Below are 115,343 nucleotides of genomic sequence, written 5' to 3' on the forward strand. Positions count from 1 at the left end.
TCGGATAAATGGCCTTTGCAGGTATTCTTGCGGCAAATGATGAACGAAGCTAACGGCAGCATGGAGACTATGGCCACAACCTTCCAGTACAGTCCGGCAGTGAAGATGGCTGCGATTGTTTTGACCGCATTACCGCTATTGGTCGGCTATCCCTTTATGCAAAAGTATTTCAACAAAGGGATGCTGATGGGCTCGGTCAAGGGATAGCTCCATCACGATGAATTTGAGAATCGAATCGATTCCAAAGCGGGTTCGAGAGGGGGAATGACATTGGAAACAAGACCCAAGGTCACCATTAATGACGTCGCCAGGACGGCGGGAGTGGCCAAATCTACCGTTTCTCGCATTATTAACAACGCCCCCGGGGTGAAACCCGTCACAAGGTTAAAAGTGAACCGGGTGATTGAAGAGCTTGGCTTTACGCCGAATATGATGGCGCGAAGCTTGAAGACCAAGCTGCGCCGCCAAATTGCGCTCGCCATTGACGATATTCGCAACCCGTATTATCCGGAGCTTGCGTGGGGCGCCGAACAAGTGGCGAAGCAAAACAACTTTCGCGTAGTGCTGATCAACCATTACGGCAACCCGTCCGAGGAGCTGGCCGTCATCAAGGAAGCAAGCGATATGCATGTGGACGGGATCGTCCTGCTATCGATCAGCCATCCGAAGACGTTAAACAAGATTATAAAAAAAGCGAGCGTTCCCGTTACCCTGATCGGAAATTACGAGGATAATATGCCGGCAGATACGGTAGGGTTGAGAGAAAACGAAGGATACATGGCGATGGATCATCTGATCCGCATCGGCAGAAGGCGCATTGCTTATGCCGGCAGCACGACGGTACACCGTGGAACTCGCTATGCAGCCTACGAGCAGTCGCTTGCCTCTCATTTTATGCAGTTCGACAGCGCTTTAGTGTACAACGGCGAAAGACTGGCCATCGATACCGGCCTCGAAGCAGCCCGTTATTTTTATAATTTGAATGAAATCCCCGATGCGGTGTTCGCAGCCAATGATCTTGTGGCCATCGGTGTCGTTCAAGGTCTGATCGATCTGGGGCTGCGCGTACCGGAGGATGTCGCTGTCGTGGGAATCGATAATATCCCATGGTGTAATTTAACCAGGCCTAAAGTGAGTTCGGTATCCAATTTAGTAGCGGAAATGGGGCGTATTGCCGTAGAGAGTCTACTGCTCCGTATTGATGATGAGGCTAGAGCCTTTGAGAGAATCACCTTGGAGCCCCGGCTGATTGTCAGGGAATCCACCGTCAAACAGAGGTAGGGCTGCCGCATAGCGGTGGTCGAACCTGCGTTTCCCCAAATCTAACGAGCGAAGGTGAAATGATTCATGACCATACCAAACGATTACGTGGAAAGAGTGTATGCCGGTTGGCTGGCCAAGGTGATTGGCGTCAGGCATGGAGGAAACATCGAGAACTGGACTTATGACCGGATCGAGCGGACGTTCGGCGAAATTACGGAATATTTGCATGAATTTAAAAATTTTGCAGCAGACGACGATACGAACGGCCCGATGTTTTTCCTGAGAGCGCTAGAGGATTACGTATGTGGTATGGAGATTACGGCGGAGCAAATGGGGCTGACCTGGCTGAATTACGCCCCGGACGGCCACGGCTTTTATTGGTGGGGAGGCTACGGGAAATCAACCGAGCATACCGCCTATCTTAATTTGAAAAACGGCATCATGGCCCCGCGTTCCGGGTCTATCGAACAAAACGGAATCGCTGTCGCCGAACAGATTGGCGGACAGATTTTTATCGACTGCTGGGGGCTGATCGCCCCTGGAAATCCCCAAATGGCGGCGCACTTTGCGGAGAAAATCGCTTCGGTGTCGCACGATGGGAACGGCAAATTCGGCGGGATGTTCATAGCTGCCTGCATCGCCTCCGCTTTTGTGGAGCAGGATATCGAGCGAATCATCGAGACGGGTCTGGCGCATATCCCTGCGGATTGTGAATATGCGCGAGTGACACGTGACGTCATCGCCTTTTATAAGGCGAGCCCGCACGATTGGCGGGAAGCTTTTCAATTCATCAAGGCTCATTATGGCTACGACAAGTACCCTGGTCACTGCCACATCATACCGAATTCGGCCGTCATGATTTTATCGCTGCTGTACGGCGAAGGCGACTTTTCCAGGACGATCAACATTTGCAATATGTGCGGCTGGGATACGGATTGTAACGTTGCCAACGTGGCTACCATTATGGGAGTACGCGGAGGGATTGAAGCCATCGATGACAAGTGGCGGAAGCCGATTAATGATTTCCTGTGCTGCTCGAGCGTCATTGGGTCGCTGAATATATTGGATATTCCATGGTGCGCCACTTATATCGCCAGACTTGGCTACAAGCTTGCGGGTGAAGAGGCTCCGGAGCGCTGGTCTACGATCTTCGCGGAGAAGAACATGAGGTTCCACTTCGAGTATCCCGGTTCTACGCATGCGTTCCGCCTGGAGCACAACGACCCGCTGCCATTGACGGGACGGATCGTGAACACGGATCAGTTCGCCGCTTCCGGCGAAAGGTCCTTAAAGGTGCTTTTTGACTGCGTTCAAGGAGGCTGCGCTTATCGGGTGTATCATCAAACATATTACCGCCCCGATGATTTTAATGACAGCCGTTATGACCCGAGCTTCTCGCCTATTTTATATCCCGGCCAAACGGTGGAAGCCCAAGTCATGCTGCCCGGTTCCACGAACCAGCGTGTGACGGCTCGACTCTATGTCAAAGATGGGAACACCGGCACGCGATACTACGGTGACAACGTATTATTGAGCGCCGGTCAATGGATACGGCTTGCCTTTCAAATTCCCCGATTGAACGATTGCTGCCTGGAGCAGGCGGGGATCGAGTTCATTCCGATGGATGGCAAGGGCGACAAAGGGCCGAGCCTTGTCTGTTATATCGATGACGTCATTTTTGGAGGGAAGCCGGATTATGCAATCGATTTTGCTCAAGAAAAGCTCGAAAAGTGGAATGGCTTGCATATGGAAGTCAGCCAAATGACCTATTTGCGAGGCATATGGACGCTGGAGAACGGTGAATTGAGCGGAAGCTATTGTGGCGAGACAGCGGAAAGCTATACAGGCAGACTGGATTGGGAGGATTATGCGTTTGAGACCGTTGTCGTTCCGCAGCTGGGGGAACATCATCGGATCAATTTTCGCGTGCAGGGAGGCATTCGCTCTTATGCGGTAGGATTTGCCCCGGAAGGCAAGCTGGTTCTGTATAAGAACGATAACGGATACCGGGTGCTGTCCGAGAGCCGTTATGATTGGCAATTGGGAATCGCGTCCACCTTAGCTGTGAGGGCTGAAGGCAATCGATTCCAAGTATCGGTGAATGGCGCACCTGTCATCGACTTTTCCGATGACGACCGCCCTTATTTGAACGGTATGATCGGGTTTTCGAATGCGGAAGGCAGTCATACCCATTACCGAAGATTTTCGCTTACGAGTATAGGATCAACTGTGAAAGGGGCACCGACCTATGAGCCAACCTAATATTGTCGTCATTTGCAGCGATCAGCATCATCCTCTGATCACGGGATACCGTGAACATCCGTATATTGAGACGCCAAATCTCGATCAATTAGCGGCAGAGGGGACTTACTTCAGCAGAGCTTACAGCAACTGCCCTGTATGTACGCCGAGCAGAATGAGCTTTGTTACAGGCAAATATCCCAATCAAATCGATAGCTGGTTTCTCGGCTGCCCTCTGGACCGCGAGGAAATGACATGGGCACGAAAGCTGGATCAGGCTGGAATTCCGTCAGCGATGTTCGGAAAGATGGATTTCTGCGGTGATTATCAGGATGGGGGATTCAGCGAGTATAAAATTATCAAGAAGCGTCCGGCATTTAACCCTTATCCGAGAACCACACCCCTGTATTCCAGACTCGACGGCCATGTGCGGGAAGATAAGCGCAAGACCATTCTCAATGCGGGTATACGCGAAGATGTCGTCACGGACGGTAACACAGGATACGATAAGGATCTCGGATTTTACGATCACGACCGGGTGGTCACCGATTGGGCAATCGATTATTTGAAGCGCAAGGGGGAGAACGAGGAGCAAAAGCCGTGGGCCATGTACGTCGGACTCATGTTCCCTCACTGGCCGTACAGAGTGCCGAAGTCGTATTACGATAAATATTATCCGAATAACGTGGTCATGCCACATGATGCTCATTTTCCGAACGATCAGTTGCACCCACAGGTGCGTAATATGCAAAATGCTCTCGGTCTTGGGGAAATCACCGAACCAGATCTGCGCAACCTCCTTGCTTCGTATTACGGGATGATTACTGCATTGGATGACAATATCGGCAGAGTTATTGCCGAACTGAAAGCGCAAAATTTGTACGATAACACGTATATCGTCTACATGTCCGACCACGGCGAAAACCTTGGCGAGCACGGGCTCTTCTTTAAACAATGCAGCTACGACGCTTCTGTCGGAGTTCCTCTAATCGTCAAAGGTCCGGGGCTGCCAAGCGGGCAGCGCATCGACCAGCCGGTCACCTTGGTTGATCTGTATCCGACACTCATGGATATCGCAGGCTTAGAGACGGAGCCGGATCGTCCCGGAATGAGCTGGCTTCCTCTCATCAAGGACGGCCGCCAGCAAGGAAGGCACGACTACGCTTTCTCCGAGTATCATGGCAATTTCTTTAAACAGGATTGGTATATGCTCGTGAAGGACGGCTACAAGTTTACTTACTACGTCAATGACCGGCCATCGTTGTTTAACCTGGAGAAGGATCCCAGGGAAATGAACGACCTGGCAGGGGAGGAAAGCTATCGGGAGCTTCTCCAACAATTTGAAGTTTTGCTAAGGGAGATTGTCGATCCGGAAGCGGTTTCGCTGAGAGCGAAGCGCGATCTGGGTCTGATCGGCAGCAATGGCGAGGATTATACGCTAACGTTGACGGACCCTGCGTGCAAGGAATGGATTAAGCAGGGCATCTTTCAGGATGAAGCGGAATTTCCGAAGTGGGAAGGGCAGGAGGGAATTCTGCAAAAGGGCGGCGTCTGACGTTGGACTGACTAGGTCTGTGACACATCCAACATAAATATAGGGAGTTTCGGAGGTAACGACATGGCCAAGAAGCCGAATTTATTGCTCATTATGTGTGACCAATTGCGTTTTGATGTGCTGGGGTGCTACGGCAATCCGCTCGTGAAGACGCCGAACATCGACCGGCTTGCTCAGAGGGGGATATGCTTCGATCAAGCTTACAGCCAAACGCCGGTTTGTGTCCCCGCCCGTCACGGGCTGATTTCCGGTCTCAACCCATTTGAATTGGGGTTGCTTAAAAATGAAAATTTGGCAAAAGAAATCGAATATCCACTGCCTGAGCTGATTCGTGAGCAGGGATATTTCACATGCGCTGTAGGGAAAATGCATTTCCAACCGGAAAGAAAGCATTACGGCTTTGACCGCATGCTGCTGTCGGAAGAAATTCCTGCCCACTTTGCCGATGATGAGTATTTGCAGTTCTTAAGGGAGCAAGGCTACGGTCATCTGACCGAACCCCATGGCAAACGGAGCGAGATGTATTACGTTCCTCAAATTTCAGAACTGCCGGAGCATTTGCATACAACCGCTTGGACGGGGGATACGACATGCCGTGTCATTCGTCAGAACCAAAACCGGCCCTTTTTCATCTTTTCTTCATTCATTAAGCCGCATCCTCCATTCGATCCTTGCGTTCCGTACGATACGATGTACGCGCTGGAGCAGGTTCCGCTGCCTGTACGCAGGGAATTTGAACGTACACCTGACGATTACGCCATCGACGTGATGAACGATTACAAGGTTAACGGTATAGATAGCCTGACGCTGGAAGATGAATTGAAAATGCGGGCCTACTATTATGGCAGCGTATCGCAGGTGGATAAGCAAATCGGGCGCATCCTCGACACACTGGAGTCGTGCGGGTTAATCGACGATACCCTAATCGTATTTACATCGGATCACGGTGAGATGTTGGGTGATCATTATTCCTACGGTAAACGCACGTTCTATGAAGCTTCAGCCAAAGTGCCGCTTATTGTCAGCTGGCCGGCGTCGATACCACAAGGGGAACGAAGGGATCAGCTGGCGCTGCTTCAGGATATTTATGCTTCCTTCATCACCGCATCCGGCGGAAACGTGCCGGAAGCTTCTTCGGGATTGAATCTGCTGGCTGCCGCTTCGGACCCGGACGAACCTTTGCGGGAACGCATCTTCGCTGAGGTCGGCCGGGGCCGAGTGATGAAGATGATGCTGCGCTGGGGCAATTACAAATTTATTTACCATACCAATGGCGGGAAGATGAACTTGTTCGATATGGAGAACGATCCGGAGGAGTTTGCCGATATCTCAGCGGAGCATCCGGAGCTGTGCCTTCAATGCCGGGAAGCCGTGGCGCAATATTATCAATCGTATGGATTTACCGAAGCGCTTAACGGCGATCAATTAGTAAGCTATGATGCACAGCGTCACGTGCCGCAGGGTTATCTGGATCAGACGCCTAAATGGCCGGGAACCGTTGTAGCTGCAGGCGGCAATTGAATGAAACATCTGTATTTAGTAAGCTATCTCGGATTCCTCGTAATACTTATACCCTACTCAACGACATCTGCATAAGAGATAATGATTTTATAACTTGCTATGCGGAGAATAAAGTTGGATAAAAACGGGAAAAAGAGGGAGACTTATGATTTTCAAAAAAGATTCAATGGATAAAAAGAATTTACTTAAAGAATTAAATTCACTAGGGTATTCAGACAGAATAAATAAAATAGCAATACTAGGTCGTAGTAATATTGGATCAACCGAGTATTCAAAATTGCTTTCTTCGTTATTGGAGGATGGTGTCTATGAGGCACATCTTGCATTAACTGGTGCTAGTGTGACACAAGATGCAAATATTATTTTGTTAGCATTAAGGCATCCTATGGCCACTGTTAGAAATCAGGCAGCAGGGCTTTTGGCCAAAGTAGCTTCAGATATTGATATTGAACGTGAAATAATAAATTTATCATATGATTGTCGTCGTAAATTATTGCGCAGTATTTCAATTATAAATCGACAAGAATGGGCGGAGCGTTTATTGCCATTTGTGTATGCTCGATGGGGAGCACAGGAGGCATCCATTTTACTACCAGCATGCAGTAAGGAAACAGTTGGTAAATGGCTTTTAGATATTGGGTATGCCATAAAAGATTGGTACAAATTAGCTAGACGACATCTTGAAGTGGTTGCGGAGTACTTTAAAACAACTTTAGAAAGCACGCCACTTAGGGAAAAGGCACACGTGTGGTGGAGGTTTTCATCAGCTATCGAAATTTTAAGCAATTTAAAAGCAGATTTGGTTCTAGAATGTGCTATGAATCATGATTCAATGGGTGTTATACATCCTGTGCTAAAAAAACAACTTGGTACTTTAGTTAGCATAAATCCTGGCGCTGTGTATAAGCTGCTAACACGAAATGAGTCGCGAAGCGATTTAATTTCTCATGGTGTACCTGATGGCATTTTAAAAAGAAGAAATTGTTTAACAATAGATCAGTGGATTGAAATAGCAAAATTACTTGCAGATAATCCAATACATCTTGCGAAATTACTTCATTGTATTGCTCCTTCAAGTCGTAAAGTGATTTTTGAGTCCGTATATGAAGAAGATAAGCGTAGAGAGCGCATTTTTCCAGAAACATTACTGTATAAATTACCGCATGAATTACGCGACAAGGAAGCAACCCGAATGCTTGGTCTTCGTGAAATCTATGATAATCGGGTAAAAACGATTAGGATTACTGCTTGCCGTTCTATTAATAATTCAAGAGAGATGCTTGAAAAAGCAACTCATGTATCCAATGCAGACGAACGCGCACTGGCACTTGCGCAACTGATTAAGAGTACTGCTTTGTCGAAACAAGGATTTGATAAGACTTTGGTATTTTTAGGTCGAATCAAAAATGATCAGGATTCTGTGCGGAGTGCAGTGATGACAGAGCTTTCAAACAGCCCTTCGTCTATGTTTACAGATGAGCATATAAAAGAACTTACTTTGCTTGTTGATTGTGTGATTGAAGCTAGAGATACTTCATATGTTACACAGGCTGCTCTCCAAAAATTAGCATTTTCTATTATGCGATATCATGCATTGAATCCCAGAAGCGATATTTTTAAGTTCGCTTTAAGAACGATTATAAAACTAGCTAAGAAAAATGGGCAGCTTACACTACCATCTTTAGAAAAAAGTTTACCTCGGGGTATAGAAACGATAATTTTTGACGAGATTTATCCATTAGTTGTGGAGGCGAACAAAAGAGAAAACTACAATCTTGTAATTAGTTTAGCAAACTCATTCGGAAAAAGAGGCTTTAACCTAAACAAACTTCAAAACTTATTAAAGGAAGCGACGAAGGCGAAAACAGATTCTGTAGCCGTACAAGCGACCAGACATTGGCTTGCACCAAATAAAACACGTGATGAAAGGGTCAAAGAATTAATAACGTTGGATGCCTCTTTTATTACAATAAATGAAGTATTCTTGCATCTGCATCTAAAACGTCAAGATTGGTTAGATCCTTTTATTTCTGGTGCTGCTATAAAAGGTAAATTTTTAACGGGCAAAACCATTCATCTTGTGCCAGCTATGGATGGGTTTAATAGGTGGTTGCCACGTCAGCAAAAATCTTTGAGTTCCCTATTGGAGAAAGTTGCATTCAATGCTAAGCGCAGTCTTTTTGAGCGTTCAAGAGCTATTAAGATAATGGCAAAAATGCCCGATCTTTGCCCAGATAAGATACTGGAACTTTTAAAGGATAAGGAAGTCGCTGTAGTAGAAGCTGCACTTTATGCGCTTTCATTATTAGAAGAGCCTGAAAAGGCACTTCCACTTCTAGTGGAGAATTTAGATGGAGATAGAGCCCGTGTAGTCATGTACTCGATACCTAGATGCGTACGTCGCGTTAATCCGGTTTTGTTGACTTCCATGCTTAAAGAGCTTTTAAATCGAGAAATACTTAAAATCACGGTCAGAAAAGAGGCAATCAGGTTACTGGGTGCTTATAAAAGTAGCGAAAGCATTTCGTTATTGATGAACGAGTTTGGAAAAGTAAATTCCCATAAGGATGTAATCATTGCAATAGGGCATGCAGCGAGACAACATGTAGATGATGAACGTGGATGGGAAATTTTAAGTTTAATGGCTTCTTCATCACAAAGTGATATTACAAAAAGTTTATTATTCCAACAACCTAATGAACTTCCAGTAGAATATAGATCTCGATATTTAGATTTAATCATTAAAATTGCAAGTCATACAGATGCGACTGTTGGAAGAGATGCTTTCAATTGCATGAAAAATTGGACAAGTGGAAATGAAGTACTAATTGCGAATGCCACTGCAGAAGCTATTGTTAATTTAGAAGATAGCACTAGATGGAATGCGGCAATGAACACGTTGATAGAAACATGCCGTGATGGTAAGGTCAATGAATTTGTAATTGGTGTGTTTAAGGATTTGGCTAATGTTAAAATAAGTGATGAGTGGAATGCAACTGCCAAGAGAGACTTGCCTCATCGACAACGTCTCTTGAAATTTACAGACAGACTGATATCTTTGCCAAAGAACACACGTCTAAACCTTACAACTTTGTATCTAGGTATTATCAACTGTCTTGCATCAAATGAAACATTAAAGCATGCTGTGATGAAATTGTATATAGCATCAATTGATTGGAATAATGTAGAGGAATCTGTTGCTTATCTAAACAGTGTTGTTAATTGCATTACACAACAGCCTCATCTTTTAAAAGATGCATATAGACAGGTTGCCCAAAACTTAAAAGATAGCAAAGGATATTGGAATCCAGAAACAATATTAGAAATTGTGGACTTGATATGGTCTGAGGGCCGTTACGAATCTCAATTTATTGGACTTTCTCTGCTTGAAGTTATTGGCAGTGTTTTATTATGGAGTCCGGATTGTACCCGCCTTTTAAGATTATATAGAGATCACATAAACATTGAAATTCGCTCACTTGCGTTAGACATCTGGACATCAATAGAGTAAATATTTTTAAAATGCAAACTTGAATTGATGGCGATTGATGACGATACGATGTATTTATATCTCAAAGAAGGGAGCGAACCTGGTAGCAATAACGATTGCCCCTTCTTTTTCTCGGTCAGCGAAAATAATGGTGGTTAGCTTATTAAGCTATTTCCACATAAAATGAACAAGGAGCCCCGCGGCTATAAACGCGGGGCTTTTAAATGCGCAAAAAAATAATGAGAGAAGATTAAAGTATCTTTCTCACCTCAGTATGAATGGAACTTTCCTAATGGCAGACGAATTCAAGTAACTTATTCCGTACATGCACTTCTAGGCACAAACCCACATACACTAATACTAATCTTTAAAGCGGAGGCTTCCGAACAACTAAGATCCGCTAACATTGAGGGGGTGGCTGGAATGCCTGGAATTTTCAGTGCAATTGCTGTTTTAATCAAGCAGTTAACATTACTTGTATCCTACGTCAAAAATAACGCGTTTCCACAACCTTTAACTGAGGAAGAAGAAGAAAAACATCTTAGACTGATGGCCGAAGGCAATGATTATTCAAGGAATAAACTGATTGAACACAATTTACGGTTAGTTGCCCATATAGTAAAAAAATTCGATAATACGGGGGAAGATCTGGAGGATTTGATCTCGATTGGAACGATCGGCTTGATCAAGGCAATTGAGTCTTTCTCACCGAATAAGGGTACGAAGCTTGCGACTTTTGCGGCTCGTTGTATCGAGAACGAAATACTTATGCACCTTCGCTCATTGAAGAAAACGAGGAAAGATGTATCCCTGCATGATCCCATCGGAACGGACAAAGAGGGGAATGAAATTACTTTGATCGACATCCTCGGCACGGAAGCCGACGACGTCGTAGATAAAGTGCAACTCAAAATAGAGAAAAGCAAGATTTATCGGAACTTAGAGATCTTGGACGACCGCGAGAAGGAAGTTGTTGTCGGGCGGTTCGGTTTGGAGTTAGGCGGGGAAGAGCGAACGCAACGAGAGATAGCGAAAGAGCTGGGAATTAGCCGCAGCTATGTATCGCGGATTGAGAAGCGGGCGCTGATGAAGCTGTATCATGAGTTTTATAAGGCGAAGCGGTAAGGTCTGTCGGTCAGTCGGAGGAGTCGTCGCATACTTCATTTATTTGGGATCAGATAATGGAGGCGAAGAGGATGACCTTAATCAAGATTGAGCATGTGAGTAAGAGCTATGTGATGGGCGGGGAAACTATTCGTGCGTTGGACGATGTTTCGTTAGATATCGATCACGGCGAGTTCGTGGCGATCATGGGCCCGTCAGGGTCGGGGAAGTCGACGCTGATGAACATTCTGGGCTGCTTGGATGTTGCAGATCGCGGGGACTATTTGTTGGACGGGAAAGCCATTAATCGGCTCAAGGATGCGCAGCTAGCTGAAATAAGGAATCGGAAAATTGGCTTCGTGTTCCAGAACTTTAACCTGCTGCCACGGCTGAATGCGTATGAGAATGTGGAGCTTCCGCTTATTTATCGGGGCATGAGTAAGCGTGAAAGGGAGCCGCTTGTGATGCAGGCATTGGAAGTGGTGGACTTGGTGAATCGCAGGAAGCATGTGCCTTCGGAGCTGTCCGGCGGTCAGCAGCAACGGGTTGCGATTGCCCGGACATTGGCCGGAGACCCAGCGATAATACTGGCGGATGAACCGACGGGGGCACTGGACTCCAAGACGGGGGTTGAGATCTTGGATATTTTTAAGGGTTTGAATGAGCAAGGCAGGACAATCGTTTTGATTACGCATGACTTGGCGATTGCGCGTCAGGCGAAGCGGGTTGTGTATTTTCGGGATGGGAAGTTGAGTGAGGTTGGATAGGATTAGGGCCGGGACTCTAAAGGGGTTCCGGTTTTAATTTTTTGCATCTTTTTTCAAATGCTCTGTTTCGTTGAATTCAATTCGTCACGTGTTAACATTACCAACAGGTGAAATATTAATAACTTTAGTTGTTTTGTAAATAACTATTGGTAACTGAGATGGACTCTTCCACCAAATGAAGTATAACTAACTAACTGAAGTATTAGGGGACAGTTGATGACTAACTGGTGGTTTTAACTAATTTATACTAGGTCAGATTAAGTTTTGCTTGCCCCACTCAATAATCAAAACAGGTTCTTTTTACTGAGTTATTCCTACACGAAGTCTTGGATAAGCAATACCTAGCTATTTCAGTTGCGTTCACTTACTCTGAAAAACTCTGCCTATATAGGTTAAAATACATAAATATATTTATTTAAAATTCAAAATAATATAATTGGATTTATAATTTACTTAGAGTTACAACCGTATTGCAAGTTACCATAATGAAATCAAAGGGGGAAATCAAAATGAGTAAAAGTGTACTGATCGTAGTAACTTCAGCTAGTTCCATCAACAATGAGAAGAAAACAGGGCTCTGGCTCTCGGAATTTGCAGAAGCGTTTATTGAATTTACCAAGAGTGGATTTAACATTACAGTCGCGAGCCCATTAGGTGGTAAAAGTCCTATCGATGCGAATAGTTTAGTCGGATTACATCAAGAAATACTGGATACACAAAAGCATCTTGAAAATACACTCAAACTCGATGAAATCAGTGCTTCTGATTATGATGCTATTCTATTGCCTGGCGGTCATGGTACTATGTTTGATTTGCCGGATAATGCTAAGCTTCAAACCTTGCTAAGAGATTTTTATGAAGCAGGTAAAATTGTTTCCGCGGTATGTCATGGACCAGCAGGTTTAGTCAATGTTAAATTATCAAACGGCAAATATTTAGTAGAAGGTAAACGCATAACAGCATTCACAGATTCTGAAGAAAAAGCCGCAGGTATGGATGCATACATCCCTTTTCTTCTTGAATCTAAACTCCGTCAAAGCAAAGCGGTCTTTGTTGTTGCTGCAGATTGGAGCGATCATGTCGAGGTGAGTGGAAGTATAATTACAGGTCAAAACCCTCAATCAACAGTTAGCGTTGCTCGTGAAATCATTGCTAAATTGAAATAATATTTTTTTATAAAAATTTAAATCCTGTCCAGAAACGGGTAGAGCCACTGCCATCAATGGAGCCTGGACAAAGTGGCGAAGAACAAATAATTAAAAATAGCTTGGTTTGATTTGCAGAAGGCATACACTTGATCATTTGATCAGGTGTTTTTTTATGACTGAGTGTATGATGAGAAAATAAGGAAGAATACAGAGGAAGGATATATAATAGTACAAAAAAGTAGTTAATTGAAAGGAATCAAATACATGGCAAGTTTTGAATGGTATCGAAGTTTCATCAGCATATATAAACACAGCTCTGTATCTGAAGCGGCTAAAACGAGAATAATGACTCAGCCCGCTATGAGTCAGCACTTAGCAGCTTTGGAATCAGAGGTTGGTGAACCATTATTTACAAGAAGCGCTCGGAAAATGATACCAACAGAACGAGGAAAAGATTTATACTCTCAGTTGGCACCATTAGTTGAGTCTTTAGAAGAAGTGACGCTAAATTTCAAAGTAGTTACCTCTCCGACGCTTCCAATTCTAAAAATTGGCACAGCTCCGGAGTTCTTTCGTGAAAGAGTTGCTCCACTTCTCGGAAATTTCGACATGCGTATATATGCCATGTACGGAATTGCATCGCATATTTTTGACTTATTAATGGAAGAAAAAGTCGATATCATCATCACTTCTCAAAAATTCATAGCTCCAGGGGTGGAGTATTTACATTATGTAGAAGAGGAGTTTGTTGTTGTATCCCCAATTGATTTTGATGAACCCGAGATTGCAGAAAAATTGCAATTGGAACAATGGTTGGCAGCCCAACCATGGCTTAGCTATGGGCTTGAACTTCCCATCATACGAAGATTTTGGCGGGAAAATTTTCAAAGGCGACCACAAATAAAACCGGAACATATATTACCAGATTTACATGTTATTTTAAATGCAATTGAGCATGGTGCTGGCATTAGCCTTTTACCCACTTATATGCTGTCTAATGCAGTGCAATCTAATAAAGTGAAAATCATATGCACCTCTTTAAAGGTAACGAATGACTTGTATTTAGCTTATCACATGAAAAATCGAAACTTGCCTAACATAAGAATGCTGATAGATGCACTAAATATATATGATTCCGAGTAATATCACACAAATGATAGAGAAAGGATAAGGGAGGCAGCAGAAACATCATCAATCAAAAAAATTTATAAATAATAATCTAATTTAAAGCGGCTCATTTGATTGTATTTCTGTTGAATACGAGCCGCCTGTTCCACAATGCCAATTATTTAAATTAAATTATACTCCGAACTAGTCCTCCATCAACCCGTAAGGCAGCACCGTTTATAGCTGAAGATAAAGGACTGCTTAAGAAAGTGACCAGATTAGCTATTTCATCTGGGCGAATGAGTCTTTGGATAATGGAGGTTGGTCGACTTTCAGCCATAAATCTTTTTTCTGCTTCCTCAATTGTCAGTGGTTCATTCGGGTATAAGGTTTTCAGCCAGGTTTCCACGCCTTCCGTTAAAGTAGAGCCGGGCATTACAGTATTAACTGTAACCTTGGTACCGGTTGCTAATTCCGCCAAGCTTCGTGAAATGGATAGTTGTGTTGTTTTGGTTGCGCTATAGTGAGCCATTTCATTGGGGGGCGTAATTGCGGCTTCACTAGCAATGAAAATAATTCTTCCTTCTTCATTTTGGATCATTTTATTCAAGTAGTGACGAGTGAGACGTACACCACTCATAACATTTACTTCAAAAAATTTAAACCATTCCGCATCTGGAATTTCAAAATAGTTAACTGATTCAAAAATTCCCAAATTGTTTATTAGTATGTCAACGCTTTCAAATTTTTCGATGATTTGTTGGCATCCTTCTGCTGTTCCTAAATCTGCAACTGCAGATTTTAATTTCGCCTCTGGATAACGGTTTTGGATTTCTTGAATGGTTTGTGCCACTTTCTCTTCGTGACGTCCGTTGACAAGTACTTGGACACCTTCCGCAGCTAAAGATGCAGCAATTGCTTTTCCGATTCCAGCTGTAGATCCTGTTACTAATGCTGTTTTTCCCTGTAAATTAAGTAGCATTTTTGTTTCCTCCTAAGTATTTAAGTAATTAATAGATATTAAGGTGTGTATGACATCCCTAAACGTATTATTGAGTATTATAAGAAATATGAAAAGTACGTACTTTTATGGTATTTAGGTACTTTATTGTTCCTATGTTACCAAAAAGTGCGTACTTTTATTTTCCTCTGCTTCTAATCATACTATTTTCACATAATACTGTAATGTGAGAAAGGTGAGCGTTAAATGAATCCAAATTTATTCGACTCGTTTAGCTTAAGTGGTATGCAACTTAAGAATCGTATCGTTATGGCTCCTATGTGCCAATATTCAGTTACAACAAAAGACGGTAGGCCAAACGAGTGGCATTATATTCACTATCTTAGTCGTGCAATAGGGGGAACTGGTCTTATTATTATGGAAATGACAGACGTTGAGCCGGATGGCAGAATTACTGACTACGATCTTGGTCTGTGGTCTGATGAACAAATTTCGGCATTTTCTGAGATCGTTGAAGGTGTACATCGTTATGACGCGAAAATCGGAATTCAACTTGCACATGCAGGGCGTAAAGCTGAAGACACGAAAATACCTGTTGCACCCTCAGCTATTGGGTTACCAGGACCCAAGTACAAAATGCCACGTGCGCTCTCAACAGAAGAAGTTGTTAAAATGGTACAATTGTTTGGAAATGCTGCACGCAGAGCCGTTGAAGCTGGTTTCGACACGATCGAGATTCATGGAGCACACGGCTATTTGATTCATCAGTTTCACTCACCACTATCGAATCAGCGGGAAGATGAGTATGGTAGAGATCTTTCAAGATTTGGAAAAGAAGTAATTCAAGCAGTGAAACGAGAGATGCCAAAGCATATGCCTCTGATATTCCGAATTTCAGCTGTAGAGTATGCGGATGGCGGATACGGAATTGATCATGCGATTGCTTTGTGCAAATTGTATCAAGAAGCTGGGGTCGACGTATTTCATGTAAGCTCAGGAGGGGAGGGGCCTACAGGCACCCGAAGACCGGGTACAGCCCCAGGCTATCAGGTGGGTTTTGCCCGTCAAATTCGACAAGCTACAGGTGCTCCTGTCATCGCCGTAGGCATGTTGGAAGATCCTGAATTAGCGCAGTCTGTAGTAAGCAGTGAATCGGCCGATTTAGTAGCTCTGGCACGCGGCATGTTGCGTGATCCTTACTGGGCTGCACATGCGGCATTGAAGCTCAATTACGGATATCAAGATGTTCCGAAGCAGTATAGACGGGCATATGAATAGCAGAAGAAGCCTGACCTTTGGTGAAGTATCTAAAGGGTCAGGCTTTTTCTGTAAGGATTACTCTTCAGTTAGTATTGTAATCATTATTTAAATTTATGCTTACTATTCGTCACTGAAAGAATTACGTTTGATGATGTGGTGGAAAATGTGGTAATACATATTCACCAAGTTCTTGAATAACCTCATTCGCTGGGCGAAGTCCATCGAATAGAGCGAAAAAGAGATGATTAACACCAATATTCTTATACATGTTAAGTAATTCTATTAATTTATTGCGTCCAACTCGATAACCAAGCCGGATTGGGCTTGCTTCTTCGTCAGGGTCATTTGCTAAATCAAGGTGCATAGGCATTGAAAATGGCCGAAATGCATGATTGTTTTGGTGAGCAGAAGACTGACGCCATGCGTTTATAGCATCTAGTTGCCGCATTGGCGATTGTGGATAGTACATCCATCCGTCGCCGTTTAATCCAAGCCAATCGAGATCTTGCTGTGCAAAACCGGTGATAATCGTAGGTATCCTTTGTTTTAATTTAGGAACGAGCGTTGCTTGATCAATATGACCATAACTCGACTCGATAGTAGGATATTGCTCGTAAAGTACTTTTTCGAGATAAGCGTATGCCGCCTGAAATTGAGCGCCTCGGCTAGGATGATCAACTCCAAGTCCCTTAAAGTCAGCACGCCTATCTCCCGATGAAATCCCCATTATCAGTCTTTCCGGGAAAAGTGTTTCGATTGTGGCAACTTCTTTTGCCATCCTGAGAGGGTGGCGGAGAGGAAGTACCATTGCTGATGTTCCAAGTGCGATTTTTTTTGTTTGACTTAATAAATGTGTGCCGTAAATCAGAATATCATAAATTTGACCAACTGCCGGGTCACCAAAGTTGGGATCTTCTAATATCACGTCTCTAAGCCATAGCGCGGTAAATCCATAAGCTTCAGCGGCTTGCGACAGTTCAATTTGATTTGCCATGCTTGGTTTTTTCATTTGGTAGTTTTCTAATGGAATGTGAAGACCGAGCGTTAACTGACCTTCTTTGTACATGTTTTGATAGCTTTGATGTTGTTCAAACATTCTGATGCCCCCTTGTGTCAGTTTCTTTCCAGTTTGGCTGAAATGCCAGTCAGAATGATGGCAAGTCCAACCATTAATGCGCCGATCCATGGTGTATGCACTAGACCCATCGAATCGATAACAATCCCTCCGATGATCGACCCAACGGCGATTCCAATGTTGAAAGCAGCAATATTGATTGCAGAGGCAACATCCACGGCGGAAGGGACATATTTTTCAGCGAGTTGTACAACATATAACTGAAGACCAGGCACATTCATGAAGGCAAGCAGACCCATCGCTATAACGCCAATTACGCCAGCTATTTTAAATGGAGCAAGAAAAGTTAACAGGATTAGTACTGCTGCTTGTATAATAAACATCCAAAAGAGCGCGCGGATAGGGTTCTTGTTGGCCAATTTTCCACCTGCGGAGTTCCCGAATGCTACAGCTATACCATATCCGATCAAGATGACATTTATTACGCCGTGGCTAAGTCCGGTTACATCGTGCAAGAGTGGTGTCAAATAAGTAAATGTAACAAACGTTCCTCCATAACCAAGTGCAGTTATTAAAAAACCTAGAAGCAAGCGGCCATTGGTTAGAAGATGAAGCATATCTGAGAATTTTGCTGGAGGGGATTGTTTCAAATTTCTAGGTATCAGTGCGGCACTGGAAATAATCGCAATCACACCAAGTAAAGCAACTCCCCCAAAGGTTGCTCTCCAACCGAATGCTTGACCAATAAAAGTTCCTAACGGTACACCGGTCACAATTGCGATCGTAAGGCCTGTGAACATGAGCGCAATGGCACTTGCCTTTTTTTCTGGAGGCACGAGTTGAACAGCGATCGTAGCTCCAATCGAGAAAAAGACGCCATGAGAAAATGCAGTGATGAATCGCGCAATTAACAAGAGTTCAAACGACGGAGATATTGCAGCGATCGCATTACCGATGATAAAAACAACCATAAGTGCCATGAGTAAGGACTTACGGCTCATTCGATTGGTGAGTGCAGTAAGAATTGGAGCGCCGACTGCAACACCGATTGCATAACCTGAAATTAGTAAGCCTGCAAGTGTAATGCCGATTTTCAAATCATCCGCAATGGAGGCAAGCAGACCAACAGGAACGAATTCAGTTGTTCCGATACCAAACGCGCTAATGGCTAGGGCGATTAGGGCCATTGTACCTGATTTAGACTTCCCTCTTTGATGAGAAGCTGACTGTGCATATGATTGGTTCATAGTGACCTCCTGTTAAGCTTGTTCTTGTTTAGTTTACGAGAGTTATTATATAGCCATAAAGTTGTTTATGATAAGTACGCACTTTTATGATATATAGGCACTAATAAGTGCTCTAATCAGCTTGTTATTATATCTCTAGACAAATCTAAATATCTATGTTACGGTTTATCTAATCGATTAGATGAGTTGGTTTTTGGGGGGATGAATGTTGGCTACAATAAAGGATATCGCGCATAAATCAGGAGTCTCCGTTGCCACCGTTTCTTATGTCCTGAATAATACTCGTTGGGTACACGAGGATAAGCGAAGGAGAGTACTCGAAGCGATTTCCGAATTGAATTATGTGCCCAATGCGGTTGCAAGAGGGCTCAGAGTACAAAAAAGCAACGCGATCAGTTTTGTGGTATCTGATATCACAAACCCGTTTTATCCGGATTTAGCTAAGGCTTGTGAAGATCTTGCACAGACTAAAGGTTACACCATCAACATTTTGAATACGGATGATAAGCCTGATCGAACGCAATTTGCTCTAAATCAGGTTAGAGAAGGAAAAGTCGATGGCATCATTGTCACCTCAGCTTTAGAGCAGGACCGTGAATACTTTCAAAAATTTATGGACCAAGGCCATGTAATTGTATTGGCAAACCGCTTTATTAGGGGACTTCAAGTAGATTCAGTTGTTGCTGATAATTACAATGGCGCAGTAATGGCCACAAATCATCTTTACCAGCTCGGCCATAGGAAAATTGCCTTTATGCCGGGTATTAGTGGTTCCTCCATCACTGAAGGCAGAATGAACGGATATTTAAGTGCGATGAAAGAAGCTGGTTTGACGGTATATCCTGAATGGCTAACTTCAGGGGAAGCACGATATTCCGGAAGTTACAATGCAACTAAATTATTATTAGAGCTCCCTGAAGAGAGAAGGCCTACGGCAATTTTGAGTCTGACGGATATTGGAGCATTAGGTGTATTGGATGCAGCGGCAGATTGCGGCATATCCGTACCGGATGACTTGGCTGTTATTGGTTTTGACGATTTGTTTATCTCAGGGACCCGCAGCGTCCAGTTGACGACTGTTAAGATTCCTAGATATGAAATGGGGAACTTGGCTACATCAATTCTTTTGGATAAATTAGAAAATTCAGGAAAGTTTGAATCCGATATTCGAGAGATTGTGCTGCCTGTAGAACTCATTGTCCGCAAAACTTGTGGGAATCAGAACTAATAGCGGTTCTGTGTGTATGTTGTTTGCAGCTTCATGCACCTTCTCCAAAGCGCTATCTAATCGATTAGATGGAAATAGATCTTATGTAGTTGGTGGAGGGATAACATGAAAGCAGTTGTAAAAGAGAAGGCCGGGTACGCCAATGTCGCATTGATTGATGTACAAGAACCTGTGTGCGATTCGGGTTCAGTGAAAATTGAAATAAAATACGCAGGTATTTGTGGAACGGATTTACATATTTATCATGATACGTATAAAAGCAATCCACCAGTTATTTTAGGTCATGAATTCTCTGGAGTTGTTAAGGAAGTAGGGTCAAATGTACAGCGCTTTCAAGTTGGTGATCGAGTGACTGCTCTCCCATCGACAGCAATTACATGTGGGTTTTGTGAACATTGCCGTACAGGAAATTATATGTTCTGCACAAGTCGTAAGTCGTTGGGATCCGGCATTGACGGAGCATTTACGCAATATGTCGTAGCTAGGGAAGATATGGTTTATCATATTCCAGACCATATCTCACTCGAGGAAGCCGCTTTAACTGAACCGTTGGCTTGTGCAGTAAAGGCGATTGAAGAATTAACACCTATCCTTGTTGGTGATACAGTGCTGCTTTCTGGTCCTGGTCCAATTGGTTTGATTTGCTTAGCATTGCTCGTCATGAAAGGATGCAAGGTCATCGTAGTCGGTACTAGTGCTGATGCTTCAAGACTACAAATTGCAAAGGAAATCGGTGCAGATGTTATTGTTAATGTAAGTGAAGAAAATTTGCATGAGGTTGTCGTGCGGGAAACCGGGGGACATGGCGTTGATGTGGCGGTAGAGTGTGCGGGAGCAGGACCTTCTATATCTAGCTGCTTACGTGAGCTGAAGAAGAGAGGGAAACATATACAAGTTGGTATTGTAGGCAGAGAAACCATAATAGACTATGACACTATCTTATATAAACAGCTGCAACTAGTTGCTTCTTACGCCCATTCCATCGAAACGTGGGATCGGGTCATGAACATATGGCGGCAAAACAAAATTCGCTTGCAACCAATCATCACACATAAGCTTCCATTAAGTAAGTGGGAAGAAGCATTTGATATTTGTGAGCAGAAAATTGGTGGGAAAGTACTTTTATCTTATGATGAGTAAGGAAGAGAGGAGATGGTAGGTTGAATGCTAATCTTCTCAAGATCCATAGTATTTACGCTACTTTAGACGATTATATGTTTGTAATACTTAAATGAAGAGAGGGGCTAATCAACATTATGAAAAGCTTGATTGTTGACAATGAGGGAAAACTTTCAGTCCGTGAAATTGCCAAGCCAGTTTACGGCGAGTATCAAGCACTTGTGAAAATGGTCAGTTGCGGGATTTGCCGTGGAACAGATTCAAAGCTCATTCATCGGGAATTTAAAGGCTTCAATACATACCCAGCAGCACTTGGTCATGAGGGTGTCGGTCGGGTTGTAGAGTTAGGTGCAAAAGCTCGCCATCTAAAAGTAGGGGATCTTGTAATGCTTCCATTCTTGGAAGGAGTAACAGACGGTGTGCATTCCGGTTGGGGGGCATTCTCCGAATATGCTGTTGTAGCAGATAGAGATTCATTGCTTGAGGATGGAAAAGGCCCAGGGGCGCCGGAATTTTCGGAAGCATACTATGCCCAGCAGGTACTTCCGGTAGATTTCGATATTGTGGCAGCGCCAATGTTGGTCACTTTTCGTGAAGTTTTCGGAGCGTGTAAGCGCTTTAATTTTCGACCGAATGCAAGCATTATCGTTTTTGGTGGCGGCCCAGTCGGACTTACGTTCATTACTTTTGCTAAACTTCTCGGGATGGGACCGATTATCGCCTCAGTGACGAGCGATGCAAAGGTAGAAGAGGCAATTGCGGCTGGAGCGGATTACGCCTTCAATAGCAAGCTATGTGACTTGACTGCTGAGGTGCGAAATGTTTGCAAGGATGGCGTAGACTTTACTGTAGATGCAGTCGGCAAGAATGAGATTATCAATCAAAGCATGGAATTGCTCGCACCTTATGGACATATTTGCGTGTATGGCATCTCACCAGAAACGAACATGCAAATCGATTGGAGCAAAGCTCCGTATAATTGGCATTTGGACTTCAATCAATGGCCTTCCAAACTAGATGAGTCAGAGAGTCACCGACAGGTTATGAATTGGATTGAACTAGGAGTTTTGAAGCCGGAGAAGTTCATCTCCAAAGTGTACCCCTTCGAACAGATTCTAGAAGCCTTTGAGATGAGCAGTAAAAGCAGCGGCTTAAAGAAAATAATCATTACTTTTGAAGAATCAATTCTTTATTAAAAAATATTCAATCGGGGAGAGAAGAAACAATGGAAATGTATACAAATGGAAAATGGAGAGCGAGTAGAGATGGCAAAGTAGTTGAGGTATTTAATCCAACCACGAAGCAGATTATCGATACAGTACCTTTCGCAACAAGTGAAGACGTTGAAGACGCTCTTCAGGCTGCGCAGTCGGCTAAAAAAGGATGGGCTCGCACGCCACTCTGGAAACGTGGGGAAGTTATCATCCGTTTCTCAGAGCTTGTCCTTCAGAATAAGGAGCGCTTGGCTTCGTTATTAAGTCAGGAGGTAGGTAAACCTATCGCTCAATCTGATGCCGAAATCGAAACGGTTGCTCGGTTGTTTAATGCTTTTGTAGGCCAGGCAAAAACAGTGTATGGGTTAAACATTCCTCTAGATCAACAAGCCGGCGTCGAAAATGATATCTATTTGACACGCAAAGAACCGCTTGGCGTTGTTGTTGGTGTAGTACCCTTCAACTTCCCAGCAGAATTATTTTCCCAAAAAGTCGCGCCAGCTTTAGTGACGGGGAATGTAGTGATTATTAAGCCTGCGAATGTTGCGCCACTAACTATTTTGGAATTGACTAAACTCCTATACAAAGCAGGTTTACCTGAAAATGCGCTGCAAATTATTACAGGATCCGGGCGGGTTGTAGGTGAGATGTTAACGCAAAGCCCGCTAGTGAATGCGATTAGTTTGACGGGTAGTACGGAAACAGGGATAAGAACCGCTATGAACGCTGCAAAGCACTTGAGTCGTTTGAAGCTTGAGCTTGGCGGTAACGACCCGTTGATTGTTTTTGAAGACGCCGATCTCGAATTAGCTGTCGAGCAGACTGTTTTTGGTAGGACATTAATGAATGGCCAGACTTGCTGTGCAAATAAGCGCATGATCGTTCACCGTTCGAAAGTTAGTGATTTCACGGATCTTTTAACAGCGCGTTTGAAAAAGATTCAATATGGTGATCCATTAAATCGAAGTGTGGGCATTGGGCCATTAATTGATGATGAATCGCTGCAGACGGTTCATAACCAAGTCCAAACAACGATTAACCAGGGCGCTAAAGCTGTTCTGGGTGGAGAGATTGTTGATAATACTTGGTACTTGCCGACGGTGCTGACTAACGTCTTGCCTTCCTTTGAAGTGGCGCGTGATCTGGAAATTTTCGGCCCTGTTTTTCCGATCATATCTTTTAACACCGACGAGGAAGCAGTCGAGATTGCGAACAGTTCTATTTACGGCCTAAATGCTTCCATCTTTACGAATGATATTAATCGTGCGATGAACGTGTCTTATCAAATTGAATCGGGTATTGTTGCTGTCAACAATACCGGCACATATCGACCAGATGTTGCCTTCTTCGGCGGTTATAAGATGAGCGGTCTAGGTAGAGAAGGACTCATCGGTGCGCTGGAAGAAGTGACCCAAACGAAAAGCGTGGCCATTAGAAATTGCCTGAAACTTTATTAATCATATTCGGAAGGGATGAATATCGTTGTTTACTAGTTTCTTTCCAAAAGTGGAGTTTGGTGCAGGTAAAGTGAATCGGATTGCCGAGTATGCCCAGGATTTAGGTAAGAAAGCGGCTATCGCAATTGATCCTTATTTGAATTCAATTGGTCTTGGCGATCGTATTGCAAAGCATTTGAAAAAAGTTTTCATTGACAGCATAATCATATCTGATATTGAACCGAATCCAAGTTGTTTTAAGGTGGATGAAGCGGCTCGGCAGGCCAAGGATGAGCAATGCGATTTTGTAATCGCGATAGGAGGAGGAAGCGCAATCGATTTTGGCAAGGGCTTGGCTGTTATGATTCACGGCCAAGGCTCTTCCTGGGACTATACGGAGCGAAACGATCATGAGGTGCAGCGACCTGGAACCGCAACACTACCGCTTATTGCCATTCCGACAACTTCTGGAACTGGCTCTGAATCAACGCCGTTTGCTGTTCTCAATAATCCCGCGCTAAAAGAGAAAAGCACGATTGTAAGCGAAAGGATTTTTCCGAAAATTGCAATCGTAGACCCAGTTCTAACGATTTCCTTGCCTTCTAAAATTACAGCTTCCACTGGATTTGATGCATTTGCCCATGCGCTGGAATCGTTCATCAGCGTAAAAGCTAATCCGTTCACGACGATGGTAAGTAAGGAGGCGATGGGGATAGTCATTAAGCACCTTCCTGAAGCTGTTGCTAATGGCAGTAATATAAAAGCAAGAGAAAACTTGTCTTGGGCAAGTACTCTGGCAGGGGCTGCTATCGCACATATCGGTGTTACTTTACCTCACTCCTTAGCCCAACCTGTTGGCGGCATGTTCGGAGTACCTCATGGAGACAGTATAGCCGCATGCATGGTCAAAGTATTGGAAGTGAGTTGGCAGGCGGATTTTGGGAAGTTTGCAGCCATCTCATCAATCATTGACCCATCGGTGAATTCCTTACCTCTAAAGATAAGGGCCGAAAAATGCCCAGAATTAGTAAGCAGATTTATGTCGGAGATAGATTTAAACGTCAAGTTCTCTACCTTTGGAATGACGGAGTCTGATATTGACAAAGCCACCAATATTGCATTAACAGGATATTATTTTGATATTGAAAATCATCCTAAAAAAGTGACAAAAGAAGAAATATATCAAATTTATAAAGCTTGTTTGTAGTGGAATGCCAAGAGATAAGAAGCGGGCCTTCAAGGCTAGGCTCGCTTTTTTAAAAAAAATTTGTTTATCATCTAATCGATTAGATATCTGTAAATCCATTCAAGGAGTGAAAAATGATGGGACGTCTGACGAGAGAAATCGAAAAAAAAATGCAAAAAGTTGCTGCGGAAATACGCCAAAACGTAGTTAAAACAGTACATGGTGCGGGGGCGGGACACCTCGGCGGGCCGCTATCTGCAACAGATATTTTGACAGCTTTGTACTTTGACGTGATGAATATTAAGCCGGATTTTCCGGAGTGGCAAGATAGGGACCGCTTTGTATTATCAAAAGGGCATTCAGCCATAGCATTATATTGCACGCTTGCGGAAAGAGGCTATTTTCCGAAAGAAGAGCTTCATACGTTTGACGAAATTGATTCACGTTTGCAAGCGCACCCGGATATGAAATTACTCCCAGGTCTGGACATGTCGACCGGGTCGCTTGGGCAAGGCATCTCGGCGGCCGTAGGCATGGCACTAGGAGCCAAGTTGAAACAGCAGCCATTCCGCACGTATTGCATGGTTGGCGATGGGGAATCGCAAGAAGGCCAAGTGTGGGAGGCTGTTGACACTGCAGTAAAATATAAGCTCGACAATCTAACCGTGATTTTGGATAACAATAATCTGCAGCAATATGGTTGGAAAGGAACGGAAGGAAGAACACGGGAAATTCCAGTCTTTAACCCTGGGTTACGATGGGAAACCTTTGGCTTTCATGTTATCGAGATTGATGGGCATGATTTCGAGCAGATTGTATCTGCACTTCGTGAAGCAGAGACTGTTGTAGATAAACCTACGGTTATTGTGGCTCATACTGTCAAAGGCAAAGGCGTTGATTATATGGAAAATAATTATTTATGGCATTCCAAAATACCGACAGATCAAGAGTTAGCTCAAGCATTAAGTGAACTTCAAGGAGGTATTAGACAATGAAACCAACCACAACTTCCCCAAAGCTTGTTTCAATGCGCGATGTATTTGGCGATAAGCTGCTTGAACTATCTTTCACAGACCAGCGCGTATACGCACTAGATGGAGATTTGGCTAACTCGACTAAACTGGACAAGGTAGCGGAGAATAATGAAGGGAAATTTCTGCAAATGGGTATTGCCGAGCAAAACATGTTAGGCGTTGCCGCCGGTTTGGCTTCGGTCGGGTTGCAGCCGTGGGTATGTTCTTTTGCAGCTTTTATCGTCAAACGTGCTTTTGACCAAATCGTCGTAACGATTGCACAGCCGAGTATGGATGTCAAGATGATTGGTGCCTATAGTGGCCTTTTGAACGGCTGTACGGGTAAGACACACCAGTCGCTGGAAGATTTGGCTATGATGCGAACCTTGCCGGGAATGGTTGTATTGGCACCGGCTGATTCTGTTGAACTGCTGCAAATGATGGAGTTTGCCAACGAGTATAACGGTCCAGTCTATATTCGCGTTGCCCGGGATTCATATCCAGTCCTGTTCGAAGAGCAAAACTACCGATTCCAATTGGGAAAAGGCGTTACACTCGCTTCAGGCACGGACGTTACTATTGTATCAACCGGTACGCAAACGAGCCGTTGCCTGGAGGCTGTAGAGCTGCTCAAAAAGGAAGGCATCTCGGCTGAGCTACTTCACTTGCCATCCGTTAAGCCGATAGATGCTGATCTTATCGCCTTATCTGCTCGCAAAACGGGAGCTGTAGTGACAGCTGAAGAGCACAGCATCTTTGGTGGATTAGGTGGCGCAGTAGCCGAAGTGCTGGCAGAAATTTTCCCGGTTCCAATGGAGCGAATCGGCATACAAGATAAGAATTCAGAATCAGGCTCCAATGATGCCTTATTAAATAAATTTGGGTTAACTTCTGGTCATGTGGCAGAGAAAGCACGTAAAGTTATTGCAAGGAAGAAACATTAAAGAGAATGGAGAGAAAATCATGGAAAGTAATGTAAAGCATGTCGGTTCAATCATTGACGGGAAGGAGCTTAAAGGCGGAGATCGTGTGACGCAAGAAGTCCGAAATCCCTATAACGGCGAAGTCGTTGGCTTAGTCGAGTACGTGGCTGAAGGCGAACTCGAATGCGCAATCGCAACAGCAGAACGCGTATTCCTAGATACCATGCGTAATATGCCAGCATATCAGCGTGAACAGATTCTACGGAGAGCAGCTGATTTGTTGGAAGCACGAAAAGAGGAATTTGCCAGAACATTGGTGCTTGAAGCGGGTAAACCGATCCGTGATGCAAGGGTAGAGGTTAGCCGTGCCGTACAGGTCATTCGATTTGCATCAGATGAAGCCAAAATGTTGGGTGGCGAGCTCGTTCCTATGGATGCTGCAGTAGGAGGCGAGAATCGAATTGGGATGGTGCGTCGATATCCAGTTGGTGTCGTAGCTGCGATTACCCCATTCAACTTTCCTCTGAATCTGGTACTCCATAAGCTTGCACCGGCTTTTGCTGCAGGCAATACCGTCGTACTCAAGCCTGCTGATAAGACACCATTGTCATCAATCGCACTGGCTCACTTGTTTGAAGAGGCTGGTCTTCCACAAGGGGCACTAAACGTTGTGCTCGGCAGGGGATCGAAAATCGGTGAACCACTGGTTTCAGATCCTCGTGTTGCAAAAGTGTCGTTTACAGGAAGCGTTCCTATTGGTCTTCAGATTCAAAAATGGGCTGGTCTTAAAAAGTTAACGCTTGAGCTCGGGTCCAATTCCCCTAACATTATTTTTGAAGATGCCGAGTTGGGAACGGCAATTGATAGTCTCGTTCGGGGGGCATTTGCTTTTTCAGGACAAGCGTGCATATCGGTACAGAGGGTGTACGTGCAATCATCCATTTATAGCAATTTTCTTCACAAATTTGTGGAAAAAGTGAATAAGCTTCAAATCGGTAACCCGGCACTGGAGACGACGGATATCGGCCCGATGATCAGTGAGGACGAAGCGAGGCGCGCCGAAGAATGGGTAAATGAAGCCACACGCGAAGGGGCTGAAATTTTAGCGGGCGGTAAACGAATCGGTACGATGATGGAGCCTACGGTGCTAGCGAATGTCAATCCGAAAATGAAAGTCGTGTGTCAGGAAGTGTTTGCACCGATCGTGTCCATCATTCCGTTTGAAACGGAGGAAGAAGCGGTCCAAATGGCCAACGATTCCGTTTTCGGACTGCAGGCCGGTGTTTTTACAAACAATATTAATCGAGCCTTACGCTTGGCGGAGCAGCTGGAAACCGGTGGCGTTTGGGTCAACGAAATATCCACATATCGGCAGGACAATCACCCATACGGTGGCGTTAAACTAAGCGGTATCGGCAAAGAAGGTGTAAAATACGCAATACAAGATATGATGGAAAGCAAATTTATAGGCATTAAATTACTCTAAAACATACGAGGACAAGTGTTGAATGGAAGGGGGAGAAGTCTAAGTGGCGTACAACAGCATCATCATTCGTTTAGAGCTGATTCATGCTCTGAATCATTTCGGCGAGGTCGCAACCGCAATCAGTCATGCAGGAGGCGATATCACATCCATTGATGTTATTAGCAGTGGAAAGGAAAGCACCATTCGAGACATTACAGTACAAGTTTCGAATCAAGAGGAATTTAAGGTTTCCGAGTGCCTAAATAAACTGCAAGGCGTCAAGATTATAAATGTTTCTGACCGCACTTTTCTGGCACATATAGGAGGGAAAATTTCTATCCATCCGAATATGCCGATTAAAAATAGAGACGATTTATCCCAAGTGTACACGCCTGGGGTGGCCAAAGTATGCAACGCAATTCATGAGGATCCCCGCAAAGCGTACTCGCTTACCATTAAACGGAATACGGTAGCGGTTATTACGGACGGAACTGCCGTTTTAGGATTAGGCGATATCGGGCCACAAGCTGCTGCGCCAGTCATGGAAGGCAAGGCAATGCTATTTAAGCAGTTGGCAGACGTTGATGCTTTTCCGTTATGCTTGGATACGAAGGATACGGAAGAAATTATCAAAACAATTGTGAATATCAGTCCGATCTTTGGTGGAATTAATCTGGAGGATATCAGCTCCCCGCGCTGCTTTGAAATTGAATCTCGCTTATCCGAGCAATTGGATATTCCTGTTTTTCATGACGATCAACACGGCACAGCCATAGTCGTCTTAGCTGGATTACTTAACGCGTTAAAGCTTGTTGGGAAGCGGATCAATCAGGTACGGGTTGTAGTCAATGGGATTGGAGCTGCTGGTGTATCCATTTGCAAAATGCTTCTATCAGCAGGGGTTATGGATTTAATTCCGATTGACCGAGAGGGAGCGGTTGTTCGTGGTGAAAAGTATGAACAGCCAATGTGGCAATGGCTCGCAGATCAGCCGCAAATTGGAAACCAGTCGGTTAATTTGAAAGAAGCGATTCGAGGTGCTGATGTGTTCATTGGTGTGTCCAAAGGCGATCTTCTTCGTGCCGAGGATATACAGCAAATGACGGCTGATAGCATCGTATTTGCTATGGCGAATCCTGTGCCCGAGATCGATCCGGAAGAAGCTGCACCCTACGTTCGTGTGCTTGCAACGGGCCGTAGCGATTACCCGAATCAAATCAACAATGTGCTTGTGTTTCCAGGTATATTTCGAGGGGCTTTAGACTGCAGAGCACGTCAAATCAATGAACCAATGAAAATTGCGGCAGCTCGCGCGATTGCTTCGGTCGTAGGCGACAAGGAATTAAATGAGCTTTATATTATACCGAGTATATTTAATGAGCAGGTTGTAACTAAAGTCAGACATGCGGTCATTGAGGCTGCAATTTTAACAGGAATGGCCAGGCGCATACCACCTGATTTTCATTAAATTTAGATATTTCCTAGTGAAGTGGAAATTATTCGTGTACGGATGTTTAACATATGACCACAAAATACTCGGGGACATATCCTGGGTATATTTTGTGGTCATACCTGCAAGTAGGGAGGAATAATTTCATGAAATATAATATAAAATAAAATTTTATTTTATATTGACCACAAAAGAATATGATTCTATAATGTAAATGTGATCATGCTTATCTACAAAATTAGACAATAAACTTTGCTGGGAGGTGGTCGCTACGGGCACTATTCGTACTGTTTTAGGTGACGTTGCAAATGAACAACTGGGATTTTGTCATAGCCATGAACATTTGTTTATCGCGGATGGAAAACCTGCGCAATTAAATCCTGTCTTGCGGATTGACGATTTTGAGAAAACGAAGAAAGAATTGTTGTTTTATCAGCGTTTAGGCGGCAAATCCATCGTGGATGCCCAACCGATCGGTTGCGGACGGATGGCGGACCTACTGTCGGAAGTTTCCAGACAAACAAATATCCACATTATTGCATCTACGGGGTTTCATAAAGCAAGCTTCTACGATGACAATCATTGGCTGTTTCGATGGGATGAAGACCGTCTGTCACGTCTTTTTATCAGCGAAATAGAAAACGGTATGTATGTTGGTGCAGATCAGAATGATCCGGAGAAATGGATTCCTGCCAAGGCAGGTTTAATCAAAACTGCGATAGACGAGGAACAACCAAGTGTGATGGCGCAGAAATTATTGAATGCAGCAGCGGGTGCTTCATTGGCGACAGGAATCCCGATCATGTGTCATACCGAAACGCACCGTCAAGGTATTGTTGTCGCTGAGCATTTTATGAAACAAGGTGTATCTGCTGACAATTTAATCATTTGTCATTTGGACAGAATGTTGAATGATTTTGGCGTTCATCGGCAGTTAGCCGAATACGGCGTTTTTTTGGAGTACGATACGATTGGCCGGTTTAAATACCATAGCGATGAGGAAGAAGCCGAATTGATCGTTCAAATGTTAGAGTGGGGATTTGGGAAATCACTTCTTTTAGGCTTAGATACGACTAGGGCGAGGTTGACAAGTTATGGAGGAGAAATTGGCCTAGAGCATATGAAAGTCAATTTTCTACCGATTCTACGTCATCGCGGCGTACCGCTCTCTGCTATCACGGATATGATGATTAATAATCCTGCTCATGCATTTACACGTAAACTTAAAGCAGCCAAAGAAGAGGTGGAATAAATGGTATATAAAGTATTAGTGACTCCCCGCTCATTTGGAAAGGGTAGTTCGGAGCCGATTGACATGCTTAAAGAGCGGGGCTGTGAGCTCGTTCTTAATCCGTACGGACGTATCATGAGCAAGCAGGAAATGGTGGAATTGATTAAGGATGTGGATGCTGTCATTGTCGGCGTTGATCCCATAGATCAAGAGATTATTGAGAGTGCATCAAATCTGAGAGTTATATCCAAATATGGTGTTGGTACCGACAATATTGATATGAGTTATGCGCAGGAAAAGGGCATTCCCGTTACAGTAACAACAGGTGCTAACAAGGATGCGGTAGCAGATTATGCAGTAGCGCTCATGCTCGCGGCCGCAAGAAGAATGATTCCGATTGATAGGGCGTGTAGAGAATTAAATTGGAGTAAAATAACATCGGTCGATGTATGGGGCAAAACGCTCGGTCTCATCGGTCTCGGGGCTATTGGTAAAGGCGTTGCAGCTAGAGCGAAAGGGTTCAATATGAACATTCTTGCTTATGATTTGTTTCAAGATGAAGCATATGCTGCGGAGAATCAGATTCAGTATGTAAGTTTGGACGAAGTACTCCAAAGCTCCGATTTCATCAGCTTACACCTGCCATTAACGGAACAAACGCATCACTTGATAGGTAGAGAACAATTTGAAGTTATGAAAGAAACCGCTGTCATTGTTAACACTGCTAGAGGTGGGCTTATAAATGAACAAGCTCTGCTTGAAGCTCTTCGTGCTGAGAAAATTTGGGGAGCAGGGATGGATGTTTTCGAGCAGGAGCCTCCACAAGATAAAGGATTTCTGCAATTGGACAATCTTGTCATCGGATCACATTGCGCCGCTTCGACGTATCAAGCGATCGAAAACATGGGAACAATGGCCGCGGCCAATGTCCTGAAGCATTTAATTATCAACAAGTAGAAAGGAATATGTTCATGAATAAGATTCAAGTCGTAAACAGATTATGTGAGGAAGGCATTGTGGCAGTCATTCGTGCGGATGATAGTGAACAAGCAGTTAAAATCGCTGAGGCATGTCTCCAAGGGGGGATTTCTAGCCTGGAAATTACGTTCACTGTTCCTTATGCACATCAAGTGATTGAGAAACTTTCGAAGCACTTCGCTCCAGGGGAAGTTTTAATTGGCGCGGGAACTGTATTGGATACGGAAACGGCTCGTATCTCGATTCTCTCGGGTGCGCAATTTGTTGTCAGTCCCTTTGTAAATACGGAGGTTATTCGACTATGCAATCGTTACGGGATTCCGTGTATGCCAGGGGCTATGACGGTTAAAGAGGCGATTGAAGGTATGGAAGCAGGAGCAGATATTATTAAGCTGTTTCCAGGGGAAACGTATGGCCCTTCTATGATACGTTCACTGAAAGGTCCGTTGCCTCAGGTGAATGTGATGCCTACCGGAGGTGTTAATCAGGACACGATTACGGACTGGCTCGAAGCTGGAGCCGTAGCGGTTGGTGTTGGGGGTTCCTTGATCAGTTCAGCCAAGGATGGCGATTACGGTTCTATTACTAAAAAAAGCCGTTTACTCGTGGATAAAGTGAAAGCATTCCGTGGGGTGTAACGGCTATGAGAATTGCTGTTTTTAGCGACCCCCAGCAAGCTGACCGCATAGGCGCGGAAATTATTGAAATGGTTGTCCGAGCAAAAGCCAATCCGAAATTAGGTTTAGCAACAGGTTCGTCACCTGTTGGAATTTACAAGGAACTAGTTAAAAAGTTCAAACAGAATCCGTTCAGCTTTAAACACGCTTCCGCCTATAATCTAGACGAGTATATCGGTCTGCCAGCTGATCATCCTCATAGCTACGCGTCTTACATGTATGAACATCTGTTCCAGCATATTGATATGCTGCCGAGCCGTATTCATATTCCTAATGGAACAGCCGAATCTTCTGTTGCAGAAACGATCAGATATGAAATGCTGCTGCGGGAAGCGGGGAAACTCGATATTCAGCTGCTTGGTATTGGGCATAACGGGCACATCGGTTTCAACGAACCGGGTCCGCAGCTTTCTAGCGAAACGCACATTGTGACATTAACGGAAGAAACACGCAACGCTAATGCCATGTGGTTTTCTAACGCCAACCAAATTCCTAGGCATGCGATTACTATGGGAATAGGGCCAATTATGATGGCGAAAAAAGTGCTGTTTATTGCACATGGCGAAACGAAAAGCACGGTTGTTAAGCAGGCATTTACTGGACCAGTGACAACAAGCTGCCCTGCCTCTTTGCTGCAATTGCATCCTGAAGTCACTGTTTTACTAGACGAAGAAGCGGCAGCTTCCTTGCTAAGTGGCGGTAGATCGTCGTTTCAGATCTATGGTAATAAGAGATTGGACTTTCTGTATGATCCTCAAATACAGGATATTTTCGGGTCTAGTATAGGGAGGTAATTTTTCCAAATAAAGAATCGAATAAAATTCTTTTTTATTATTGACAGTAACGAATAATATTCTATAATAGAACTGTAAGCACTTATTCAATACAAACTTATGTCGAACAGAATTCGAAATCAGAAAGGAAGTAACAATATGTATCCTCAAGGTATTCAATTACAAGGCAAAGTTGCAATCGTCACAGGAGCTGCATCCGGTATCGGAGAAGCTGTTGCAAAAATTTTCGCTGCTAATGCTAGTAAAGTTTTACTGGTAGACATTGATGTGGAAAGATTGAAAAACGTAGCGGCAGAGATTGAGGCTAGCAACGGAATTTGTGATTGGGTTGTAGCCGATGTGACAGAAGAAGATCAAGTTGCTAACTTCTTCAAGCAAGCGAATGACAAATGGGGCAAGATTGATCTGCTTGTGAATAGCGCTGGACGTGATTCCTTGTCTCCGCCAATCAGCCAAACGACGCTAGAAGAGTGGAACAAAACGCTTGGGCCGAACTTGACTGCCGTATTCTTATGCTGCCGAGAAGCGTTCCGATATATGGAAAAACAAACAAGCGGCGGAAGAATCATCAATATGGGATCTTCCTCAGCTAAGGTTGCATCTTGTCCAGGTCATAGCCCTTACCGCGCATCCAAACATGGCATGATGGGATTAAGCAAAAATATTTTACTCGAAGGCAAGGATAAGAATATCGGGGTAACGGTTATTAATCCTTCTCACGTTAAAACGCCGATGACTCAAGTTATCGATACAGGCATTTACGATGGTGAACTGCCTGTTTACACCGATGGCTGGTTGGATGAAAAAGAGCTGAAAGAGGGAATCTATAATAGCTGTATCGATGTAGAGAACGTAGCGGAAGCTGCGCTTTTCGTAGCAACAAGAACACCTGATGTGACTATTCCATCGTTCTCCTTCTATCCGACTCATAAAGTACATCGGTACGGAATGGAAGTATAAGAAGTTTTTAGCAAACAAAACAACACGATTGGCTCGATAGTCCTGCATATCATAAGTAGGATGCAGAGGTTTATCGAGCTAATCGCAATATTTCTAATGATATGTAAGCGTTTAATGTAGTGCGTACCCTAAGTAATTATGCACAGGAAAGTGGGAGGTTGGAGTGGCAGGGAAATATGTGATGTCATTTGATTGTGGGACAACGAGCACAAGGACAATTTTGTTCGATCACAGCGGGAATATCGTTTCGGTCGCTTATCAAGATTTTGAACAAATCTATCCGAAGCCGGGTTGGGTAGAGCATAATCCGATGGATATTTGGAAAGCGCAATTAAAAACAGCAAAAGAGGCACTAAAACAAGTAAATGCAAGTGCTCAGGACATTGTCGGAATCGGAATAACCAATCAGAGAGAGACCACCATCCTATGGGATAAAGGTACTGGAAAGCCCGTCATGAACGCAATTGTGTGGCAGGACCGCCGAACGGCCGACGTATGCCAATCTCTTAAAGAACAAGGTTTGAGCGAGTACGTGAAGGAAAATACCGGACTGCTGATTGATTCCTATTTCTCCGGAACGAAAATCAAATGGATCCTTGAACACATTGAAGGAACAAGAGAGAGAGCTGAAAGAGGTGAACTTCTCTTTGGTACGGTGGATACTTGGTTGATCTGGAATTTAACTGGCGGCAAAGTTCATGTAACTGACTATTCCAATGCATCTCGAACCATGCTGTTTAATATCAATGACATCGATTGGGACGATAAATTATTACGAGAGCTAGATGTACCGCGGGCAATATTGCCTGAACTTAGACCATCCAGTGAAGTTTACGGTCTGACAGACGAATCTCTGTTTGGCGTATGCATTCCGGTTGCAGCTGCTGTCGGGGATCAACAGGCAGCACTCTTTGGACAAGCGTGTTTTCATGAGGGGATGGCGAAAGCTACTTATGGAACAGGCGGCTCGCTGCTCATGCATACGGGTGCAAAACCGATCCGCTCAGAGTCGGGCCTCCTAACCACTGTGGCATGGGGCTTGAATAACAAGGTGGAATATGCGCTTGAAGGTCTGTTGTATGTCGTTGGTGCATCCGTACAGTGGCTGCGGGATGAACTTAAACTGATATCCAGCTCCGCAGAAACAGAACAACTCGCGCAGGAAGTTTCGGATACGAATGGTGTGTATGTCGTTCCGGCCTTTGTTGGGCTATCCGCTCCTTATTGGGATCAGTATGCGCGCGGCGCAATTTTGGGTTTAACGCGCGGAGCGAACCGCAATCACATCGTTAGGGCTACGCTTGAATCGATCGCGTACCAGATTCGAGATGTTATTACTTGCATGGAGCTAGATTCTGGTATCTCAAATCGGGAGCTAAAGGTTGATGGCGGAGTATGCAACAACAACTTCGTTATGCAGTTTCAATCCGATATGCTTGGGGTCCCGGTTATTCGCCCGAAAGTTGTGGAGTCAACAGCCCGAGGCGCAGCTTTTTTGGCGGGTTTGGCAACCGGATTCTGGGAAAGCCAAAACCAATTGTTAGATACGTTTGAACTAGATCGCAGATTCGATTCAACATTCGATGATTGTAAGCGTAATCAATTATATACCGGTTGGAAAAAAGCTGTCGAAAGATCGAAGGATTGGGAAGAACGTTAAAAGTTTGAAAAAATCAAAGGGGGTTTATTTTCAAATGCAAACAAAAAAGAATGTTAAAGCTATGTCTCTCATTATCGGTTTGGTACTAATTATGATGGCAATGACGGCTTGCGGCAGCAAGTCGGCGACGAACAATACTAGCAGCGGCACGGCGAGTCCTAAAGATGGCAAAAAACATGTATTTGCGGCCTCATATTTTACTTTGAACAATCCGCACTTTATCGATTGGAGCAAAGGGTTGAAATCCGAAATCGTTGATAAGCATGGCGACAAATTAATTGAGGTTGATGCACAACTTGATATTAACAAGCAAATATCGGATGTTGAAGACTTCATTCAACAAAAAGTAGACGCGATCTTCATTGCTCCTGTTGACAGCAAAGGGATTAAAACTGCACTGCTCTCAGCAAAGAAAGCGAATATCCCAGTTATCATTATGGACGTGCCTCCGCAAGATACAGATCTCGTTACTGCTATGGTGACGACAGATAATTTTATGGCCGGCAAGGTACTTGGGGAAGCAATGGTCAAAAATACGGAAGGCAAAGCCAACGTAGCGATTATCGACTGGTCTGTTGTTCAAGCTGTCGTGGATAGAACAGATGGTTTCAGCTCTGCCATTAAAGATTCACCGGGCATTAAAATTGTTGCAAGACAAGATGGTAAAGCGTCAACAGAATCCGCACTACCGATTATGGAAAATTTCCTGCAGTCCAATCCAGAAATCAATGCTGTGTTTACAATTAACGATCCTTCAGCAGTTGGAGCGTTAGCGGCTATTGAAGCGGCAAAACGAAATGATATTAAAATTTATTCCATTGACGGATCGCAAGATGCTATCAAACTTATTAAAGATAAGAAAATTGTCGGTACTTCAGCTCAATTCCCTGTCAAAATGGGTCAAGTTGCAGGTGACCTTGTCTATAAAATCTTGAATAAAGAATCTTTTGAAAAATGGGTTAAGGTTGAGAGTCTATTCGTAGATCAATCCAACTATCAACAGTATTTGAAATAATACGTTTTTCACGCCGCACGATAAGGAAGGTATCTTATGGGCAACAATACACCACTTTTACAAATGAAAGATATCAGTAAGAGTTTTCCTGGAGTCAAAGCGCTTGATCGTGTGCGCCTAGAAGTCAAAGCAGGAGAAGTGCATGCTCTTCTTGGAGAAAACGGGGCCGGGAAGTCTACACTGATCAAGATTCTTGGCGGAGTATTGGTTCCAGACGAAGGTGAGATCTACTTTGACGGTCAAAAAGTGGAAATTAAGGATGTAAGTTTTTCAGAAAGCATTGGGATTAGCGTCATTCATCAAGAGCTTTGCCTTGCACCGAATATGACCGTTGCTGAAAATATTATGCTAGGCAGGGAGCCCTCCAAGGGCGCCTTGCAGCTAGTCAATATGAAACAGACTATTAGGTTTGGACAGCAGATTCTAGATCAATTCGAGTTAGATATCGATGCTGCTGAATATGTGAGCAACTTGACTGTCGCACAGCAGCAGATGGTGGAAATTGCTAAAGCCTTGTCCAAAGATAACCGAATCATTGTGATGGATGAGCCAACTTCATCATTGACTGAGAGGGAAGTTAGCAAACTGCTGGATACGATACGGGCACTGAGACTGAAGGGTGTATCTGTTATTTATATCTCTCACCGTATGGAAGAACTGTTTGCAATTGCGGACAAAGTCACGATTATCAGAGACGGCACATATGTTGCGACCAGAAACATGACGGAAACAAGTTACCAAGAGATGGTTCAATTGATGGTAGGCAGGGAATTATCCGAAATTTATGCTAAACCGGTTATCGAACGTGGAGAAAAAATTCTTGAAGTGCGAAATCTTAGTAGCGGCACGAGAGTGAAGAACGTAAGTTTTAGTCTTTATAAGGGAGAAATTATTGGTTTTTATGGGTTGGTCGGTTCTGGCAGATCGGAATTGATGAGAGCCATCTTTGGTATCGACAAGGCGGACAGTGGTGAGATCTATTTAAACCAGCAAAAAATACGGATTCGCAGACCAAAGGATGCAATGAAATACGGCATAGGACTTGTTCCGGAAAATCGAAAAGAACAAGGAGCAGTCCTCATTCAAAGCGTTTCCTTCAATATAAGTCTCGGTGTGCTGGACACAATGGTTAAGCGCTTTCAAGTGAATCGACGACAAGAAGAATCGTTAGTGGATAAATATATTGAAAGACTATCAATTCGGACTCCTTCTGCTGAGCAGCAATTAATCAATCTTAGCGGAGGAAATCAGCAAAAAGCGATCATTGCTAAATGGCTTGCGATGAAACCGGACATTTTAATTCTTGATGAACCTACCCGCGGCATTGATATCGGTGCCAAGAAAGAAATCTATGCCTTTATGTCCATTTTGGCACAATCGGGAGTCAGTATCATTATGGTTTCGTCTGAGCTTCCAGAAATCATTAATATGAGTACACGTGTGATAACCATGAATCAAGGGGAAATCAGTGGCGAATTGACGATGGAAAGCGAGATTACCCAAGAGAATATTCTTACTCATGCAACTGGAGGTTTAAAAAATGAACGTGAACACGCAAGGACTTAGCCATCCGAAAAAGGCGAATGCTTGGAAAAAATGGCCAGTAGTTGACTATGTCATTTCAAATTCAGGGATATTGTTAGCCCTTATTGGTTTGATTATTTTCTTTGGACTTACCACGTCGACATTTATGACGACAAGTAATGTGCTTAACGTTTTAAGACAGATTTCGATTAATGCCATTATCGCATTCGGGATGACCTTTACTATTCTGATCACCGGAATTGACTTGTCTGTAGGATCCTTGTTGGCAGTATCCCAGGTAATTACCATAGGACTGTTATTTATGGGGGTACCCATTGTACCAGCGCTAATTGGTGGTATACTCATGGGCGGCGTTCTCGGTTTGATCAACGGATTTGTCATTACAAAAGGTAAGATTCCTCCCTTTATCGTAACATTGTCGATGATGATCATGGCACGCGGTTTCTCGTATGTATTTACTGGTGGTAGACCAATGAGTTTCAGCAATGAGGTGCTGTCTTTCATCGGAAATGGCTATATCGGTCCCATTCCCGTACCTGTTATTATTATGGTCATCTGTTTGATTGTAACGTCATTTATGTTGAATAAGACGAAGTTTGGAAGACACGTATATGCCGTCGGAGGCAACCGAGAAGCAGCTAAATTCTCTGGAATTAACATCTCGAAAATAGAAATCTTGGTTTACACCATTTCGGGTCTATTAGCCGGGTTAAGCGGTGTGATCTTGGCTGCTAGAATGTCTTCCGCACAGCCAACTTCAGGGGAAGGGTTTGAGCTAGATGCCATTGCTGCTGTCGTATTGGGAGGCACGAGCTTTTCTGGCGGCATCGGTAAGATCGGCGGTGTATTTATTGGCGCACTCATTATTGGTGTTCTGAATAACGGATTGAATTTATTGCATGTCTCGTCATACTGGCAGATGATTATAAAAGGTTTAGTTATTGTTATCGCCGTTTACGTTGATTCGCTTAAGAAAAAGAAGCGTGCCTGATATTTTCCAAGCTTCTGGGCATAATGGTGTTGAAAAAAAGATCCTACTTGACTAGAATATCTTTATCGCCTGTTAGGATTCACAATAATCCCGGTGAATATTCAAGATACGAGGTGCACTGCCATTGGAAGAAGGAAATCGTACCCAACACCAGGACGTATTTAAGTTAATTAATACAAAGATAGCCTATTTAAACCCCGCTCTTCGTCGAATTGCTGAGTATATTTTGGAAAATCCGAGCCAATGTAAAAGCATTACGACCAAAGAACTGGCAACCGCTTGCAATGTTGCCGAATCCACAATCACTCGATTTGTCAAAGAAATTGGCTTGGACAGCTATCAGGAGTTGAAAATAGGAATTGTCGAAGCTTTAACGATGAGTGATGCTTCCGGCAGTATGCTCTCTACTGACTCGTACGTTTACGAAGATATTACACGAACTGACACGATGGAAATGATACTGGAGAAGGTTTTATACCGCAATGTGCAGACAATGACCGAAACGAAGCAGCGTTTAAACATTGAAGAGCTCAGTAAGGCTGTAGACGCCATCGACCAAGCCAATACGATCCTTTTCAGCAGTATGGGATCATCGAGGGCTGCTGCGCTTTCGGGTGTCATGAGGTTCACCCGGGCCGGTAAAAAGTGTATGTTTCTCGGAGATCAGAGCTCATTGTTAATGAGCGCTGCGATTTCAAGTCCGGATGACATTATGATTGGGATTAGTAATTCAGGTCGTTCGAAAGATGTCATAGACTCCATGCGGCTTGCTAAATCCAAAGGTACACGTACCATAGGAATCACTTCTTTTGAGGATTCGCCGTTAACGAAGTATTCGGATATTACGCTTTTCACATCGGCCAAATCATCCAGCGAAGGCTCGGCACTCTATTGGGAAGCTGCGGCTTCGAAAGCTGCACAAATCTTGGTGCTGGATTTGATCTACGCTGTGTATGCAGCTAAAAATTTCACGGAAACTTTAAATCACATGGAAGAGACGTATAAGGTCCTTCGCAGTTCCAGAGAAAAATGAGGGAAGTGTCTATGATATGACTCTGTCAAAGTAAGTAAATAAGCTTTGGCAGGTTTTATTATCTCCAAAATAAAATAAAATTCGTTTTTACTATTGACCTTGTAGAATAAAATTCTTTATAATTCGAATAGTAACATTGGTGGTCAGAGAGGAGCTTGCAAATGAAAGCAGCGTACTATTACGGAATTGGAGATATTCGTGTAGAAGATGTGCCGATCCCGGAAATTCAAGATAATGAGATGCTTGTAAAGGTGAAAGCCTGCTCGGTTTGTGGGACAGATAATCGTATTTATCGTCATGGACATTTTAAAGTTCCTGAGGGGATTAAACGTGTGCTTGGTCATGAAACTTCTGGAGAAATCGTCAAAGTTGGTTCAGCGATCAAGAACATGGCCGTAGGTCAGCGTGTTGCGCTGCCGCCGAATGTAGGATGTGGAACTTGCCATATGTGTATCCGTGGCTACAATCAGCTATGTCCTAACTATCAAGCATTCGGAATTAGTATGGACGGTGGATTTGCTGAATATGTAAAGGTTCCTTCCTTCGCGGTGAATAACGTTATTAAGATTCCAGATCATGTGAGTTATGAGGAAGCTGCTATTGCAGAACCGCTTTCATGCGTGGTCCACGCCTACGAAGCTCATAGAACGGTTCCCGGCGACACGGTACTCATTATAGGTCCAGGCCCAATCGGCGCTCTTCATGTCATGATGAACAAAATGGCGGGTGGCCGCATTATCGTAGCAGGACGCTCCGATTCCAGGCTTGAGCAAATCAAGAAATATGGCGCGGATATTGTCATTAATAATAAAGAAAAAGACCTGAAAGAAGAAATAGATAAAATTACGGATGGACGTGGCGTAGACGTTGTCATCACATCAAATTCAGACCCTGAGATGCAGAAAGTTGCGTTAGAAGTTGCGGGCTATCACGGACGTGTGTCACTCTTCGGTGGCCTTCCTAAAGGCAAAGAATTCGTTACGTTGAATACCAACCTTATTCACTATAAGGAGCTTCTCGTTACGGCGACTACAGGCTCCAGTTTGTTGGATGTACACAAAGCTATGGATATGATCTCTACAGGAAAGATTGATGTGAAATCACTCATTACGGCGAAGTTTTCGATCGAAGATACAGTTGACGCTTTAGATTACGCAGCTTCAGGAGCTGGCATGAAGGCACTTATCACATCAGAACTCTAATTATGGAGGTATCATCATGAATAAACTTATGAACGCGGCAGTTTTGCATGCGCCGGCAGATCTTCGCTACGAACAGGTTGCGGTTCCATCCTTTAAAGACGATCAAGTCTTGGTACGAGTGCGAGCTGCTGGTGTATGCGGCTCCGATCTTGGACGCGTTATGAAGACGGGGACATACAGCTTTCCAACGATACCTGGTCATGAATTTTGTGGAGAAATAGCTGCAGTAGGTTCACTTGTGAAAGATTATAAGCCTGGAGATCGGGTTGCCGTAGCTCCTATTCTTCCTTGTGGAACATGTGAGTTCTGCGAGTCTGGAGATTATGGGTTATGTGATAACTATAACTATCTAGGTTCCCGTACTCACGGCGGTTACGCCGAGTATACGGTTGCTCCTTCGAGGAACTTGGTTCGACTACCGGATAGCATGTCATTTATTGAAGGAGCCATGGTTGAACCGGCTGCCGTTACACTCCACGGCATGATCAGGGTTGGTGTCAACGTTGGCGATACAGTAGCCGTTCTTGGATGCGGTACAATCGGACTATTCGCCATTCAGTTTGCCAAGATTATGGGGGCAACTCAGGTCATAGCTTCGGACGTCGCTGCGGACAAGCTTGAATTAGCCAAACAATTGGGAGCCGATGTTGTTATTCATTCAGGTGAAATTGACGCAGCAGTGAAGATCAAGGAACTAACCGGTGGAAGAGGAGTAAATGTAGCTGTAGAAACTGCCGGTGTCGTTCAAACACAAGAACAATGTTTAAGAATTACCAAGAAAAAGGGACGCGTTCTTTACCTTGGAACCGCACATAGAGATGTTGTATTACCACCAAAAAGTTTCGAGTGTATCGTAAGAAACGAGCTTACCTTGGTTGGTTCCTGGAATTCTTACAGTGCTCCATTTCCAGGTGTTGAATGGCAAGCGACTATCGATTATGTAAAAAGCGGAGCGCTAAAACTTCAGCCACTCGTTACCCACAAGTTCACACTAGGGGATGCACCCGCTGTATTTGTAGACTTAGTAGAACGAAAATATCCTTTTACAAAAGTCATTTACGAGATTTAAAAAAATCATATTAGGAGAATTCATATGATACTTCCTTCTAAAGCAACTCAACCAACGATGTACTTTATAGGCGTTACGACTACAAAATCGTCAATCATGAAGCTTTTCCCGTTATGGGCGGAAGCGCTTGGACTGAAGGATGCCGTTATTAAAGGCATAGACATCGATATCCACGCTAAACCGGAAGTTTATAGAGAAGTTGTAGAGTTTATTAAGAATGATGAATTGTCCCTTGGAGCTTTAGTCACAACTCACAAAATTGATCTCTACGACGCTGCCAGTGACCTGTTCGACTACTTGGACCCCCATGCGCAAATGTTCAAAGAGCTTTCCTCCATTTCAAAGAAAAATGGCAAGTTAGAAGGTTACGCGAAAGATCCTATTTCTAGTGGATTGGCTATGGAAGCATTTATTCCGAACGATTACTGGAACCATGGCGGTGAAGTATTAATTCTCGGTTGCGGTGGAAGTGCTCTGGCGATCAGCTCTTATTTAACGGAAAAAGAGCACGGTGACCACTTACCATCTAAAATCATCTTGACAAATCGCAGCAGGCCAAGACTAGATTCAGCCAGAGAACTGCTCTCGCAGTTAGATACGAAAGTGCCTTTCGAATATCATCTGTGTCCTGATCCATCGCAGAATGATGATGTCATGGCGAATTTGAAACCAAATTCGTTAGTCATCAACGCGACTGGTCTCGGTAAGGACCGTCCGGGATCACCGCTAACGGATCAAGGAAACTATCCGCAAAACGGCTTGGTGTGGGAGCTGAACTACCGGGGAGAACTCGATTTTATGCATCAAGCATTAAAACAAAAAGAACAACGGAACCTGCATGTTGAAGACGGATGGATTTATTTTATCCATGGATGGACTCAGGTTATTGCAGAGGTATTTCATATTGAGATTAAAGGCGAAGTACTGAACAAATGCGCTAAAATTGCTGAATCGATTAAATAACCAATAAATGATTAAGGGGTGTTTTAAATGAGTCAAGAAGTTAGTGTAAAGCCATTTTCTATGTATTTCGATTTGTTAAACGGGATGTCTGGCGAGAAAAGTACAACAAAACGCTATCTGTCTAATATGAGAGGCATGTTCGCTGATGGTGAAGCTCTTGAAGCCATGATTGCTAAAGAGAATTCGCTGATGTATGAATTTTTTGAACTTGAGATGCCCGAAAAAGACGGCCACCTGTTGTTCGGTACAAGTATCGTCTACCCAGGAAAAGTCGGTGATGAGTATTACATGACCAAAGGGCATTTTCATACGATTCTGGACACGGCCGAGGTCTACTACTGTTTGAAAGGTAAAGGCTATATGCTGATGGAAAATCCTGAAGGGGATGTAGTAGCTGAAGAAATGACGCCTGGAAGAGCTGTATATGTACCTGGCCGTTATGCGCATCGAAGCGTTAATGTCGGTGATGAGCCTATGATCACATTCTTCGTTTTCAGAGCAGATGCAGGCCATGATTACGGAACGATTGAAACGAAAGGCTATAGAAAACTGATTGTGGACAAAGACGGCAAGGTAGAACTAGTGGACAATCCCAGATGGGGTAAATAATAAATCTTATTGAATTATTGGGCCTGAATGTTTGTACTGATGTTCAGGCCCACCCTTTATTTGGGGGGAAATTGTCTAAAACCTACAAACAGATTATTCAGTCATCTTAGTCAGGAGGAAGGGGGTTGTATAAAGGAATACGCTGAATTGTCGATGAAGTCAGTTTCTATTTTACAAGGTTTGTAAGCGCTTTATTATTCTCGTATGAATAAGGGGGAACTGCATATGAAAAAGGTTGTTCTAAGGAAATCGAACTTGTTTCTGCTTTTCACACTGGCTGTAAGTTTAATGGCTGCTTGTTCCAGTCAAACGGCCCCTTCGTCAAAATCAGAGCAGCAGGGGAGTCAACCTCAAGCGCCTGCAGTAAACGATGATTCGGCTAAAAAGCTTGGGAAGATCGTCATTGGTTGGGTTCCACCTGATATTACTGGCGTGTATAAAATAGCAACTTCTTACATGGAGAAGTCGGCTGAAGATGCAAAGAAAGCCGGTTTAGATGTAGAAATCCTGACGAAGGCCAGCAATAATCATGGCGATGCGAATGCTCAAATCCATAACATTGAAGACATGATTCAAAGAAAAGTAAGCGCAATCATAATTTCACCAGCTGATGTAGAACCGCTGAAACCGGTGCTGAAACAAGCGGAAGAAGCGAAAATTCCTGTTATTATCGTAAACCTGCTGACTCCGATCGAAGGGGTTCATGTCGATTCTTACATAGGATTTGATAATGCGCAGGCAGCAGAAGTTTCCGCATATGCGATGCTGAATGCACTTGGGGGTCCAGGTGTATTGGATGGTAAAGGGAAAAAGGTGGATGTTCAAGCACGCCAAGAATTGGATTTAAAATGGTGGCAGAACGTATATAAAGACGTTGACCCGAATTCGATTAAAGGAAAAATTGCCATTCTTTCAGGGGTTCCTGGAAGTTTCTACGATAACGAGCGTCAAAAGGGCTTTGAAAATGTATTGAAAAAGTATCCGAACGTTCAAGTTGTCACCAAATTGCCGGCGGATTGGAATCGTCAAAAAGGCGTATCTGTCACCGAGAACATTTTGCAGAAGTATAAAGATATTAATGGTATTTGGGCTGCATCAAATGAAATGGGATTAGGTGCCATCAATGCCGTTGAAAACGCTGGGCTTACTGGTAAAGTATTCGTCACAACGAACGATGGAACGTCGGAGAGTGTTGACCGAATTAGAGAGGATAAGATTCTAAGTGAAACATGGCATGGTTTCCCAGAGTGGGGTTGGTACGGTGTCAAATTCGGGGTAATGCTCCATCTGGGAGAGCAAGTACCGCAAATTTACGACATTAGACCGCGGACAGAGTTTAAGACCAATGCGAATGACTTTTATCCAAATCCAGTACTTGACCCAATTGATTGGAAGGATATTATTAGCAAAGCAAAAGTGAAATAATCATAGGTTTGTAAGATTCATCGTTTTATCTCCTTTGTGCTCAAACGCAGTTAATAACTCTTTGAGCACAAAGGTATTCCAATCGTTCCTGAAACAAGATGGGTGGAGATGATGACTTAAATGACGAATACACTTTTGAAAATGAACAAAATTAAAAAGCGCTTTTATGAAACGATAGCATTAGCAGATGTGGATTTAGAGATTAAAAAAGGTGAAGTTCACATGCTATTAGGTGAAAATGGCGCAGGCAAATCGACACTAATGAAAATTTTATCGGGATCTTATGTTCCTGACGATGGTCAGATTTACTGGGAAGGTAGTCCTGTAGCGTTTAAAAGTCCTTCAGACTCTCTCGCATTAGGGATTGGCATGGTATATCAGGAATTGAATATGATCAAAGACATGAGCGTCATGGAAAACATTTTTCTAGGTCGAATGCCAAAACGTAAAATGCTTCCTCTAGTTGATTGGAATAAGGTCACCCATAACACGGAGAAGGTTCTGAGTACTCTGGGATTAGATATAGATTTACATGAGAAAATATCACATTATGACTTGGGCGTCCAGCAACTGGTCGAAATTGCACGGGCGATTTCACGGAATGCGAAATTAATTATTTTGGATGAGCCTACTTCTGCTCTAACGGATAAAGAGGTGAAATCTCTGTTTCAAGCGATTAGACGCTTGAAACAGCAAGGAATCTCCTTTGTTTACATAACGCATAAGCTCGATGAGGTCTTTGAAATTGGTGATACTGTAACGGTACTGAGAGATGGCCATTCAATCGATACAATTCATGATATTACAAGTGTTTCACAAGACAAACTGGTAAGTATGATGGTTGGTCGTTCCATCGATGAGCAATTCCCCAAATATAATCACTGTACTTCGAAAAAAATATTGGAAGTGCATGGTCTGAGTGACGGAAAAGCAATCCAAGATATTTCTTTCTCTTTGCATGAAGGCGAGATCTTGGGTATTGCAGGTCTGGTTGGTTCAGGCATTACCGAGTTGGTGGAAAGCTTATTTGGTCTGAGAAAGCCTGTGGAAGGAAGCATTGTATTACATGATGAACCTTATTCACCGAGGAGTCCTAGGGCAGCAATTGACCGGAATCTGGGTTTGGTTACGAAAAATCGTAAAGAGGGTTTATTATTGCACATGTCAGTTGCTGACAACATCACGGTATCAAGTTTTGCTGGTTTCGGTAAATGGGGATTCAGAAATAAGAAAAAAGAGCAGGAAATCTCGGAAGCATATAAAAAGCTGTTGAAAATTAGCACGCCTAGTGTTTTCAGCCATATCGGAAAATTAAGTGGAGGAAATCAGCAAAAGGGCGCCATAGCGAAGTGGCTGTGCAATCAAACAAAGGTTTTTATTATGGATGATCCCACTCGCGGCATTGATATCGGGGCCAAAGTGGAAGTGTATAAATTACTGAATCAAATAACAAAACAAGGCGGTTCAATTCTGCTTGTATCAACGGAATTGCCGGAATTAATCGGATTGTCGGATAACATTATTGTTATGAACAGAGGCCGATTGGTTGCAAGCTTTGATGCACGAGAGTGCAGTCAGGAATTAATTATGGATAAAGCGGCAGGAGGGCTCTAACGCATGCAAAGTATTGATATGACTGTCATTCAGAAAGAAAAGGCCGTAGCGAAAAAGAAAACATTCCTCTCATACGTCAACAAAGTCAGTCCGATTATCCCACTGCTCATATTAATTGTGTATATGGCTATTTCGAATCGTGAATTCTTCACGGTAAGTAATTTCTTAAATATTGCCAAGCAATCCTCCGTTATGGGGATTCTTGCAGTTGGCCAGACGATGGTTATTATTGCTGCGGGAATCGATTTGGCTGTTGGTTCGGTAATGGCATTAACCGGTTGCATTATTGCAGTAGCTATTATTAATGGCGGTGTTAATCCCATCTTAGCCGTTATCATCGGAATCGTTTGCGGTATTCTTACTGGTTCCTTAATCGGTCTTATTATCACCAAAATTAAAGTTCAGGATTTTATAGCTACCTTAGGCTCATTAACAGCAATTCAAGGTTTTGCATTGTTGACAAGCGGTGGACTTCCTATTACAGGACTTCCGAAAGCCTTGTTAGTAATTGGTAATGGTAACATCGCAAAGATTCCAATTTCATTTCTTGTCTTTATTTTTGTCGCTATCATTGGCTGGGTTATTTTAAGGCATACGACGATCGGGCGTAATGTTTATGCGCTGGGTGGAAATCGTGAAGCGGCATGGGTATCTGGGATCAATGTCAATAGGACCAAAACTTTCGTTTATGCATTCTCAGGATTTTGTGCATCAATCGCAAGCATTGTTATGTTGGGTAGACTTAACTCGGCGAATGCATTAATGGGTGAAGGGATGGAGCTGTTATCGATCTCAGCCGTCGTTCTTGGCGGTACGAGTCTTTTTGGTGGAGCCGGAGCGATCGGTGGAACGATTATAGGCGTCATCACCATGGGGACACTTAGTAACGGACTGAATTTCTTGGATATATCCGCATTTTGGCAGAAGGTCATTTTAGGGTTGGTTATTATTAGCGTAGTAGCGCTGGACACGTTTAGAAGAAGAGTATCTAAATAGAGCATGCCCAAAATAGAGGAGGATAAGACCATGTATAAATACGGTGTTCACAGTTCATTCGGTGAGAAAAATTGGAATTTCAATTTGTTTAAAGCAGTGAGAAGACATGCACAAAACGGGTTCGATGTGGTAGAAGTTTTTGTTCCTACGCTTCTATCCAGACCTAAGCATGAGTACCAGGAGTTAAAAAAAGTCGCTGATGAATATGGCGTAGAATTGACGTATTCAACGGGGCTGGCCAAAGAACATGATCTGTCCTCCAAAGACGAACGTATCCGTAGACAAGCGATCGAATATGTAAAACATGTTCTTGAAATTATCGCAAGCATGGGAGGTACCACCTTTGGAGGAGTTACCTATGCAGCATGGGCCGGGAAGCTTGAGCCCGGAGAACTCGATAGAAGCTCGTATGTTGACAACAGCCTCAAAAGTATGAGAGAGTTGGCGAAAACAGCTGAAGATCTGGGCATTACGTATTTGTTCGAGGTTGTGAATCGCTTCGAGACGACGATCATGAATACAGCCGCTGAAGGCAGGGCTTTTATCGACGCAGTCGGCAGCCCAAACTGCAAACTAGTTCTCGATACGTTCCATATGAATATCGAAGAAAGTAATTTCAAGAGCGCCATTGTAACCGCCGGTGATCGCTTGGGCTGCATGCACGTGGGCGAATGTGACCGCAGTCTTCCGAATAAGGAAGGGAGAACGAATTGGGTTGAATTATATCGAGCGCTCAAAAGCATTGATTATAACGGTATTTTAACGATTGAATCCTTTATTACAACAGGTGGGGAAGTCGGAAGGGACATTGGGTTATATCGTGATCTTACTTTCGGTAAAGATGAAACTCAACTGGATGTATCGATTAGAGAGGCTTTGAATTTCCTGAAATCCCACGAAGATATTTCATAGTCCTTTACTTGTCGTGGCCTTATACTAACAATGACCGGGCTCTATAGCCCGGAAATTGTCATATTCAAAGTTCATATTATAGACGTTAGTTGAAAGGAGTTAGGATGAGACTTACCATAGGAACAAAAATATTGACCGGATTTTTAATCGTATTATGTTTGATGGTTATGGTTGCTGGGTTCAGTGTTAAGCAAATGTCCGATATGGGAGAAGAAGCCGTATCAATTGAAAATAAATGGATGCCTAGTGTGAAAACGCTAGCTGCCATGCAATCAAATATGTTCGGGATTCAACAATCTATATTCGAAATGATTCTCGAAACCGATGATCAGAAAATAGTTCAAGCTCAAAGTAAAATGAACGATTTGATCGCCGAGTTGAAAACGATACAAAAGAAATATCATGACGTGTATACCTCGAATGATAATGAAAGAAAGCTATATCAACAGTTGGTTGAAACCGAGGAACAGTATTTGAAGTCATTCCCGGAAGTCATTCAAGCAAGGAAGCGAAATGATTTTATTACGGCTAATTTTTTAATTTCCCAGTCACTCCCGCAATTTAATCAAGCAATGAGCAACTTGGAGCAATTAATAAAACTCAACGATTCAGGCTCTAATTTGGCGACAGGTCGTTCGATTCAAACCTTCAAGTCGGGGAGGCTTTTTGTCATTATTGTCAGTATGCTAACTGTCATTACCAGTTTAGGCCTCGCTTATTTTATTGCCAGGATGATTTCGAGGCCACTCATCAAAGTAACGGCAGCGGCTAAGGAGATGGCAAAGGGCGATTTGACAATCCACAATCTAACAATCGACAGCACAGACGAGATTGGGGATTTAGCGAAATCTTTCAATGAAATGGTGATAAGCTTGCGAGAGCTAATGTTTCAAGTTGGAATCAATTCTGAATTGGTTGCCGCTTCTTCACAACAGCTTACCGCAAGTGCTGATCAAACAAGCTCGGCATCTGAACGTGTAGCCATTCACGCACAAAACGTTGCGATGGGTGCGCAACATCAAGTGCATGATTTAGGAGAGAGCAAATTGATCATTGACAATATGTTCGAGAGTATCAACCAAATTGTCAGAAGGGTTCAGCTTGCGACGACTGCAGTTAGTGAGTCTGCTAAATTATCCCATATTGGGAATGAAGCAATCCAAACGTCAAAACAGCAAATGGATATCATTCAAAGTTCGGTTCAAAGATTATACGAGATCGTTAATAAGTTGGCCGATAACTCTAACGAAGTGGGTAAAATTATTAGTGTGATCACTGAAATTGCTTCAAAAACGAATTTACTAGCTCTTAATGCAACGATTGAAGCTGCTAGAGCAGGAGAGCAAGGCAATGGTTTTGCTGTTGTGGCATATGAAGTACGGAAGTTAGCCGAACAAACGGGAATATCAGCCAAGCAAATCGCAAACTTAGTTACAAACAATCAGCATGAAACTCAAAGTGCTAAACAATTTATGGAGATTAGTGCCAAGGAAGTATCAGACGGTATGTACATTATTTATGAAGCAGGAGAATCTTTTGCACAAATTCATAAGGCTGTTGGTTCAATAGAAATTCAGACTAATGAAGTATCGGTATCAGTGTTGCAACTATTGAATGGAGCCGAGCAAATAACAAGGTCAATCGATAATGTTGCCAATTTGGCTGAACAGTCGGCGGCTGATACTCAAAATGTATCAGGTGTGGCGGAAGAGCAGCTTGCTTCAATGGAAGAAATTCATGCTTCTGCAACATCACTTGCCGACATGGCATCGGACCTTCAAAACGTAATTAGTAAATTTAAAGTATAGGGAGAGGTTTACGTTATGAAATTATACAATCTCAAAGATATCAATGGTTTTTTTGAGGTATTGGACAAATGCCAAGGTGTTGTTGAACTCATATCATCAGAGGGAGATCGACTAAATCTTAAATCCAAGTTAAGCCAATACGTAGCATTGAGTAAAATATTTGCAGATACTCAAATTAATGACATAGAGATTATTGCACACGATCCTCATGATGTGGCTCTGTTGTTTCAATTTCTAGTTAACGGTGACCACTAGTGAAATATTTAATGGAATTGGGCTGATTGCATTGAATTGGTATTATTGGGAATATTAAAATTTATATATATTGGAAAAGAGGGATGCAGGTGGAGCAGCTTAACGAAGGGAATCGAATGTTGACTAGTTTAGCTGCTAATGAAGCCCGCATTCGTTCTATTTTCAATCACTGTGACGATATTGTATTTCGAAGCTTTAGGTTGAAGGATAATGGTAAAGGAATCATCGTATTTCCAGAAGGTTTGGTAGATGAACAGCGCATTGAAGCACAAATTCTTCAGCCACTATTATTTTTTAGTGATACAGATGTTGAGTGGGATAAGGATAAATTAACATGGTTGATTTACAAAGTTTTGCCTACGGAGAAAATCACTATACAAATAAGTGAAGATGCTACAGCTGAAGCAATCTTAAGTGGAGATGTTCTTCTGCTTGTCGATGGAGTTCCTAGTTTTATTCTGATTGGTATGAGTTCGTTTAAAACCAGATCTATCGAAGAACCGCTGTCAGAACCTGTGATTCGAGGACCACGTGATGGATTTACTGAATGTTTACAGATTAATACAACTCTAATACGGCGTAGGCTATTAACTCCTAAACTAAAAAGCGAATTGCTTCATATTGGCACATTATCCCGTACTAAAATAAGTGTCATGTATGTAGAGGGTATAGTTAAGCAAAATCTCATTGAAGAAGTGAGAAAAAGACTTCAAAATATTCAAATAGAGACTGTACTTGAAAGCGGATATATTGAAGAGTTGATATTGGATAACCGTTATTCTCTTTTTCCACAGATGATGACAACAGAACGTCCGGATAGGGCGACAGCAGCGTTATCGGAAGGGAAAGTTGTCATATTAGTTGATAACACACCATTTTGTCTTATCGCGCCTACTTCATCCTTTGAAATGCTTCAATCTGCAGAAGACTATAGCCAGAATTTCATCATTATGACAGCGACACGATGGCTGCGTTTCTCATTGTCTATAATTGCGCTTACTTTCCCCTCCATTTATATCGCGGTTACAACAATGCATCAAGAAATGCTGCCGAGTGATTTATTGCTTAGTATAGCTTCCGCGAGGGAAGCTGTTCCCTTTCCTGCAATCATCGAAGCAACAATTATGGAACTTGCTTTCGAAGGTTTGAGAGAGGCAGGTATTCGATTGCCTAGGCAAGTTGGCCAGGCTGTAAGCATCGTTGGAGCTCTGGTTATCGGTCAAGCGGCTGTGCAGGCAGGACTTGTATCATCACCGCTTGTTATTGTTGTGTCGTTCACAGGAATTGCGTCATTTGTATTCCCGTCGTATACACAAGGGATGGCGATCCGTTTTCTTCGATTTCCATTGATGCTTGTAGCAGGTGTTCTTGGACTGTATGGTATTCTCGTCGTCTTTCTTGCCATGCTGATTCACTTGTCCAAGTTGAAATCATTCGGAGTGCCTTATCTATCTCCTTCAGCATCGTTTACTGGTATAGGCGATATTATTTTGCGTGCGCCCTGGTGGTCAAACAAGAATAAGAAGTGAGCTTCAAGGGGATTTTGGAAAGGATAATGTTGAATGATTAATCATATCAAGCGACTTTTCAATATATTAACCTTACTTCTATTGCTTACTGGCTGTTGGGGAAGAACAGAAGTCGATAATATCGCCATTGTGAATGCTATTGGAGTTGACTTGATAGATCGTAATTTCATAAAAGTGACTCTGCTTTTAGCCGTCCCACGGCTTATTGGAAATTCAGCCGGTGGAGGAGGAGCAGACTCTAAGTTAGAAGCTTCGTCGGGTTGGGTGGTCTCAGAAGAGGCTAGATCCGTGATGGAGGCTTTTGACAAATTACAAAGAAAACTTCCGCGCAAAATTTTTTTCTCCCATAATCGTGTTATTGTCTTAGGTGAGCGGCTTGCGAAAAATGGTACCCTGCCAACTCTTGATTTCTTTATGCGTAATCGGCAATCGCAAATTAGGAGCAATATTATGGTTTCTAAATCAGATGCGTCTGATGTACTTAAATTTAAGCCTAAATTTGAAAAGTTGGCTTCAGAGGTCATGAAAGCAGAGTTGAAAATGAGCCATTTAAACTTTATCACACTTGGCAGATTCTATAACATGGTCATGGAAGAGGGGCAGGAAGCATATATCCCACAAATCATGTTTGTTCCTTCAGCAGGAAAAGAGTCAGATTTAAATAACCTGATTGTTTCAAGAAGCACAGCCGTTTTCAAGGGCGATCGATTAGTTGGTCGGCTTGATGAAAAGGAAGCAATGGCTTTGCTGTGGGTTCGAAATGATATGCATGATGGAGTTGTCACTGTAAATCTGCCACAAGATGTTGGTGGTGGATATGTTAGTGGGGAATTTGAAAATTTGAAAAGTAAAATCTCTCCTACGATACAGAATGGGGCTTTAGAGAAAATTGAAGTTGCTCTTACGACATCGCTTAAAATTTCGGAAAACACATCAAATCTTGACTTGCATTTAATTGATAATAAGAAGATAGTCAGCAACTTATTCGCTAATGAGGTTAAGGATAGAGTCGAGATGCTTTGTAAGAAGATACAGAAACAACAACATTCCGATATTTTGGGGCTTGGTCAAACGTTGTTTCAAGAAAATTCGCAAATCTGGAATGCTTACGCCCCAGATTGGGATACATTATTCTCTGACATTCAAGTTGACGTTTATGCAAAAGTGCAAATTGTCCAGACAGGTTTGATTGGTAAAGACGGACAAAGGGGGGAATGAGATGACTACGATCTCGTCTTACCAACTGTTTTCGCTAATGGTTTTATTCCAATTTGGAACAACAGTTATTTTCGGATATGGGTCTGAGTCAGGACGTGATGCCTGGATAACCGCATCGATATCATCTTTGATTGGTGGAGGTCTTATAGCTGGCTATGTATTAATCTCCAAAATAAATGCCTATGCATCTCCAGTAAAATGGTTTCCAAATTGGCTTGGTAAATGGGTTGGAACACCGATAGCATGGCTTTACCCCCTCTTTTTCGTATATACTGCCTCACGTATTATATGTGATCTCAGATTTTTGCTCCCACTTACACTGCTTCCCAAAACACCTGATTGGTTTTTTATCGGTGTTCTCATGTTGTTAATCATGTATCTCTTGTTCGCAGGTCCAGAGGTACTATTAAGAATAGCGGGTATTCTATTACCATCAATAGTCATATTTATCTTGGTTGAAGCGATTGTACTTTTGGCCTCCGGAAGCTTGCATGGCGATTATCTGAAACCTATGTTTGCTGAAGGTTACGGGAGGATATTGAGAAATGTTTGGCCGGTTGGGATTACGACAACATATGGTGAAAGTTTAGCGGTCTGTGTATTTTGGTGTTTGTTAAACAAAAAAGAAAATTTGGGGAGGGTAAGCGTAGGTTCGGCACTGTTCGCAGGCTTATTTTTTGTCTTTTTTGATGTGATTTCCATCGCAGCACTAGGCGAGAGCCTATTTAAAAAAATGATTTTTCCTGCATTCACAATACTAAAGCTGACAAGTGTCGCCAATTTCTTAGAGAATATGGAGGTTTTTGGGGCTATGTACTTTATGTGCACAGCATTTATTAAAATCTCCGTTTACATGCTTGCTGCAGTTATTTGTATACGTGATTTAACCTACTCGGTGAATGATCGTATAACAATTTGGGTAGTGACATTATCGGCTTATTTAATAGCTATGACAATGGCAATTAATTTATCTGACCACATACAAGTATGGGTAGGAGATATAACCAATATAATTGTAGTTCCATTATACATTATTCTACCCGCATTAATTCTTATGCTTTCAGGCTTTAGTAAATTGAAAAAGAGGTGAGTGTTAATGAGAATACACTTTCCCTGGGAATCAAGTATTTTACTACAATATCCGTGGACCCTTCCGTGTACATTGATCGTGGCTGCATTGATCCTTTCATTAATAAGTTGGTTCAAACCAAAGAAATAAACGGATAAGGAGATATTGCTATTAATCAAAATCTGAAGACTCTTATTGGGTATACTCTTATCTCGTTTTATTTTATTAGCTTCGAAGGTGTTCACAAGTTAATTGACGTGAGAGGAGAGGAGAGGAGTTATGGCTAGAAAAAAATTTAATGTTTCTGTTGAGGCAACGCTGGATGTGATAGGTGGAAAGTGGAAATGTGTCATCCTCTGTCACTTGACTCATGGAAAGAAGCGTACGATTGAATTAAAGCGTGCAATGCCCGGTATTACACAGAAGATGCTAACTCAACAACTAAGAGAGTTGGAGAATGACGGAATTATTAATCGAATTTGTTATACTCAAATTCCACCAAAAGTAGAGTATGAACTTAGTGTATATGGATGGAGCTTGAAGAGTGTATTAGATACTTTATGTCATTGGGGAGAACTGCATATCAAAAAGGTTTATGGTAGTAATAATGACGTATTGGAAGAAAGTGCATTAACGAGATGATGCTTTAGTATTTTTTGAGATTCGAGTAGTTTCACATTGAGCATCATTCACCAAAAAAGGAAAATGGAAATGAAAAATAAAATCATTTTTTTTGATATTGACGGAACTCTACTGGATCATCAGAAACGGCTTCCAAATTCAACTAAAAAGGCTGTTCAGCTGCTCAAACAGGCAGGACATGTAGTTGCAATCGCAACGGCTCGTTCTCCTTTCATGTTTGAAAATCTTGCAATAGAACTGGGTGTAAACTCATTTGTCAGTATTAATGGTCAATACGTTGTACTTGAAGGAGAGGTTATATATAGTAACCCTTTAAAATCAGAGATAATTCATACTTTAAAAAATTATGCTGACCATCTGCAGCATCCGTTGGTGTATGCAGATCATGAGAAGTTAAGATCAACAATGGATAAGCATGTTTATGTTGACACATGTTTTAGATCCCTAAAAATGTCTTCTCCAGTTCATCAACCAAACTATTATATTGATCGGGACATATTTCAGTGCATATTATTTTGTACAAAAGAAGATGAAATGCTCTATAAGAATAAATTTCCAGATCTGCATTTTGTACGTTGGCATGAGGTTGCCATGGATGCGATTCCTACTGGTAGATCAAAAGCCTATGGAATTGAAAGATGTATTGATAGACTAGGCTTCTCAAAAGAAGAAGCATATGCATTTGGAGATTCTTATAATGATATCGAGATGCTTCAATATGTAGGTAACGGCATAGCAATGGGAAATGCGCCGGATGCCGTAAAAGATGTGGCAAAATTAGTTACAACAGATGTAGAGGAAGACGGGATATTCAACGGATTAAAAATGTTGGGTTTGTTATAGCTAGTTTAGAGCAATTGCCGGCAAGCAAGAACCGATTAAAAACTTAAAAAATTATAATTTTATTGAAGTGACGTCTCAGGTGATACTGTTCTGCAGTTTACATCTTTATTGAGGCGTCTTTATCTTTTAAGAAGTTAATGCTCAAGGAGGAAGTGAAGGATGCTCACATATAAGGGTAAGGCATATTTATGTCATCTCGACATGGGGATGGAGCTAATCCGCGGCAAGTGGAAAGCAGTAATTCTTTGTCATTTAAACGATGGTCCGAAACGATTTTTAGAATTGCAGCGGAACGTGACAGGTGTTACTCAGAAAGTAATTAATGACAACTTAAAAGATCTCGAAGAAGACGGGTTGATTGAAAAGAAAGTTTATGCTGAGGTTCCGCCAAGGGTTGAATTCAGTCTTACACAAGCGGGCAAGGAGCTTTTTATTGCATTAGATATGATACAGCAATGGGCGGAAAAACATTTCTAATAGGAAATCTCTTGAAGTAAGTGTCAAAGGTTGCCCTAAAACAGCAATTGTTACTGGAAAGTAAGATAACTTACTTGAAAGTGGGTACTGTTGCAATAATTATTAGGCATTTACTGAATTTGAATCAAAAAAACAACTTTTATGGGAGGGTTTTACTTTGAAAACGGGTTTGTTTGGAAAAAGAGTCTTAGTTACCGGTTCGACTTTAGGTATTGGACATGCAATCGCTCAAGCGTTCCTTGAAGAAGGAGCGAATGTAATTATCAACGGCCGAAGGAAAGAGAGAGTTGACGAGGTTGTTACTGAATTGAGCTCGCTTTATCCTAATGTGGGAGTGAGTGGAATTGCAGCTGATCTTAGTTCCCTGGAGGGCGCAAATAACCTTTATGATGAGGCAACGAAAGATGGGAGTTTAGATGTTTTAGTGAATAATGTTGGAATTTATGGCGTAGTGCCCTTCGTTGATATTAGTGACGAAGAGTGGTTTCATATCTTTAATGTGAATGTGATGAGCATAGTTAGATTATCTAGAAGAGCACTTCCCGATATGTTAGCGGCTAATTCAGGGAGAATTATTAATATTGGCAGCGAGGCTGGTATCAGAGTTAATAGTGATATGTCACACTATTCCACAACGAAGTCTGCTTGTTTAGGATTGACTAAAGCATTAGCGGAAATGACTAAAGGTACTAGAGTAACAGTAAATAGTATATTGCCAGCAGCAACGATGAATTCTGGTGTTTTAGATTACCTAGAAACCATTGCAAAAAAAGAAGGGATTACACTAGAGCAGGCACAAATCAATTATTATGAGCATGGAACAGATTCAGGATCATTACTACAAAGGTTTCTAACGGTTGAAGAAGTTGCCATGACTGTCATATCGACAGCTGCTAATAGCGGGCTTAATGGTAATAATATTCTCATAGATGCAGGAGTTATCAAACATATTTAGTTTTATTGTAAATGATAGCGATTACAATAAATATACTTCCTTAATTATCGAAATGAGGTGGATGGTTGATCTATGAAAAATCAGAAATTTTATGTGAGACTCATCGTATTAACACTAGGCGTTTTGATGGCTGCGACAGGCTGTGAAAGTAGTCCAGCAGTGAAAACGGAAGTTCAATCAGAATCTGCACCGAAATCTTCTCAAGAACGGGTATATTACTTCGTTTCAGGGTTTCAAGCACATCCTTATATGATTGATGCGCATCTAGGATTCAAATATGCGGCAGAAAAATTTGGCGTAAAGATTGTAAAAATGGGACCGGATGGATTCGATAGCAAGGCTGCTTCAGAAGCCTTAGAGCAAGCAATCGCAAAAAAACCTGCCGGGATAATTACCTGTTTATGGGACTCTGCGGAAGTACCTGCCATCAAGCGTGCGATGAAAGAAGGAATTCCTGTCATCGCAATGACATCGACAGTCCCGGATGCTGGGGTAATGACATATATTGGACTTGATAATTATCAATCCGGCATAGATACAGCAAAAGAGCTAATTAAACAAGCAGGTAACTCGGGTAGTCTAGTTGCTCTTGGAAACTGGGGAGCTTCCAATACGGATGAGAAGTTTAGAGGATTGATGGACGGTTTAAAAGATACAAATTGGCAGTTATTAAGTAAAGTCGATGATAAAGCGAATACAGAAAGCGCAATAGAAGCTGCTAAATCAGCATTCAATAACTTTAAGTATCTAACAGCTATTGTTGGACTAGATTCAAGTTCAGGAACTGGAATCGGTTCGGCTATGGAAGAACTAAATATTAACCCTAAAAATGTTGCAGTTGTGACTCATGATAGAGAGTCGGGTACTGTGGAATATATCCAAAAGGGTCTAATACGCTCATCCATTATTAATAAAACCGCTACCGATGCTTATATGTCCATTTTACTTCTAGAAGCCTATAATGATCAAAGTATCGGATTAAAAAATGTTCCTGTTTCCAGGGACAATGCAAAAGCCATGGTTAACATCATACCAGAGACTATGTACGAACATACGGTTGTTATTGATAAAAACAATGTAGAAGAATTTCTTTATAATAACTTGCCTCGTTTTCCTAAGGGAGAAAAGCTTTACCAGTAAAAATTGGGTCAGGAATCTAAGATATTCAGATCCCTGACCCTTACTTTTAAATAGGAGAGGATTATAGAAATGAGTGAATCAAATGAAGAAACTGTAGTTATACATCAAGTTGCCAAACGTTTCGGTGCGGTTGAAGCACTTAAAGGAATTTCATTTTCCATCAGAAAAGGAGAAATACATACTTTATTGGGTGAAAATGGTGCTGGAAAGAGCACACTAATCAAAATCATTATGGGAGAGCAAGCACCGGATAGTGGTTCCATTATTATTGATGGAACGCCAGTAGATGCCTTTACACCGAAGGATGCACAGAAACTTGGTATTTCCATGGTACATCAAGAACTGGCTGTATTCGAAAATATGACAGTAGCAGAGAATATTTTTCCTAACAGTAATTTCACAAACAAATGGGGCATCATTGATAAGAAACGTTTGATACTTGAAGCTCAAAAAAAAATAGATGTTTTTCAATTAAATATTAGGCCCGACCAAAAGATGGAATCTTTAACGCTAGGCGAACAACAAATGGTTGAAATCTTAAGAGCAATAAGTCTTAAAAAGAAAATAATCATGCTGGATGAACCGACCTCGAGTTTGAATAAGGAAGAAGCTGAACGACTTGTAACCATTTTGAAATTGCTCAGAGACAGTGGGTTAACCATCATTTATATTTCCCACAGAATTAATGAAATACTTGATTTAAGTAATAGAATCACAGTATTAAGAGACGGCGAATACATATGTACTCTTCAGAACGATGAGAATCTAACAGAAAATGCTCTAATAAGCAAGATGGTTGGAAGGGAGCTAAGTGGGGATTTATATGTAAAAAAAGTCTATGAGGATGAACTGGAATCGAAAGAAACGATACTCGAAGTAAAAGACTTTACTAAGAAGGGTTCCATCCAAAATGTAAGCTTTAATCTAAAGAAAGGTGAGATTCTAGGTTTTTATGGTTTAGAGGGGTCAGGGACTAACGAATTGTCGCGCATGATTTTTGGACTTGAAGTCAGAGACCATGGAGATCTTTTTTATAAAGGGAAGAAATTAGATAAAGTTACACCTGAAATATTAATTGAGCAAAAAATCCTGTATCTTAACGGCAATAGAAAGAATGCAGGTCTTTTGTTACAAATGCCAGCTATCGATAATATGTCATTACCTGTGTTAGGGGAATTTTCAAAATATTCATTTTTGGATGTTCAGGCATTAAAAGAACATACGACCCGATTCATTAGAGAGTTTTCTATTGCTATTTCGTCTATTTGGACGAGGCCAGGAACTTTGAGTGGCGGTAATCAACAAAAAATCATGTTGTCTATTTGCTTAGGAAATGAACCAGAATGCTTTATTATTAATGAGCCTACGAGGGGGATCGACGTTGGGGCGAAAAGTGAAATTCATAAATTTATCATTAATCATGCTAAGAAAGGCATGAGTATGATAGTTTTTAGCTCGGATCTTCCGGAACTAATTAGTCTGGCTGATAGAGTTATTATTATGCGGAAAAAGATGATTAGCGGTGAACTCAAGAGTAATGAGATTAATGAAAACGAAATTATGTCATACGCAGCATTGTAAAAAAAGATGGGAGAGAGGGAAAAATGACTACTGAAAGTCACAAGCAAACAATAAGGGCACTTAATACAGTCCAACCTAAATTTGATGCAGGCGCATTGTCTATAGTTTTGCTAACGATTATCCTCTGTATAGTACTTACTTTTACAACAAGCAGTTTTATGTCATACAACAATATCTATTCCGTAATGTTTGGGGTATCCATTCAGTATTTTGCCATTATCGGTTTTACATATTTAATGATAATGGGCGAATTAGACATGTCAGTAGGGGCTGTTTATGGATTTAGCGGAACCTTAGCAGGGGCTTTAATGATCAAATGGAATATGCCGTTTATTGTTGCAGTTATATTAACTATGCTTTTTTGTGGCTTATTAGGAGCAGTGTCGGGGTTTATGGTTACTAAGTTTAGAGTGAATTCCATGATGGTTACTATTGGTATGATGACAATCATACAAGGCGTTAATTGGCTTCTAATCGGAACGCTTCAGGGTTATTCTTTTCCAGATAGTTATAGACATTTCGTTACTTTTCGAGTAGGGAGCATCCATTGGACCATTCAATCTATGATTGTGCTAGTCGTGATTCTTGAGATTCTTACTAAAAAATCGACATTGTTCAAAAAAATGTACTATGTGGGTGCTAATAATGAAACAGCCCGGATTTACGGTATCAAGTCAGAAAAGATTAAAATTCTCACTTTCGCAGTTTCCAGCTTTACAGCATCGGTCGGAGGTATTCTTGCTACTTCAAGAATAATGCACGCAGATGTTACGACAGGCGTCAATTTGGAATTTCTTATGATAACCGCAGCCGTTGTAGGAGGAGCTAGCTTGTTCGGCGGAAAAGGCAGTATTCTAAAATCTGTTTTAGGTTTGGTTTTCCTGGCTGTTATTTTTAACGCGATGATTATTTTTAAAATTGATCCTTTTATTCAACAGGTAATTGTCGGTTTAATTTTAATTGTTTCCGTTTTTTTAGATACTCAATTTCATAGAATTACAAAGTGACAAGATGTTAATTAGTTGGAATAGGAGGATTACTATTTATGGATGCCATCTATAAAAAATATGAATTTGCTTCATTTGCCATCAATGCCGTACTTATAATCGTCCTTGTAGTGTTCAGTCCCTTTTTCTTTACTACCGCTAACTTAGATTCTTTACAGACTGCAATTGCACCGACAGCCATTATAGCCATTGGTATGATGGTTCTGTTAATAACAGGAGGGTTTGATCTTTCAGTTGGATCTATTATGAGTATAAGCGGCGTCATCACCGCTATGCTGCTTGATAAAGGTATTTCGGTCGCGCTATCCATTCTAATTGGCATTTTAGCTGGAGTTTTTATAGGTTTAATAAATGGATATTTAGTGGCATATGCCAAAATCAATCATTTAATAGTTACCATTGGAATGATGTATATGGTTCGTGGGGTTTCAGAAATTTTACTGGTGGGGAAGGGAAGAGAAGGATATAGAAATTTCCCAGAAGGATTTATCCAATTGGGAACCGGTCAATTATTTGGAATTTACTACATCTTCTGGATAATGATTGTGTTTGTAATTGTTACTCAGTTATTGCTTCGTTACACGCCAATGGGTAGAAACTTGTATTATTTGGGAGGAAATTCCGAAGCGGCGGGTCTATTGGGTTTAAATGTGAAAAGAATAAAAATGACGGCTTTTATACTAAGCGGAACATTATCCGCATTTGCAGGGATTTTATCCACAGCTCGATATGAAATGGCAAACAGGTATATGGGGCAAGGAATGCATATGAGTATTATTATAAGCTGCATCATTGGTGGAGCAAGCCTGGCCGGTGGAAGAGGTTCTATTATTGGAGCCATGTCTGGTGTTATTTTTACTTCCTTACTCAGTAACTGCTTTAATTTGTTTGAAGTTCAACCGCAGTGGCAAAACGTCGTAATTGGGGGGATGCTAGTTATCGTTATCATATCGGATGGTATCTTAGCATTAAGAAAACGACGCAATTTAAAAGAGCAATGATTGAAATAAAAATATATTAAATGTTAAATAAAATAAAATTTTAATTTATATTTGACAATAAAAAATAAAATTCGTAATATTGAGATGTGTTCAAATACTATATTCTATCCGATATAAGGGAGCTGTCTCCATCATGAAATTATCTATTAAACAAAAACTTATCGGAAGTTTTGTTCTTGTCTCTCTCATTTTCGGAGTTGCGTCTTGGTTTTCTTATACAAATGCAAAAAAGACATCTGAATCCTATGATTATGTAATTCGTAATGCTCTTGAACTAAGATCCATTTCACAAAGTATACAAGCGGCATCACATATGCAAAATGGTTCCCTTCGTGGGTACATGATGTATGAAACGTCTGATATGAGAGAGTATACAAATACAGCAAATTCGGATATTGACCTTCTCATAAATAAAGGCAGATCTTTGACCTCACAACAAGAAACTATTCAGATATTAAGTGAAATTGAAGGTTTGAATAAGAAGTTTAGGATAGAATCTAATAAAGTTATGGATATAACAACAAAAAATAAACAGCTCTCATTACAACAAGAACAAAAGAATGTGCTTCCATTAAGTTATGAAATCTACAATAAGTCTCAAGATTTATATTCCATGTTGACTGGACAAGTAGATGCCGCAATAACTCAGACCAAAGCTGAATCCAGTCGCGGAATTTTTAAAGTACTCATTGTAAGTGTTTTTGCTACGATCATTGCGATTGATTGTGGGGTGACCATCTCCATGCTTATATCACGTCCAATCGGAAAACTAAGTCGCGTTGTTCAATTAGTAGCTCAGGGAGACCTTTCAATTGACAAGCTGCGTATCAAAAGCAGAGATGAATTATATATATTAAACGATTCTTTTGAAAAAATGACCGATAATCTCCGTGACATGATAGGCCAAATTAAGTTGAATTCTGAGAAGATAGCCACATCGGCAGTAGATCTGAAGGCAGGAGCGAACCAAACGAACTGTGCTGCCGAAGTTGTTGCTTCTGTCATCGAGGAGATTGCAAACAGTGCCGAAAATACTAAAGTGAAAATTGCATATAACACGCAATCCTTACAAGAAATAAAGACAGGTATGTGTTATATTGCTGAACGTACAAACAATGTATCTGAGTTATCAAAAGAAACATCTATGGAGGCAGAGGAAGGCAATCAATATGTTGAAGAGAATTTAAAACAAATGCATTCTATTTATGATTCTGTGAAACAATCAAATGATGTTATAAACTCTCTGTCCAATCGTTCTCAAGAAATTAGCAGCATATTGGATGTGATTAATGGAATTGCTATGCAAACGAACTTATTAGCATTAAATGCAGCGATTGAAGCAGCTAGGGCTGGTGAGCACGGAAAAGGATTTGCTGTCGTATCAAATGAAGTTAGAAAATTAGCCGAACAATCTAAGAAAGCGACACATACGATCAGTACATTAATAGAAGGAATCCAACAGGATAGTTTTGAAGCTGTAGAAATTATGAATACTGTGATGCAAAACGCGAAACAAGGTCTTGAAGTCTCTGAGGAGACTGCGAGCAAGTTCATTAAAATCTTAGACAGTGCAAAAAATGTTACGCCACAAATTATAGAAATCACCGCAACGACTGAACAGATTACGGCAAGTGTTACAGAAGTCACTTCTTCAGCAGATGAAATTTCAAAACTTGCTCAGATTAATGCAATTCAATCCGAAGAAGCTTCTTCGACAACGGAAGAACAGCTAGCTTCCACAGAGGAAATAAACAACTATGCACAGAGCCTTGCTATCATGGCCGAAGATTTAAAGTTATTAGTAGATAAATTTAAGGTCTGAGCTTAGTAAGGGGCTAAAACAACAAAGTGGGAGTACATCCCTAAATCTCAATATCGAGATTTAGGGACGTACTCCCTGTTTATTCAGAGTGATGTAGATTGTCTAAGACGTTTCATGCTGCGAACTAATTCAGCATCTACTCTATAAAAACTTAGTCATTTAATAATAAGTTTAGTTCATTAAGTGAATGGAAGAAGTACTCAAATTGAATATTGAAAACGGATAGCTCCATTAAAAAAAGCTCTTATACACCACTATCTTTCCTTGAAGGGGGACATCTGTTTTGGATGAGCAGTTTCTAGATTTATTGGCACAGAAATATGATACGGAAGAAAAAGTTGTAACAGAAATCATCAATCTTGAAGTAATCTCCAATCTTCCCAAGGGAACTGAGCATTTTGTCAGTGATTTGCATGGGGAGTTCCATGCTTTTCAGCATGTACTCAGAAACGGTTCGGGTACCGTAAAAGAGAAAATCAAAGACTTGTTCAGTGAGATTTGGACGGATCGTGAAATAAATGATTTTACAGCGTTAGTTTATTATCCAGAAGAAAAAATACAGATGGTTAAAGGAGACCTGTGCAATAAAAAAGCCTTGAACCGATGGTACAGACAAACGATTGAACAAATGCTTAGGCTCATTTCTTACGCCTCTTCTAAATATACGCGCTCAAAATTGCGTAAAGCTCTGCCGGAGCAATTTGTATATATTGTAGAAGAACTTCTATACAAGACGGATTTGACCAACAATAAGGACCCTTATTATGAGGAAATTTATCGGCAAATTATTTCCTTGGGTCAGGCGGACATGCTCATTATCGGCCTTGCTTATACGACCCAGCAGGTTGTGGTTGACCATCTTCATGTGGTCGGAGACATCTATGACCGAGGGCCGGACCCGCATAAAATTATGGACACGCTGATCAACTACCATTCAGTAGATATCCAGTGGGGGAACCATGATGTCCTGTGGATAGGAGCCTATGCGGGCTCTCAGGTCTGCCTTGCAAATATTATCCGAATTTGCGCAAGATACGACAATTTGGACATCATTGAAGACGTATATGGAATCAATCTTCGCCCACTGCTGAACTTAGCGGAGAAATACTACGATGACAATCCTGCCTTTAGACCGAAGCTACAGACAGACTATACCGGCTCGGAGGAGGAAATCCTGCAGATTACCAAAATACATCAAGCCATTACAATGATCCAGTTTAAGCTTGAAATCCCTATTATCAAGAGACGTCCATATTTTAATATGTCTGAAAGACTTTTGCTTGAGCAAATCGATTACGACAAAAATGAAATCAAAATCGGCGGTAAAACTTACCCATTGGAAAATACCTGTTTCGCAACCGTAAATCCGCAGCAGCCTGCAAAATTATTGGAAGAGGAACAACAGGTGATGGAAAAACTGCTGTTCTCTATTCAGCATTCCGAGAAGCTGGCCAGACATATGAATTTATTTATGAAACAGGGCAGCCTTTATCTAAGATACAATGGGAATTTGTTATTTCACGGCTGTATTCCTTTGGATGAAGAAGGAAACATGGAAGAAATGCTGATTGAGGAGAAAACATATTCAGGCCGTAAGCTGCTTGATGTCTTTGAATATTATTTACGTTACGCCTTCGCGCATCCGGAAGAGACGGATGACTTGGCTACGGATATGGTATGGTACATCTGGACAGGGAAATGTTCTTCACTCTTTGGAAAGAGAGAAATGACGACTTTTGAACGGTACTTTATCCAAGATAAAGAAACCTATAAGGAGAGAAAAAATCCGTATTACCATTTGCGTGAAAATGAGGAGATCTGCCGGAAAATCCTGCTGGAGTTTGATATGAATCCGGATCAAGGACATATCATTAACGGCCACACGCCAGTTAAAGAAATTCGTGGAGAGAACCCAATTAAAGCAAACGGAAAAATGATTGTCATTGATGGCGGTTTTTCCAAAGCTTATCAATCCACAACGGGCATCGCCGGATATACTTTGTTGTATAATTCCTTTGGCATGCAGCTCGTTGCCCATCAGAAATTTAATTCAAAAGAAGATGTGTTATGTAAAGGAACGGATGTATTGTCTGTAAAAAGGCTAATGGATAAAGAACTGGAGCGGAAGTTGGTGAGGGAAACCAATGTCGGAGAGAAGCTGCTGCAGAGAATCACAAATTTGAAAAATCTACTGGAATATCGTTATATGAAATGAAATAACTGTAACAGCCTCGTTGCGCTACTGCAGGATTTCATCCTAGTATGAAGAAGTTGATGGAGGAGGACCCAGTAGCTTGAAATAGGGTAAGCGTAAACTAAGAAACTGCACCGAACGGTACGGACTGTGGTGTGCGAGGTTGGCTACTCAACTAATGGGTAGCCTTCTAACCGATTTAGTTATGAAGAAAGGAATATAGTAGTAAAACATATCGATTGTTTACTTTATGAGAATCTAATAATAATGAAGTAGGACTCAAATGTATGATGGCTGGTTATTCGAGCAATTCTTAGATATGAGCTACTAAGACCTAGCCAGCATAATGTTACCACTCTTTTTTATGTTGATGTGTTCATTGTATCCAACTATTTGGTTCTGTATTTCATAAAATCAATCCGATTATTCTGATTGAAAAAAGCTATCTGTATTTTTCATGGATTTACTCGTGGTTTACGAGAATGGATATTTTCCATGTGGTTGGAATGGTGAATATCCAAGCAATGGAGAATTGGTTGTTTACTAAGGGAATTGAAATATATAAAACCTTGATTGGCCTCGTGCCTTTCAAGGTTTTCTTTTGTCGTGCGCTTACTTAAAAATCCAAAAATTAGCTACAACGAGTGCGGTTACAGGCCCTGACGCCTTATGTCGCCAACTGTAGTTCCTCATTTTTATGGAAGAATCAGGCTAGGAGATAATACACTATTTAACATAGCTTCGTGTCCACAACCTCAAAAAATTCGACAATACGGGTGAAGATCTGGAGGATTTGATTTCGATCGGAACGATCGGCTTGATCAAAGCCATTGAGTCGTTCTCCCCGAACAAAGGGACAAAGCTTGCGACTTTTGCGGCTCGCTGTATCGAGAATGAAATACTTATGCACCTTCGCTCGTTGAAGAAAACACGCAAGGACGTGTCCTTGCATGATCCCATCGGAACGGACAAAGAGGGGAATGAAATCACTTTGATCGACATCCTCGGTACGGAAGCGGACGATGTCGTGGATAAGGTTCAATTGAAGATAGAGAAAAGTAAAATATATCGGAACTTAGAGATTTTGGACGACCACGAGAAGGAAGTCGTCGTCGGGCGGTTCGGGTTGGAGCTTGGCGGGGAAGAGCGGACGCAACGGGAGATAGCGAAGGAGTTGGGCATTAGCCGCAGTTATGTATCGCGGATTGAGAAACGCGCGCTGATGAAGCTGTATCATGAGTTTTATAAGGCGAAGCGGTAAGGTCGATCAGTCGGAGGAGTCGCATTCCTCATTTATTTGGTGGCTTCAGATAATGGAGGGGAAGTGCATGGCCTTAATCCAGATTGAGCACGTGAGTAAGAGCTATGTGATGGGCGGGGAAACGATTCGAGCGTTGGATGATGTTTCGTTAGAGATCGATCACGGCGAGTTCGTGGCAATCATGGGACCGTCGGGTTCGGGGAAATCGACGCTGATGAACATTTTGGGCTGCTTGGATGCTGCGGATCTTGGGGACTATGTGCTGGATGGAAAGGCCATTAATCGGCTCAAAGATGCACAGTTAGCTGAAATAAGGAACCCGAAGATCGGCTTCGTCTTCCAGAACTTTAACTTGTTGACACGGTTGAATGCGTATGAAAACGTGGAGCTGCCGCTAATTTATCGGGGATTGAGTAAGCGTGAGAGGGAGCCTGTTGTCATGCAGGCCTTGGAAGCGGTTGACTTGGTGGATCGCAGGAAGCATTTGCCTTCGGAGCTGTCAGGCGGTCAGCAGCAGCGCGTTGCGATAGCTCGGACTTTGGCAGGTGATCCGGCGATTATTCTGGCGGATGAGCCGACGGGAGCGCTGGATTCGAAGACAGGTGTAGAGATTTTGGAGATTTTTAAGAGGCTAAATGAGCAGGGCAGGACGATAATCTTGATTACGCATGATCTGGCGATTGCTCAGCAGGCTAAGCGGGTTGTGTATTTTCGGGATGGGAAGTTGAGTGAGGTTGGATAGGATGAGGACCAGGACCCGAAGGGGTTCCGGTTTCTTATTTTGTTATTATAACCTTTGGACTAAACTAACAGGCAGTGCGCGCCTAGCCAAGCTAGGAACAACTTACTAATGCAAGTTCAGTCGGGGTAAGGACCAAGTCGCCCGTAGCTAGCAGGCAGACGTCAGCGAAATCTGGTGGCTGAAGCCCAGTGAAAAGTCGCGCTTTGCGCGATGAAGCAAAATCTGCAGGCCGTAATGAAAATGAATCCTACCGTATCGTGAAAGTGAGCCCGAAAGGGACAAGAGAGTTTTTCTAATAAATATATATTAACTCGTACGGTCTTGCTGCTTGTTTAAGAGGCACTCGCTTACTTGGGTTAGAAAGGTTGACCACTTAGTTTGAAAATCATGATCGGTCGAGTCACATCCGGTAAGGAACTTGGTGATATTGCTGAAAACAATGGGATAAATAGTTAAGGCTGTTAATGCCAGCGTCAAAAGTTCAGGCTCGATCTCCGGCGGTACAAGCCCTTTTTCCTTTTGAACCTTCCAGTACTCCATGTAGGATTGAAGGGCAAGTTCCCCTCCTTTATTCCAAGATGTTGGCTCTGCCCAAGATTCGAGCGCTTCCCAAGCGGCGAACCTAATAAAGTCTGGTCTCACCTGGCTGTTGACCCTGTATCGATGTTCGGCAATATTAACCGGGTTATCAGGAATTTGCGAGACCCACTCTGGTTCGCTAGTTGCTGAGTTAGCTAAAACGGCTTCAAGCAATTCTGCTTTTCCCTTGAAGTAATGATAGATTAACTGCTTCTTTACCCCAGCAATTTCTGCGATTGACTCGATCCTCGCCCCTTTAAATCCCTTGTCGAAAAACTCTTTTTGTGCAGCGTCGAGAATACTCTTTTGGGTGCGTTCCGCATTACGCACTACTCCCATACAGTTGAACCTCCATATCCATTCTAATAAACCTATTTTAAGCCGTTACTGAAAAGGCGTCAAGTTGTAATTTTACATGCGGTAAGTTATAACTTGACAGAAGTTAAGTTATAACTTACCATTTGTTCAGTGGCAAATAAAGGGAGGTAATTCAAATGACTGTATTTTCAATCGTGCTTCAGAGCTTATTGATTTTGTACTATGTCTTTTCGGGTTCTGCTAAGATGGCTGGCGTCAAGTATTGGGTTGATATATTTAACAATCTGAGGATTCCCCAATGGTTTCGCGTTTTCACAGGAGCCTTTCAGTTGGTCGGAGCGGGAGTGCTTGTTTGGGGCTATTGGGATATGGATGTGATCTCTTGGGGCGCTATTTGGCTTGGAGTTTCGATGATAGGTGCACTCCTCGTGCACTTAAGGGTCAAGGATTCAGTTGGCAAAACGATGCAACCTGTTGTGTTTCTTCTGTTACTCATTGTTTTAACGATTATTAATGCGGACGGACTAACAGTGTGATTGCATCACATTACCTTTGTTACAACGCGGTGAACCGTATCACAAATGAAGCAAATTTTTGATACAAGGCGAGGGTCTATGAAGAAAACAATGGATTCCTCGCCTGATTTTCTACCGTTTGAAGAGACCTTATTTTTCAAGCGAGGTTTCGTGTCTAGAAGTCTAGAATAGTCCAGAGATAGAGTAGGTTTATCCATACGGTTATCCTTTACAATAGATAGGAAGGTCTACCTCTCCTATCTATTGAAAAGGACTTTTTTTGCTTCAACACAATTAATGAATATTCAGAATGATACGTAAGCTTACAATTTTGATTTAAGACAGTATATCCGTTGGAGACGCTCATGAATTTAAAAGATCTCTTCTTCCATATTCATTATTGTAATTCCTTCCAATTAGATAATCACCTTGTTAAATTCAGCAGAACGCTGCAGCATCACGAGCTGATGTATTTCGCCAGAGCCAGAGGCAGGTTTACAATCGCGAAAAAAACCTTTGAGCTGCAGGACGGCATGCTGCTGTATATCCCCTCTGACGTGCCTCAAACGTTCGAGAGAACTTACAATTCCGTCAGTTGCTTTACCGTCCATTTCAGTTACGCCGCCGTGAATATAAATGAAGGACATTGGCTGCTTAAAGAGGAGCCGAAAGTGCTCCCGTTCCAGCCTGCGCAGAAGCTGAACAATGCTTATCAAGTTGAGGAAGGATTTAAAAAGCTGACAGAGGTCTGGGATGCAAAATTGTCAGGTTATGAATTCAGGTCCAAAACTATCCTTCAGCAATTGCTGACGGCTATTTCAGACAACCTGAAAAATGACAATCACCCTTTCTCTACCGCCTTGAAGGTAGAGAAAATCATCGAATATATGTATCACCATATACGCGATAAAATCACCCTGTCGCAATTGTCTGACCTTGTGCAATGGTCACCGACTTATTTGTCTAGATCTTTTAAAGAAATAACCGGCTACTCCATTATCGAGTTCTTCAATAAGATTAAGATGGATAAAGCCAAAGAGCTGCTGCTCGAAGGAAACAATAAAATTAAGGAGGTTGCCGGTGCTCTTGGCTACGCCGACGAATTTTATTTCAGCCGCGTATTCAAGAAAAGGGAAGGGCTCAGTCCCTCGGAATTTTACAGCAAAAATGTCCATGGAGATTAACATCCTGCATGGTATACAAGCGTCCCGGCTGTTAAGATGAGGCTGTTATTGTGAATCAAGGTGGTGGGGCACAATACAAACTTTGGTATCGATGCAGAAGGGAGGCTTGTTTGTCATGCCCCTCTGGAAAAGAAATTTATTCGCTTGCTGGTTCGGGGTATTTGTTACAGGCATCGGGATGAGTCAGATCGCGCCCATCCTACCGCTTTTTATCAAGCATCTAGGCGTTCAAGACTCCGGATCGGCCGCTGTGCTAACAGGAATCGCATTTGGAATCACCTTTGTTGTATCCGCCATTTTTTCTCCTTTATGGGGGAGCGCTGCGGACAAAATTGGACGCAAGCCGATGCTGCTCCGGGCCAGCCTAGGCATGGCCATCGTAATCGGCTGTATGGGCTTTGCCCACAATATCTATGTTTTGATTGGGCTTCGGCTGCTGCAAGGGGTCATTACAGGCTATACCACGACTTGTACGACGCTGATTGCAACACAGACAGATAAGGAACATTCCGGCTGGGCACTAGGAGCTCTTTCCACCGCCAGCACTTCAGGCTCGCTTATCGGGCCGATGATCGGGGGTTTTATAGCCGAAAAGTTTGGTCTGCAGGCTTCTTTTTTTGTCACCGGTGGACTGATGCTGGTTGCTTTTATCATGACAGCCCTGCTCGTTAAGGAGACATTTCAGCGCAAGAATAAAAAAGTGCTTCGAATAAAAGCAGTCTGGGCCAGTGTACCTGAAAAGGGCTTGACGATAACTCTGTTCATTAGTTTTTTGGTTATGACGATAGCCATGTATGCTATTGAGCCGATCATTACCGTCTATGTCACGCAACTGTCCCGGAATACCAGCCACATTGCGCTGATCTCCGGCTTAGCTTTTTCCGCTTCGGGACTTGCAAGTATCTTAGCTGCCCCACGGCTCGGGAGGCTATCTGATCGCATAGGGCCTCATAAGGTCATCCTGGCCGCCATGATTGCGGCGGGTATTTTATATGTTCCACAAGCCTTTGTAAGCAATCATTGGCAGCTGACAGCCCTGCGCTTTTTGCTGGGGTTTGCCGCAGCAGGGTTATTCCCCTCTATGAATGCCCTTGTCAAGAAAATCACTCCCGAAGCCCTTACCGGCCGAGTGTTCGGGCTAAACGTTTCAGCTCAGTATTTAGGCGCATTTGGTGGCTCTGTGTTTGGTGGACAGATCGCGGCAAGTTTAGGCATCCCCTGGCTATTTTTCATCATGAGCGCGGTGCTACTGTTCAACGCTGTGTGGGTGTACTTTAAGGTGTATAAGAAACTTAACATAAATAAGTCTGTCTTATACACAAATCAATTAGATGGGAGAGGACCCTATGACAAATGTAAAAACAGTTCTTGAATTGGACGTGAAGATAACCGCACTAGTAGTTATTGATCTGCAGAAAGGAATCGCCAATCAGGCGCTTCGCTTAGCTCCGAACTCGGCTGAGCAAGTCATCGGAAAAGTCACCAAGTTGGTTGAGGCTTTTACGGAAAAAGGTGCTTTCGTCGTGCTTGTCAGAGTTTCGAGCCTGGATGGTAAAGATAGGCTGCATCCACACACCGATGCCAGCCCCAATGTCTATCAGCTGCCTGAAGGCTGGGACAGCCTGATACCCGAATTGGCAAGCTTCCAGGATGCCCACGTGGTGACTAAACGCCAGTGGGGAGCTTTCTACGGAACGGACCTCGATTTGCAGTTACGCCGTCGCGGGATCAACAACATCGTACTGTGTGGAATCTCCACCTCTATCGGAGTAGACACAACCGCGAGAGAAGCTTTTCAGCATGGATACAATCAAGTATTTGTCGAAGAAGCGATGACAGCTATGGAGAAAGAAGAGCACGATTATGTCGTGAACTCCATCTTCCCTAAGATCGGCAAAGTCCGGACAACGGATGAAGTCGTTGCTGCACTTCAATAATAGACGATGGGGCAATTCTGATAGATTTCGGAGGTCTTATTCTAATTTGGAGGATTGTAAATGGATGATGTGACCTTTTATCGTGACGAAGCGCTACCTTTTTTGGAAGCGAAGCGATGCCAGAAGAGCGACCTGGCGTATCAAAAGCATTTTCACGAGGAGTACTCCATTGGTTTAATCGATGAAGGTGAAACACAGGCATGGTGTGATGGCTTCTTGTGCCGTGTAGAGGTAGGTAGAATGATCAGCTTTCCACCGCTCATTCTTCACGCTTGTCAGCCTGCGCAACATGCTAAATGGAAGTACAAAATGCTTTTCATTAAACCTGAATGGTTCGCTCATCTTGAGCTTCCCGATACCAACCTCCTTGATATTCCGTTCTTACTCGAAAATGAGAAGAATGTAGCTTGCAGCAAGCTGCTTAATCTTATGATGGAGGCATTGACCCGGAACGACTCACCGCTTGAAATCGAAACCGCGTTAGTCGAATTGGTGCACAATCTCGTGAATAAACCTACATCTGATCTTAACCATGAACCTTGTGGCAAGCTGGGACCGAAGTACGTCAAACGGATCAAGGAGTATATCCATGCGCATTATACAGATCGAATTACACTCGAAATGCTAGAACAGGAATCAGGTATTAGTCGATATCATCTCATTCGCATGTTTAAGAAAAGCACGCATTTACCTCCTCATGCGTATCAAAATCTATTACGCATCAATCATGCCAAGAAGGAATTAAAAAATCGGCGGCCCATTGCCGAAATTGCTATCGACACCGGCTTCTATGATCAGAGTCATTTCGCGAAAGCCTTTGCCAAAATCGTTGGGGCAACACCTCAAACTTATGCCATATCCTTATGATTAAGAGCAACTTTTTACAATCCCCTGCTCATGTCTATATTGTACATTAGATTTATCAGACAAGAGGAGGGAACACATGATGGTGACAACGATAAATTTGGAAAAAAAGTTTGCAGAGGCGATGAAATCCATTGCCCGCCGATCCGATTTGAAGATGTATGTGGAACAGACACCGGTCATCTACGAGTTATTGCAGCGTGCGGCAGCAAGATATGTGACGGGGGTGGACCGGCAGGATGGTCTTGAAGTTGCGCGACGGCTGGCTGATAAAGGGTACGCCATCTCACTTGATTTTATTGGTGAAAATACGACAGAAGTACAAGCCTGCGATGGGGCGGCATTGGAACTATCGCAGCTCATGCAAGCGTTGGCAGAGTGTAGAAAACCGGCTCGCGTTTCTTTTGATCTTTCACACATCGGTTTATCGCTAGACGGTGAACTGGCATATAAGCAACTGACAGAACTTGCAGAGCAAGCCAAGAAACTAGGCATTGAGTTGTTTATTAGCATGGAAGAATCGGCCAAGACCGACGCGATACTTTCAATTTATAAAAGAGCGTTGGACATATACGCGAACATCGGTATTACGCTGCAGGCGCAATTGAACCGAACGACTCAGGACTTGAAGGGTTTACAGCCCATCCCTAGCCGGATTCGGATCGTAAAAGGGGCATACCAGGAGCCTGAACAGCTTGCGATTTCACGTTCTACCGCCTTGAACGAGCGATACTTGCAGCTTGTGGAGCAGGCTATCGGCATAGGACATCACGTGTCCATTGCTACCCATGATGAGTCTATTGTAGATGAGGTCATCAAACGGGGATGGATCTATAAGCCGGGTGTTGAGTTCGAGTTGCTATATGGGATTCGGCCGGATTTGAGCAGCCAATTGAAGAAGGCTGGTTATCCTGTTCGCATTTATTTAACGTATGGCCATGAATGGTATCTGTATTTATGCCATCGGATCGCTGAATGTCCTCCTAATCTATTCCAGGCGATCCTCGACATCACGGGTACCGAAAAGGTAGATCCGGTGGTAGACTATGATTAAGTCTGAGTGTAGCTTCAATCTACTGTAACCTCTAAACGTTCATAGTCTAGATGAGAGCAACATGACGGAAGCGAGACGCCCAAAAAGGGAGGAGCGAGACGGGTGGGTGTGAGTAAACTTAGGAAGAACATTTGAGGGTAAGAGAAATCCGATCTTCACGCTTCTTGAAAACCCAGTGGTTATGCGGGTTATCGGAAGTTAATTTCGAGGAAGTGAATACGGGGAGCCTTGTCCTCGACATGCAGAAGACCGCCGGATGGCGGTCTTTTTACGTCCGGTATAACCAAACTTCATAAGCGCCACGCATGGGGCAAATGGAAATGTCGAAATTTGTAGGAATACCTCATATGTCCATAGAAACTGAAGGGTAAAGGAATTGGAACTTTAGTAAAACCAAAATTAGAAAGGAGCAGCTCACATGCAGACAACTGAACAAGAGCAATATGTTGAATTAGGCATTGGCAATGAAACCTATGCAATTCGAATCCAAGCAATCCACGAAATCATCAAAATGCAAGACATTACACAAATTCCAAATGCTATGGCTTATTTAAAAGGAGTCATCAATCTTCGCGGCAAGATTATTCCGGTCATCTCATTAAGAAATTTGTTTGGCTTGATGGAAGAAGAGTATACGAAGTTCACCCGGATTGTAGTCGTTAACCATGCTGAGGAAACGGTTGGCATTATTGTGGACCGGGTTAATAAAGTAACGAATCTCTCTGACATTCAACCGCCACCGGATCGCGTTGGGGGCATTAGCGGCAATTATTTCGCGGGAATTGGGATAACAAGCCATGGATTGGTTGGTATTTTAAAGCTCGAAGAAGTTCTGCTTTCTAATTGATTAGGAGTTGACATCCATGTCTTTATCAGAATACAAACAAGTTTTTCTAGAAGAATTGGAAGAACAGTTAGAGCTTATCGATGAATGTATATTGAAACTGGAGAAAGACGGAAGAACGGATCTTGTAATACAGAACCTTTTCCGAGCTGCTCATACTCTAAAAGGATCTTCAGCGGCGATGGGGTTCGAATCGATGAAAGAACTGACTCATGAGATGGAGCATCTCTTGGATCTTGTACGTCATGATCGGATAGAAGTATCAGTAAGTCTTATTAATCTGTTGTTTAAATCTTTGGATTTACTCAAAGAACTGAAAAAAGAAATTGAAAGCACCGATCAGACAATGTCTGATATTTTGCCTTTGCTGGCTGAGCTCCAAGCCTTTGCATCGGAGAAATCCAACGAACACGCGGTACCGGACACGAAGAAGTCGAAGCATCCATTAAGCCTTTATATGGAAACTAAAATTGGGGAGGCACAGGAAGAGGGAGCTCTTGTAAGCTGGGTGCGTGTCACCATATCCAAGGATAGCATGATTAAAGGTGCACGAGCCCATGTTGTGTTTAATAACTTAAATGATTGGGGCGAGGTGTTATTCACGGACCCATCCCCCGACACGATCGAGGAGGGTAAGGACGAGTCTTTAGAGATCAGCTATGTGTTCGTCGGCAACAAAACAACGGATGAAATTAAAAACTATGTTGCTTCAATGATAGAGGTTGTAGGAGTTGAGGTTGATTTAATTCCAAATAAATCTTCATCCGAAGAAGATACCGTTCCTGATCCTGTTATTACAGCTGAATTGTCACCACAAGTGAGCAACGAAACACGCGGCAATAAAAACCAGACGATCAGAGTGAGCGTGGAACGTTTGGAAGATTTAATGAATCTTGTAGGAGAATTAGTTATTGACCAGACTCGGATTAGTCAAGTGGAACGAAACTTACTCCGGCAGAGTGAGTCGTTCAGCGAATCTATGGAAGAGCTCGGCCAGATATCGGATCATTTGTCGCGAGTGATTAGTGAATTGCAGGGCAGTGTCATGAAGGCAAGAATGCTGCCAATTGAACAATTATTTAATCGGTTTCCGAGAATGGTACGCGACCTTGCTCTTACACTAGATAAAGAAGTGGAACTGGTCATTGAGGGCAAAGATACGGAACTGGATCGTACCTTGATTGAAGAGATTGCGGATCCGTTAATTCATCTTATTCGCAATGCGCTTGACCATGGAATTGAATCCGCCGGGGATCGCATCGCGAAGGGAAAGAGTCCGAAAGGCACGATTAAAATTCGCGCGGCTCATGAAGATAACCAAGTTATTATTTATGTGGAAGACGATGGCTCAGGAATTGACGCGTCCAAAATTTTAAAATCAGCTATCCAGAAAGGACTTCTCGCAGAAGCAGACGCTGGAACGTATTCGGAGAAAGAAGCTATCCACCTTATTTTCCATTCTGGTTTCTCAACGGCTTCTTGTGTAAGCGACGTCTCTGGACGCGGAGTAGGCATGGATATCGTAAAGAGCCATATCGAAAAATTAAATGGACTTATTGATATCCATACGGAGATAGGGAAAGGCACGCAATTCAAAATCCGCCTTCCGCTCACCTTAGCCATTATTACAGGGTTACTTGTAAAATTGAATGAACAAACCTTCATCATCCCGATGAGCAATATCGCCGAAATCGTCAGAGTAACCTCACAAGAGATCCAGTCTATGCGAGGCGAGGCTGTCATTGTGTTAAGAAATCAAATCATACCCATCGTATGGCTGCATGATCAATTTCGAATCGAGAAGAAACCTAATAACAGGAATCATACGCAATTAGTCATCGTCGGGACTGCCGAGAAACGTATCGCGCTTGCTGTGGACGATCTTTTGGGTAACCAAGAGGTGGTCATCAAATCATTAGGTTCGTATATTGGCAAAGTCGATTGCATTTCCGGAGCCACTATTCTGGGGGATGGAAAAGTCGCCTTAATCCTTGAAATATCTGCTGTTATCAATAAACTTATTAGCAAATAACGTAACCAACTAACAACATGAGGTGAAAGTTATGAAATGGTATTTAAATTTGAAAACATCTGTTAAATTAATTTCTTCATTTTTGATCGTTTCTCTGATATTGGCTTTTGTAGGCATTTACGCGATCTTGAATCTGCAAACGATGAACCAAATCGCGTCAAACCTGTATGACAATAATTTAATGCCTGTCAAGGAATTGTCTACGGCTCAAATTGATTATGAAAAATCAAAAGTCCGGCTTCGCGATATCAGTCTATCCCAATCAAAGGAAGAGATGGACACATATAACCAAGAAATTAACGATCTTAGAAAAGATCTTATCCATCAAATAGATACATACCGAGATACAAAGCATACAAAACCGGAACTTGAGTCAATTAAGGTATTGGATGATGCAACATCAGAATACTTCAAACAATTCGATGCCGCCTTGAAACTTGCTTACCTGGATGATCCCAAAGAGTTCACTGCATTTAAAAATGGTCCGCTTAACATAGCTGAGTCTAAGTTTAGAGAGGGTTTAGTGAATTTAATCAACTTGAATATTAAGATTGCGGCAGATACGAATGACAGCGCCGATACCATTTATGCTTCTGCTCGCATAGCCACCATCGTGATTATTATTGTGGCGGTCATAATTAGCCTTATATTAGGTCTTGTCATTTCCCAAATCATTGTTAGGCCGCTTAGAAAGATGGTAACTATAGTTGCGTTAGTTTCAGAAGGAGATCTTCGTCAGAAATCGGATATCAACACGAAGGATGAAATTGGTCAGCTTTCCGCTTCTATTAATCATATGGTAGATAACCTGCAAAGTTTGATAGGAGGTATCATTCAAACTACACAAAGTGTTGCTGCTGCATCTGAACAAATATCCGCAAGCACAGAGGAAATAGCAAGTGGCAGTACGTCTCAATCAAGGGATGCGCAAATTATAACAGAGTTATTCAAAGAATTGTCCGATGCCATTAATACTGTAGCTGTAAGCGCGGAGGGTGCTGCAGAATTGTCATCGCAAGCGGTTCGCACAGCGACGGCTGGAAGTAAGGTTTTAGAAGCGTCAATTGAAGGAATGGAAGTTGTAAATAAGAAAGTCACGCTTCTGGAAATCGATTCCGGAAAAATCGGAGAGATTATTGAAGTTATCGACGATATTGCTCAACAAACGAATCTGCTTGCCTTAAACGCCGCTATTGAAGCCGCAAGAGCTGGAGAGCAAGGAAGAGGTTTTGCGGTCGTTGCGGATGAAGTTAGAAAACTCGCTGAGCGAAGCGGGGAAGCAACTAAACAAATTACTTCGATTATTAAGACCATGCAGGAAAATACCAAGGCAAGTGTCCAAGCGGTACTGGATAGTGTCACTCAGACGCAACAAACAGGAACCGCTTTCCGAGAAATTGTCGAGAGAGTGAACGAGACTTCCAATATGGTAAATGAGATCGCTGCCGCTAGCGAAGAACAAGCTGCGCAATCATCGGAAGTCATTAACTCTGCGCAATCTATTGCGGCGGCAAGCGAAGAAGCCGCTGCCGCTGCCGAAGAGACGGCTGCGACAAGTCAATCTCTGGCTGAGCAAGCTGATCTCTTGAACAGGTCTGTATCACAGTTTAAAATTTAGTCTAGCATAGCATAATGACTAAACTTCGCTGAGCAATATATAAAATTTGACCCACACCCCGTTGCTGTGGGTCGCTTTTATGCTCAATGATTTGGAATAACTAGGGGTTCGGTTTTTGGTTTATACATTTTCTCTTACTAATATTGTTAACAGGTGAAATGTAAATAACTTTTCTACGTACGCCCAGGACGAGCGTCATCTCCCCTTGTTATTGGCGACTCGATACTGTAAAGGTGTCATTCCTAATCTTTGCTTAAATACTTGACAAAATCGGGAAACATTGGGAATGCCGATATGCATGGCAATTTCTTGAATAGGAAGTTCAGTCGTACAAATGAATAAACATGCCTCTCGCAATCTACGGGCTAACAAATATTCAGAAATCGTGCTACCGGTAGAGTTACGGAATAACCGAGATATGTGTTGAGGAGTTAAATAAAGCGATTCAGCCATTTTTCCCAAATCAAAGGGTTCACGGAAATGCATCTCGATCCAATTAAAAGCTTTCTCTGTATGATTTAAGGAACGGGGTGCTTCTGTAGGAGTCGCCGAAACGTGTTTCCAATTGCGTTGTAACCATTGTAAGAAACAGATCAGCAGGATGGAGAAACGTTCCTGTTGCTCCTCGATGGATAAGGTTTTATTTGGTTTGAATTGTTCGAAAAGGTAGTCTAGCGCATCTCTTTGCTCGGATAAATCGATGGCTTGGATAGGGAGTTGTTCCTTCCACAGTTTGACATAAAATTTTTGCAGAAGAGGTAAGTGCTGAAATAGTGGATAAAATGTTTCAGGTTCAAAGAGGATTTTAGAGCGGATATAGGGGGCATTCATCGACGAATGAATCGTCATGCGATGTAGTTGAAAGGGTTGAAAATAAAATAGTGTACCGGGTTTAATAGGAATAATGTGTTGTTCAATCATGGCTATGCCCTCGCCTTGTTGAACGTAGACGAACTCCATGCCTTGGTGAGCATGACTTTTATCCCATATCCCATCAACACCGCTGGTCATATCACGCGAATGTAATTTATAAGGTGTTCGATCTAGATTGAACTTTTGAAAAACAGGATAACGTTTCAAGGGGGACACCTCCAAGCGGTTGCTCTTAAAATTATTTTGTATCCGATTACTATATATATCATATTGGAAACGCTTAATAAAGTGATAGAAACAACATTTTATGTTAAGCTGCGGATATTTTTTAATGAACTTACTCTTTAGAATTAGGACAGGGGCATAAGAAAAACCCCTTTCATAAACAAAATCTAAGGAGGCGTTGTTATGAATGGAATGAGAAGGACAGTGGATCTTATGTTAGTCTGCCTTTTATTTTTCTCGGTCGTTGTGGTGATGATCGTCAATCCGACAAATGCAAGTGCTGCCACTACGGTAACCTATCCTAAGGCAGGTTACACGGCGACGAGCAGCTTATTCTCTTTGGCTGTGGATTCTACTTCGGTAGAAGTGACGGATTATAAAGATTACCACTACGCACATGTCTCTTTCTCGGGAACTGGCGTATTCAAGGTAACCTCGAAAACCCAAACAATTTCAACTTTTGATATTTCACCCCACAGCTTTGGTATATCTGCAACGAAGAGCGGCAATGATTTGACCTTCACTCTGACACAGGGAGCCATTGCACAACCTTATTATATCATTGTCAAGATTAACTCCTTGGAAAACCTTGTTATACTAGCAGATCCGCTTGAAAGTAATGTACCTTCATCTTCCGGAACGGGAATCTATAATATTAAGAATTCACCTTATAATGCGGATAGTACAGGGAATACTCTATCCACTAGCGCTATTCAACTTGCCGTAGATAATGCGTCAGCTGCCGGAGGCGGTACCGTTTATGTGCCGTCAGGAGTCTATAAACTTACTGGAGTATACCTAAAATCGAATGTCACGTTGTACTTGGAAGGAGGCGCTGTGTTAAGAGGTTCTGGAAACATTAATGACTACACCGGCGACTGGGCTCCTTATTCTACTTCAGATGCTCCGGAAGTGGCCAAAATACTTCCATTTATCTATATTTTAGATGCTTCAAACGTAAATATAAGAGGGCGAGGGATCATCGACACGAATGGCAGAGAACTGGCGCCTGCGGCCGCTACCGCTGTAGAAAGCCAGTATCGCAGAAATGCACTCAAATCATTTAATGCCTCGAATCTTCAAATTGAAGGTGTAATGATCAAGGATGCAACGACATGGACGGTCAACATGGAGAAGTCTCATGATATTGTGTTAACGAATGTCAAGGTACTCAATGCAACAGACTGGAAGCAAAACGACGGTATTGATATTTCATCAAGTTATAATGCCGTTGTCGATAAAGCTTTTGTTTATACAGGAGACGATGCTTATTGTGCAAAAGCGAACATTGCTACAGACGATATTTATAACGTTCACTTTAAAAACTCTATTGCTTGGACGAATCAAGGACGTGGCGTGAAGGCGGGATTACAGTCAAGGTCGCTCTTAAGCAATGTATGGTTTGAGAATATGGACATTATTTTGGCGGATGATGCTGGATTAAGCATTATGCATGAAGATGGCACCGGATTGTATCAGCAAATTCATTTCGTGGACATTCGAGTCGAAAAAGTACTAAAAGAAAATATGCGTTTTGAGATTACTGGTACTGCTTACAATTCAGTGAATGATGTTGAAGTGAGTCGTGTCAGCTTCGAGCAAAGTAAGGGATCATCCATAAATGGCAAAAATGCATCAGCAAAAATAAATAATGTAACCTTTAAAAGGCTTAAAATAGCTGGCAATACCATTACCACCTTGTCGGGAGGGAATATTTCAGCAAATTCTAATACATCGAATATTACTTTTAAAAGTAGTGTTCTCAATGAGCAATTTGACGGCACAGCAACTGGCAGTATTCCAACAAGCTGGAGTGCAGAAACTTCGACAACGGGGAGTGTTGCAGTCGCTGAGGTTCCAAGTGCAACGGATAAAAGCGTCAAAATAAACCGGACCTCCACGACCTCGGGAACGAAGGACGAGCTCTCAACAACTTTTTCTCCTTTATACGGAATAGTGACGATTGAGGCTAAACTTCGAAATGATTCTACGACAAAGAATTTTTCCGCACCATTTATTGTTGATGACAACGATAATATCGCATTTAGTCTTAACATGGCTACCGATGGCAAAATCAAAGTATATTACGATGGCATGCACAATAACATACAGACCTATACTTCCGGAACATGGTATACTCTTAAAATCGTACTTAATACGAATACAGATAAATTCGATCTATACATGAATGATATGAGCACCCCGGTTCTTACTAATAAAACCTTCCGTACACCGGTTAACAACATTAGTAAGTTAAAATTTTACAAAGACAGTGCCAACAATAGTGTAGGCTATGTCGATGCAGTAAAGGTGTATTAAGCTTTCGTGAGCCTAGGGCAGGCAAAAGGAAGTTTGCCTGCCCTAGGCTTGCATATTAGACGTTAAAGAGGTGTGATGAATTTGTCCAGTATTGTTGTTTCAGGCAGCGCTTCACTGATGACCCTCAAGCCAGGAACGATCGACAGCCCATTTTCCGAGCGGACTGCAGAGGTGCCGGTTCATCGCCGCAACTTCAATAAAGACTTGCATTTGTACTTGTGTATCGGTCAGTCGAACATGGCAGGCAGAGCTCCAATTGAAGAAGAAGATCAGGGAATCATAGAAAGAGTCTACTTGTTGAATAACAACGATCAATGGGAGCCTGCGCAAACAGGGGAATATGGCATTCAAGGACATCAAGGGTTCAATCGTTTCTCAACGGTCGAAGTTGCGAGCAAAAAAAACGGTTTAAGTCTAGTACTACCCTTTTCAAAGGTAATCGCCGAACGAGTCCCTCATGCAGAGATTGGCATTATCTCCAATGCAGTAGGAGATACCAGCATTGCCAAATGGCAGAAGGAAGCTGGCACGGGATTGTTCGAGGAAGCCGTAAGAAGAACCAAGGTAGCAATGGATTATGGCCAAATGAAAGGGATTTTATGGCACCAAGGAGAAGCGGATCGGTATAATGACTATTATATCGAGCATTTGGAACTGTTTGTTAAAGATCTAAGGTCTGAATTAGGTGTAGGTGCTAGCGAGGTGCCATTTATTGCAGGACAATTGCTTCCCGGCAGCAAATATGAGCTGTTTAATACGACTTTGATTGTTAAAATTTCAGATAAAATTGCAAATTCAGCTTATGTAAGCAGTGAAGGAACAGGCTCAATCGGTGATAATACCCATTTTAATTCGGAGAGTCAACGGATTTTGGGTAAACGTTATGCATTTAAAATGTTAGAAATGATGTGTTAATGCCGCTTATAATGCGGCTTTTTTAGTTTTTGGAGTTTTGCTCGGCAAGGAGCTTAGAAATCCTGTTATTTTTAAAGATATCTCTACAAATAACAGAGGCGCGCTTAATTGAATTAGAGTAAACTTAGGGCAGACAATTCAGTCTTCTATACGAGAGCGGGAGGATAGAAATTGGTTATGCGAAAAAGCTTCTCGCGAAAATTGATTATCAGCTTAGGCGTCGTCATGATGATTACGTTTGCTGTTTCCGGTTATATTACGTATAAAATTCATTTGCATTTGTTTACGGAAGAAATCAGCACGCAATTTTCCAAGACAAACGAACAAGCTGCTGCCCGTCTGGATCTACAAATTCGCAACATTTATAAAATTTCAAACTTTATTGTGTTCCATCCTTATGTGGAGCAGGTATTGAAACGATCGGCACAGTCGGAGAAAAGGGAGACATATACGCAGTTATCTGACCAAGATGAGCTGAACAATTTGTTGTACCAAGTTAAATATGATGAGCCGAAGTTGTTCTCAATGTATCTCTACGACGTACAGGATAATGGATTTATTTTCGGGGGAGCTAATGCGCCCTCGACAAGGCTGAGCAAGGAGATTTATTTTGATATCAAGGAAAAACTGGAGGGCTCTTTTGGTAATCTGATCTGGTTCCCATTGCAGCTGCCAAGTGATAGTACGTCATCTGGCGTCAGGCAGCTTTTTGCAGCTGCACGGCAGATGAAGACGGTTAGTCAGGACCAATACGGCATGATGGTCATGCTGTTCGATCAATCCCTGATTTCCGAATACTTGAATGAACTTGTGAAAGATGAGCAAGCCAATGTGTTCCTGTATGATAAAATGGATAACCTCGTTTACAGCGATATGAATCTGCTCTCCGGTGTGCCTGAACCGGGCAGCATTACGAATAAAAGTGTGGATCTTGTTGACGGAAATCCGTATCTGTATTCGAAAAGTCGTTCTGGACAAGTCGATTTCACACTGGTCAGCCGTGTTTCACTAGATGACCTGCAATCGAAAAGCGGAATTATTCTTCAGGTTAATGTTGTCATTGGGATTATCAGTGTCGCATTGGCAGGGCTCTTGGTGTTCTGGACAGGCAATCGACTGTTTAGGCCGCTTCATCGGTTAGTTCAAGGTATGCGGCGAATGCGTGAGGGGGATTTTCAGATTCGGTTGGAGACCCGCAGCGATGATGAGCTGGGCTTTATGGCACATAGTTTTAACGCGATGGCGGAGAACCTCGATAAGTTGGTAAAGGAAGTATATGAGCGTCAATTGAGTGAGCGTGAAGCGGAACTTACGGCGATTCAGGCACAGCTGAACCCGCATTTTTTGCATAACACGTTGGATACTATTTATTGGAAGTTGTACTTACAAGATGACCACGAAACAGCTAAGCTGGTGGTATCGCTCTCGGATATGCTGCGCTATGCCTTGGAGCCGGTTGACCTGCCTACGACATTACGTGACGAGTTTACGCAAATTCGCAACTATTTGACGATCCAGACTCACAGGTTCGGACACGAGCTAGAAACAGTTGCTCAACTGGAGGAAAGTATTGAACAACTGCCGGTACCACGGTTAATTTTACAGCCGCTTGTCGAGAATGTGTTCATGCACGCGTTTACGGAAATGGCGACTGGTCAAGCGCTGATTATTCGGGCATTTCGGGGTACAGTTAAGTATAGGGAACAAGAGGACAAACTAGAAGCTATCGTAATAGAAATTATAGACAACGGCAAAGGAATCGCCGAAGATCAGCTGAATGCGATTTGGCAATCCGCAGATAACCCTGGTTTTACAAGTGAATCCTTGGGGAGTACGTGGCGATCGGAAGAGGGAATGAAAAAAAGAAGGCGCATTCATATCGGCATTCGGAGTGTTATCCGCCGACTGAATTTACTGTACGGGGAGCCTTACGGTGTACAGATTGAATCCAAGCTTGGTTCGGGTACAACTTTCCGGTTACTGCTCCCACTAACGAAAGATGATGAGTTGGATTTGCCTAATTGAGAGTCTTAGGAGGGAGAGGGAGTAGAATGAGAGGATCCATCATGATCGTCGACGATGAGCCATTAATCCGCAAAGGATTGACCAAGCTGATTGAGTCCAATGATTTGGGGTGGGTCGTTGCAGGCGAAGCCGGCAATGGAAGGGAAGCCATCCACAAACTGGCGCAGGCGAAGCCTGATTTAATTATTAGCGATATCCGAATGCCGATTATGGACGGTTTGGAGCTGGCGAATTATGTGTGGGAGCACTGTTCGCACACGATGGTCATCATCTTGACAGGGTACCGGGACTTTGAATACGCGCAGGCTGCGGTTCGTTATGGCGTTAAGGAATTTCTGCTTAAACCGTGCCCTGAAGATGACATTTGTGGTGTGCTTCGGCAGGCGTACACACAGTTCCTGGAAAAATCCGAGTACCAGGAAAAGGAGCGCAGGGCGCTTCGCGTGCGAGAAGATCATGCTGTTCGTGCCACACTGCTGCGACTTCCTCCGCTTGCAGGAGGAGAAGTTCTGCGGCCCGAGGAATTGCTTGAAGGACATGTCTTCTGGTTAGTTTGCGTCGATACCTTTCTGCCGGAAGGCAAAGAGTATCGACCCGAGGATGGGACGCTGCTGCAATTTGCCGTGGTGAATATTATAGAAGAACTGCTGGAATCGAGCGGCTCTCTAGGTCGTTGGATCACGGTCGAGTACGGCCGATTTGCCTTTTTTACGGAGCCAGCTTCTGATCATGTTCGTTTCTTTCAAGAATTATGTGAAACAGTACAGCGCTTACTGGGAATCTCACTCACGACTCTGTCACTAGGACTTGTCAGTTCAGCGGAGGAAGTCAGTTCGATGTACAGACGTCACGAATTGGAAGCGCCTGCGTCCATGTCTACTCTTACGGGAAGCCCGCTTGCATTAGGAAGGGAAACAGATGAGGTCACAGCCTCTGGTACAGACGCGGCGGTTACTCCTGCACCGGGAACCGTCGATGAAACCAAGGTACGCACGGTCCAAGCAGAAATTACCTCTTTCCTGCTATTGGGCCGACATGCAGAGTTGTCCGCTTTTTTATGTCAAAGGTTCTGGGAAGATCCGCACGCTTCAATGCCACAGTGCCGAGCAGACGCGCTTTGTTTGGCATTGGCAATCCGCGAGGTGTTGCGCAAAGAGATTGCTGCAGCGCAAGATTGGGATATCGGAACGGAAATTCAAAAGCTCCGCTTAATGGTATCAAGGGAAGAAGTCGGCGAATGGGTTATGGAACGCATTGCGGTGATGGAGCAAACGCTGGCTAGTTGGCTAGAGGAACGCAACAGTAGATTGGCCGAAAGGACGATACGGTACATTGAACAGCATTACGAACAGGAATGCAGCTTAGTTAGCGTAGCATCCCAGATGCATTTGAATCCGAACTATTTTAGCAACTTGTTTAAAAAGCAAACCGGTGAAAGCTTCACGTCGTACTTAACGCGTTTCCGAATTGATAAGGCTAAGATGCTGCTAACCAACACAGACATGAAGGTTTCAGAGATTGCAGAAGCGGTAGGGTACACAGACTCCAACTATTTTGCGACTGCTTTCAAACAGGTAGTAAGTAAACCTCCCACCGAATACCGCAAGATGCACCAGCTTAATAAATGAGAATGGAGAGGCCGGCAGAATGCCGATGCCTCTTTTTTTCTGTGAATTTCTAAGATAACGCCGTAAATATCGAAGGCTTGCTCAGGACAGCCCTTATATAATAGAGATAAGTCAACAACCTGAGAGGAGCTTTGCAATCTATGTCAACCGCACCAATGTCCACAAACTCCGTTACAGCAGCACCCGAATCCAGCGCGGAATTGCAGCGACGCATGAGGCAGGCATCCCGCCGGCGAAGATGGAAAGCGAACATTCCCTTAATGCTCCTGTTTATCCCGGGCCTCCTCTTTTTTGCGATTTTCAAATATGCGCCAATGGGTGGTTTGATTATTGCTTTTAAGGATTATAATTTTTTTGACGGCGTTTTTGGAAGTGAATGGGTCGGTTTTAAGAATTTCGATACGATTTTTAAGCAGCCTCAGACCGTCGGCATCATTCGTAATACGATTATCCTCAGCATACTGAATGTGTTTGTCGGGTTTCCCTTTCCTATTCTCCTGGCAATTATGTTAAACGAAGTTAAAAAGACATGGTACAAACGGACCATTCAAACAATTGTCTACCTGCCCCATTTCTTCTCCTGGGTCATTATCGGCGGTTTTGTACTAACTTTGTTTTCAACGGAATCGGGCACGATCAATCATGTCTTAAAAAGCTTGTTAGGGGAGCCGTTCCCATTCCTGTTCAACGCTGGATCATGGATTACGATTTATGTCGGCTCCGGCATCTGGAAAGAGATGGGCTTCAGCGCAATCATCTATTTGGCGGCATTAACCTCCATTGATCCTAGCTTATACGAGTCGGCTAGTCTGGAAGGGGCAAACAAGTTTCAGCAAATCCGTCATGTAACACTTCCCGGAATTAGTACGACGATTGTTCTGATGTTTATTTTGGCCATGGGCCGATTGATGGAAGTGGGCTTCGACCATGTCTATATTCTTCAGAATCCGACGGTGTCGAATGTAGCGGATGTCATCAGCACCTTCATGTACCGAATCGGTCTGCAAGGAGCACAATTCAGCTTGACGGCGGCAATGGGACTATTTGAATCCATCATCGGTCTGATCCTTGTCTTAACGGCGAATGCATTAGCTCGTAAATACGACAAGGGGCTTTGGTAAAGGGGGAATATACAAATGAAATCGACCGTAGGAGAAAAGTGGTTTTATACAGCTAATTATATCATCCTGGCGCTGCTAGGCATCACCTGTCTATTTCCGCTTATTAACACAATTGCCGTCTCACTCAGCGATACGCATGCGATTGCTTCTGGTAAGGTAACCTTTTATCCAATAGGGTGGAATATCGAAGCCTACATTTCTATGATCCAAGGAACGCGCATTCTTTCCGCATTGCAGAACAGCACCATCATTACGATTGTTGGTGTAACGTTAAGTATGACCGTAACAATTATGACCGCGTACCCCATCTCCAGAGGCATATTCTACGGCCGTCGCTTCTTTACCTTAGCCATGGTATTTACGATGCTGTTCTCCGGAGGACTAATTCCGACTTACCTAGTCGTGAAATCGCTCGGATTGATGAACTCCTACTTTGCGCTCTGGTTGCCGGCGCTTATCAGCACTTACAATTTGCTCGTCATGCGAACGTTCTTCGAGAACATTCCGAGTGAAGTCGATGATGCAGCCAGAATTGATGGTTGTTCGGAGATGGCTTATCTGATGAGAATCGTCTTGCCGCTGTCCATGCCGGTCATTGCGACAATAACGTTATTCTACAGTGTCAGCTACTGGAACATGTTTATGAATGTTTTGATTTATATTAACGATACGAGCAAGTTTAACATGACCGTGCTCATCCAGAAAATGATTCAAAGCCAGAACCTGCTGCAGGAGTTGGTCAACAGCGGTGCCACCTCAGGCGTCACTGTGGATGTTGTGCCGGAATCGCTGAAAGCGGCGGGGGTACTCATCATGGTCCTTCCCATGCTGCTCGTTTATCCCTTCCTGCAAAAGTATTTTGTTAAGGGTGTCATGTTAGGGTCCGTAAAGGGCTAGGCTTGAAATCATAGATCATCCATAATCGAGAGGGGTTTCCAAATGAAAAAACAATTGAAACTAACCGCACTGTTGGCGCTTTCGCTATCTGGCCTGACTGTACTGGCCGCCTGCGCATCGAACTCGAGCGATGGCAAGAAAGCTGGAGAAGGAAAATCGGAAGCGCCCAAGAAGGATATAACCGTATCGATTTACGATCGGGGCGCAGTATCTCCGGATGCCGGCACGATCGAAAACAACGCTTGGACCAAATGGATTAACGATAACGGTCCGGCTAATGTGAAATTCGTCGCGATTCCGCGGACGAAGCCAGAGGAAAAGATTAATGTCCTGTACGCCTCAGGCAGCGCGCCGGATCTGCTATTCGAATTCAATCCGAAAGCCAGAGATCCGCTGCAGCAGCAAAAGCAGTTCATGCCTCTCGATGATTTGATCGAAAAGTATAGCACCGATTATAAAAAATTACTAAAGGACAATCCCTTGCTTAAAAAAGCCGGCACGAAAGATGATGGTAAACTTTACTATTTCGGTCGAATTAACCGTGGCGGGCCAAACCGGGGGTTATTTATTCGTACCGACTGGTTGAAGAAGCTGAACCTGTCTATGCCGAAGACGACAGAAGAATTATATACGGTGCTGAAAGCATTCACGGAGCAAGATCCGGATGGAAATGGAAAGAGAGATACGTACGGTATTTCCCTGAGCGGCAATTCCGCATATAGCTTAAGACAGATGTTCGGCGGCATGTCCAAATGGATAGTCAAGGATAACCAACTAGTACTGAATTGGGATCGCTCCACAGAATACTATACGTTAGCTAAGCGATTGTTTGATGAAGGTCTGATCGATAAAGACTTCGTTAACGATACGAATGGCGCCAAAGCCAAACAGGATTTCATTAACGGCAAGACCGGCATTTACGGATTCTTAAACCCGGATCCGATCACTGAGAAAATCGGGGTTATTGATCCATTAAAGAAAAACGTTTCGACAGCGGAGGTTGACTTCCTCCCATATCCAACAAGTCCGTTTGGCGCTTTCATGCCGACACTTTCGAACCCTGTACAAATGACGGCAGCCATTAGCGCAACGGCCAAAAATCCGGATGCCGTGATCAAGTATGTCGATTTCTTAAGTAAGGAAACGACAGGGAAAACACTCGAACTTGGCATCGAGGGAACGAATTACAAGGTCACGGAAGGGTGTCCCGAAGTTTTGGATGCGGCTAAGCAGAAAAAAGAAGTGACGGATCTGACCGTTGATATGCGGATGCTGCAGAGTGCAGCCCCTTACACCAAATGCGATGCACCACTGATCAAGTTCAAGAGTGATCCGCGGAAGGAAGAGTATCAGAAGTTCCAGGATGATTTCTTTAAAACGTATTTGAATTTTGACCGTTCTTACCCGGAATTGACCATTTCCGAACATATGCCGACACCATCGAAGGATCTTAATATCATTGAAACAAACACAGACAAGGCAATTGGCGATATTTGGCTGAAGGCGATTGTGAGCGGCGAGAAATATTCGATCAACCAAGCGTTGAAAGATGCACAAGATGCTTGGAGCAAAGCTGGCGGTGCCCAGGTAGAAGAGTGGTATAAGAATTGGTACGAAACGAATAAGGATAAAGCGTTCTTAGGCAAGGATGCAATCGAAATTTCCAAAAAGCAATACGAGGATTATAAGAAGATGGTTGGAAGCTTGAAGTAAAGCCTCGAACCAAATCAAAGGTATAAAGCGTGAGGCATAACGAAAAGTGAAAATTCAATTAGGATGGGGGATTCCTCCATCCTTTTGAGCATCGAATGCGGTGATTTCGAATTTGTCAATGCAGATAATTTTAAACAATATGATGAGTATATTACATTCCTTTCAGGGCCATCAATCTACTACAATAAGGTCATGAAAAGGAGTGAATGTACAGGATGATGAAAGCAAAGGCAGACGTGGTATCCAATTACCCCCATGCATCTGTGCGAAGAAGGGAGCGCATTCAATGGATTCCCTATCTGTTTATCGCACCTACCGTGTTGCTGATCGTATCGTTTTTGTTTTATCCGATGCTTAACGTTTTTTATTTCAGTTTCCTGAACTACAATCCAAGTAAGCCTTTTTATAATAGCTTCGCTGGCTTGGATAATTTTGTGAAAGTATTTACGGATGATCCGCTATTTCTGCAAAGTTTATGGATTTCTGCAAAATGGGTGCTTGTGGAAGTGACGCTCCAACTCGTCTTTGGCTTATTAGTTGCATTGGTACTTAATCAAGCATTTCGTCTTCGCGCTTTCTTCAGAACGGCTGCTATCATTCCCTGGGCCATTTCAGGCGTCATCACAGCCACCATGTGGTCATTCCTCTACAGCGAGCACAATGGCATGATGAATGACTTGCTGACGCGCTTGCATCTCATTCACAGCCCGATTGCTTGGTTAGGAGACACGAATTGGGTGTTTTTCTCCATTGTTCTAGCGGAGTTGTGGAGAGGTATTCCGTTTTTTACCATCACCATGCTTGCAGCGTTGCAGACCATTCCCTCTGAATTATACGAGTCGTGCAAGGTGGATGGTGGAGGTCGCTGGAGAGCATTTACTCAGATTACCTTGCCATTTCTAAAGAATTCTATTATTTTATCGACGCTGCTACGAGCAGTCTGGGAGTTTAATAATGTCGATTTGATTTTCACTATGACGAATGGTGGACCTGCGAATCATACGATGACCATGACCATGTATGTAGCCAATCAAGCCATTGTCGCCCAAAACTTTGGTTATGGATCTGCTTTGACGGTAATTGGATTCCTTATTTTAATGATTTTTGCAAGCAGTTATCTGAAGTTGAGCGGTTTTGGAAAGGAAGATAAGTAAATGAAGAGTATGATGCTTAGACAATTGGACCGCACGTTTACGCTGTATGTGCCCCTGTTGGTGGCCATGCTGTTTACCTTGCTCCCTTTTTATTGGACGATCGTAACCTCCTTTAAACGGGAAACAGATATCATCAAACGGCCTATTGTGTATTGGCCCAAAACTTTTACTCTGGAGAACTACGGGATTTCCTGGAATGCAGTCGGCTTCTCGAAATTTTTCCAAAATAGCTTGTTCGTCTCCATGTTTACCGTGCTTATTGTACTTCTTCTCTCTGTGCTTACCGGTTATGCCATAAGTCGATTCAGATTCTATGGCAAAAACGCCTTTCTTCTTATGCTGCTTTGTACTCAGTTTATCCCAGGTGCCATGCTGCTCATACCGCTTTTCCTCATTTTCAAAACGCTAGGTATGACGAGCAACCCGTTTAGTTTGATTATCACTTATAGTGTATTTCAGCTTCCATTTAACTCCATCCTGATGAGCGGATTTATTACGAACATCCCGGAGCAATTGGAGGAAGCGGCAATGGTAGACGGCTGCAGCCGATTGAAAGCGGTATTTTTGGTCATCTTCCCCATTCTGCTGCCCGGTATTGTTGCCACCACGGTATTTACGTTTATCGGGGCATGGAACGAATTTCTTTTCGGATTGATGCTCATTAACAAACCGCAGTTTTTTACCCTGCCAATCGGTTTGCGTTATATGCAGGGCGAATTTAACATGGCCTACGGCGCACTTGCGGCAGGCAGTGTCATTTCCTTGCTCCCGGTCGTTGTGTTGTTCGCCTTTGTTCAGAAATATATGGTTCAGGGAATGGCGGCGGGCGCTGTCAAAGGCTAATATTTCGGATGTACTCCTTTAAACGGGGATTCATCATATAACCCAAAAATATAGAAGGTGGGATTTACTTTGAAATGGATGAAGATAGCTTTGGCCATGACTTGCATTTCTATGACGATTGCTGGGTGCGGGACAAAACAGGATACAGCAGGTAACGGAACAGATTCTCAAGCTAAGCCAGTTGAAAGTGCAGCACCTGCGAGCAAAGAGAAAGTTACGTTAACCTTCTGGGATGATAATGCAGGGCCGAACCGAACGCCGTTTTATCAGGAAATGTTTAAGAAATTCGAAGAAAAATATCCGAACATACACGTTGAATATGTCGGAGTTCCACAGCAATCCTATAAACAGAAATTTGATGTCGCCATTGCTTCGAATGATACGCCCGATGTTGGCGCCGTAGCTAATAATTATGTATCTGATTTCACAGCTAAAGGCGCACTGCTTGCGCTCGATCCGTATTTTGATAAATGGTCGGATAAGGATAAGATGATTCCTTCCGTTGTCAATTTTATTCGTACGCTGGTGCCGGATAAAAAGCTGTATATGCTGCCGAATACGCTCTATATGGATTTGTTCTGGTATCGGCCGGATTTGCTCAAACAAGCCGGATTAAATCCTCCTGGAACGTGGGATGATTTTTTCAAGGATGTCGAAAAGCTGACGGATGCAGGGAAAAGTCAGTTTGGCTATTCGATGCGCGGCGGGACAGGTAGTATCAACCAATTAACAACGGTTATGTATTCATACTCCGGTATACCTAATTATTTTGATCAGAATGGCAAATCCACAGTTAACGATCCGAAAAACGTCGAATTCTTGAAGAAATATGCAGCATTGTATAAGAAGAACACGCCTACTAGCGACATTACCAATGGATACAAAGAAATGGTTGCGGAATTTGGAAGCGGTGCAACGGCTATCGTGCAACATAATTTCGGTTCCTACAACGACAATCTGAAGGCACTTGGAGAAGATAAACTAGCAGGCGTGCTGCTGCCCAAATCGGTGGATGGCAAACAAGTTGTGATTACGCAGCCTAACGGATACAGCATTTTCAAGAATTCGAAGCATCCGGCGGAAGCGTTCCAACTGTTAAGCTACCTGGCTTCCAGCGACATGCAGACCTATTGGAATCAAAACATTGGACAAATGCCGACGAATCAGGATTCCATGACCAGCGATTATGTAAAGAACTCTAAGCATCTTCAAGAAGGTTCCAAAATTCTGGCGGACAGCAGCACCAAAGTACTGGATGTTCCTGTTTATTTACCTGATTATGCAGGATTGCTCACGCAGCAACTGGAGCCAAACTTTCAAAAGGTACTCTCAGGAACGATGACAGCGGAAGAGTTTTTAAACGGTTGGGCGAAAGCTATAGAAAAATCAAAGCAAGATTATGATAAAATGATAAAAAAATAAAGGAAAGTCTTGTAATCGTGCTAGAAGTCTTTGAATGAGATTACTAACGGTGGAGGCGATAACATGAAAAAGGTACGGTCTATTACATCTACCATTCTATGGAGACTAATTCCAGGTCTTATCTTTTTAGTTGTTTCCTCCAGCGTTGTCTCCTACATTTTATCCGCAGAGCAGTTGAAGTCGAATGCTTACGACAACATTTATGATACCGTTTTCCAAACGAAAAACTACCTGGACGACCGACTTGGCGTATTATTAGCAGCGGTTGTCAACTTATCAGGCAGTAAGGAGCTGACTCAAACCTTAATTGCATCCGAGGAGCCAGATTTTACTCTGGGTCCGTCGGATTATATTGCGTTGAACCAGGCAACGAATCAAATTTTTACAAATGATTACTATGACATGGTCGACTCTGTTGTTCTATGGTATAACAATGAGTCCATTTCCTTTGCTAGAACAGATCGTTTCTTTCCACTTCAGAACTTTCCTGGTGCATCTTATTTAAAGCGAAGCAGCGAAAGCTCCTTTGAAACAGTCTTTTGGAAAAATATACATACAAGGGACCTTCCATCAGGAGACTTCAGCAGCCCGATGGTTGCCAGCTTTTATACATGGTTGGGCATAAAGGGGACAGCACCGCAGGGCGTGTTTATTGTTAACATCAAAGAAAGCTTTTTTTATAAAATTTTGAACTCACCTAAAATTAGTGATAACGGCTATTTATTTCTGCAAAGTCCTGATGGCATTATGCGGTTTAAGCCGGTAGCGGATAAATATGATCTCGATAAAGATGAGCTTCAGGAAAAACTGCTGCATGCGCCAAATGCAAGAGGCCGAATGGATGTCAAAAATAACAACGGCTCGAACATGGTTGTGATTTACGAAACAGTAGGTGTGAATCGTTGGAAGATTGCTGCCGTTTATCCCGAAGAAGAACTGCTCAGCAAGGTGAATTATATCAAATATGTCAGCATTGTAGTGATGTTGGCCACACTCATATTTGCAATCATGTACTCCAATCTTCTAGCCAGATACATTTCAAGGCCGATCAAACATTTAACAAAGCAAATCAATCACATTCGGGAAGGCAATCTGAATGTGAATGTACAACGTTGGCCGCAATACGAAATGGATACGCTAAATCACGGGTTGCAAGAAATGGTTGAAAGAATCAAAACTCTCTTACATCAGGTTGAGGTCGAACAAGAAGTGAAGAGACAGATTGAAATCTCCTTATTGCAAGCGCAAATACAACCGCATTTTTTGTATAATACGTTGTTTTCTATCAAACAGCTTTGTGATATGGGCGAATCAAGGGATGCCAGCAGGATGATCTCAGCCTTGTCGACCTTCTTTCGAATCTCCATCAGCAAAGGAGAAGAAGTTATTACCATCGATCAGGAATTGGAACAAGTCCAAATGTATTTGTTTATACAGCAAATGAGATACGGGGATTTATTTCAATATAAGGTTGATGTCGATCATGAAATTTTGAGTCAATCCATTGTAAAGTTGACTTTGCAACCTATTGTTGAGAACGCAATTTACCATGGGATCAAGAAGGGTGAGCAGCCGGGGGTAATTCGCATCAAGGGCTATAGTTCAGACGAAGATATTTATTTATATGTAGAGGATAATGGAGCGGGGATTGAACCGTGGAAATTGAATGAAATCAGGGAAGGATTGCTCCTAAAAAGACCGGTTCAAGTTGGTTTCGGCATCGTCAACGTTCACAGAAGACTCCAAATGATGTATGGACCGGAATATGGGTTGCAATATGATAGCGATCCCGACAAAGGAACAATTGTAACCATCAGAATCCGTAAAAGCAAGGATGAAGGTAAAGCTGATGGGGAGGGGAATGGTTATGCGTAACCTGATTATTGCCGACGATGACGTTATTATTCGAAGGGGACTAAGCAAAACTATCGATTGGGCAAGTTATGGGTTGCATCTCATTGGGGCGGCAGGAAACGGCAGAGAAGCGCTCCAATTCGCCGAAGAACTGAAGCCGGATATTGTTCTAAGCGATATTCGAATGCCTCATATCGATGGGCTGGAACTTGCTGAACAATTGCTGGCAAAATATCCTGATGTGAAAATCGTTTTAATGACAAGCTATGATGAATTTAAGTTTGCCCAGAAAGCACTTAAACTTAAGGTGTTCGACTATGTGCTTAAGCCCTTTGAGAATGAAGTATTACTTGAGACAATGCAACGGGCTGTTGCCGAATATCAACGCGAGAGCAAGGTGCGAAAGCAAATCTCTGACAGCATGCCGCTGATGCGGCAATTGTTCTGGGAGCATCTGATTTCAGGGCGCTTCCATGAAAACGAGCTTATGGCAGAAGCGCAATTTCTGGAAATTAACTTGCAGGCAGCTACTTATTTGACATGTATTGTTAAATTGGACGATTACCATTTTCCTAAAGTTCGGAATCGATATGGGCAAGAGATGTTAAGGTACTGCGTAAGCAATATTATTCAGGAAATGACGGCAGATCTAGAACAATGCCATATTTTTCATTATGACGGCGAAGAAATTGTAATCGCTTTCGGGGTTTCAGCTGATACGGAGATGAAGAAACAACTAATTCGAGAGATGATGGAGGAAATTTGTAAAAATGTTGAAAGATATTTGAAAACAACGGTTACGATCGGTGTCGGACCTATCTACGAGAATCCGATTTCGCTTCGGCGCTCTTATTTGGAAGCGAAAATGATACTGGAGTACCGGCACATTGTCGGCACGAATCAGGTGTTGATTGCGAGGGATATTGATCTTCAACCCCCAGTTGAAACGACTGTTCTGGAAGGCTGGAAGGATGAACTTCTTGTGAGAGTAAAATTGGGTATGAAAGAGGAATCACTTGCAATTATTAGAGAATTGGAACAAGACATTGTTAACCGGAAGATCGTGCCTCTGCAGGATATACATATACTGGGGACAGAGATTGCACTATTGCTGTATCGTGAGTTCTGGGAGTGGATTCATACATGGAAGATGGAGTTGAAGTTCGGCGGGTTCACCCACTTTTGTACGAATCTTCAAACATTGACAACCTCGAAAGAAGTATTCTCTACGATTCAAGAGTTTTTGCTCGAGTTACTAGCAGAAATTTGTTCCCGGCGCGATAGCCATCAAAAGCAACTGCTGAATAAAGCACACAAATATATTGAAGATAATTATAACCGTGAAGAATTATCCTTGCAGGAAGTTGCTGATTATGTAAATGTAAGCGCCGGCCATTTGAGTTCCATTTTTAAAAAAGTGGGCAATAAGGTCTTCTCCGATTATTTGTTGGAAGTTCGCATGAAATCAGCACTGAGTTTAATGAGTCGGGAAGACTGCAAATCCTATGAGGTTGCATACAGGGTTGGATTCAGCAATCCTCAATATTTTAGCGTCTGCTTTAAAAAGTATACAGGCTTCACACCAACGGATTATCGGAACGGGAGCCGCATGAGCACTTAAGAGAATTGCTTCGTATTTTTAACAGTTTGATGCTTTTTTTGTATTCGCTTTAATTTCGTTTACACCTAAAATAGGAAGCGTGTTGACTATATGTCAAGAGAAAGGGGAAGTGAAAAATGAATCATCGCATACAACGATGGCTTGCAAGGGGATTAGTTTGTGTACTATTTTTCCAGATATGCTTTGAAGTCGCGACTGTAAACGTAACTACTGCAAAAGCACAAGAATTGACACAACAAAGTAATATTTCTAGCAGCTATGTCTCCACAGTAAATGCAGGAAATAATTTCAAATTAGTGGAGAATGGTGTTTCAGCAAAACTATACGTGGACAAAAATGATTCTGTAAGCGTAATAAGAGCGGTTGGAGATTTCAAAAAAGATGTTAAAGGTGTTACGAATGCTGATGCGCAGGTCGTCAATACAGTTCCGACAAGCGGAAATGTTGTCATTTTCGGCACGATTGGCAGCAGCGCAGCTGTAGATATGTTGATTGCCAACGGCAAGCTAAATGTAGCCCAATTGAAAAAAGACGATGGGTCGTATAAATGGGAAGGCTTTATTATTGATGTTGTCGAAAACCCGGTTCCAGGCGTAGATCAGGCGCTGGTTGTCGCTGGAACAGATCGAAGAGGAACCATTTTTGGACTTTATGATATCTCTGAGAAAATGGGGGTCTCTCCGTGGTATTATTTTGCGGATGTCGCCATTAACCATAAAGAAAGCGTATACATAAAAGGGGATACGAACATTACAGATTCACCAGATGTTCAGTATAGAGGAATCTTTCTCAACGACGAAGAGAATCTGAATGATTGGGCAAAAGCACATACAAGTAACGGGACAATCGGACCGGATATATATGTTCATATCTATGAATTAATGTTGAGATTAAAAGCCAATTACATGTGGCCTGCGATGCATGTCAACGGATTTAATAATGATCCGAACAATGCAAGGCTAGCTGAGGAATATGGAATTGTAATGGGGTCAAGTCACCCCGAAATGTTCTTAAGAAACAATAATATGGAGTGGCCGCAGTGGCATACCGCTTACGATGCCGCTCACGGAACAAGCTCTGTATATGACTATACCGTAAGCCCTGTTGCCGTATTGCAATTTTGGAAAGATGCGCTTATGAGAAATAAGAACTATGAATCACAGTGGACACTTGGTATGCGAGGTGCCCATGATGAACCTTTTACCACGGCAAATATCAATAATGGAACTTTTCCTGGCGCAACTGAACAAGAAAGAAAAGTTAACCTGCTTGGCAAGATTATACAAGATCAAAAGAATATGATGAAAGATGTATTGGGGCAACAGGGATATGACAACGCCTTCAAAATGTTCATTCCTTATAAAGAAGTATTGCCTTTATATAACGCGGGCTTAGCGGTTCCGGATGAATTAACGATCATGTGGGTCGATGATAATCAAGGCTACATGCGAAGACTGCCTAATGCAGCGGAAAGACAAAGAAGTGGTGGACATGGTCTATACTATCACGTTTCCTATTGGGCACCCGCCGATCAAAGCTATTTGTGGTATGGAAATACGCCACTATCTTTAATGGGAGAACAATTGCAGAAATCATATGAGTCAGGGATTCAAAAAGCTTGGATATTAAATGTTGGTGATTTGAAACCATTGGAAGGCGAAATGGAATTCTTCCTGAGCTACGGCTGGGATGTTCATAAATATGAGAATAATTCGAAGAAATTCCTGTATGACTGGATGAGCAGAGACTTTGGCTCTCAGTATGCAGATGAAGTTACGGATATTATCAACACGAATTATCAACTGTCTTATAATAGAAGACCCGAGCAAATGAGAGTTGATTTCTTTGATCAATTACATTATGGGGATGAATCAACCAAGAGAATGCTCACCCTTCAAAATATTTTTGATCGAGCCAATGCCATTTATGACAGCTTGCCGGCGAATATGAAAGACGGTTTTTATGAACAGGTCCTAAGTAAAGTTCGTTGGTCCTATTATGTATTTAAGTCCTACTATTATGCCGATAGAAGCAACATGGCTTATGATCAGGGAAGACTTTCTTCCGCGAATAATTTCTTGGCTCTGTCTCAAGAGGCGGATCAGCAAAAGAAAACGGAAATAAATTATTACAACAAGACGTTAGCTGCAGGTAAATGGGATAAAATACTGGATCCTGAGATTCATCCGCCGCCACCAATATCTCAGCTGCCAGCAGGATCACCGGCTCTGAAATTGGGAAATCCTGAAATGGGCGCAATTGTGCAAGGGGAAGAAAAAGTAAGTGCTAATTCCGTTATTGAATTTTCTGAATTCAATCAAGGCGGCAAATATGTAGATATATTTAATAAGGGAGCGGGAAGCTTTAGTTGGAGCGCTTCTGCAGATAAAAGCTGGATTAATCTTTCCAAAACAAGCGGAATGATTGTAGATGAAGATCGTATTTGGGTAAACATGAGTAATATTTCCAGCCATGCTGGTGAATCTGGGACAATAACTTTACAAAGTGGAGCCATACAAAAAATCATTACCGTAAAAATAAAGGCAACTTCGATTTCTTTAAGTCAAGTGCAAGGTTACGCTGAAGCGGATGGTTACGTCTCCATAGAAGCAGAGCATTACAGCAGAAAAAATGATGTTGGTCAGGTACTGTGGCAACCGATTTATAATCTTGGAAGAAATACGGGAGATGTTATGAGAACCTATAACCCGACTCTTGCAAGAGTTCCAGAAAATCAAATCAAGGCTTCTGCACCTTCAATGGAATATGATGTACAGTTTGAAACGGCAGGAACTTTTCCATTGGAAATCTATAGAGTACCTACTTTAGATTCAATGGGAACAATTAAATTTGCAGTTTCCATTGATGATGGAGAACCAACTGTTATCTCCAGCGCAGTAGCAGATGAAGGCCAAGGCACAGACTGGGTGAAAAATTTCTTCCGGCATATTGAAAAGCATCTGACAAACGTTACTATCCCAACAGCAGGTAAGCACACTGTGAAAGTTTGGATGGTCGATAATTACATCATGATTGATAAGATGGTCATTTATACAAGTCCGCAAGGGATTTTGTATGCTGACAACGGACCTCCTGAAAGTTATAACAGCACGTATAACAAAGCGTTTTCAAGTGGATATGAGATGCTGCCTCGCACTGCTCCTGTCGCACAAACCGAGAAAGATGAACTCGCTCAGTGGGGAAGTGGTGCCGTTCTTGAAAAGAATGGTAAAGTATCGATCGAAGCAGAAATGGCCTCAGAGAATAGTGATTATGCAAAAGTCATCGCAAAAAGTGGGAATTCGTGGAGGATCACACAGTCGGATACAGGTTATGCAATGAGACTTCCAGACCTAGGCGGCCAGGTGAGCAATGCGGCAGATTTGGTAAGCAAGAGTCCTGAAATGCAATTTAAAGTCAAATTCTCAACGCCAGGGACCTATAACGTTTGGATGAGAACTAGGGTTATTGATGATGCTAGCGACTCTATCTATGGTGGTATTGATGGTAAATATACAACAGCGAGTTTCGATACTTCTCAACTGTTTAGCTATGACAGAGATGAAAAGTGGTTGTGGCCGAGAAGAAATGGCGTTATTACCGTAACTGCAGCGGGTGAGCATACCATCAATGTTTGGATGCGGGAAGACGGTATTTCAGTTGACAGAATTTATCTTACGACGGGATCAGAGACCCCTAATGATGCAAGCTGGGTTGTTTCTGAAAGAGAACAAGCAAACCCTGATACGATCATGTCGAATACGATTGCCGTCACTGAAAAGAAATTGCAGGATGCACCTGTACCTGTAGGTACGGATGTTGGTTCTTATGAAAAAGCGGATTATGATCTTTGGTTTTTTGCTTTACAAGAATTGAAAAACCTTAGAAATAGTGGTTCCAAAGATATGACAGTCATTAATGCGGCTATTACTAAGCTAATCGATGCAGAAAGTAAGCAAAGAAAGAATCAAAAATTACAAGATGGTCCTTTCAGTTATATTGCCTATCAAAATTTTGAGAACAATGAAATAGGTAAACTGCCATTTGGCCTTAATGTAGAAAGTATTACAAATGGAGGAACGGCTGCTGTAGTCGAAGAGGATGGAAAGCGATTTTTGCGACTTACAACTTCGAGTACAAGTGGATCTAAGGCCTTACTTCAATTGCCGTTTGGGGAAAACGGAGGTGCAGCTGGAAAAGAGCTGATTGTTAAGATGAAGGTAAGAGTGCCTCAGAGCGCACCATTCACCAATCTGGCTTATATTTCCAACGCTCCGGATGGTAAATATGCAATCGCATCAGGTCTTGATCGAAATAATGCTCAACAACAGAAGAATGTCATGATGCAAGATGCTAGTAATAAAAAAATGGTTGGCATTTATGAAGAAAATAAGTGGCAGGATGTTAAATTTGTTGTAAATACGGCTAACAAGAAATACAGCGGGTATTTTAATAATCAGCTGGTAGCTGACAATTTTACGTATAGAGCGCTGGACCGTGAAACGCTGAATTATCAACAATTTGGTTTGGATAATCAGCCGAACGGCATTTTTGATATCGACGACATGCAGGTATATGTGGCACCAACTGCAGAAGAAGTCGCTTATGCTCTTACAACGTTAACCTATCGCAACAATACTCTTATTCTTCCGAATAATTCTGACTACAAATTGGAGATTGCTAGCTCAAGTCAGCCTGAAATCATTTCAACCAGTGGCATAGTAACCCCTCAGAAAAATGACGAGGAAGTCACTGTGACGATCAAAGTTACCAAGCTTAATGATGGCACAACGGCAGTGTCTGCACCAATTACAGTACTTATAGAAGCGGCGAATAAGCTTGCTATACCTACTGCGAATCCGATGCCAGGCACCTATGTTGACGCACAAAAAGTAGCATTGGCAAGCGATACGGCAGGTGCAGAGATCTATTACACAACAGATGGAACCACACCTACGACGGGCAGCACCTTGTACATAGGCGAAATTGATGTTCGGGAAAGCACAACGATTAAAGCGATAGCAGTGAAAGACGGACTGGCTGATAGTAATGTCGCTGAATTTATGTATAAGATTGGAAGAGAAGCAGAGGCCTACACCATAGAAGCCGGCTTCAACCTAAATTCTTTGCAGCCAGGCGAGACGCTTACCGGAAAAGTGAAAGTTACCAATGTAGATGCAAGCGGACAACCAGTGCTGGTCATTGTCGCCTTGTATGACGGCAACGAACGGATGGTGAATGTGTCTTTCATTTCTAAAGTCGTTGCACAACGAAGCAGCGAATATCTCAGTGCCGGTTTTAAGCTTCCTGCCAATGTAGAGGGTTATGTTGCACGAATATTTGTATGGAAGGGTACTGATATAGAATCATCCAGCATGATCCCACTGGCAAATGGTACTACTACGTTGAGATAGTTTGGAGAGGATGGGGGCGGATAGTGCTCTCACGGGCTTTGCGTATTCCATAAACGGATACCTTCTGTCTCCATCCAACATGTTTTGTATCTACGATCAGGAAGAGGTGGTGAGTCTATGTTAAGAAAACAAGTACTGATGCTATTCGTAGTTATTGGATTAATGATGTGCAGCAATGCATATGCGGAGTCACCAGACTATCAAACGAATTGGGCATCCAAGGAAATTTCCAAGTGGCAGTCTTCCGGGATCGTCAGCGGCTATCCAGACGGGAATTTTAGACCGGATGCCCCCATTACACGAGCGGAATTTTTCAAATTAATTGCTGAAACGATGGGACTAACCACAACTGTGGAGACTCATTTCAAGGATGTTGAGGCGGATGCCTGGTATGCAGACTATATTGCGAAGACAGTTGCAGCGGGGTATGTGCAAGGGGATGGCGATCTTCAAGTAAGACCCAATGATCCAATCACACGTCAAGAAGTTGCGAAAGTGCTATCTCTAGCTTTTCATGTACAAACGGCTGCAACGGGATTAAATAACTTTAAAGATGCGAGAGACATTGCTGAATGGAGCAGAGGGTATGTTGGCGGGTTGGCGCAAGCTGGATATATTGCGGGTTATGAAGACCAATCTTTCAAACCAACTCAACAGATTACTCGCGCGGAGAGCGTCAAAATGTTTGACAATCTGGCGGGGGAACTGTTCGTGCGTTCAGAGACGTACGCGGATTTGGAAATTTTAGGAAATGCACTAATCAATAAAAAAGGCGTTACACTGAAAAATGTAAAGATCAAAGGAAATTTGTATATCACCGCAGGAGTTGGTGAGGGCAATGCTCAACTGGATGACACGATGGTTGCAGGAGAGGTTGTCATTACTGGTAAAGACATCTCCTTGACCATTTCCGGCAAAACGTCGATTAAAAGCATCCAAATTGCTGCCGAGGGCGTGAAGATAAACGGGCAAATCATAGATATGGGAAGTGTTGTGAAATTTGAAGATGGAAAAGTTACTGTCATAACAAAGCCAACGAACCCGACAAATCCGACAAATCCGACGACTCCATCGACTCCATCGAATTCAACGGGACCAACCGGCTCAACGGACTCGTCATCGGGCGGGGGCTCAACTGTACACGTAACAGGTGTAAGCTTGAGCCAGCAAGCAGTTTCGTTGAAGGTGGGCGAAGCGCTTACATTAACGGCTTCAATTGCACCGGCGAATGCGGATAATAAAAATGTGCATTGGTCCTCGAGCAATGAGGCAATAGCGACTGTAGCGAACGGCCAAATAACTGCACAAGCAGCAGGAAGCGCAGTGATCACGGTAACGACGTCTGATGGAAGTTATTCGGCAAGCTGCATGGTCACCGTAACGCAGCAGGATATTCACGAGGGGATCTACAATGTTACGACTACTGTCAACGCAGCGAATCAGCAGGTTACTCTTGAGGGCTATGTCGCTAGCAGCAGTGCGGAAACAGTTACGTTCAGAGTGATAGATCCTGAAGGAAATGTGGACTGGATTGGTCAGACATTAAGCGGCCCAGAAGGAAAGTTCGGTTTCACGTTCACACCGAGTAGCAAGATTCAAGGGGAATTCACAGCAGCGTTGGGAACAACTGAAATGGCTGCACCGATGTTGGTTAAGTTTAAGTATATAGCAGATTAAAACTAGATTGAAATAGGAAGGTGGGCAAAACACGAGATGAAGCTGCTATCCAAAATGCTCCTTATTGCTATCGTCGTCCTTATGTCTGCAGGACTCTCGCAAATTACTTCGGTACCAGCATACGCCGCGGATGCTCAACCGGTTGTGTATCATCCTACGATTGATACCTATGTACAGGGAAACAGCACAACGGTCAAAAAGAATGATCAAATTATTGATGTTAAGCTAAAGGGCGATAATGAAGGGGCAAATACGACCAGAGTAGCACTGTTTAAGTTCGACTTCAATGACTTTGCGGGAACTACAATAGAGCAAGCTAAAATCAGATTATATGCAACGACGGCGGATAGCTCGCCGACCAGAGAGTTGAAACTGTCCGGGATTCCTTACGGTTCGTGGGTAGATGACATCAATGCTTTGACTAGTGTCCCAACCAATAATGCAACGGAAATCGGCAGATTCTCGGTGTCGACCAGTGGTCTTCCCAAATGGTATGAAGTGGACGTGACTGATTATTTAAAAAGCCAATTGGCTGCCAAACAGGCATCTTTTAAACTGGAAGTAACGGTAGCTAATGATAAATCCAAAGTTACTTTTGCAAGTAATGAAGCGGCAAGCAACAAGCCGGAATTAGTGCTCTACAAATCCGAAGTTGAGCAGGTGAACACGGCGCCAGCTGCGTCCGATGTTGCCATTGACGGCCAGGCCAAAGTTGGTGGAACGTTAACGGGGCTTTACACATTTACGGATGCGGACGGCGATGCGGATGGAATGTCCACGTACAAGTGGCTCATGGCGGACTCGGAGAGTGGAACATACAGCTCAGTTCTCGGTGCGACATACCAAACGTTACAGCTCACTTCAGCGCTAAGCGGCAAGTACATCAAATTTGAAGTTACGCCGGTTGATGCCAAGGGGCTGGCTGGAGCAGCGAAGATGAGTGCGGCAGTCGCTATTGAAGCTGTTCCTGTCCATGAAGTTTATCATCCGGCGCTCGATACGTATGTTCAGGGAAACAGCACTTCTGTCAAAAAGAACGAAAAGGATCTTGTAGTTAAATTAAAGGGTACAAGTGAAGCAGCAAATACGACACGCGTGGCATTATTAAAATTCGACACCAGCCAGTATGATGGAAATCAGGTGGGGCAAGCGATTCTCCGTTTGTATGCGACGGCAGACACGGATTCGTTGGAGAATAGGGATCTGATGCTGTATGGGGTTCCGTATGATTCATGGCAAGAAGATATTGCCTCACTGGCAGCGATCCCTGCTAATGGAACTGAAATCAAGGGCTTCTCTGTAAAGAAGAGTGAAGTGCCTAAATGGTATGAAATTGATGTAACCAATTATATGAAAAGTCAAATGGGGACGAAACAGTTTTCCTTTAAACTGGTTGTCACAACAGCCGATGAAAAATCGAAAGTAGTTTTTGCAAGTAATGAAGCAACGGACAATAAACCTGAATTAGTGTTAGATAGCCGTCCTCCTGTATCGACGAACACGGCACCTGTTGCATCCAATGTAGGCATAAGCGGTGTGGCAAAGCCCGGAGAAACACTAACTGGAACGTATACGTTTACGGATGCAGATGGCGATGCAGAAGGAACCTCTTCCTACAGCTGGCTTATGGCGGATACAGAGAATGGTGTGTACAGCGCTCTGGTCGGCCAGACACAGAAAACGCTGCAGCTTACTTCCGCTCATGTTGGAAAATTTATCAAATTTGAAATTACTCCTGTAGACGCTAAAGGTCTGGCAGGGGAGACTAAGCAGAGTGCGGTAGTTGTTGCAATAGGTGCAGTAAACGAGGGGAATAAATTTACAGTAAATGTTACTTTCAATATGAGCAAACTTGAACCGTTAAAAACCCTTAACGCGAATGTAACGGCAGCTAATATTGGCGAGGTTGAGAAAGAAGTGCTTGTTGTCGTAGCGCTTTATAATCAGAACGATGAAGTCGTTAATCTGTCCTATTCATCCAAGAAGCTGGCAGCGGGACAAAGTGATCAGATTGTTGCTGGATTCAAGCTGCCTGGTGCTGTCGACGGTTTCAAAGCGAAAGTAGTCGTTTGGGAAGGAACAGATATTCAAGATGCAAGCATGATTCCCTTGTCAAATGTTGTTGTCCTTTTAAATTAGTCCTATTGCGAATCAAACCTCAGTTCCGCATGAATCGTTAACAGTTCATAGAGCGACTTTTCAAGTGTGAAGGCATACTGATAAGTCGCTCTATTCTTCATGCAGTTAGGCGAATTAGAGATGCCCAAAAAGTAGGATGATCTAAATAAATAACAGATAAAACTAATCATAGAAAGGTTATCAATCGAAAATATAGCGTTTACAATTAGAAATGGCACTATTTTGAAAGTGCTTACATGTAATCTATGAAAGGAGAGTGAGCCTGCACATGGCAAAACTGCGAAATCGAAATATGAAAATACTTGTTATGTTATTTCTAGTCTTATCATTAATGCTTTCGGCCGTTGTTCCGATGAATGTGCTTGCTGTAGACAATGCACCTGACGGAAATGAATCAGGCTTTCCGCTATTTAAGAATGGCTCGGTAGCGGATATCTATGTATCGAACTCGGATGATAAGCAAATTGTACGAGCAGTAGGAGATCTGCAAAAAGATATACTTACTGTTACAACAAAGACACCTGGAATTAAAATTAGTGCTAATGGTTTGAACCAGTATTCCATCATCGTTGGTTCAGTTGATAAAAGTGATATTATTCAACAACTGATAACAGAGGGAAAATTGGATGAAGCCAAGGACCTGAAAGGCAAATGGGAATCCTACATCATTAAAATGGTAGATGATCCACTTCCCGGCGTGAAGAAGTCATTGGTTATCGCCGGCAGCGATAAACGAGGTGCCGTATATGGTGTATACGACGTCTCCGAACAAATTGGAGTTTCCCCTTGGTATTATTGGGCGGATATTGTCCCACAAGTAAAGAGTGAAATCGTCCTTACGCAGCCGTTGAAAGAAGTGGGAGAGCCTTCTGTGAAATATCGCGGGATCTTCCTGAATGATGAGCAAAACCTTGCCAAGTGGGCGGCGCTCAATGACCCTGTAGGAGCACAGGGCGGCAATATAGGTCCTGAAACGTATAAGAAAATATTCGAGTTACTGCTAAGGCTGAAAGCAAATTACATTTGGCCAGCCATGCATTCCGAAATTCGGTTGGGACCGACGGACTATTTCAATAAATATCCTGAGAACCGTGTAAATGCCGATGCCTATGGTATCGTCGTGGGAACTAGCCACGCTGAGCCGATGATGCGCAATGGTACCGGTGAGTGGGGTCCGTTTCTTCAAAGTCAGGGATATTTGCAAGGCGTTGATCTCAAAACAGTAAATGCAATAGATGATTTGAACAACCTAACGAAATATCCTAACTCAGCGCCATATGACTATACAGTGAATCCAACACTCGTCAACAAATACTGGGATGAAAGCGTCACGGCTTACAAAGATTATGAGGTCTCTTATACGCTTGGCATGCGCGGACTGCATGACAAGCCATTTGTCACTGCCAATGCATCGACAACTTCACAAAAACTTAAGGTGCTTCAGGATATCGTTGACAGCCAGACAAAAATGATGAGTGATCATAACATCAATTCCGAAGCATTCCCTATCTTTATTCCATACAAAGAAGTTTTGCCTCTTTATGAAGCAGGTTTAAAGCTTCCTGATAACGCAACCATTGTATGGGCGGAAGACAATCATGGTTTCATCCGGCGGTTTCCTACCGTGGCTGAGAATGCTCGCTTGGGTGGAAGCGGTGTATACTACCATCTGTCTTATGTAGGGAGCATGACTTACATCTGGCTTGATTCTACCCCTCCTGCTCTTATGTTAAGCGAAATGGGAAAAGCCTATGAAAGTGGAGCGAGAGAGCTTTGGGTTCTCAACGTAGGCGACATCAAGCCAAATGAAATCGGTATGGATTTTTTCCTGGATATGGCATGGAATATAAATAAGTGGAACAAAGAAAACTTGAGCGGAGACAACGGATATCTATCCGAATTTGCTAAAAAAGCGTTTCCTCAAGCGAACAAAAAGGAAATAGGTGAAATCTTAGCGGAGTATTACCGCCTGAATTATGCCAGAAAGCCTGAGCACACCAACGCTGCAGAATTTAACGCAGTAAATTATGGCGATGAGTCTCAACAAAGAGTTGTGGATTATCAAAACTTGATGAACAGGGCTGACGCCGTTTATCAGACGCTCCCTAATGAGCAGAAAGATTCCTTCTATCAGCTTATTTCTTACCCTATTAAGGGATCTTACTATATGAACTTAAAATATTATTATGCTCAAAAGAACAAACTGTATAGCTCTCAGGGGAGAGCCCTGGCTGCCAATTTGGCTGCAGATCTGGCGCAATGGGCGCACAATAAAGAAGCGCAAGAAACCGCCTATTACAATAATACGATGTCCGGCGGGAAGTGGAAAATGATGATGAATCCCTATTTGTCGCCACTTCGACCTAACGCTCCGGGCATGCCTTCCGTAAGTAAGGTTAATGTTCCAAATGGAGCGAGCTTGGGAGTCGTCGTTGAAAGTGAAACGAATAGCACTACGAGCAGCGTGCTCAATTTCTCATCCTATTTAAAAGAAACGCATTTTATTGACGTCTTTAATAAAGGAAGCGAGTCGTTTGTCTATCAAGTAACAGCGGATAAACCATGGGTGAAAATTTCGAAAAGTACCGGTACCATTATAGATGACACTCGTCTATTGGTGTCCATCGATTGGGATCAAGTCCCTACTGGCACTCAGAGTGCTGTTATTACCGTAATCGGTGCAGGCAGCGAGAAGAAGATTACAGTAAATGCGAGCAAGCCTGCGCTGACCAGGGATCAGATTACCGGATTCGCCGAAGCTAACGGTTATGTATCTATTGAAGCAGAACACTTTACTCGAGAAAGTAAGAATGGAGCTATCGGGTTTCAAGTATTTAACGGACTAGGCCGCTCCGGAGGCTCCGTAGCGGCGTATCCGATGAATACACCAAGCTATATGAATAATTTGAGCAATGCTCCTAAGCTAAGCTACGATGTATATTTTGCCAATGCGGGAAGTTTCTCCACGACCGTATATCGTGTGCCGACTTTAGGTGCGGAGGGCCAAAGATTTGCCATTGGGGTGGATGGGAAAACTCCGATCGTCCTATCGGGTCAAAAAACGGCTGAGGAAGGCAACTGGCAAACCAATGTGACCAATGCAATTGAGAAGATGCAAGTGAGCATCAATATTCCTACGCCAGGATACCATACGATTGAGCTGTACATGATAGATGCAGGTGTGGCAATTGATAAGATCGTTGTTAATACGGGAGGCGAAAAACCGTCTAATCAAGGTCCGCAGGAAAGCTATAACTCCGTTTACAATGCGAATCCGTCATTCGTCCCAAGGATCCTGAGTATGTCCCGAGAGGTCTTGGATGCCTATATTCCAACAGTAAACGCCAAGATTTCTGAACTGCAAAATGATACGAGCGGTGATCCGACTATTCAGGATGCATTGGTATTTCTAAAAAATACACGTGATGAGGTTATAGCATCGTTGAGTGATCTGAAGGCTGATACCGTGCACGACGGATATGTCCGGCTGATCAAAGCCATGAGCGAGGTGGACTCCCTCAAGAATCTTCAGGGCTTGCTTGAAAAAGCGGTAGCGAGGGCAGAGTGGATTAAGAAGAAGGGCGTCGCGGGAACTGATTTTCTAAATTATCCAGCAGACGCACTGGCGACATTCAAGACACAATACGCTGCGGTACTTGTTAAATTGAATGGAAGCCAAGACTGGACAGTTAAGCAATCCGGGTATGGCGAGCTTGTGGCAGCGATCAACGCGCTAGATAGTAAACAGATTAAGATTAACGGAAACAAAAAAATGCTGGTATACGATGATTTCAACGATATCGGCTCGATCAATGACCTGAACATACAATGGAATATCATGCAGTCCGGTGGGACCGTAGCACTGGAAACAGATCCTGTTGAGAGCACCAACAAATATTTGAAGGTGACGAAGAACAATGCTGCCGGTGAAACGGGACTTACAGCTGCATTCTCGGAAGCGACCGGTCAAGTATTCTTCGAGATGAGAGTTCGTTCCGATGCGTCGGATACCTTCTTCGGAATGCCTTATATCTATGGGGCGACCAGGGATAACAACAATAACCTCTTCAGCAATGCGATGCGCAACAATGGCACATTCCTGGTCAATAACGGAGATGCAGGCAAGTTTACAAGCGGCACATGGTATAACTTGAAGATTGTGCTGGATAGTGCTAAGCAGACCTGCGACTTTTATGTGGATGACGTAAAGGTGAAGTCGAACTTGCCGCTTCGTGTGGCTATGACAACCGCGAATATGCTTAGCTTCTATACCAATAACGATGGATCCAATGCAGGGAAAACGGGTTCGGTATATATAGATAATGTAAAGGTATATACCATTATTCAGGAAACCGGCAGCGAGCAATCTAAAGCGAAGCTTCAAGATACGTTGAATGAAGCTAAAAAACTTCAGGGAGAAAGCTACACGGCAGACAGCTATGGCGTTCTGATGAGTGCGATAATTGAAGGTGATAAGCTTGTCGCAACTAATGGAACAGATGAAGCTTATCTAAGCACCGTGGAGAAAATAAAAACAGCAGTCGACAACCTAAAGCTCAGGGCTTATATCCTTAACGACAACTTTGACAATTTGAACGCGATAACGGATCTTCCAAGCGATTGGAAGCTGATCCAAACCGGTGGTAGTGTATCTTTGGAAAATGATAACGGCAATAAGTTTCTGAAGCTTGCTCAGACCAAAAAGGGAAGTGGACTATCGGTAGAAGCGAATAAAATTTTCCCAGAGATGAGCGGGAAAATGTATATCGAGACGAGAGTGCGTTCCGACGCTCCAGCCACTTTCTTCGGCTCGCCATTCCTTTACAAAAATGATAGTTCAACAACAATTATCGCTACTGCAGCCTTACGCGATAATGGCTCAATCAAAGCATCTAGTACGGGAAATAATAGTACGACGACAGTTGAAGTAGGAAAGTTTAATCCTGGAGATTGGAATACGATCGGTTTAATTGTAGATTCCAGTAGTCAAAAAATGAATGTCTATGTCAATGGAGTTCTTCAGCAGCAAAATTTACCTTTACGCAATCCAATAACGACACTTGGTAAACTGAGATTTTATAGTGATGACAACAATTCGAGCAATCCGCTTGCCATCGGATATGTCGACTTCGTTCGGGTATACCGAGAAGGAGCGACAGCTATAAATCTGGACAGCTTAAATTCTAAACTTGAGGAAGCAGCGGTATTCGTCGATGATGAAGCGTACACGGTTGAATCTCGTGAAGTGTTGAGCGATGTGATTCAAACAATCAGCGCTGAGAGAGCAGATTATTCGCTGCAGTCCCAAGTTGACGCAGCAGTAATTAGATTAACGCAAGCCATTGCTGGATTAGCTCTGAATGCTAGTGCCAACGCGGATTTGGAAAGCTTGAGTCTTTCAAGCGGTAGTTTAGCGTTCAACTCGACTACGACGAGCTATAATGTCAGCGTTGCGAACGATGTGACTAGCGTGACGGTAACGGCTGGTACAGTTGATAGTCAAGCAACGCTGAGCATCAATGGCATTGTAACAGCAAGCGCTCAAGCAAGCAGTCCCATTACGCTAGCGGTTGGTAATAATACCATCAACATTATCGTAACGGCAGCAAACGGCTTGAGCAAGACGTATTCGGTTCACTTAACTCGCGAAGCGGGCGGAGAAGCAATGACTAAGCTGCAAAGCTCATTAGTTAATGCGAAAAAGCTGCAGGGAGATACCTACACGGCAGACAGTTATGGTGCTTTAATGGTTGCAATTCTCGCAGGAGACAAGCTTGTTGCGGATGGCGGAAGTAATGAAGCCTTGTTAGGGGCTGAGCAGAATATTAAAGCTGCTGTTGATGGGCTGAAGGGCAGAACCTATATCATTAATGATAACTTTGACAACGTCAACTCACGGAATGACCTTTTGAATGATTGGAGAATGGTTGAAACAGGCGGAAATGTGACGTTGGAAAACGATAATGGCAACAAATATCTGAAGTTTGTCCAAACGAAAAAGGGAGCTGGGCTTTCGGTTGAAGCCATTAGAAATTTCCCGGAATCCAGCGGAAAACTGTATTTGGAGATGAAAGTGCGCTCGGATACGCCTGAGAGTTTTGTTGGTGCACCATTCCTTTATCAAAACGATAATTCAACAACGATTCTTGGATCTGTCTCCTTACGCGATAATGGCTTAATCCGAACTTCATATTTGGGTAATAACAATTCGAGTACAACTCAAGTTGGAACCTTTAATAGTGGAGAATGGAATACGATTAGTTTAATCATCGATTCCAACACACAGAAAATGCAAGTCTATCTGAATGGAATTCTGCAGAAACAAGATTTAGCAATGCGTAATCCATTCTCAACAGTTGGCAAACTTAGATTCTACAGCGATGATAGTACAACATCTCGTGCCAATGCCGTTGGTTATCTGGACTATGTTCGTGTCTATCGCGAGGGAACTACAGCTGTAAATTTGGCAAGCTTGGAGTTTAAACTTGCGGAAGCTGCAAAATTAGTAGAAGACATGGCTTATACGGTGGAATCCAGAGCTGCATTGAGCAGTCTAATGCAAACGATTTATGCTGAAAAAGGTAGCTATACCATGCAATCCGAAGTGGATGAGGCACTTACACGATTAGCGCAAGCTGTCGATGGAATAATTCGGAACCTCAGCAGCAACGCAGACTTGGCGAGCTTGAATTTGTCAAGTGGAAGCCTCGTATTTACGCCAAATACGACAAATTATCATGTGAGCGTAGCGACAAATGTAGAGAATCTAACAATTATGGCGGAAGTTGCTGAGATTCATGCGAATCTGAATATCAATGGAGAGTCAACTGCCAGCGGTCAACCAAGCAGCCCTGTTGCACTTCAAGTGGGGAGCAATACGATTACGGTCGTGGTTACGGCAGAAAACGGCACAACCAAGACCTACACGGTCAACGTAACACGTGAAGGGGATGGCGGCACGACTGCGCCTGAACTGACCTCTATCTTGCTGGATAGCCTCAGCTACAGCTTACTGGTCGGCACAGGGCATGACACTGTTGTAACGGCTGTGTATTCGAATGGGAAATACCTTGATGTGACGAATGATGCCAGATACGTCATGTCCAATCCGTTATTTGCAACGGTGACAAATCATGGGTTGGTTACGGGCTTGGCTCAAGGCTCGACGGTTCTAACCGTCACTTACGGCGGGCAAAGCGCGAGTGCCAGCATTACGGTTACCGGCGCCGTTCAATTAAGGCCGACAGTCAACGAGCCCGTCCTGGATCTTCCGGTGAATGGTACGGTTCCGGTAAGTATTACGGTTCCGCAAGAAGTAACGAATGCCGCGATTCAATTGGCGCCTGTTATTGAAGGAACGACAGCGAAGGTTATACTTCCGTCCATCGCGGTTCATGCAAGTACAGCGCTTGGCAATGTGACTTTGGACATTCCGGCCAACACGCAAGTTCAGGCACCGGCAAGCTGGAACGGCAAGTTTGAATTACCGCAAGTAGAAGACAATCGTACCGTTTCGGTTCCGCAGGGTGTCGTTAGCGCCGTTATCAAGGCGGGTTCACAGGAAGTG

Annotated in this window: 84 protein-coding genes and 1 pseudogene (2 of these 85 only partly in view); 80 read left to right on the plus strand and 5 right to left on the minus strand. The window is 42.9% G+C overall.

Going from position 1 to position 115,343, the window contains the following annotated elements:
• The 10 genes from AC3WTJ_RS01895 to AC3WTJ_RS01940 all read left to right on the plus strand — a co-directional run.
• Positions 1-207, plus strand: the end of a protein-coding gene (locus AC3WTJ_RS01895) for a carbohydrate ABC transporter permease (protein ID WP_492520305.1). The gene continues 663 nt to the left of window position 1, outside the view; only the last 207 of its 870 coding nucleotides appear in the window; the start codon falls outside the window, past its left edge; its stop codon occupies positions 205-207.
• 57 nt (positions 208-264) lie between these two features.
• Positions 265-1,281, plus strand: coding sequence for a LacI family DNA-binding transcriptional regulator (locus AC3WTJ_RS01900; RefSeq protein ID WP_492520306.1), 1,017 nt, complete (start codon positions 265-267; stop codon positions 1,279-1,281).
• Positions 1,282-1,347: 66 nt separating this feature from the next.
• Positions 1,348-3,525: an ADP-ribosylglycohydrolase family protein gene (locus AC3WTJ_RS01905; protein WP_492520307.1), complete on the plus strand. Its 2,178-nt coding sequence runs from the start codon at positions 1,348-1,350 to the stop codon at positions 3,523-3,525.
• Positions 3,512-5,059, plus strand: a complete 1,548-nt coding sequence (locus AC3WTJ_RS01910) for a sulfatase-like hydrolase/transferase (RefSeq protein WP_492520308.1) — start codon at positions 3,512-3,514, stop codon at positions 5,057-5,059. Before AC3WTJ_RS01905 ends, AC3WTJ_RS01910 begins: the two co-directional genes overlap by 14 nt.
• A 63-nt stretch (positions 5,060-5,122) precedes the next feature.
• Complete coding sequence (locus AC3WTJ_RS01915; RefSeq protein WP_492520309.1) at positions 5,123-6,580, plus strand: sulfatase-like hydrolase/transferase; 1,458 nt, start codon at positions 5,123-5,125, stop codon at positions 6,578-6,580.
• Between the two features lie 145 nt (positions 6,581-6,725).
• Positions 6,726-10,091 (plus strand): HEAT repeat domain-containing protein, encoded by a 3,366-nt coding sequence (locus tag AC3WTJ_RS01920; RefSeq protein ID WP_492520310.1) that lies wholly within the window; start codon positions 6,726-6,728, stop codon positions 10,089-10,091.
• 402 nt (positions 10,092-10,493) lie between these two features.
• Positions 10,494-11,195 carry an RNA polymerase sporulation sigma factor SigK gene (gene sigK, locus AC3WTJ_RS01925; RefSeq protein WP_127452517.1) on the plus strand — a complete coding sequence of 234 codons (702 nt, stop codon included), beginning with the start codon at positions 10,494-10,496 and terminating at the stop codon, positions 11,193-11,195.
• 71 nt (positions 11,196-11,266) lie between these two features.
• Positions 11,267-11,941: an ABC transporter ATP-binding protein gene (locus AC3WTJ_RS01930; protein ID WP_492520311.1), complete on the plus strand. Its 675-nt coding sequence runs from the start codon at positions 11,267-11,269 to the stop codon at positions 11,939-11,941.
• A 509-nt stretch (positions 11,942-12,450) separates the two neighbouring features.
• A complete protein-coding gene (locus AC3WTJ_RS01935; protein WP_492520312.1) occupies positions 12,451-13,107 on the plus strand; it encodes a type 1 glutamine amidotransferase domain-containing protein in 657 nt (218 codons plus the stop codon).
• A 246-nt stretch (positions 13,108-13,353) separates the two neighbouring features.
• A complete protein-coding gene (locus AC3WTJ_RS01940; protein WP_492520313.1) occupies positions 13,354-14,232 on the plus strand; it encodes a LysR family transcriptional regulator in 879 nt (292 codons plus the stop codon).
• 151 nt (positions 14,233-14,383) lie between these two features.
• On the opposite strand, the gene AC3WTJ_RS01945 is transcribed toward AC3WTJ_RS01940, so the two are convergent.
• Positions 14,384-15,178, minus strand: a complete 795-nt coding sequence (locus tag AC3WTJ_RS01945) for an SDR family NAD(P)-dependent oxidoreductase (protein WP_492520314.1) — start codon at positions 15,176-15,178, stop codon at positions 14,384-14,386.
• Between the two features lie 225 nt (positions 15,179-15,403).
• Here AC3WTJ_RS01945 and AC3WTJ_RS01950 point away from each other — a divergent pair, with 225 nt between their 5' ends.
• Positions 15,404-16,435 (plus strand): NADH:flavin oxidoreductase/NADH oxidase, encoded by a 1,032-nt coding sequence (locus tag AC3WTJ_RS01950; RefSeq protein WP_492520315.1) that lies wholly within the window; start codon positions 15,404-15,406, stop codon positions 16,433-16,435.
• Positions 16,436-16,556: 121 nt separating this feature from the next.
• On the opposite strand, the gene AC3WTJ_RS01955 is transcribed toward AC3WTJ_RS01950, so the two are convergent.
• Complete coding sequence (locus tag AC3WTJ_RS01955; RefSeq protein WP_492520316.1) at positions 16,557-17,513, minus strand: LLM class oxidoreductase; 957 nt, start codon at positions 17,511-17,513, stop codon at positions 16,557-16,559.
• 17 nt (positions 17,514-17,530) lie between these two features.
• Positions 17,531-18,739 carry an MFS transporter gene (locus AC3WTJ_RS01960; protein ID WP_492520317.1) on the minus strand — a complete coding sequence of 403 codons (1,209 nt, stop codon included), beginning with the start codon at positions 18,737-18,739 and terminating at the stop codon, positions 17,531-17,533.
• A gap of 205 nt (positions 18,740-18,944) precedes the next feature.
• On the opposite strand from AC3WTJ_RS01960, the gene AC3WTJ_RS01965 reads away from it, so the two are divergent.
• From AC3WTJ_RS01965 to AC3WTJ_RS02180, 44 genes and pseudogenes are all read left to right on the plus strand, one after another.
• A complete protein-coding gene (locus AC3WTJ_RS01965; RefSeq protein ID WP_492520318.1) occupies positions 18,945-19,967 on the plus strand; it encodes a LacI family DNA-binding transcriptional regulator in 1,023 nt (340 codons plus the stop codon).
• Between the two features lie 105 nt (positions 19,968-20,072).
• The gene (locus AC3WTJ_RS01970; RefSeq protein ID WP_492520319.1) at positions 20,073-21,107 is read left to right on the plus strand and encodes a zinc-dependent alcohol dehydrogenase; all 1,035 of its coding nucleotides are present in this window, start codon (positions 20,073-20,075) and stop codon (positions 21,105-21,107) included.
• 116 nt (positions 21,108-21,223) lie between these two features.
• A complete protein-coding gene (locus AC3WTJ_RS01975; protein ID WP_492520320.1) occupies positions 21,224-22,282 on the plus strand; it encodes a zinc-dependent alcohol dehydrogenase in 1,059 nt (352 codons plus the stop codon).
• A gap of 29 nt (positions 22,283-22,311) precedes the next feature.
• Entirely contained in the window at positions 22,312-23,757 is a 1,446-nt protein-coding gene (locus AC3WTJ_RS01980; protein ID WP_492520321.1) for an aldehyde dehydrogenase family protein, read from the plus strand.
• Between the two features lie 25 nt (positions 23,758-23,782).
• Complete coding sequence (locus AC3WTJ_RS01985) at positions 23,783-24,943, plus strand: iron-containing alcohol dehydrogenase (RefSeq protein ID WP_492520322.1); 1,161 nt, start codon at positions 23,783-23,785, stop codon at positions 24,941-24,943.
• A 116-nt stretch (positions 24,944-25,059) separates the two neighbouring features.
• On the plus strand, positions 25,060-25,917 hold the full coding sequence (locus AC3WTJ_RS01990; protein ID WP_492520953.1) for a transketolase: 858 nt from the start codon (positions 25,060-25,062) through the stop codon (positions 25,915-25,917).
• On the plus strand, positions 25,914-26,879 hold the full coding sequence (locus tag AC3WTJ_RS01995) for a transketolase family protein (RefSeq protein ID WP_492520323.1): 966 nt from the start codon (positions 25,914-25,916) through the stop codon (positions 26,877-26,879). Before AC3WTJ_RS01990 ends, AC3WTJ_RS01995 begins: the two co-directional genes overlap by 4 nt.
• A gap of 19 nt (positions 26,880-26,898) precedes the next feature.
• Complete coding sequence (locus tag AC3WTJ_RS02000; RefSeq protein WP_492520324.1) at positions 26,899-28,344, plus strand: aldehyde dehydrogenase family protein; 1,446 nt, start codon at positions 26,899-26,901, stop codon at positions 28,342-28,344.
• A 43-nt stretch (positions 28,345-28,387) separates the two neighbouring features.
• Positions 28,388-29,791, plus strand: coding sequence for an NAD-dependent malic enzyme (locus AC3WTJ_RS02005; RefSeq protein ID WP_492520325.1), 1,404 nt, complete (start codon positions 28,388-28,390; stop codon positions 29,789-29,791).
• A gap of 244 nt (positions 29,792-30,035) precedes the next feature.
• A complete protein-coding gene (locus AC3WTJ_RS02010; RefSeq protein ID WP_492520326.1) occupies positions 30,036-31,025 on the plus strand; it encodes a phosphotriesterase family protein in 990 nt (329 codons plus the stop codon).
• Entirely contained in the window at positions 31,026-31,961 is a 936-nt protein-coding gene (locus AC3WTJ_RS02015; RefSeq protein WP_492520327.1) for a phosphoglycerate dehydrogenase, read from the plus strand.
• A gap of 14 nt (positions 31,962-31,975) precedes the next feature.
• Positions 31,976-32,620, plus strand: coding sequence for a bifunctional 2-keto-4-hydroxyglutarate aldolase/2-keto-3-deoxy-6-phosphogluconate aldolase (locus AC3WTJ_RS02020; RefSeq protein WP_492520328.1), 645 nt, complete (start codon positions 31,976-31,978; stop codon positions 32,618-32,620).
• Positions 32,621-32,625: 5 nt separating this feature from the next.
• On the plus strand, positions 32,626-33,453 hold the full coding sequence (gene nagB / locus AC3WTJ_RS02025) for a glucosamine-6-phosphate deaminase (RefSeq protein ID WP_492520329.1): 828 nt from the start codon (positions 32,626-32,628) through the stop codon (positions 33,451-33,453).
• A 138-nt stretch (positions 33,454-33,591) separates the two neighbouring features.
• On the plus strand, positions 33,592-34,413 hold the full coding sequence (locus AC3WTJ_RS02030) for an SDR family oxidoreductase (RefSeq protein ID WP_492520330.1): 822 nt from the start codon (positions 33,592-33,594) through the stop codon (positions 34,411-34,413).
• A 163-nt stretch (positions 34,414-34,576) separates the two neighbouring features.
• Positions 34,577-36,073 carry a glycerol kinase GlpK gene (gene glpK, locus AC3WTJ_RS02035; protein WP_492520331.1) on the plus strand — a complete coding sequence of 499 codons (1,497 nt, stop codon included), beginning with the start codon at positions 34,577-34,579 and terminating at the stop codon, positions 36,071-36,073.
• 34 nt (positions 36,074-36,107) lie between these two features.
• Positions 36,108-37,088: a sugar ABC transporter substrate-binding protein gene (locus AC3WTJ_RS02040; protein WP_492520332.1), complete on the plus strand. Its 981-nt coding sequence runs from the start codon at positions 36,108-36,110 to the stop codon at positions 37,086-37,088.
• A gap of 36 nt (positions 37,089-37,124) precedes the next feature.
• Positions 37,125-38,654: a sugar ABC transporter ATP-binding protein gene (locus AC3WTJ_RS02045; RefSeq protein WP_492520333.1), complete on the plus strand. Its 1,530-nt coding sequence runs from the start codon at positions 37,125-37,127 to the stop codon at positions 38,652-38,654.
• Complete coding sequence (locus tag AC3WTJ_RS02050; protein WP_492520334.1) at positions 38,629-39,624, plus strand: ABC transporter permease; 996 nt, start codon at positions 38,629-38,631, stop codon at positions 39,622-39,624. The genes AC3WTJ_RS02045 and AC3WTJ_RS02050 overlap by 26 nt, the downstream gene beginning before the upstream one ends.
• A 124-nt stretch (positions 39,625-39,748) precedes the next feature.
• Positions 39,749-40,657 carry a MurR/RpiR family transcriptional regulator gene (locus tag AC3WTJ_RS02055; RefSeq protein ID WP_492520335.1) on the plus strand — a complete coding sequence of 303 codons (909 nt, stop codon included), beginning with the start codon at positions 39,749-39,751 and terminating at the stop codon, positions 40,655-40,657.
• A gap of 161 nt (positions 40,658-40,818) precedes the next feature.
• A complete protein-coding gene (locus AC3WTJ_RS02060) occupies positions 40,819-41,859 on the plus strand; it encodes a zinc-dependent dehydrogenase (protein WP_492520336.1) in 1,041 nt (346 codons plus the stop codon).
• Between the two features lie 16 nt (positions 41,860-41,875).
• Complete coding sequence (locus AC3WTJ_RS02065) at positions 41,876-42,928, plus strand: galactitol-1-phosphate 5-dehydrogenase (RefSeq protein ID WP_492520337.1); 1,053 nt, start codon at positions 41,876-41,878, stop codon at positions 42,926-42,928.
• Positions 42,929-42,952: 24 nt separating this feature from the next.
• Positions 42,953-43,891, plus strand: coding sequence for a shikimate dehydrogenase family protein (locus AC3WTJ_RS02070; protein WP_492520338.1), 939 nt, complete (start codon positions 42,953-42,955; stop codon positions 43,889-43,891).
• Positions 43,892-43,918: 27 nt separating this feature from the next.
• Positions 43,919-44,500 carry a glucose-6-phosphate isomerase gene (locus AC3WTJ_RS02075; protein WP_492520339.1) on the plus strand — a complete coding sequence of 194 codons (582 nt, stop codon included), beginning with the start codon at positions 43,919-43,921 and terminating at the stop codon, positions 44,498-44,500.
• 225 nt (positions 44,501-44,725) lie between these two features.
• A complete protein-coding gene (locus AC3WTJ_RS02080) occupies positions 44,726-45,925 on the plus strand; it encodes a sugar ABC transporter substrate-binding protein (protein ID WP_492520340.1) in 1,200 nt (399 codons plus the stop codon).
• A gap of 120 nt (positions 45,926-46,045) precedes the next feature.
• Positions 46,046-47,539, plus strand: coding sequence for a sugar ABC transporter ATP-binding protein (locus tag AC3WTJ_RS02085; protein WP_492520341.1), 1,494 nt, complete (start codon positions 46,046-46,048; stop codon positions 47,537-47,539).
• Between the two features lie 3 nt (positions 47,540-47,542).
• The gene (locus AC3WTJ_RS02090; RefSeq protein ID WP_492520342.1) at positions 47,543-48,535 is read left to right on the plus strand and encodes an ABC transporter permease; all 993 of its coding nucleotides are present in this window, start codon (positions 47,543-47,545) and stop codon (positions 48,533-48,535) included.
• A gap of 30 nt (positions 48,536-48,565) precedes the next feature.
• Positions 48,566-49,447, plus strand: a complete 882-nt coding sequence (locus tag AC3WTJ_RS02095) for a D-psicose 3-epimerase (protein WP_492520343.1) — start codon at positions 48,566-48,568, stop codon at positions 49,445-49,447.
• Positions 49,448-49,551: 104 nt separating this feature from the next.
• Positions 49,552-51,255 carry a methyl-accepting chemotaxis protein gene (locus tag AC3WTJ_RS02100; RefSeq protein WP_492520344.1) on the plus strand — a complete coding sequence of 568 codons (1,704 nt, stop codon included), beginning with the start codon at positions 49,552-49,554 and terminating at the stop codon, positions 51,253-51,255.
• A 15-nt stretch (positions 51,256-51,270) separates the two neighbouring features.
• Entirely contained in the window at positions 51,271-51,510 is a 240-nt protein-coding gene (locus AC3WTJ_RS02105; protein WP_492520345.1) for a hypothetical protein, read from the plus strand.
• 89 nt (positions 51,511-51,599) lie between these two features.
• On the plus strand, positions 51,600-53,039 hold the full coding sequence (locus AC3WTJ_RS02110) for a spore germination protein (RefSeq protein WP_492520346.1): 1,440 nt from the start codon (positions 51,600-51,602) through the stop codon (positions 53,037-53,039).
• Between the two features lie 33 nt (positions 53,040-53,072).
• Positions 53,073-54,257 (plus strand): Ger(x)C family spore germination protein, encoded by a 1,185-nt coding sequence (locus AC3WTJ_RS02115; RefSeq protein ID WP_492520347.1) that lies wholly within the window; start codon positions 53,073-53,075, stop codon positions 54,255-54,257.
• Between the two features lies 1 nt (position 54,258).
• Positions 54,259-55,347 (plus strand): GerAB/ArcD/ProY family transporter, encoded by a 1,089-nt coding sequence (locus AC3WTJ_RS02120; protein WP_492520348.1) that lies wholly within the window; start codon positions 54,259-54,261, stop codon positions 55,345-55,347.
• 258 nt (positions 55,348-55,605) lie between these two features.
• Positions 55,606-55,968 (plus strand): winged helix-turn-helix transcriptional regulator, encoded by a 363-nt coding sequence (locus AC3WTJ_RS02125; protein ID WP_492520349.1) that lies wholly within the window; start codon positions 55,606-55,608, stop codon positions 55,966-55,968.
• A 69-nt stretch (positions 55,969-56,037) separates the two neighbouring features.
• Positions 56,038-56,811: a Cof-type HAD-IIB family hydrolase gene (locus AC3WTJ_RS02130; RefSeq protein WP_492520350.1), complete on the plus strand. Its 774-nt coding sequence runs from the start codon at positions 56,038-56,040 to the stop codon at positions 56,809-56,811.
• Between the two features lie 159 nt (positions 56,812-56,970).
• A complete protein-coding gene (locus AC3WTJ_RS02135; RefSeq protein ID WP_492520351.1) occupies positions 56,971-57,288 on the plus strand; it encodes a winged helix-turn-helix transcriptional regulator in 318 nt (105 codons plus the stop codon).
• A 157-nt stretch (positions 57,289-57,445) separates the two neighbouring features.
• A complete protein-coding gene (locus AC3WTJ_RS02140) occupies positions 57,446-58,243 on the plus strand; it encodes an SDR family NAD(P)-dependent oxidoreductase (protein WP_492520352.1) in 798 nt (265 codons plus the stop codon).
• A 72-nt stretch (positions 58,244-58,315) separates the two neighbouring features.
• Positions 58,316-59,383, plus strand: a complete 1,068-nt coding sequence (locus tag AC3WTJ_RS02145; protein WP_492520353.1) for a substrate-binding domain-containing protein — start codon at positions 58,316-58,318, stop codon at positions 59,381-59,383.
• Positions 59,384-59,452: 69 nt separating this feature from the next.
• The gene (locus tag AC3WTJ_RS02150) at positions 59,453-60,964 is read left to right on the plus strand and encodes a sugar ABC transporter ATP-binding protein (protein WP_492520354.1); all 1,512 of its coding nucleotides are present in this window, start codon (positions 59,453-59,455) and stop codon (positions 60,962-60,964) included.
• A 23-nt stretch (positions 60,965-60,987) separates the two neighbouring features.
• On the plus strand, positions 60,988-61,971 hold the full coding sequence (locus AC3WTJ_RS02155; protein WP_492520355.1) for an ABC transporter permease: 984 nt from the start codon (positions 60,988-60,990) through the stop codon (positions 61,969-61,971).
• A gap of 38 nt (positions 61,972-62,009) precedes the next feature.
• Positions 62,010-62,972 carry an ABC transporter permease gene (locus AC3WTJ_RS02160; protein WP_492520356.1) on the plus strand — a complete coding sequence of 321 codons (963 nt, stop codon included), beginning with the start codon at positions 62,010-62,012 and terminating at the stop codon, positions 62,970-62,972.
• 133 nt (positions 62,973-63,105) lie between these two features.
• Positions 63,106-64,794, plus strand: a complete 1,689-nt coding sequence (locus AC3WTJ_RS02165) for a methyl-accepting chemotaxis protein (RefSeq protein WP_492520357.1) — start codon at positions 63,106-63,108, stop codon at positions 64,792-64,794.
• Positions 64,795-65,077: 283 nt separating this feature from the next.
• Positions 65,078-67,009: a fructose-1,6-bisphosphatase gene (locus AC3WTJ_RS02170; protein WP_492520358.1), complete on the plus strand. Its 1,932-nt coding sequence runs from the start codon at positions 65,078-65,080 to the stop codon at positions 67,007-67,009.
• A 718-nt stretch (positions 67,010-67,727) separates the two neighbouring features.
• Positions 67,728-68,249: pseudogene (sigK, locus tag AC3WTJ_RS02175) on the plus strand (RNA polymerase sporulation sigma factor SigK); the annotation flags it as partial.
• Between the two features lie 67 nt (positions 68,250-68,316).
• Positions 68,317-68,991 (plus strand): ABC transporter ATP-binding protein, encoded by a 675-nt coding sequence (locus AC3WTJ_RS02180; RefSeq protein WP_492520359.1) that lies wholly within the window; start codon positions 68,317-68,319, stop codon positions 68,989-68,991.
• Positions 68,992-69,297: 306 nt separating this feature from the next.
• Here the strand turns inward: AC3WTJ_RS02180 and AC3WTJ_RS02185 are convergent, their stop codons facing one another.
• Positions 69,298-69,909, minus strand: a complete 612-nt coding sequence (locus AC3WTJ_RS02185; RefSeq protein ID WP_492520360.1) for a TetR/AcrR family transcriptional regulator — start codon at positions 69,907-69,909, stop codon at positions 69,298-69,300.
• Between the two features lie 155 nt (positions 69,910-70,064).
• Here AC3WTJ_RS02185 and AC3WTJ_RS02190 point away from each other — a divergent pair, with 155 nt between their 5' ends.
• From AC3WTJ_RS02190 to AC3WTJ_RS02230, 9 genes are all read left to right on the plus strand, one after another.
• Positions 70,065-70,424 carry a DoxX family protein gene (locus AC3WTJ_RS02190; protein ID WP_492520361.1) on the plus strand — a complete coding sequence of 120 codons (360 nt, stop codon included), beginning with the start codon at positions 70,065-70,067 and terminating at the stop codon, positions 70,422-70,424.
• A gap of 344 nt (positions 70,425-70,768) precedes the next feature.
• A complete protein-coding gene (locus AC3WTJ_RS02195) occupies positions 70,769-71,587 on the plus strand; it encodes a helix-turn-helix domain-containing protein (protein ID WP_492520362.1) in 819 nt (272 codons plus the stop codon).
• Positions 71,588-71,702: 115 nt separating this feature from the next.
• Positions 71,703-72,959 (plus strand): multidrug efflux MFS transporter, encoded by a 1,257-nt coding sequence (locus tag AC3WTJ_RS02200; protein ID WP_492520363.1) that lies wholly within the window; start codon positions 71,703-71,705, stop codon positions 72,957-72,959.
• The gene (locus AC3WTJ_RS02205) at positions 72,934-73,524 is read left to right on the plus strand and encodes a hydrolase (RefSeq protein ID WP_492520364.1); all 591 of its coding nucleotides are present in this window, start codon (positions 72,934-72,936) and stop codon (positions 73,522-73,524) included. The genes AC3WTJ_RS02200 and AC3WTJ_RS02205 overlap by 26 nt, the downstream gene beginning before the upstream one ends.
• Before the next feature lie 60 nt (positions 73,525-73,584).
• The gene (locus AC3WTJ_RS02210) at positions 73,585-74,391 is read left to right on the plus strand and encodes a helix-turn-helix domain-containing protein (protein WP_492520365.1); all 807 of its coding nucleotides are present in this window, start codon (positions 73,585-73,587) and stop codon (positions 74,389-74,391) included.
• Between the two features lie 79 nt (positions 74,392-74,470).
• Positions 74,471-75,442 carry a proline dehydrogenase family protein gene (locus AC3WTJ_RS02215; protein ID WP_492520954.1) on the plus strand — a complete coding sequence of 324 codons (972 nt, stop codon included), beginning with the start codon at positions 74,471-74,473 and terminating at the stop codon, positions 75,440-75,442.
• A gap of 418 nt (positions 75,443-75,860) precedes the next feature.
• Positions 75,861-76,289, plus strand: coding sequence for a chemotaxis protein CheW (locus tag AC3WTJ_RS02220; RefSeq protein WP_492520366.1), 429 nt, complete (start codon positions 75,861-75,863; stop codon positions 76,287-76,289).
• 16 nt (positions 76,290-76,305) lie between these two features.
• Positions 76,306-78,318, plus strand: coding sequence for a chemotaxis protein CheA (locus AC3WTJ_RS02225; RefSeq protein ID WP_492520367.1), 2,013 nt, complete (start codon positions 76,306-76,308; stop codon positions 78,316-78,318).
• Positions 78,319-78,349: 31 nt separating this feature from the next.
• Positions 78,350-79,936 (plus strand): methyl-accepting chemotaxis protein, encoded by a 1,587-nt coding sequence (locus AC3WTJ_RS02230; protein WP_492520368.1) that lies wholly within the window; start codon positions 78,350-78,352, stop codon positions 79,934-79,936.
• A gap of 195 nt (positions 79,937-80,131) precedes the next feature.
• On the opposite strand, the gene AC3WTJ_RS02235 is transcribed toward AC3WTJ_RS02230, so the two are convergent.
• The gene (locus AC3WTJ_RS02235) at positions 80,132-81,016 is read right to left on the minus strand and encodes a helix-turn-helix domain-containing protein (RefSeq protein ID WP_492520369.1); all 885 of its coding nucleotides are present in this window, start codon (positions 81,014-81,016) and stop codon (positions 80,132-80,134) included.
• Positions 81,017-81,217: 201 nt separating this feature from the next.
• Here AC3WTJ_RS02235 and AC3WTJ_RS02240 point away from each other — a divergent pair, with 201 nt between their 5' ends.
• The 16 genes from AC3WTJ_RS02240 to AC3WTJ_RS02315 all read left to right on the plus strand — a co-directional run.
• Complete coding sequence (locus AC3WTJ_RS02240; RefSeq protein ID WP_492520370.1) at positions 81,218-83,353, plus strand: glycoside hydrolase family 28 protein; 2,136 nt, start codon at positions 81,218-81,220, stop codon at positions 83,351-83,353.
• 75 nt (positions 83,354-83,428) lie between these two features.
• On the plus strand, positions 83,429-84,268 hold the full coding sequence (locus tag AC3WTJ_RS02245) for a sialate O-acetylesterase (protein WP_492520371.1): 840 nt from the start codon (positions 83,429-83,431) through the stop codon (positions 84,266-84,268).
• Between the two features lie 177 nt (positions 84,269-84,445).
• On the plus strand, positions 84,446-86,293 hold the full coding sequence (locus AC3WTJ_RS02250) for a sensor histidine kinase (RefSeq protein WP_492520955.1): 1,848 nt from the start codon (positions 84,446-84,448) through the stop codon (positions 86,291-86,293).
• 26 nt (positions 86,294-86,319) lie between these two features.
• Complete coding sequence (locus tag AC3WTJ_RS02255) at positions 86,320-87,921, plus strand: response regulator transcription factor (RefSeq protein ID WP_492520372.1); 1,602 nt, start codon at positions 86,320-86,322, stop codon at positions 87,919-87,921.
• A 131-nt stretch (positions 87,922-88,052) separates the two neighbouring features.
• The gene (locus tag AC3WTJ_RS02260; RefSeq protein WP_492520373.1) at positions 88,053-89,042 is read left to right on the plus strand and encodes an ABC transporter permease; all 990 of its coding nucleotides are present in this window, start codon (positions 88,053-88,055) and stop codon (positions 89,040-89,042) included.
• A 15-nt stretch (positions 89,043-89,057) separates the two neighbouring features.
• Positions 89,058-89,939: a carbohydrate ABC transporter permease gene (locus tag AC3WTJ_RS02265; RefSeq protein WP_492520374.1), complete on the plus strand. Its 882-nt coding sequence runs from the start codon at positions 89,058-89,060 to the stop codon at positions 89,937-89,939.
• A gap of 42 nt (positions 89,940-89,981) precedes the next feature.
• Entirely contained in the window at positions 89,982-91,652 is a 1,671-nt protein-coding gene (locus AC3WTJ_RS02270; RefSeq protein ID WP_492520375.1) for a type 2 periplasmic-binding domain-containing protein, read from the plus strand.
• Positions 91,653-91,867: 215 nt separating this feature from the next.
• Positions 91,868-92,806, plus strand: coding sequence for a carbohydrate ABC transporter permease (locus tag AC3WTJ_RS02275; protein WP_492520376.1), 939 nt, complete (start codon positions 91,868-91,870; stop codon positions 92,804-92,806).
• The gene (locus AC3WTJ_RS02280) at positions 92,807-93,649 is read left to right on the plus strand and encodes a carbohydrate ABC transporter permease (RefSeq protein ID WP_492520377.1); all 843 of its coding nucleotides are present in this window, start codon (positions 92,807-92,809) and stop codon (positions 93,647-93,649) included.
• A 78-nt stretch (positions 93,650-93,727) separates the two neighbouring features.
• On the plus strand, positions 93,728-95,071 hold the full coding sequence (locus tag AC3WTJ_RS02285; RefSeq protein ID WP_492520956.1) for an ABC transporter substrate-binding protein: 1,344 nt from the start codon (positions 93,728-93,730) through the stop codon (positions 95,069-95,071).
• A gap of 63 nt (positions 95,072-95,134) precedes the next feature.
• Positions 95,135-96,946: a cache domain-containing sensor histidine kinase gene (locus tag AC3WTJ_RS02290; RefSeq protein WP_492520378.1), complete on the plus strand. Its 1,812-nt coding sequence runs from the start codon at positions 95,135-95,137 to the stop codon at positions 96,944-96,946.
• Positions 96,939-98,546, plus strand: a complete 1,608-nt coding sequence (locus tag AC3WTJ_RS02295) for a response regulator (RefSeq protein WP_492520379.1) — start codon at positions 96,939-96,941, stop codon at positions 98,544-98,546. Before AC3WTJ_RS02290 ends, AC3WTJ_RS02295 begins: the two co-directional genes overlap by 8 nt.
• Before the next feature lie 116 nt (positions 98,547-98,662).
• Entirely contained in the window at positions 98,663-103,960 is a 5,298-nt protein-coding gene (locus AC3WTJ_RS02300; RefSeq protein ID WP_492520380.1) for a glycosyl hydrolase 115 family protein, read from the plus strand.
• Positions 103,961-104,077: 117 nt separating this feature from the next.
• Entirely contained in the window at positions 104,078-105,637 is a 1,560-nt protein-coding gene (locus AC3WTJ_RS02305) for an Ig-like domain-containing protein (protein WP_492520381.1), read from the plus strand.
• Positions 105,638-105,673: 36 nt separating this feature from the next.
• Positions 105,674-107,776, plus strand: a complete 2,103-nt coding sequence (locus tag AC3WTJ_RS02310; RefSeq protein ID WP_492520382.1) for a CBM96 family carbohydrate-binding protein — start codon at positions 105,674-105,676, stop codon at positions 107,774-107,776.
• Positions 107,777-108,044: 268 nt separating this feature from the next.
• A protein-coding gene (locus tag AC3WTJ_RS02315) for a glycosyl hydrolase 115 family protein (protein ID WP_492520383.1) crosses the window boundary here: on the plus strand, positions 108,045-115,343 show its 5' portion. It continues 897 nt past the right edge of the window; only the first 7,299 of its 8,196 coding nucleotides appear in the window; its start codon is at positions 108,045-108,047; its stop codon lies off the right edge, out of view.

This window comes from Paenibacillus sp. FW101-FHT12H11, from assembly GCF_058790355.1.

Bases quoted from the DNA above. Each gene is read 5' to 3' on its own strand.
- AC3WTJ_RS01900 (WP_492520306.1), top strand. From the start codon at position 265: ATGACATTGGAAACAAGACCCAAGGTCACCATTAATGACGTCGCCAGG.
- AC3WTJ_RS01905 (WP_492520307.1), top strand. From the start codon at position 1,348: ATGACCATACCAAACGATTACGTGGAAAGAGTGTATGCCGGTTGGCTG.
- AC3WTJ_RS01910 (WP_492520308.1), top strand. From the start codon at position 3,512: ATGAGCCAACCTAATATTGTCGTCATTTGCAGCGATCAGCATCATCCT.
- AC3WTJ_RS01915 (WP_492520309.1), top strand. From the start codon at position 5,123: ATGGCCAAGAAGCCGAATTTATTGCTCATTATGTGTGACCAATTGCGT.
- AC3WTJ_RS01920 (WP_492520310.1), top strand. From the start codon at position 6,726: ATGATTTTCAAAAAAGATTCAATGGATAAAAAGAATTTACTTAAAGAA.
- sigK (WP_127452517.1), top strand. From the start codon at position 10,494: ATGCCTGGAATTTTCAGTGCAATTGCTGTTTTAATCAAGCAGTTAACA.
- AC3WTJ_RS01930 (WP_492520311.1), top strand. From the start codon at position 11,267: ATGACCTTAATCAAGATTGAGCATGTGAGTAAGAGCTATGTGATGGGC.
- AC3WTJ_RS01935 (WP_492520312.1), top strand. From the start codon at position 12,451: ATGAGTAAAAGTGTACTGATCGTAGTAACTTCAGCTAGTTCCATCAAC.
- AC3WTJ_RS01940 (WP_492520313.1), top strand. From the start codon at position 13,354: ATGGCAAGTTTTGAATGGTATCGAAGTTTCATCAGCATATATAAACAC.
- AC3WTJ_RS01945 (WP_492520314.1), bottom strand. From the start codon at position 15,178: ATGCTACTTAATTTACAGGGAAAAACAGCATTAGTAACAGGATCTACA.
- AC3WTJ_RS01950 (WP_492520315.1), top strand. From the start codon at position 15,404: ATGAATCCAAATTTATTCGACTCGTTTAGCTTAAGTGGTATGCAACTT.
- AC3WTJ_RS01955 (WP_492520316.1), bottom strand. From the start codon at position 17,513: ATGTTTGAACAACATCAAAGCTATCAAAACATGTACAAAGAAGGTCAG.
- AC3WTJ_RS01960 (WP_492520317.1), bottom strand. From the start codon at position 18,739: ATGAACCAATCATATGCACAGTCAGCTTCTCATCAAAGAGGGAAGTCT.
- AC3WTJ_RS01965 (WP_492520318.1), top strand. From the start codon at position 18,945: ATGTTGGCTACAATAAAGGATATCGCGCATAAATCAGGAGTCTCCGTT.
- AC3WTJ_RS01970 (WP_492520319.1), top strand. From the start codon at position 20,073: ATGAAAGCAGTTGTAAAAGAGAAGGCCGGGTACGCCAATGTCGCATTG.
- AC3WTJ_RS01975 (WP_492520320.1), top strand. From the start codon at position 21,224: ATGAAAAGCTTGATTGTTGACAATGAGGGAAAACTTTCAGTCCGTGAA.
- AC3WTJ_RS01980 (WP_492520321.1), top strand. From the start codon at position 22,312: ATGGAAATGTATACAAATGGAAAATGGAGAGCGAGTAGAGATGGCAAA.
- AC3WTJ_RS01990 (WP_492520953.1), top strand. From the start codon at position 25,060: ATGGGACGTCTGACGAGAGAAATCGAAAAAAAAATGCAAAAAGTTGCT.
- AC3WTJ_RS01995 (WP_492520323.1), top strand. From the start codon at position 25,914: ATGAAACCAACCACAACTTCCCCAAAGCTTGTTTCAATGCGCGATGTA.
- AC3WTJ_RS02000 (WP_492520324.1), top strand. From the start codon at position 26,899: ATGGAAAGTAATGTAAAGCATGTCGGTTCAATCATTGACGGGAAGGAG.
- AC3WTJ_RS02015 (WP_492520327.1), top strand. From the start codon at position 31,026: ATGGTATATAAAGTATTAGTGACTCCCCGCTCATTTGGAAAGGGTAGT.
- AC3WTJ_RS02020 (WP_492520328.1), top strand. From the start codon at position 31,976: ATGAATAAGATTCAAGTCGTAAACAGATTATGTGAGGAAGGCATTGTG.
- nagB (WP_492520329.1), top strand. From the start codon at position 32,626: ATGAGAATTGCTGTTTTTAGCGACCCCCAGCAAGCTGACCGCATAGGC.
- AC3WTJ_RS02030 (WP_492520330.1), top strand. From the start codon at position 33,592: ATGTATCCTCAAGGTATTCAATTACAAGGCAAAGTTGCAATCGTCACA.
- AC3WTJ_RS02040 (WP_492520332.1), top strand. From the start codon at position 36,108: ATGCAAACAAAAAAGAATGTTAAAGCTATGTCTCTCATTATCGGTTTG.
- AC3WTJ_RS02045 (WP_492520333.1), top strand. From the start codon at position 37,125: ATGGGCAACAATACACCACTTTTACAAATGAAAGATATCAGTAAGAGT.
- AC3WTJ_RS02050 (WP_492520334.1), top strand. From the start codon at position 38,629: ATGAACGTGAACACGCAAGGACTTAGCCATCCGAAAAAGGCGAATGCT.
- AC3WTJ_RS02060 (WP_492520336.1), top strand. From the start codon at position 40,819: ATGAAAGCAGCGTACTATTACGGAATTGGAGATATTCGTGTAGAAGAT.
- AC3WTJ_RS02065 (WP_492520337.1), top strand. From the start codon at position 41,876: ATGAATAAACTTATGAACGCGGCAGTTTTGCATGCGCCGGCAGATCTT.
- AC3WTJ_RS02070 (WP_492520338.1), top strand. From the start codon at position 42,953: ATGATACTTCCTTCTAAAGCAACTCAACCAACGATGTACTTTATAGGC.
- AC3WTJ_RS02075 (WP_492520339.1), top strand. From the start codon at position 43,919: ATGAGTCAAGAAGTTAGTGTAAAGCCATTTTCTATGTATTTCGATTTG.
- AC3WTJ_RS02080 (WP_492520340.1), top strand. From the start codon at position 44,726: ATGAAAAAGGTTGTTCTAAGGAAATCGAACTTGTTTCTGCTTTTCACA.
- AC3WTJ_RS02085 (WP_492520341.1), top strand. From the start codon at position 46,046: ATGACGAATACACTTTTGAAAATGAACAAAATTAAAAAGCGCTTTTAT.
- AC3WTJ_RS02090 (WP_492520342.1), top strand. From the start codon at position 47,543: ATGCAAAGTATTGATATGACTGTCATTCAGAAAGAAAAGGCCGTAGCG.
- AC3WTJ_RS02095 (WP_492520343.1), top strand. From the start codon at position 48,566: ATGTATAAATACGGTGTTCACAGTTCATTCGGTGAGAAAAATTGGAAT.
- AC3WTJ_RS02100 (WP_492520344.1), top strand. From the start codon at position 49,552: ATGAGACTTACCATAGGAACAAAAATATTGACCGGATTTTTAATCGTA.
- AC3WTJ_RS02105 (WP_492520345.1), top strand. From the start codon at position 51,271: ATGAAATTATACAATCTCAAAGATATCAATGGTTTTTTTGAGGTATTG.
- AC3WTJ_RS02115 (WP_492520347.1), top strand. From the start codon at position 53,073: ATGATTAATCATATCAAGCGACTTTTCAATATATTAACCTTACTTCTA.
- AC3WTJ_RS02120 (WP_492520348.1), top strand. From the start codon at position 54,259: ATGACTACGATCTCGTCTTACCAACTGTTTTCGCTAATGGTTTTATTC.
- AC3WTJ_RS02125 (WP_492520349.1), top strand. From the start codon at position 55,606: ATGGCTAGAAAAAAATTTAATGTTTCTGTTGAGGCAACGCTGGATGTG.
- AC3WTJ_RS02130 (WP_492520350.1), top strand. From the start codon at position 56,038: ATGAAAAATAAAATCATTTTTTTTGATATTGACGGAACTCTACTGGAT.
- AC3WTJ_RS02135 (WP_492520351.1), top strand. From the start codon at position 56,971: ATGCTCACATATAAGGGTAAGGCATATTTATGTCATCTCGACATGGGG.
- AC3WTJ_RS02145 (WP_492520353.1), top strand. From the start codon at position 58,316: ATGAAAAATCAGAAATTTTATGTGAGACTCATCGTATTAACACTAGGC.
- AC3WTJ_RS02150 (WP_492520354.1), top strand. From the start codon at position 59,453: ATGAGTGAATCAAATGAAGAAACTGTAGTTATACATCAAGTTGCCAAA.
- AC3WTJ_RS02155 (WP_492520355.1), top strand. From the start codon at position 60,988: ATGACTACTGAAAGTCACAAGCAAACAATAAGGGCACTTAATACAGTC.
- AC3WTJ_RS02160 (WP_492520356.1), top strand. From the start codon at position 62,010: ATGGATGCCATCTATAAAAAATATGAATTTGCTTCATTTGCCATCAAT.
- AC3WTJ_RS02165 (WP_492520357.1), top strand. From the start codon at position 63,106: ATGAAATTATCTATTAAACAAAAACTTATCGGAAGTTTTGTTCTTGTC.
- AC3WTJ_RS02180 (WP_492520359.1), top strand. From the start codon at position 68,317: ATGGCCTTAATCCAGATTGAGCACGTGAGTAAGAGCTATGTGATGGGC.
- AC3WTJ_RS02185 (WP_492520360.1), bottom strand. From the start codon at position 69,909: ATGGGAGTAGTGCGTAATGCGGAACGCACCCAAAAGAGTATTCTCGAC.
- AC3WTJ_RS02190 (WP_492520361.1), top strand. From the start codon at position 70,065: ATGACTGTATTTTCAATCGTGCTTCAGAGCTTATTGATTTTGTACTAT.
- AC3WTJ_RS02195 (WP_492520362.1), top strand. From the start codon at position 70,769: ATGAATTTAAAAGATCTCTTCTTCCATATTCATTATTGTAATTCCTTC.
- AC3WTJ_RS02200 (WP_492520363.1), top strand. From the start codon at position 71,703: ATGCCCCTCTGGAAAAGAAATTTATTCGCTTGCTGGTTCGGGGTATTT.
- AC3WTJ_RS02205 (WP_492520364.1), top strand. From the start codon at position 72,934: ATGACAAATGTAAAAACAGTTCTTGAATTGGACGTGAAGATAACCGCA.
- AC3WTJ_RS02210 (WP_492520365.1), top strand. From the start codon at position 73,585: ATGGATGATGTGACCTTTTATCGTGACGAAGCGCTACCTTTTTTGGAA.
- AC3WTJ_RS02215 (WP_492520954.1), top strand. From the start codon at position 74,471: ATGGTGACAACGATAAATTTGGAAAAAAAGTTTGCAGAGGCGATGAAA.
- AC3WTJ_RS02220 (WP_492520366.1), top strand. From the start codon at position 75,861: ATGCAGACAACTGAACAAGAGCAATATGTTGAATTAGGCATTGGCAAT.
- AC3WTJ_RS02225 (WP_492520367.1), top strand. From the start codon at position 76,306: ATGTCTTTATCAGAATACAAACAAGTTTTTCTAGAAGAATTGGAAGAA.
- AC3WTJ_RS02230 (WP_492520368.1), top strand. From the start codon at position 78,350: ATGAAATGGTATTTAAATTTGAAAACATCTGTTAAATTAATTTCTTCA.
- AC3WTJ_RS02240 (WP_492520370.1), top strand. From the start codon at position 81,218: ATGAATGGAATGAGAAGGACAGTGGATCTTATGTTAGTCTGCCTTTTA.
- AC3WTJ_RS02245 (WP_492520371.1), top strand. From the start codon at position 83,429: ATGAATTTGTCCAGTATTGTTGTTTCAGGCAGCGCTTCACTGATGACC.
- AC3WTJ_RS02250 (WP_492520955.1), top strand. From the start codon at position 84,446: ATGCGAAAAAGCTTCTCGCGAAAATTGATTATCAGCTTAGGCGTCGTC.
- AC3WTJ_RS02255 (WP_492520372.1), top strand. From the start codon at position 86,320: ATGAGAGGATCCATCATGATCGTCGACGATGAGCCATTAATCCGCAAA.
- AC3WTJ_RS02265 (WP_492520374.1), top strand. From the start codon at position 89,058: ATGAAATCGACCGTAGGAGAAAAGTGGTTTTATACAGCTAATTATATC.
- AC3WTJ_RS02270 (WP_492520375.1), top strand. From the start codon at position 89,982: ATGAAAAAACAATTGAAACTAACCGCACTGTTGGCGCTTTCGCTATCT.
- AC3WTJ_RS02275 (WP_492520376.1), top strand. From the start codon at position 91,868: ATGATGAAAGCAAAGGCAGACGTGGTATCCAATTACCCCCATGCATCT.
- AC3WTJ_RS02280 (WP_492520377.1), top strand. From the start codon at position 92,807: ATGAAGAGTATGATGCTTAGACAATTGGACCGCACGTTTACGCTGTAT.
- AC3WTJ_RS02285 (WP_492520956.1), top strand. From the start codon at position 93,728: ATGAAGATAGCTTTGGCCATGACTTGCATTTCTATGACGATTGCTGGG.
- AC3WTJ_RS02290 (WP_492520378.1), top strand. From the start codon at position 95,135: ATGAAAAAGGTACGGTCTATTACATCTACCATTCTATGGAGACTAATT.
- AC3WTJ_RS02295 (WP_492520379.1), top strand. From the start codon at position 96,939: ATGCGTAACCTGATTATTGCCGACGATGACGTTATTATTCGAAGGGGA.
- AC3WTJ_RS02300 (WP_492520380.1), top strand. From the start codon at position 98,663: ATGAATCATCGCATACAACGATGGCTTGCAAGGGGATTAGTTTGTGTA.
- AC3WTJ_RS02305 (WP_492520381.1), top strand. From the start codon at position 104,078: ATGTTAAGAAAACAAGTACTGATGCTATTCGTAGTTATTGGATTAATG.
- AC3WTJ_RS02310 (WP_492520382.1), top strand. From the start codon at position 105,674: ATGAAGCTGCTATCCAAAATGCTCCTTATTGCTATCGTCGTCCTTATG.